General features: G+C 56.0%; 105 protein-coding genes and 8 pseudogenes (1 of these 113 only partly in view). 81 read left to right on the top strand and 32 right to left on the bottom strand.

The window, feature by feature from the left end:
- The 7 genes from VW41_17540 to acpS form a co-directional block, all read left to right on the top strand.
- Positions 1–1,216: the 3' portion of an elongation factor 4 gene (locus VW41_17540; GenBank protein AJZ90700.1), read on the top strand. It extends 584 nt beyond the left edge of the window; only the last 1,216 of its 1,800 coding nucleotides appear in the window; its start codon lies beyond the left edge, outside the window; the stop codon is at positions 1,214–1,216.
- Positions 1,217–1,230: 14 nt separating this feature from the next.
- Positions 1,231–2,205, top strand: coding sequence for a signal peptidase I (locus tag VW41_17535; protein ID AJZ90699.1), 975 nt, complete (start codon positions 1,231–1,233; stop codon positions 2,203–2,205).
- A 172-nt stretch (positions 2,206–2,377) separates the two neighbouring features.
- Positions 2,378–3,058, top strand: coding sequence for a ribonuclease III (gene rnc / locus VW41_17530; GenBank protein ID AJZ90698.1), 681 nt, complete (start codon positions 2,378–2,380; stop codon positions 3,056–3,058).
- Entirely contained in the window at positions 3,055–3,963 is a 909-nt protein-coding gene (locus VW41_17525) for a GTP-binding protein Era (protein ID AJZ90697.1), read from the top strand. Before rnc ends, VW41_17525 begins: the two co-directional genes overlap by 4 nt.
- 3 nt (positions 3,964–3,966) lie before the next feature.
- Positions 3,967–4,704 (top strand): DNA repair protein RecO, encoded by a 738-nt coding sequence (gene recO / locus VW41_17520; protein AJZ90696.1) that lies wholly within the window; start codon positions 3,967–3,969, stop codon positions 4,702–4,704.
- 74 nt (positions 4,705–4,778) lie between these two features.
- Positions 4,779–5,510 carry a pyridoxine 5'-phosphate synthase gene (locus tag VW41_17515; GenBank protein ID AJZ90695.1) on the top strand — a complete coding sequence of 244 codons (732 nt, stop codon included), beginning with the start codon at positions 4,779–4,781 and terminating at the stop codon, positions 5,508–5,510.
- Complete coding sequence (acpS, locus tag VW41_17510) at positions 5,510–5,890, top strand: 4'-phosphopantetheinyl transferase (GenBank protein AJZ90694.1); 381 nt, start codon at positions 5,510–5,512, stop codon at positions 5,888–5,890. Before VW41_17515 ends, acpS begins: the two co-directional genes overlap by 1 nt.
- Here acpS and VW41_17505 read toward each other — a convergent pair.
- Entirely contained in the window at positions 5,887–6,147 is a 261-nt protein-coding gene (locus VW41_17505) for a ferredoxin (GenBank protein ID AJZ90693.1), read from the bottom strand. The genes acpS and VW41_17505 overlap by 4 nt on opposite strands.
- A gap of 262 nt (positions 6,148–6,409) precedes the next feature.
- Between VW41_17505 and VW41_17500 the strand changes: the two genes are divergently transcribed.
- From VW41_17500 to VW41_17385, 24 genes and pseudogenes are all read left to right on the top strand, one after another.
- Positions 6,410–7,156, top strand: coding sequence for a peptidase S24 (locus VW41_17500; GenBank protein ID AJZ90692.1), 747 nt, complete (start codon positions 6,410–6,412; stop codon positions 7,154–7,156).
- Positions 7,157–7,520: 364 nt separating this feature from the next.
- Positions 7,521–7,856 carry an antitermination protein gene (locus VW41_17495; protein AJZ90691.1) on the top strand — a complete coding sequence of 112 codons (336 nt, stop codon included), beginning with the start codon at positions 7,521–7,523 and terminating at the stop codon, positions 7,854–7,856.
- Between the two features lie 52 nt (positions 7,857–7,908).
- Positions 7,909–8,208 carry a hypothetical protein gene (locus VW41_17490; GenBank protein AJZ90690.1) on the top strand — a complete coding sequence of 100 codons (300 nt, stop codon included), beginning with the start codon at positions 7,909–7,911 and terminating at the stop codon, positions 8,206–8,208.
- Positions 8,208–8,699, top strand: coding sequence for a lysozyme (locus tag VW41_17485; protein ID AJZ90689.1), 492 nt, complete (start codon positions 8,208–8,210; stop codon positions 8,697–8,699). The genes VW41_17490 and VW41_17485 overlap by 1 nt, the downstream gene beginning before the upstream one ends.
- Positions 8,696–9,154 carry a bacteriophage lysis protein gene (locus VW41_17480; GenBank protein ID AJZ90688.1) on the top strand — a complete coding sequence of 153 codons (459 nt, stop codon included), beginning with the start codon at positions 8,696–8,698 and terminating at the stop codon, positions 9,152–9,154. The genes VW41_17485 and VW41_17480 overlap by 4 nt, the downstream gene beginning before the upstream one ends.
- A 207-nt stretch (positions 9,155–9,361) precedes the next feature.
- Positions 9,362–10,240, top strand: a complete 879-nt coding sequence (locus VW41_17475; GenBank protein AJZ90687.1) for an alpha/beta hydrolase — start codon at positions 9,362–9,364, stop codon at positions 10,238–10,240.
- A 201-nt stretch (positions 10,241–10,441) separates the two neighbouring features.
- On the top strand, positions 10,442–10,981 hold the full coding sequence (locus VW41_17470) for a bacteriophage protein (protein AJZ90686.1): 540 nt from the start codon (positions 10,442–10,444) through the stop codon (positions 10,979–10,981).
- A 3-nt stretch (positions 10,982–10,984) separates the two neighbouring features.
- Positions 10,985–12,124, top strand: coding sequence for a hypothetical protein (locus VW41_17465; protein AJZ90685.1), 1,140 nt, complete (start codon positions 10,985–10,987; stop codon positions 12,122–12,124).
- A gap of 10 nt (positions 12,125–12,134) precedes the next feature.
- Positions 12,135–12,575 carry a hypothetical protein gene (locus VW41_17460; protein ID AJZ90684.1) on the top strand — a complete coding sequence of 147 codons (441 nt, stop codon included), beginning with the start codon at positions 12,135–12,137 and terminating at the stop codon, positions 12,573–12,575.
- Positions 12,576–12,578: 3 nt separating this feature from the next.
- The gene (locus tag VW41_17455; protein ID AJZ90683.1) at positions 12,579–12,992 is read left to right on the top strand and encodes a bacteriophage protein; all 414 of its coding nucleotides are present in this window, start codon (positions 12,579–12,581) and stop codon (positions 12,990–12,992) included.
- A gap of 177 nt (positions 12,993–13,169) precedes the next feature.
- Entirely contained in the window at positions 13,170–14,921 is a 1,752-nt protein-coding gene (locus tag VW41_17450) for a hypothetical protein (protein AJZ90682.1), read from the top strand.
- Positions 14,921–15,499, top strand: coding sequence for a hypothetical protein (locus VW41_17445; GenBank protein AJZ90681.1), 579 nt, complete (start codon positions 14,921–14,923; stop codon positions 15,497–15,499). Before VW41_17450 ends, VW41_17445 begins: the two co-directional genes overlap by 1 nt.
- 9 nt (positions 15,500–15,508) lie before the next feature.
- Positions 15,509–15,817, top strand: a complete 309-nt coding sequence (locus tag VW41_17440; GenBank protein ID AJZ90680.1) for a bacteriophage protein — start codon at positions 15,509–15,511, stop codon at positions 15,815–15,817.
- Positions 15,818–15,827: 10 nt separating this feature from the next.
- Positions 15,828–16,831 (top strand): annotated as a pseudogene (locus tag VW41_17435) (hypothetical protein).
- Between the two features lie 44 nt (positions 16,832–16,875).
- Positions 16,876–17,314, top strand: a pseudogene (locus tag VW41_17430) (translation initiation factor IF-2).
- 247 nt (positions 17,315–17,561) lie between these two features.
- Positions 17,562–17,912 (top strand): bacteriophage protein, encoded by a 351-nt coding sequence (locus tag VW41_17425; GenBank protein AJZ90679.1) that lies wholly within the window; start codon positions 17,562–17,564, stop codon positions 17,910–17,912.
- Positions 17,913–19,112 (top strand): bacteriophage protein, encoded by a 1,200-nt coding sequence (locus VW41_17420; protein AJZ90678.1) that lies wholly within the window; start codon positions 17,913–17,915, stop codon positions 19,110–19,112. It abuts the gene before it with no gap.
- Positions 19,109–19,789 (top strand): bacteriophage protein, encoded by a 681-nt coding sequence (locus tag VW41_17415; GenBank protein AJZ90677.1) that lies wholly within the window; start codon positions 19,109–19,111, stop codon positions 19,787–19,789. The genes VW41_17420 and VW41_17415 overlap by 4 nt, the downstream gene beginning before the upstream one ends.
- A pseudogene (locus VW41_17410) lies at positions 19,789–20,142 on the top strand (tail fiber protein). The gene VW41_17415 and the pseudogene VW41_17410 overlap by 1 nt, the downstream one beginning before the upstream one ends.
- A 152-nt stretch (positions 20,143–20,294) precedes the next feature.
- Positions 20,295–20,627: pseudogene (locus tag VW41_17405) on the top strand (hypothetical protein).
- Between the two features lie 228 nt (positions 20,628–20,855).
- Positions 20,856–21,047: a hypothetical protein gene (locus VW41_17400; protein AJZ90676.1), complete on the top strand. Its 192-nt coding sequence runs from the start codon at positions 20,856–20,858 to the stop codon at positions 21,045–21,047.
- Positions 21,048–21,110: 63 nt separating this feature from the next.
- A complete protein-coding gene (locus tag VW41_17395) occupies positions 21,111–21,533 on the top strand; it encodes a hypothetical protein (protein AJZ90675.1) in 423 nt (140 codons plus the stop codon).
- 130 nt (positions 21,534–21,663) lie between these two features.
- A pseudogene (locus VW41_17390) lies at positions 21,664–21,925 on the top strand (hypothetical protein).
- Positions 21,926–21,994: 69 nt separating this feature from the next.
- Entirely contained in the window at positions 21,995–22,555 is a 561-nt protein-coding gene (locus VW41_17385; protein AJZ92013.1) for a DNA-invertase, read from the top strand.
- A gap of 13 nt (positions 22,556–22,568) precedes the next feature.
- Here VW41_17385 and VW41_17380 read toward each other — a convergent pair whose 3' ends face one another.
- The gene (locus tag VW41_17380) at positions 22,569–23,417 is read right to left on the bottom strand and encodes a transcriptional regulator (GenBank protein ID AJZ90674.1); all 849 of its coding nucleotides are present in this window, start codon (positions 23,415–23,417) and stop codon (positions 22,569–22,571) included.
- 208 nt (positions 23,418–23,625) lie between these two features.
- On the opposite strand from VW41_17380, the gene VW41_17375 reads away from it, so the two are divergent.
- Positions 23,626–24,264 (top strand): hypothetical protein, encoded by a 639-nt coding sequence (locus tag VW41_17375; protein ID AJZ90673.1) that lies wholly within the window; start codon positions 23,626–23,628, stop codon positions 24,262–24,264.
- Positions 24,265–24,330: 66 nt separating this feature from the next.
- On the opposite strand, the gene VW41_17370 is transcribed toward VW41_17375, so the two are convergent.
- Together VW41_17370 and VW41_17365 are read right to left on the bottom strand one after the other, a co-directional pair.
- The gene (locus VW41_17370) at positions 24,331–24,615 is read right to left on the bottom strand and encodes a hypothetical protein (protein AJZ90672.1); all 285 of its coding nucleotides are present in this window, start codon (positions 24,613–24,615) and stop codon (positions 24,331–24,333) included.
- Positions 24,616–24,721: 106 nt separating this feature from the next.
- Positions 24,722–26,273 (bottom strand): annotated as a pseudogene (locus VW41_17365) (lytic murein transglycosylase).
- A gap of 248 nt (positions 26,274–26,521) precedes the next feature.
- Here VW41_17365 and VW41_17360 point away from each other — a divergent pair.
- The 5 genes and pseudogenes from VW41_17360 to VW41_17340 all read left to right on the top strand — a co-directional run bounded on the left by VW41_17360 (position 26,522) and on the right by VW41_17340 (position 34,989).
- Positions 26,522–30,410, top strand: a pseudogene (locus VW41_17360) (phosphoribosylformylglycinamidine synthase).
- Positions 30,411–31,059: 649 nt separating this feature from the next.
- Positions 31,060–32,496: a histidine kinase gene (locus tag VW41_17355; GenBank protein AJZ90671.1), complete on the top strand. Its 1,437-nt coding sequence runs from the start codon at positions 31,060–31,062 to the stop codon at positions 32,494–32,496.
- The gene (locus VW41_17350; GenBank protein AJZ90670.1) at positions 32,489–33,250 is read left to right on the top strand and encodes a membrane protein; all 762 of its coding nucleotides are present in this window, start codon (positions 32,489–32,491) and stop codon (positions 33,248–33,250) included. Before VW41_17355 ends, VW41_17350 begins: the two co-directional genes overlap by 8 nt.
- Positions 33,247–34,584 carry a response regulator GlrR gene (locus VW41_17345; protein ID AJZ90669.1) on the top strand — a complete coding sequence of 446 codons (1,338 nt, stop codon included), beginning with the start codon at positions 33,247–33,249 and terminating at the stop codon, positions 34,582–34,584. The genes VW41_17350 and VW41_17345 overlap by 4 nt, the downstream gene beginning before the upstream one ends.
- 66 nt (positions 34,585–34,650) lie before the next feature.
- Entirely contained in the window at positions 34,651–34,989 is a 339-nt protein-coding gene (locus VW41_17340) for a nitrogen regulatory protein P-II 1 (GenBank protein AJZ90668.1), read from the top strand.
- A gap of 143 nt (positions 34,990–35,132) precedes the next feature.
- On the opposite strand, the gene VW41_17335 is transcribed toward VW41_17340, so the two are convergent.
- A complete protein-coding gene (locus tag VW41_17335; protein ID AJZ90667.1) occupies positions 35,133–36,323 on the bottom strand; it encodes a dihydropteridine reductase in 1,191 nt (396 codons plus the stop codon).
- A 328-nt stretch (positions 36,324–36,651) separates the two neighbouring features.
- Here VW41_17335 and VW41_17330 point away from each other — a divergent pair, with 328 nt between their 5' ends.
- Together VW41_17330 and VW41_17325 are read left to right on the top strand one after the other, a co-directional pair.
- Positions 36,652–37,905, top strand: a complete 1,254-nt coding sequence (locus VW41_17330) for a serine hydroxymethyltransferase (GenBank protein ID AJZ90666.1) — start codon at positions 36,652–36,654, stop codon at positions 37,903–37,905.
- Positions 37,906–38,101: 196 nt separating this feature from the next.
- On the top strand, positions 38,102–38,596 hold the full coding sequence (locus VW41_17325; protein ID AJZ90665.1) for a hypothetical protein: 495 nt from the start codon (positions 38,102–38,104) through the stop codon (positions 38,594–38,596).
- Between the two features lie 42 nt (positions 38,597–38,638).
- On the opposite strand, the gene VW41_17320 is transcribed toward VW41_17325, so the two are convergent.
- From VW41_17320 to VW41_17290, 7 genes are all read right to left on the bottom strand, one after another.
- Positions 38,639–39,247, bottom strand: a complete 609-nt coding sequence (locus VW41_17320) for a phosphosugar isomerase (GenBank protein ID AJZ90664.1) — start codon at positions 39,245–39,247, stop codon at positions 38,639–38,641.
- Positions 39,244–40,881 (bottom strand): ribulokinase, encoded by a 1,638-nt coding sequence (locus VW41_17315; GenBank protein AJZ90663.1) that lies wholly within the window; start codon positions 40,879–40,881, stop codon positions 39,244–39,246. Before VW41_17315 ends, VW41_17320 begins: the two co-directional genes overlap by 4 nt.
- Before the next feature lie 16 nt (positions 40,882–40,897).
- Positions 40,898–41,851 (bottom strand): sugar ABC transporter permease, encoded by a 954-nt coding sequence (locus tag VW41_17310; protein AJZ90662.1) that lies wholly within the window; start codon positions 41,849–41,851, stop codon positions 40,898–40,900.
- 1 nt (position 41,852) lies between these two features.
- The gene (locus tag VW41_17305) at positions 41,853–42,842 is read right to left on the bottom strand and encodes a sugar ABC transporter permease (protein AJZ90661.1); all 990 of its coding nucleotides are present in this window, start codon (positions 42,840–42,842) and stop codon (positions 41,853–41,855) included.
- On the bottom strand, positions 42,835–44,334 hold the full coding sequence (locus VW41_17300) for a lipase (GenBank protein AJZ90660.1): 1,500 nt from the start codon (positions 44,332–44,334) through the stop codon (positions 42,835–42,837). The genes VW41_17305 and VW41_17300 overlap by 8 nt, the downstream gene beginning before the upstream one ends.
- 107 nt (positions 44,335–44,441) lie before the next feature.
- The gene (locus VW41_17295) at positions 44,442–45,425 is read right to left on the bottom strand and encodes a LacI family transcriptional regulator (protein ID AJZ90659.1); all 984 of its coding nucleotides are present in this window, start codon (positions 45,423–45,425) and stop codon (positions 44,442–44,444) included.
- Between the two features lie 384 nt (positions 45,426–45,809).
- Positions 45,810–46,232, bottom strand: coding sequence for a membrane protein (locus VW41_17290; protein AJZ90658.1), 423 nt, complete (start codon positions 46,230–46,232; stop codon positions 45,810–45,812).
- Positions 46,233–46,639: 407 nt separating this feature from the next.
- Between VW41_17290 and VW41_17285 the strand changes: the two are divergent.
- A pseudogene (locus VW41_17285) lies at positions 46,640–46,903 on the top strand (hypothetical protein).
- A gap of 31 nt (positions 46,904–46,934) precedes the next feature.
- Here VW41_17285 and VW41_17280 read toward each other — a convergent pair.
- Together VW41_17280 and VW41_17275 are read right to left on the bottom strand one after the other, a co-directional pair.
- Entirely contained in the window at positions 46,935–47,573 is a 639-nt protein-coding gene (locus VW41_17280) for a beta-1 3-glucan biosynthesis protein (GenBank protein ID AJZ90657.1), read from the bottom strand.
- Positions 47,574–47,625: 52 nt separating this feature from the next.
- Entirely contained in the window at positions 47,626–48,816 is a 1,191-nt protein-coding gene (locus VW41_17275) for a hypothetical protein (GenBank protein ID AJZ92012.1), read from the bottom strand.
- Between the two features lie 116 nt (positions 48,817–48,932).
- On the opposite strand from VW41_17275, the gene VW41_17270 reads away from it, so the two are divergent.
- The 7 genes from VW41_17270 (at position 48,933) to VW41_17240 (ending at position 59,318) form a co-directional block, all read left to right on the top strand.
- Entirely contained in the window at positions 48,933–52,214 is a 3,282-nt protein-coding gene (locus VW41_17270; protein AJZ90656.1) for a hypothetical protein, read from the top strand.
- Between the two features lie 148 nt (positions 52,215–52,362).
- A complete protein-coding gene (locus VW41_17265; protein AJZ90655.1) occupies positions 52,363–53,340 on the top strand; it encodes a sugar ABC transporter substrate-binding protein in 978 nt (325 codons plus the stop codon).
- A 31-nt stretch (positions 53,341–53,371) separates the two neighbouring features.
- On the top strand, positions 53,372–54,886 hold the full coding sequence (locus VW41_17260) for a heme ABC transporter ATP-binding protein (protein ID AJZ90654.1): 1,515 nt from the start codon (positions 53,372–53,374) through the stop codon (positions 54,884–54,886).
- A gap of 23 nt (positions 54,887–54,909) precedes the next feature.
- Positions 54,910–55,908, top strand: coding sequence for a sugar ABC transporter permease (locus tag VW41_17255; protein AJZ90653.1), 999 nt, complete (start codon positions 54,910–54,912; stop codon positions 55,906–55,908).
- A gap of 64 nt (positions 55,909–55,972) precedes the next feature.
- Positions 55,973–57,034 (top strand): alcohol dehydrogenase, encoded by a 1,062-nt coding sequence (locus tag VW41_17250; protein ID AJZ90652.1) that lies wholly within the window; start codon positions 55,973–55,975, stop codon positions 57,032–57,034.
- 11 nt (positions 57,035–57,045) lie between these two features.
- Positions 57,046–57,930, top strand: coding sequence for a hypothetical protein (locus tag VW41_17245; protein AJZ90651.1), 885 nt, complete (start codon positions 57,046–57,048; stop codon positions 57,928–57,930).
- Between the two features lie 233 nt (positions 57,931–58,163).
- A complete protein-coding gene (locus VW41_17240; GenBank protein AJZ90650.1) occupies positions 58,164–59,318 on the top strand; it encodes a 3-phenylpropionic acid transporter in 1,155 nt (384 codons plus the stop codon).
- Here the strand turns inward: VW41_17240 and VW41_17235 are convergent.
- On the bottom strand, positions 59,315–60,595 hold the full coding sequence (locus tag VW41_17235) for a stationary phase inducible protein CsiE (protein AJZ90649.1): 1,281 nt from the start codon (positions 60,593–60,595) through the stop codon (positions 59,315–59,317). The genes VW41_17240 and VW41_17235 overlap by 4 nt on opposite strands.
- Before the next feature lie 124 nt (positions 60,596–60,719).
- Between VW41_17235 and VW41_17230 the strand changes: the two genes are divergently transcribed.
- Together VW41_17230 and VW41_17225 are read left to right on the top strand one after the other, a co-directional pair.
- Positions 60,720–61,367, top strand: coding sequence for a membrane protein (locus VW41_17230; GenBank protein ID AJZ90648.1), 648 nt, complete (start codon positions 60,720–60,722; stop codon positions 61,365–61,367).
- On the top strand, positions 61,358–62,338 hold the full coding sequence (locus tag VW41_17225) for a nickel transporter (protein AJZ90647.1): 981 nt from the start codon (positions 61,358–61,360) through the stop codon (positions 62,336–62,338). The genes VW41_17230 and VW41_17225 overlap by 10 nt, the downstream gene beginning before the upstream one ends.
- A 98-nt stretch (positions 62,339–62,436) precedes the next feature.
- Here VW41_17225 and VW41_17220 read toward each other — a convergent pair whose 3' ends face one another.
- Entirely contained in the window at positions 62,437–63,240 is an 804-nt protein-coding gene (locus VW41_17220) for an inositol monophosphatase (GenBank protein ID AJZ90646.1), read from the bottom strand.
- A 119-nt stretch (positions 63,241–63,359) separates the two neighbouring features.
- On the opposite strand from VW41_17220, the gene VW41_17215 reads away from it, so the two are divergent.
- The 10 genes from VW41_17215 to VW41_17170 all read left to right on the top strand — a co-directional run bounded on the left by VW41_17215 (position 63,360) and on the right by VW41_17170 (position 71,331).
- On the top strand, positions 63,360–64,097 hold the full coding sequence (locus tag VW41_17215) for a tRNA (cytidine/uridine-2'-O-)-methyltransferase (protein AJZ92011.1): 738 nt from the start codon (positions 63,360–63,362) through the stop codon (positions 64,095–64,097).
- A 129-nt stretch (positions 64,098–64,226) separates the two neighbouring features.
- On the top strand, positions 64,227–64,715 hold the full coding sequence (locus tag VW41_17210; protein AJZ90645.1) for a transcriptional regulator: 489 nt from the start codon (positions 64,227–64,229) through the stop codon (positions 64,713–64,715).
- Positions 64,716–64,830: 115 nt separating this feature from the next.
- Positions 64,831–66,045: a cysteine desulfurase gene (locus tag VW41_17205; GenBank protein ID AJZ90644.1), complete on the top strand. Its 1,215-nt coding sequence runs from the start codon at positions 64,831–64,833 to the stop codon at positions 66,043–66,045.
- A 42-nt stretch (positions 66,046–66,087) separates the two neighbouring features.
- Positions 66,088–66,480 (top strand): scaffolding protein, encoded by a 393-nt coding sequence (locus VW41_17200; GenBank protein ID AJZ90643.1) that lies wholly within the window; start codon positions 66,088–66,090, stop codon positions 66,478–66,480.
- Positions 66,481–66,619: 139 nt separating this feature from the next.
- Positions 66,620–66,943 (top strand): iron-sulfur cluster assembly protein, encoded by a 324-nt coding sequence (gene iscA / locus VW41_17195; GenBank protein ID AJZ90642.1) that lies wholly within the window; start codon positions 66,620–66,622, stop codon positions 66,941–66,943.
- A gap of 84 nt (positions 66,944–67,027) precedes the next feature.
- Positions 67,028–67,543, top strand: a complete 516-nt coding sequence (gene hscB, locus VW41_17190; protein ID AJZ90641.1) for a co-chaperone HscB — start codon at positions 67,028–67,030, stop codon at positions 67,541–67,543.
- A gap of 35 nt (positions 67,544–67,578) precedes the next feature.
- Positions 67,579–69,429: a chaperone protein HscA gene (gene hscA, locus VW41_17185; protein ID AJZ90640.1), complete on the top strand. Its 1,851-nt coding sequence runs from the start codon at positions 67,579–67,581 to the stop codon at positions 69,427–69,429.
- A 1-nt stretch (position 69,430) separates the two neighbouring features.
- A complete protein-coding gene (locus tag VW41_17180) occupies positions 69,431–69,766 on the top strand; it encodes a 2Fe-2S ferredoxin (protein ID AJZ90639.1) in 336 nt (111 codons plus the stop codon).
- A gap of 11 nt (positions 69,767–69,777) precedes the next feature.
- A complete protein-coding gene (locus VW41_17175; protein AJZ90638.1) occupies positions 69,778–69,978 on the top strand; it encodes a hypothetical protein in 201 nt (66 codons plus the stop codon).
- 66 nt (positions 69,979–70,044) lie between these two features.
- Positions 70,045–71,331 carry an aminopeptidase B gene (locus VW41_17170; GenBank protein ID AJZ90637.1) on the top strand — a complete coding sequence of 429 codons (1,287 nt, stop codon included), beginning with the start codon at positions 70,045–70,047 and terminating at the stop codon, positions 71,329–71,331.
- A gap of 9 nt (positions 71,332–71,340) precedes the next feature.
- Here the strand turns inward: VW41_17170 and VW41_17165 are convergent, their stop codons facing one another.
- Positions 71,341–71,541 (bottom strand): hypothetical protein, encoded by a 201-nt coding sequence (locus VW41_17165; GenBank protein AJZ90636.1) that lies wholly within the window; start codon positions 71,539–71,541, stop codon positions 71,341–71,343.
- 150 nt (positions 71,542–71,691) lie between these two features.
- Here VW41_17165 and VW41_17160 point away from each other — a divergent pair, with 150 nt between their 5' ends.
- On the top strand, positions 71,692–72,468 hold the full coding sequence (locus VW41_17160) for an enhanced serine sensitivity protein SseB (protein ID AJZ90635.1): 777 nt from the start codon (positions 71,692–71,694) through the stop codon (positions 72,466–72,468).
- A 51-nt stretch (positions 72,469–72,519) separates the two neighbouring features.
- On the opposite strand, the gene sseA is transcribed toward VW41_17160, so the two are convergent.
- Positions 72,520–73,368: a 3-mercaptopyruvate sulfurtransferase gene (gene sseA / locus VW41_17155; protein ID AJZ90634.1), complete on the bottom strand. Its 849-nt coding sequence runs from the start codon at positions 73,366–73,368 to the stop codon at positions 72,520–72,522.
- Between the two features lie 239 nt (positions 73,369–73,607).
- On the opposite strand from sseA, the gene VW41_17150 reads away from it, so the two are divergent.
- The 10 genes from VW41_17150 (at position 73,608) to VW41_17105 (ending at position 90,415) form a co-directional block, all read left to right on the top strand.
- Entirely contained in the window at positions 73,608–78,575 is a 4,968-nt protein-coding gene (locus VW41_17150) for a hypothetical protein (protein AJZ90633.1), read from the top strand.
- 11 nt (positions 78,576–78,586) lie between these two features.
- Positions 78,587–80,914, top strand: a complete 2,328-nt coding sequence (locus tag VW41_17145; protein ID AJZ90632.1) for a penicillin-binding protein 1C — start codon at positions 78,587–78,589, stop codon at positions 80,912–80,914.
- Positions 80,915–81,082: 168 nt separating this feature from the next.
- A complete protein-coding gene (locus VW41_17140) occupies positions 81,083–81,514 on the top strand; it encodes a nucleoside diphosphate kinase (GenBank protein AJZ90631.1) in 432 nt (143 codons plus the stop codon).
- Positions 81,515–81,811: 297 nt separating this feature from the next.
- Entirely contained in the window at positions 81,812–82,975 is a 1,164-nt protein-coding gene (locus VW41_17135; GenBank protein AJZ90630.1) for a ribosomal RNA large subunit methyltransferase N, read from the top strand.
- A 423-nt stretch (positions 82,976–83,398) separates the two neighbouring features.
- Complete coding sequence (locus VW41_17130; GenBank protein ID AJZ90629.1) at positions 83,399–84,388, top strand: cytoskeletal protein RodZ; 990 nt, start codon at positions 83,399–83,401, stop codon at positions 84,386–84,388.
- Between the two features lie 38 nt (positions 84,389–84,426).
- Positions 84,427–85,548: a 4-hydroxy-3-methylbut-2-en-1-yl diphosphate synthase gene (locus VW41_17125; GenBank protein ID AJZ90628.1), complete on the top strand. Its 1,122-nt coding sequence runs from the start codon at positions 84,427–84,429 to the stop codon at positions 85,546–85,548.
- A 115-nt stretch (positions 85,549–85,663) separates the two neighbouring features.
- Positions 85,664–86,938, top strand: a complete 1,275-nt coding sequence (gene hisS, locus VW41_17120) for a histidine--tRNA ligase (GenBank protein AJZ90627.1) — start codon at positions 85,664–85,666, stop codon at positions 86,936–86,938.
- 35 nt (positions 86,939–86,973) lie between these two features.
- Positions 86,974–87,594 (top strand): membrane protein, encoded by a 621-nt coding sequence (locus VW41_17115; GenBank protein AJZ90626.1) that lies wholly within the window; start codon positions 86,974–86,976, stop codon positions 87,592–87,594.
- Positions 87,595–87,604: 10 nt separating this feature from the next.
- Complete coding sequence (locus VW41_17110; protein ID AJZ90625.1) at positions 87,605–88,786, top strand: membrane biogenesis protein; 1,182 nt, start codon at positions 87,605–87,607, stop codon at positions 88,784–88,786.
- A gap of 123 nt (positions 88,787–88,909) precedes the next feature.
- Positions 88,910–90,415 (top strand): GTP-binding protein Der, encoded by a 1,506-nt coding sequence (locus VW41_17105; GenBank protein ID AJZ90624.1) that lies wholly within the window; start codon positions 88,910–88,912, stop codon positions 90,413–90,415.
- A 57-nt stretch (positions 90,416–90,472) separates the two neighbouring features.
- Here the strand turns inward: VW41_17105 and VW41_17100 are convergent, their stop codons facing one another.
- The 3 genes from VW41_17100 to VW41_17090 are packed head-to-tail and all read right to left on the bottom strand — an operon-like array spanning position 90,473 to position 93,924.
- Complete coding sequence (locus VW41_17100; protein ID AJZ90623.1) at positions 90,473–91,180, bottom strand: cysteine hydrolase; 708 nt, start codon at positions 91,178–91,180, stop codon at positions 90,473–90,475.
- Entirely contained in the window at positions 91,173–92,483 is a 1,311-nt protein-coding gene (locus VW41_17095; GenBank protein AJZ90622.1) for a cobalamin biosynthesis protein, read from the bottom strand. Before VW41_17095 ends, VW41_17100 begins: the two co-directional genes overlap by 8 nt.
- Entirely contained in the window at positions 92,476–93,924 is a 1,449-nt protein-coding gene (locus VW41_17090) for a glutamyl-tRNA amidotransferase (protein ID AJZ90621.1), read from the bottom strand. Before VW41_17090 ends, VW41_17095 begins: the two co-directional genes overlap by 8 nt.
- Positions 93,925–94,187: 263 nt before the next feature.
- Here VW41_17090 and VW41_17085 point away from each other — a divergent pair, with 263 nt between their 5' ends.
- Complete coding sequence (locus tag VW41_17085; GenBank protein AJZ90620.1) at positions 94,188–94,406, top strand: hypothetical protein; 219 nt, start codon at positions 94,188–94,190, stop codon at positions 94,404–94,406.
- A gap of 5 nt (positions 94,407–94,411) precedes the next feature.
- Here the strand turns inward: VW41_17085 and xseA are convergent, their stop codons facing one another.
- Positions 94,412–95,797, bottom strand: coding sequence for an exodeoxyribonuclease VII large subunit (gene xseA / locus VW41_17080; GenBank protein ID AJZ90619.1), 1,386 nt, complete (start codon positions 95,795–95,797; stop codon positions 94,412–94,414).
- A 170-nt stretch (positions 95,798–95,967) separates the two neighbouring features.
- Between xseA and VW41_17075 the strand changes: the two genes are divergently transcribed.
- Both VW41_17075 and guaA read left to right on the top strand, forming a co-directional pair.
- Positions 95,968–97,434, top strand: a complete 1,467-nt coding sequence (locus VW41_17075; GenBank protein ID AJZ90618.1) for an inosine-5-monophosphate dehydrogenase — start codon at positions 95,968–95,970, stop codon at positions 97,432–97,434.
- Positions 97,435–97,500: 66 nt separating this feature from the next.
- Positions 97,501–99,078 (top strand): GMP synthase, encoded by a 1,578-nt coding sequence (guaA, locus tag VW41_17070; GenBank protein AJZ90617.1) that lies wholly within the window; start codon positions 97,501–97,503, stop codon positions 99,076–99,078.
- Between the two features lie 245 nt (positions 99,079–99,323).
- Here guaA and VW41_17065 read toward each other — a convergent pair whose 3' ends face one another.
- A complete protein-coding gene (locus VW41_17065; GenBank protein AJZ90616.1) occupies positions 99,324–99,977 on the bottom strand; it encodes a hypothetical protein in 654 nt (217 codons plus the stop codon).
- 436 nt (positions 99,978–100,413) lie between these two features.
- On the bottom strand, positions 100,414–100,776 hold the full coding sequence (locus VW41_17060) for an HxlR family transcriptional regulator (GenBank protein AJZ90615.1): 363 nt from the start codon (positions 100,774–100,776) through the stop codon (positions 100,414–100,416).
- Between the two features lie 123 nt (positions 100,777–100,899).
- Here VW41_17060 and VW41_17055 point away from each other — a divergent pair, with 123 nt between their 5' ends.
- The gene (locus VW41_17055; protein AJZ90614.1) at positions 100,900–101,733 is read left to right on the top strand and encodes an enoyl-CoA hydratase; all 834 of its coding nucleotides are present in this window, start codon (positions 100,900–100,902) and stop codon (positions 101,731–101,733) included.
- Positions 101,734–101,828: 95 nt separating this feature from the next.
- Positions 101,829–103,034: a peptidase gene (locus tag VW41_17050; GenBank protein ID AJZ90613.1), complete on the top strand. Its 1,206-nt coding sequence runs from the start codon at positions 101,829–101,831 to the stop codon at positions 103,032–103,034.
- A 52-nt stretch (positions 103,035–103,086) separates the two neighbouring features.
- Here VW41_17050 and VW41_17045 read toward each other — a convergent pair whose 3' ends face one another.
- Entirely contained in the window at positions 103,087–103,704 is a 618-nt protein-coding gene (locus tag VW41_17045) for an amino acid transporter LysE (GenBank protein AJZ90612.1), read from the bottom strand.
- Between the two features lie 185 nt (positions 103,705–103,889).
- Between VW41_17045 and VW41_17040 the strand changes: the two genes are divergently transcribed.
- On the top strand, positions 103,890–104,810 hold the full coding sequence (locus tag VW41_17040; GenBank protein AJZ90611.1) for a LysR family transcriptional regulator: 921 nt from the start codon (positions 103,890–103,892) through the stop codon (positions 104,808–104,810).
- Here the strand turns inward: VW41_17040 and VW41_17035 are convergent.
- The 3 genes from VW41_17035 to VW41_17025 are packed head-to-tail and all read right to left on the bottom strand — an operon-like array spanning position 104,804 to position 106,731.
- Positions 104,804–105,175 carry a hypothetical protein gene (locus VW41_17035; protein AJZ90610.1) on the bottom strand — a complete coding sequence of 124 codons (372 nt, stop codon included), beginning with the start codon at positions 105,173–105,175 and terminating at the stop codon, positions 104,804–104,806. The genes VW41_17040 and VW41_17035 overlap by 7 nt on opposite strands.
- Positions 105,176–105,193: 18 nt before the next feature.
- Entirely contained in the window at positions 105,194–106,201 is a 1,008-nt protein-coding gene (locus VW41_17030; GenBank protein ID AJZ90609.1) for a peptidase S66, read from the bottom strand.
- Between the two features lie 23 nt (positions 106,202–106,224).
- Positions 106,225–106,731, bottom strand: coding sequence for a glyoxalase/bleomycin resistance protein/dioxygenase (locus tag VW41_17025; GenBank protein ID AJZ90608.1), 507 nt, complete (start codon positions 106,729–106,731; stop codon positions 106,225–106,227).
- 267 nt (positions 106,732–106,998) lie between these two features.
- On the opposite strand from VW41_17025, the gene VW41_17020 reads away from it, so the two are divergent.
- From VW41_17020 to VW41_17000, 5 genes are read left to right on the top strand one after another with little or no spacing between them, the layout of a single operon-like run.
- Positions 106,999–108,075: an ABC transporter ATP-binding protein gene (locus VW41_17020; protein AJZ90607.1), complete on the top strand. Its 1,077-nt coding sequence runs from the start codon at positions 106,999–107,001 to the stop codon at positions 108,073–108,075.
- Positions 108,068–108,697, top strand: coding sequence for a quaternary ammonium transporter (locus VW41_17015; protein AJZ90606.1), 630 nt, complete (start codon positions 108,068–108,070; stop codon positions 108,695–108,697). Before VW41_17020 ends, VW41_17015 begins: the two co-directional genes overlap by 8 nt.
- Positions 108,697–109,365: an ABC transporter permease gene (locus VW41_17010; GenBank protein ID AJZ90605.1), complete on the top strand. Its 669-nt coding sequence runs from the start codon at positions 108,697–108,699 to the stop codon at positions 109,363–109,365. The genes VW41_17015 and VW41_17010 overlap by 1 nt, the downstream gene beginning before the upstream one ends.
- A gap of 37 nt (positions 109,366–109,402) precedes the next feature.
- Positions 109,403–110,302, top strand: coding sequence for a quaternary ammonium transporter (locus tag VW41_17005; GenBank protein AJZ90604.1), 900 nt, complete (start codon positions 109,403–109,405; stop codon positions 110,300–110,302).
- Positions 110,303–110,347: 45 nt separating this feature from the next.
- On the top strand, positions 110,348–111,679 hold the full coding sequence (locus VW41_17000) for a monooxygenase (protein AJZ90603.1): 1,332 nt from the start codon (positions 110,348–110,350) through the stop codon (positions 111,677–111,679).
- Between the two features lie 677 nt (positions 111,680–112,356).
- Here the strand turns inward: VW41_17000 and VW41_16995 are convergent.
- From VW41_16995 to VW41_16980, 4 genes are all read right to left on the bottom strand, one after another.
- On the bottom strand, positions 112,357–113,154 hold the full coding sequence (locus VW41_16995; GenBank protein ID AJZ90602.1) for a phosphate ABC transporter substrate-binding protein: 798 nt from the start codon (positions 113,152–113,154) through the stop codon (positions 112,357–112,359).
- Complete coding sequence (locus VW41_16990; protein ID AJZ90601.1) at positions 113,147–114,148, bottom strand: fatty acid desaturase; 1,002 nt, start codon at positions 114,146–114,148, stop codon at positions 113,147–113,149. Before VW41_16990 ends, VW41_16995 begins: the two co-directional genes overlap by 8 nt.
- Before the next feature lie 187 nt (positions 114,149–114,335).
- On the bottom strand, positions 114,336–114,755 hold the full coding sequence (locus tag VW41_16985) for a glyoxalase/bleomycin resistance protein/dioxygenase (protein AJZ90600.1): 420 nt from the start codon (positions 114,753–114,755) through the stop codon (positions 114,336–114,338).
- Positions 114,756–114,916: 161 nt separating this feature from the next.
- Positions 114,917–115,090: a membrane protein gene (locus VW41_16980; GenBank protein ID AJZ90599.1), complete on the bottom strand. Its 174-nt coding sequence runs from the start codon at positions 115,088–115,090 to the stop codon at positions 114,917–114,919.
- Between the last annotated feature and the right edge of the window lie 253 nt (positions 115,091–115,343).

Genomic DNA, 115,343 nt, shown 5'->3' with positions numbered 1-115,343 from the left:
CATCGACTCCTGGTTCGATAACTACTTGGGCGTTGTTTCCCTGATCCGTGTGAAAAACGGTACCCTGCGCAAAGGTGACAAAGTTAAAGTCATGAGCACCGGCCAGGTATACAACGCCGACCGCCTTGGCATCTTTACGCCGAAGCAGATTGACCGTACCGAACTGAAATGCGGCGAAGTAGGCTGGCTGGTTTGTGCAATCAAAGACATCCTGGGCGCCCCGGTGGGCGATACCCTGACGCTATCCCGTAACCCGGCGGACAAAGCGCTGCCTGGCTTCAAAAAAGTGAAGCCGCAGGTTTATGCCGGCCTGTTCCCGGTCAGCTCAGACGACTACGAAAACTTCCGTGATGCGCTCGGCAAGCTGAGCCTGAACGACGCCTCTTTGTTCTACGAGCCAGAAAGCTCAACGGCGCTGGGCTTCGGCTTCCGCTGTGGCTTCCTGGGTCTGCTGCACATGGAGATCATCCAGGAGCGTCTGGAGCGTGAATACGATCTCGATCTGATCACTACTGCACCAACCGTAGTTTACGAAGTGCAAACGACGAGCAAAGAGATCGTCTACGTTGACAGCCCGTCTAAGCTGCCGCCGCTGAACAACATCGAAGAGCTGCGCGAGCCGATTGCGGAATGTCACATGCTGCTGCCGCAGGAGTTCCTCGGGAACGTAATTACGCTGTGTATCGAAAAACGCGGCGTGCAAACCAACATGGTTTATCACGGCAATCAGGTTGCGCTGACCTATGAAATCCCAATGGCGGAAGTGGTGCTCGACTTCTTCGACCGTCTGAAATCCACTTCCCGCGGCTACGCGTCGCTGGATTACAATTTCAAACGTTTCCAGGCTTCCAACATGGTGCGCGTTGATGTACTGATTAATGGCGATCGCGTTGATGCGCTGGCGCTTATCACACACAACGACAACGCGCCTTACCGTGGCCGTGAGCTGGTGGAGAAAATGAAGGATCTGATTCCTCGCCAACAGTTTGATATCGCGATTCAGGCTGCCATCGGCAACCACATCATCGCGCGTTCGACGGTGAAACAGCTGCGTAAAAACGTTCTGGCTAAGTGCTACGGTGGTGACGTCAGCCGTAAGAAAAAGCTGCTGCAGAAACAGAAAGACGGTAAGAAACGCATGAAGCAGGTTGGCAACGTCGAACTGCCTCAGGAAGCATTCCTGGCCATACTGCACGTCGGCAAAGACAGCAAATAATCTAAGGAGTTGGCATGGCGAATATGTTTGCTTTGATCCTCGTGGTAGCCACGCTGGTGACGGGCATTTTGTGGTGTCTGGACAAGTTTATCTTTGCACCAAAACGTCGTGAAAAACAGGCGGCAGCGCAGGCTGCCACCGGTGACGCACTGGACAAAAAGACGCTGAAAAAAGTGGGCCCTAAACCGGGCTGGCTGGAAACCGGCGCGTCCGTGTTCCCGGTTCTGGCGATTGTGCTGGTGGTGCGCTCATTTATTTATGAGCCTTTCCAGATCCCTTCCGGTTCGATGATGCCAACGCTGTTAATCGGTGATTTTATTCTGGTAGAGAAGTTTGCCTACGGCATTAAAGATCCGATTTATCAGAAAACCTTAATTGAAACCGGGCACCCTAAACGCGGCGATATTGCGGTATTTAAATACCCTGAAGATCCACGCCTGGACTATATTAAGCGCGTTGTAGGGCTGCCGGGCGACCGGGTGAGTTACGATCCACAGTCGAAAGAAGTTACCGTTCAGCCTAATTGCAGTTCCGGTCAGGCCTGCGACAACGCCCTGCCAATCACTTATTCCAACGTGGAAGCCAGTGATTTTGTGCAGACGTTCGCCCGCCGCAACGGCAGCGAGGCCACTTCCGGTTTCTTCCAGTTGCCTAAAGATCAGACCCGCGAAGACGGAGTTCGCCTGAGCGAGCGTAAAGAAACGCTGGGTAACGTCACCCATAACATTCTGACGGTGCCTATTGCTCAGGATCAGGTGGGAATGTACTACCAGCAGTCTGGTTTGCCGCTGGCGACATGGATTGTTCCGCCGGGTCACTATTTTATGATGGGTGATAACCGTGACAATAGCGCAGACAGCCGCTATTGGGGCTTTGTTCCGGAGCAAAATCTGGTCGGTAAAGCGACAGCGATTTGGATGAGTTTCGAGAAACAAGAAGGTGAATGGCCAACGGGTGTTCGTTTGAGCCGAATTGGTGGCATTCATTAAACAATAAATCCCACAAACTAACGACATCCCCTGTCGTTGTGTATAGAATATTCCCGCCTTTAAAGATTGGCTCCCGAAAGGGAGCCACGGCACACGAAACAGCGTTGGTTTCCTTTTTTCAGGTCTGTTCCGTGTGCTGAATAGTTGACGCATTCATTAATTTTGGTATCGCATGAATCCCATCGTAATAAATAGGCTGCAGCGTAAGCTGGGCTACACTTTTCAACATCAGGATCTGTTGCAACAGGCATTAACCCATCGTAGTGCCAGCAGCAAACACAACGAGCGTCTTGAGTTTTTGGGTGACTCTATTCTCAGTTATGTCATCGCTAATGCGCTGTATCACCGTTTTCCTCGCGTAGACGAGGGGGACATGAGCCGCATGCGCGCGACGCTGGTGCGCGGCAATACGCTGGCAGAAATCGCGCGCGAGTTCGAACTGGGTGAGTGTCTGCGTCTTGGGCCGGGTGAACTGAAAAGTGGCGGCTTCCGTCGGGAGTCGATTCTTGCTGATACCGTGGAAGCGTTGATCGGTGGCGTCTTCCTCGACAGCGACATTCAGAACGTTGAGCGTCTGATTCTCTCGTGGTATCAGACCCGTCTCGACGAAATCAGTCCAGGCGACAAGCAAAAAGATCCGAAAACGCGTCTGCAGGAGTACCTGCAGGGTCGCCATCTGCCGCTGCCGTCGTATCTGGTGGTGCAGGTGCGCGGTGAAGCGCACGATCAAGAATTTACCATTCACTGTCAGGTGAGTGGCCTGCCTGAGCCTGTCGTAGGGACAGGCTCAAGCCGCCGTAAAGCGGAACAGGCTGCGGCTGAGCAGGCGCTGAAAAAGCTGGAGCTGGAATGAGCGAAGAAAAAACGTATTGCGGCTTCGCGGCCATTGTTGGTCGCCCGAACGTCGGCAAATCCACGCTGCTGAATCAGCTGCTTGGGCAAAAAGTCTCGATTACCTCGCGTAAGGCGCAAACCACGCGCCACCGCATCATGGGCATCCATACCGAAGGGCCGTATCAGGCGATTTACGTCGATACCCCAGGGCTGCACATGGAAGAAAAACGCGCGATTAACCGCCTGATGAACCGAGCGGCGAGCAGTTCCATCGGCGACGTTGAGCTGGTTATCTTCGTCGTTGAAGGCACCCGCTGGACGCCGGATGACGAAATGGTGCTGAACAAGCTGCGCGACAGTCGTGCGCCGGTAATTCTGGCCGTCAACAAAGTTGACAACGTTCAGGATAAAACCGTTTTGCTGCCTCACCTGCAGTTCCTCGGCAGCCAGATGAATTTCCTCGATATCGTGCCTATCTCGGCGGAAACCGGAATGAACGTCGATACCATCGCGGAAATCGTCCGTAAGCACCTGCCGGAAGCTATCCACCACTTCCCGGAAGAGTACATTACCGACCGCTCCCAGCGCTTTATGGCGTCAGAGATCATTCGTGAAAAGCTGATGCGCTTCCTGGGCGCCGAACTGCCTTACTCCGTGACCGTGGAGATCGAGCAGTTTGTGACCAACGAACGCGGCGGCTACGACATTAACGGGCTGATCCTCGTTGAGCGCGAAGGGCAGAAGAAAATGGTGATTGGCAACAAAGGGGCCAAAATCAAAACCATCGGTATCGAAGCCCGTAAAGACATGGAAGAGATGTTCGAAGCCAAGGTTCACCTCGAACTTTGGGTTAAGGTGAAATCCGGCTGGGCCGACGACGAGCGTGCGCTGCGCAGTCTCGGTTATACCGACGACCTGAGCTAATGTATGGAAGGCTGGCAACGGGCATTTGTCCTGCATAGTCGCCCCTGGAGCGAAACCAGCCTTCTGCTCGACCTGTTTTCCGAAGAGTCAGGACGCGTTCGCCTGATTGCCAAAGGCGCGCGCTCCAAACGCTCAAACCTGAAAGGTGCTTTGCAGCCCTTTACACCTCTGCTGGTTCGCTGGGGCGGCCGTGGCGAAGTCAAAACGCTGCGCAGCGCCGAAGCAGTTTCTCTGGCACTTCCCTTAAGTGGTATCGCGCTCTACAGCGGGCTGTACGTTAATGAGCTGGTGGCTCGCGTACTTGAGCAAGAAACCCGCTTTTCCGAGCTTTTCTTTGATTACCTCCACTGTATTCAGGCCTTAGCGGGCGCAACCGGTACGCCGGAGCCTGCGCTGCGTCGCTTTGAACTGGCGCTGTTGGGGCACCTTGGCTACGGCGTGGACTTCCTGCACTGTGCCGGCAGTGGGGCGGGCGTCGATGACACAATGACTTACACCTACCGTGAAGAGAAAGGTTTTATTGCCAGCGTGGTGATCGGCCACAGCAGTTTTACCGGCCGCCAGCTCAGAGCCCTGGCCGAACGTGAATTTCCCGACGCAGACACGCTCCGTGCCGCCAAGCGTTTCACCCGAATTGCCCTCAAGCCGTACCTGCAGGGGAAGCCCCTCAAAAGCCGCGAGCTGTTCCGGCAGTTTGTGCCTAAAAAACCACCACCTGAACCTTCGGATAGCTCACAGTAATCACTGGACGTAGCCAGGCTTTCCCCGGCAGGTGTACACTGCCCGGCATCTGTCTGCGAACTCTGAGGATTGTCATGGCTGAATTACTGTTAGGCGTCAACATCGATCACATCGCTACCCTGCGTAACGCACGCGGCACGGCATACCCGGATCCGGTTCAGGCCGCGTTTATTGCGGAGCAGGCTGGTGCCGATGGCATTACCGTGCATCTGCGTGAAGATCGCCGCCATATCACCGACCGTGACGTTCGCGTTCTGCGTGAAACCCTCGATACCCGCATGAATCTTGAAATGGCCGTCACCGAAGAGATGATCGGTATTGCCTGCCAGACGAAACCGCATTTCTGCTGCCTGGTACCGGAAAAGCGTCAGGAAGTGACCACCGAAGGCGGTCTCGACGTTGCCGGTCAACTGGATAAAATGCGCGATGCCTGCCAGCGTCTGGCCGATGCAAGCATCCTGGTTTCTCTGTTTATTGATGCCGACCACGCACAGATTGACGCGGCGGTGGCCGTGGGCGCGCCTTATATCGAAATCCACACAGGCTGCTACGCGGATGCTGAAGACGAAGCGACTCAGGCCAAAGAGCTGGCGCGTATTGCTGAAGCCGCGAGCTATGCCGCCTCTAAAGGGTTGAAGGTGAATGCTGGCCACGGTCTGACGTATCACAACGTTCAGGCTATCGCGCGGATCCCCGAAATGCATGAGCTGAACATTGGCCACGCGATCATCGGCCGTGCGGTAATGAGCGGTCTTAAAGAGGCCGTGGCTGAGATGAAACGCCTGATGCTGGAAGCTCGCCGCTAATGGCCATTCTCGGTCTTGGCACGGACATTGTGGAAATTGCGCGCATTGAGAGCGTGATTTCCCGTTCCGGTGACCGGCTGGCAAAGCGGGTATTGAGCCAAAACGAATGGGTGCTGTACCAGGCGCACCAGCAGCCGGTACGTTTTCTGGCGAAGCGTTTTGCGGTGAAAGAGGCTGCGGCTAAAGCCTTTGGCACCGGGATCCGCAACGGGCTGGCGTTTAACCAGTTTGAAGTGTTTAACGACGCGCTTGGCAAGCCTCAACTGCGCTTCTGGGAAGAGGCGGAACGATTGGCTGAAAAAATGGGCGTCCGCTCAGTGCACGTCACCCTGGCGGATGAGCGCCATTACGCCTGCGCGACGGTGATCATCGAAAGCTAAAGTTTATCCGCATGGTGGAGCAGCACAAACTTATCCCACAGCTGCTCTTCACTCTCAATGTGCGCCGGGTCACTAATAATCGTGCTGGGGATCGGGCAAACTTTCTGGCAGGTCGGGGTTTCGTAATGGCCAACGCATTCCGTGCAGCGGTCGGTGTCGATCTGGTAGATAGCATCCCCCATGGAGATGGCCTGGTTCGGGCACTCCGGTTCGCACATATCGCAGTTGATGCACTTCTTCGTAATTAATAACGCCATTTCAACCTGTTACCTGCACCCACCGTGCTAAAAGATATATTCATATTTCGCGCCCGAAACATTGCAAAAGCATGTATATTTAACCAGTATTAAATCTGATTAAAGATAACGGCTACAGCAGGGACGTTTCGATGGCGCGCACTTTACCACAAAAGCAGATCATCCCCAATGATACTGCGCCTTTAAGTTTTGTGCTTTGTGTACTTTCAGTACGTGTTATCATTGAACTATTGGTCACGAAAAACACGGTGGGATCGTACTTATGGTACAGAGAGAACAACTGCGCGAAGCCTTTTCCCGCAGGCTGGCGCAGGCCTGCAGCGAAGCAAGCCTCGATGAGTTTGGGCGCGGCATGGCGATAGCGCGCGCGCTGGGCGTTTCCTCCAAGGCCGTCAGCAAGTGGCTTAACGCCGAAGCGATCCCCCGGCAGGACAAAATGTACGAGCTGGCGACGTTTCTTCGGGCCGACGCGCTCTGGCTTCAGCACGGCAGCGAAACAGGCTATCAAAGCGAAGGGCGCGAGGGTGCAGCCGGCCATGAAGATGCGGCCATTTATCCTTTCCAGCCGCGCGAAGAGCAGGGCTTCCGTATTGACGTACTGGATATTGAGGCCAGCGCGGGGCCGGGGCGGCTGGTTTCCAGCGAAGTGACCGAAACCATTAACCATATTGTTTACGACAGTCAGGAAGCGCTGGAGTTGTTCGGCCACCGCCCGGCTTCAACGATAAAAGTCATTACCGTCACCGGCGACAGCATGTCCGGCACCATTGAACTGGGTGACTATATCTTTGTGGATATCGGCAAAGATTATTTCGACGGGGACGGCATCTACGTGTTTCTCTACAAAGGGCAACTGCTGGTGAAGCGCCTGCAAATGACCCACGACTGCCTGCTGGTGCGTTCGGACAACCCCAAATATGCCGACTGGCGCATTAGCGAAGAAAACGAACAGCACCTCAAAATTATTGGCCGGGTGATGTATAGCCACTCTATTCGCCGCCACGCCTGAGATAACTCATCCTTCAAGCTGCAGCTGTGTTGGCTGCACTCTCCAGCCTCAGTGACTTACCCAGGTAAGCTCCTGAGGCTAACTCCCTTGCCGCCAGGCTGCAACTCGAACTAACTTATCTAAAAAAATAATATTAATAATCAATGATTAATCATCATTTCGAACTTTTTTGAAATATTTCGTACTTTTGGTCCTTGACGATTTTGTACTATCGGTTCAATATCAATTCATCGGCAGGACGCACCGATTCACAAGGCAAGTGAACGCTCATTAACATCAGGCCCTAAAAAAGGGCACATACACCAAAGCAAGAAGCTTTGGGATATCAGAGAGATATCACCAAAGTTGATTGACAGGAGGTTGTATGGACGCACAGGCACGTCGCCGCCAGCGCCGGGAGGCTAAGCAGGCAATCTGGAAAGCGGCCAACCCGCTGTTAGTTGGGGTAAGAGCCAAACCCGACGCACGGCCTATTCTCTCACTGGCCCGCAAGCCCGGGCATCGGCCCGACAAGGCGCTGGAGGTCATAAACATCTATGGCCTGCAAATCATCCAGCAGGCAGAACATCATCAGCGGCTGCGCCAGAAGTTAGACGCCAGGCAAAAAAGCGTTTATCAGACCGCGCCGCGAAACGAATCCGGCTTACCGGAAGCAACCGGCAAGCAAACCCGACGCGGAAACTCTATTCCGCTGATTTAACACCGCTTCTTTACCCCAACGGCAGTTCGACACCCTAACCGAAGGTTCTTCCATGCACGACCAACCCGCAAATCTGGTCACGCAGTCTTTTGCGTGGCTGGCGGCGCTTGCCGCCGGTCTGGGTATCACGACACAGGATATGGTCTACATGATATTCGGACTGCTTAGCGTACTGATTTCACTGGCTTCGTGGCTGGGCGGCAGGCTGGATGCCCACCGACAGCACCTCGAAGACCAAAAGCGCACCCGCATCCTCCAGACGCTGGTGGATGACTTGCAAACCCTAAACCGAGCCGAGCAGATTGAGATTATCAGGGCAGTCAGCGAGGTACTGAAAAAGGCAGGTAACTGATGGCGCTTTCTCCCGGACTCAGAAAAACGTTAGTCGGATTGTCAGGGGCGGGCGCTCTGACTATTGCAGGCACGCTACTGCCCGAGCTGGAAGGCGTGAGCTACACCCCGTATTACGATGTCGCCGGGGTGCTGACCGTCTGTTACGGCCATACCGGGCAAGACATTATCCCCGATAAAACTTACACCCTGTCTGAGTGCAGGCGCTGGCTTGACCAGGATCTCCGTCCTGCGGCTCAGGTGGTCTCAAGGGCGGTGACCGTCCCGGTTAGTGAGTACCAACGTGCAGCGTTGATAAGCTTTACCTACAACGTTGGCACAGCCGCTTTTTTACGCTCCTCCGTGCTAAGAACGTTAAATGCCGGCGATTACGAACAGGCCTGCGCGGGCCTGAAAAAATGGATCTGGGCTGGCGGGAAACCATGGCAGGGGCTTATCAACCGCCGCGAGGTGGAGTACCAGCTTTGCACCTGGCCGGAGCCTGAGAAATGAAGCTTCTGACCTCATTTATGCTGACAGCATTGGCGCTGCTTATCGCCAGCAACTGGTGGTTCAACCAGCGCTATGCCGTTCAAAAACAGAGGGCTGAGTCAGCTATACAGCAGCTGGATCAGCAAAAGCACGAGCTGCAAGACCTTGTCCGGCGCCAACAGGCCATAGCCGAACTGGATGCCCACTACAGCGAGGAGTTAACCCATGCCCGGCTCACCATTGAAAACCTGCAGCGTGATGTGGCTGCTGGTACTCAGCGGCTGCGCGTCAGCGCCACCTGCAAAGCAGTGCCTGGCTCCACCTCCGCCACCGGGCTGGATGATGCAGCCGCCCCCGGACTTACTGACGCCGCTCAACGGGATTATTTCCGTCTCCGGGAGCGAATTGAAATAAGCAACAAGCAGCTAGCGGGGCTGCAGGAGTACATCCGCAATCAGTGTCTTATTAACCCCTGAAGCCCCGCTAAGCGAGGCTTACTTGATGAAAAAGAGGGTAAAAACGTGGTTTCTCCCCTCTTTTTAGTTGAGTTGTCGAAAATCAACAAATTGATTTTCCTTTTTATTGGTGATCCCTGGCTTTTCTACTTTCGCCAGTGGATGACCGAGCCCCTGAAGCCTCGCTAAGCGAGGCTTTTTTATTCCTACGTCAAAGAGGTCATTCCTATGTCTACATCCCTGAAGTATCCGATTGTTCTGGTCCACGGTCTGTTTGGTTTCGACAAAATTGGCGGGATCTATCCCTATTTCTACGGCATCAAAGAGGCGCTGGAGAAAGCCGGGGCTAAGGTCTACATCGCCACGATTTCCGCGCTAAACAGCAATGAAATGCGCGGCGAGCAGCTGCTGGAATTTGTGCGTAAAGTCCTGGCCGAAACGGGGGCGGCGAAAGTTAACCTGATTGGCCACAGTCAGGGGCCACTGGCCTGTCGTTATGCGGCGGCGACCCATCCCGAACTTATTGCCTCGGTCACCTCCGTAAACGGCGTTAACCACGGCTCAGAAGTGGCCGATCTGGTTCGCCTGGCGCTGAAGCCAGGACGCCTGCCGGAGTCTATCGCCAATGCGGCACTGTCGGCCTTCGGCCAGCTGCTTTCCGCCCTGGCCGGTGCGCCCCGGCTGCCTCAATCCGGCGTGGATGCCCTGGATGCATTGACCAGCGAAGGCGTGGCCGCCTTTAACAAGAAGTATCCGCAGGGGCTACCTGCGCAGTGGGGCGGCCAGGGCAAAGAGCTGGATAACGGCGTGTACTACTACTCGTGGAGCGGGATTATCGACTACAACCCGCTGAACCAGGGGGCGAACAACCTCGATCCGCTGCATGTGGCCATGCTGGCGTTTTCCATCCTGTTCACCAACGAGCGCTTCCAGAACGATGGCCTGGTAGGTCGCTACAGCAGCCATCTGGGCAAGGTGATTGGCTCCGACTATTCGATGGATCACGTCGATGCCATCAACCAGCTTGCCGGCGTGGTGGCCAGCAACAGCGACCCGGTAAAGCTGTACGTCGATCACGTTGCTCGTCTGCAGGCCAAAGGGCTGTAAGCCTTATCTGAACCGCCTTCGGGCGGTTCAGACTGCTGACAAACCTCTGGCAATAGAAGACATGCCAGATGGCTGGTTAAAAAACATGAAAATCAATTCATTGATTTTCGGCTGATAACCACAAAGAAGGAAAAACCACGCTTTTTCCCTCTTTGTCAGCAACCTCAACCGCCTTCGGGCGGTTTTTCTTTGGAGAAATCAATGAATGACACCACGCGTCCGGGCTTTCTGACGCCGCTGGGGGCATCGCCACATTACGACGATGCCCTTGATGCGGATCTTAGTGGCTGGATAGTCGGCGTATCGGGGCTGCCACCGGAAATGGTGATGGCGAAATGGAGCGATCCGCCGCCCGCCACGCCGGAAGCCGGCATTACCTGGTGTGACTTTTTTATCAATGTGAAGCAGTCGGAAACGCCTTTCTTCCACTCGCAGGACAACGACCAAAGCGTGCTTCAGAGCATCGAGTCCGTTGACGTGACCTGCGGCTTTTATGGCCCGGGCGCTCAGGCGGTTGCCGCTCTTTTTCGGGATGGCCTGAGCGTGCCGCAAAACAACGCCGAGCTGAACCGGCTAGGTCTGACGTTTCTGCAGTGCGGTGACATCACACCGGACCCTGAATTTATTAATAACCAGTGGCTACGCCGCTACACCCTCACCGTGGCGCTCAAGCGCAGTATTGCGCGGCGCTACGGTATTCGTTCCATCCTTTCATCCGCAGTAAAAATCATTGGAGAGTAAGCTATGTCACAGGGTTTACCTGTATCTAACATTGTCAGCGTGACAGTGAATATGGCGCCACGAGCGGCGCAGTCCCGTAACTATGGTGCGCTGCTGGTCGTAGGCGCGAGCAACGTTATTGACGCCAAAGAGCGTATGCGCGCTTATTCCAGCCTGAGCGGCGTGGCTGCCGATTTTGGCCTGGAAGCCCCGGAATACAAAGCCGCCAGCCTCTACTACCAGCAGTCCCCGCAGCCCGCCGACCTGTATATCGGGCGCTGGGTTAAAGAAGGGATCGAGGGCAAAGCCGGGGAAACCATCGCCGAATGCGTCTCCGCGCTGAGTGCACACTCGACCGACTGGTATGGCCTGGTGATTGCCGACGACACAATTGCCGATGAAGCCGTGCTGGCCGTGGCAGCGGTCATTGAAGGTGACGGCGTTTCTCGTATCTTTGGCCATACTTCTGCCAGCTCTAAAGTGCTGGATGCCAACGACAGCACCGATATCTTCAGCAAGCTGAAAGCGGCTAAGTTCGCTCGCACTTTTGGTCAGTACTCCAGCGCCACGCCGTTTGCGGCCGCCTCCCTGTTTGGCCGTGCGTTTACCGTTAACTTTAACGGCAATAACACCACCATTACCCTGAAATTCAAGCAGGAGCCGGGTATTGCCGCAGAAACGCTGACCCAAACGCAAATCAACGCTCTGTCCGCGAAAAATGCCAACGTCTTTGTGAACTACAACAACGACACCGCCATTATTCAGGAAGGCGTGATGAGCAACGGCAGCTTTATTGATGAGCGCCACGGCCTGGACTGGCTGCAAAATTATGTGCAGACCAATCTCTACAACCTGCTTTACACCAGCCCCACCAAAATCCCGCAAACCGATGCCGGGGTTACCCGTCTGCTGAGCAACGTCGAGCACTCCATGGCTCAGGCAGTCACCAATGGCCTGGTGGCCCCGGGCGTCTGGGGTGGTTCTGATATTGGCCAACTTGCCTCCGGCGACACGCTGACGAAAGGCTACTACGTCTACGCTCCGGCGGTAGCCACCCAGGCGCAGTCGGATCGCGAAGCGCGTAAGGCGCCGGTGATTCAGGTGGCCTGCAAACTGGCGGGTGCCGTGCACTTTGCCGACGTCGAAATCAATGTTGTTCGTTAAGGAGATTTAAATGGGTACTTATTCTTTTATGGATGTTACGGCCTCTCTGGTGGGGCCAACCGGCGTGATTGATTTGGGCGCGGGCAGCGCGAACGGTGACACCGGGATCAAAGTGGAAATGGCTGCCACAAAAAACACCATGACCGTCGGCATTGACGGTGAAGTGATGCATAACCTCTCTCCGGCCAAAAACGGCTCCATCACCGTGACGCTGATGAAAACCTCTCCGGTAAACAAAAAGCTGATGCTGGCCTACAACGCCCAAACGCTCTCCTCGGCATTGTGGGGGAAGAACACGATTGTCGTGCGCAATACTGCCTCCGGCGATCTGGTCACGGCTCGTGACGTGGCATTTTCTCAGCTACCGGCCAATGCCAACGGTAAAGATGCGGGCACCATGGACTGGAAGTTTGACTGCGGAAAAATTGATCAACTGCTCGGGGAGTTCTAAGCCATGGAAATTACCCTGAAAGCGGTGAACTACCGCATCGGCAAGCTCGGCGTTTTTGAGCAGCTTAGCGTGGCGCGCAAGCTGCTGCCGGTTCTGGCGGGCGTTGTGGGTGATTTTCGCAGTTTGCAGGGGAAGGAGGGCGGAAACGCCCTCGAAACCGTGCTGCCAAAAATTGCCCGTACCCTTGCCGACCTCAGCGATGAGGATTGCAACACCATTCTGTATCCGTGTCTCTCGGTCGTGACGCGCGAGCACATGAAGGGCTGGGTGCCTGTATTTAGTCAGGGCGCGTTGTCCTTCGACGATATCGACCTGATGACGCTGCTGCAGCTGGTGGCCCGGGTGGTGGCCGACTCGCTGGGAAATTTTTTGCAAGAACTCCCCGGCAGCGAAAACCCGGCCCCGTCGGGGGCCTGATACTGGAGACGCTGCCGGGCGGGGAGGATTACATTCTTCGCCCGGCGGAGATCTTCGGCCTCAGCTGGCTGGATCTAAAAAGCGGCGCGGTGGATCTCTACGACATTGCGCTGATGAATGATTACCTTGAGATACAGGCCGAGAATAAGGCCTGTGTCGCACGCTGGAGAGAGGAAAATGAGCGCTAGCACACAGCTTGTTCCTTACGTCCCGATTCCAGATTTTTTTTATCAAGAAGATCTTGGCTCGCGAATCAACGCTGCTTTTGGGGAGCTGGATAAAACGCTGAAAAAGGGAAAAGAAGAGACGGCAAAAGTTGATTTTGAAAAACTCACCAAAAGCTTCGAAAGCTTCAGTAATCGGGTGCTGTCTCCGCTAACAACGGCGGGATCCTGGTTTGAAACGCGGCTGTCTGGCATTGAGAAGGATGCACAGGCCGCCCAATCTCTGAACGCTGATTTAGAGGCTTACAAGGCACTGCAATACGGCGCCAGTCAGTCAGGTGCAGACATGGGTGCCCTGCAAAAGTCGATCAAAAACGTCAGTGAGTATGTGAACGGTGACTCGTTGCACGAGAGCCTTTTGAAAAGTCTCGGCGTGAAAACACATGACGACGCCGGTTTAAAACGTGATAACGCCGATATTTTCGCGCAGGTTGCCCGTTCTTTAGGTGCAGTGAACAGAGACAGCGCTGATTTCTATGCATTGAATCTGGGTATTGATGATGACACGTTGCATGCGATGCAGCGCGGATTAGGTCAATTTGCCGAAGAGTATCAGGACCTATCCCTGCGAATAGGCGGCAGCGCAGAGCAAAGTGCCGCTCAGTCCGAAAAATTTATGCAGTCCTGGCGTAAAGCGGACTTCGTGTTTGAATTGTTAGCGGCAAAATCAGGTGGCGATCTGGCAGAGAAATTGGCTGAGCCTGTCGAGAGACTAGCCGAAAAAATGCTGGTTAAAGCGCCACAAATTGAACGAGTGTTGGACAAAGTTGGCGGCGTCGTTGAAAGATTTGCTGATATTTTCGTTGATGCGCTGAGCGGCACCATCGACTGGGTTATCGACGTGATGGCCTGGTGGGATCGCCTTGACGAAGGTTCTCAGGGCTTAATAGGCGGTTTAGCTGGGCTAACTGCCGCCTGGCTGGTCTTGAACAGCGCATTTATTGCTTCCCCTATCGGCATTATCCTCTCGCTGGCTGCGGCCATTGGCCTGCTTTATAACGACTACCAGAAATGGAAAGTCGGGGAAGAGAGCTTTATTGACTGGGGGGAGTGGGGACCGGTTATTGAAATGGCTGCGGATACGATCGGCAGCCTCGCGAAAACCATAAAAGATCTTATTGTTGATATTGGCAGCCTGCTGGGCATCGATTTTAGCAAGTGGTCTATTAGCACCATCTTCAAGGGACTTCTGGACAACTTTAATCAGTTGGGTGCCACGCTAAAACTGATTGGGAATCTTATCAATGCGCTAAAAGAGGGAAACTGGGCAGAAGCAGCTAATATCGGCAAGTCATTGGTTGCAAACGGACTGTTTCAGACGCCAGCGAGCAAAATTGCGGATGGTGCCGCAGGAATCGTTAAAGAAAAACTCTCTGAGGGATGGAGAACATTCCAGGGCTGGCTTACTGGGGATGAAGAAAAGGGAACAGGCGGAAAGTTATCAAATGCGGTCAACAATCTGAGCCAGTCGGATCCGGCCACCATGCTGCTTCCCGCGGGTGCTGCCAGCAATGAACGCCTGGCGACTTCGAGCGATTTCTACACGGCGAGCAACAGCACTACGCATTCCCCCACGATTAACAGTAATACCCATATCGTCGTTAATGGCGTGTCTGAACCTCGTCTGGCGGCGACCGAGACATCTCAGCGCTTGTTCAACGTTCATTCTCAGCTGGCGCAGCAGTATGACAGGAGGATGAGCTAATGGATATTTTTGGTGCTTACTTTCAGCCGCGCACGAGCCTCTCAGGTTTTCTGGTGCCGGATGTAGTGGTCAGCGAACTCCATACGGACACGCTGAAAATTGCCTTACATCCCGTCGAGTTTGGCCCGAACATCAGCGACCATGCCTGGGTCGAGCCCGGCGAGTTAATCATTGATTGCTTCTTTAAAGCCGGCGGTTCACTGGTTGATTTTGCCGATACGACCGCGCTCGGTTCCTGGCTAAACGCGGGCCCCAGTCCGGCACAAATTTACCAGCAACTGCTTGATCTACAGAAAAAAGCAGAACCCTTTAGGGTCATCACCCGCCGCCGCTCCTACGACAATATGCTGCTCAAAACGTTGACGGTGACGACCGGCGCCAAATCGGAAAACATCCTTGGCTGCAAGCTGGTGCTGGCAGAAGCATTAATGACGGCCACGGAAGCACGCCCTGCAGCACCTAAAACGGCGATGGATGAAGGGGTAACGACGACTTCGGTCGGCGATAAGGGCGAAAAAGTGGTTACCACCCCCATGGGGGCGAGCAAAATTACGCCACTTCAGCCTGAAAAAAAATGAGGAGAGACCATGTCAATTGCAGAAATTCCCCTCAGCGCGGATAACCAGGTATTTACGATCCAACTTGCCGGGCTGACCCTGCGCATGCGGCTGCTATATCGGGATGCCGCTGGCTGGATCCTGGATATTCTCGATGCGGACAACCAGCCCATTGTGAACGGGATCCCGCTGGTGGCCGGGGCCAATTTATTGGCGCCTTATGTCTGGCTTGGATTTGGCGGAGGACTATGGATCGGCTGTGACAATGAGGCTCAGGATTATCCGAGCAAAACCGATCTCGGGCGCGGCAGCCATCTCTACTTCGTGACGGCAGATTAAGGAGGGTGAGATGAGTGATAACTGGTCCCGCCACTTTGAGCTTCAGCTTCTGAAGGAAGACGGCAGTGGTATTGCGCTCTCTGGCTTTAAGGTGACGTTTAAAATCGACTGGCATGCCGGCAGTTCACCCAAAACGGCCGAGGTAAAAATCTACAACCTTGCGCCAGACAACGTGAATCGTATTGCCCAAAAGGAGTACAGCAAAATCCGGCTGATCGCGGGCTACAACGGATTAGAGCCGGTGGTAAGCAACAGTGAAGTGGGAAAAATCAGGGTTGTCGAACCGGTCGAATGGGGGCCGCGAGACGGCATGAACTTTGGGGTGATCTTCAGCGGTGACATTCGCATCTGGATGACGGGGCGCGAGGATACCCCTGATGACTGGATTTTAATTCAGGCCATTGATGGCCATGAGGCGCTGATGTCCGCAGTACTTAGCGCCACGCTTGCTAAAGGCTACACGGTACACGACATGTATCAGCTCGCGGCAGGAGCGCTGAAACCTTTTGGAATTATGCCCGGAAGGCTGCCGCCTTTTCCCGAAACGAAGTTTCCCAGAGGGTATACCTTCCACGGCAAGGTCAGCAGCTATCTCGATCAAATCGGTAAGCTGTGCAAGGCCACCTGGAAGCTGTCGAATGACAGGCTCGACTATTACAGCGCGGCTGAAAAAGCACACCCGCCGGTGAGTCTTAACAGCCAGAGAGCGGCCTGATTGGGCGGCCGCAAACGTCAACCAATGCGGGTGTAACCCTGAAATGTCTGATTAACCCGACCCTTCTGCTCCACGGCCAGGTGAAGTTAGATCAAAACACGCTCTATAAGCCTGAGTTACTTGCTAAGGATGACTATATCCGGCCCTCGCCGGACGGCGTGTACGATATTTATGGCATTACCTACAACGGGGATACCCGGGGGGATCAATGGTATATGACCATGATGTGCTTCCCGGCAGGCCAGTACGTTAAGGATGTGGAGGAGGCGTGGCAAAAAAATTCCGCCTCTAATAAATAAAAGCCAGACCCGCCTTTGCGGGTTTTTTTATCCCTGGAGGAATCATGGCTCTGACGACTTCGGCTCTCAGCGGTGAGCTGGCCGATACGCTTGCGGCCAGCCGGGCCGCATTAAGCAACGATCTTCGGGTCGCGTTACCCGGCATTATTCAGTCTTTTCGACCCCGTTTCAGTTACCTGCGAAGTGGCGCCAGCGATCAGAGGCACGCAGTTTGCCAGCGACGGATCTGTGTCTCCGGTCAATTACCCGCTGCTGGTGGATGTGCCGGTTGTTTTCCCTCACGGTGGCGGCTGTTCGCTGACCTTCCCGCTTAAAAAGGGAGACGAATGCCTGGTCATTTTTGCCGATCGCGCCATCGATTTTTGGTGGCAAAGCGGAGGTATTCAGGAGCCGGTCGATGCCCGCCAGCACTCGTTGTCGGATGCCTTCGTGCTGCCCGGCCGGGGGGGGGGGGGGAAAAGGAGCGGGGGGAGCGGCGCGGCGGGTGGGCGGCGGGGCGGGGAGGGCGGGGGGGGGGTTGAGGGGGGTGGAGGCAGGCACGGCAGGGCAGCGCGCGGCGCGGCGCGGGGGAGGCGCGGCGACGGCGGCGGGCAGGGGTGATCTGACCGGCGAGGTGAATATCAACGGCAACGTGACCGTGAGCGGAGATGTCGCGGCCAGCGGGATAAGCCTGACGAAGCACCGACACGGCGGGCGTACAGTCCGGCGGCGCGAACACGGGAGGTCCGGTATGAAATATCGCAGAGAAAGCGGCGACGGGGATTACACCTTTGGCCAGGGAGAAAACACCTTCCTGGAAAACTCGCCGGAGTGCGTCGCGCAGGCGGTTAGTACCCGGCTCAAGCTGTGGCAGGGCGAGTGGTTTCTGGACAACCGGACCGGGACACCTTACCGCCAGTCCGTTCTTGGCAAGCAGCAGGATGATACCTGGGTATTAATGCTGATTGACCGCGTCAGCCAGACCATGGGCGTTAAGTCCGTGCTGGAGGTCAGCGCCGCGCGCACTGAAAAACGCACCGTAACCTTCAACGCCACCATCGACACCGTTTACGGTCCCACCACTTTAAACAGCGAGGCATAAATGGCCCTCAATTCTGAAACGCTGGGGTTATCGGCAACGGTAACGGCCCAGGGGATAACCGCGCCTGATTATCAAAGCCTGTTAGGGGCATTGATGGATGCGTTCAGGCAAATCTACGGCACCGATGCATACCTGGAGCCGGACAGTAAAGACGGGCAGCTCATCTCGCTGGTGGCGCTGGCCATTCATGACGCCAACAACGCGGCGATTGCCGCCTACAACAGCTTTTCGCCTGCGACGGCGATGGGGCGGGCGTTATCAAGCAACGTTAAGATCAACGGTATTGTCCGGCGGGCCGCGACGTACTCAACGGTCGACCTACTGCTGACGGGCATCCCCGGCACGACCATAACCCGCGGTTCTGTCAGAGATGACAGCGGCGTGACGTGGTTTTTGCCTGAGGGGGTATCGATTGGTGTCGATGGATCGGTAATCGCCACCGCCACCTGTGCCAGCAGCGGCGTAATGGCGGCCCCCGCGGGCTCCATTACCATCATGGGCACGCCAACCCGTGGCTGGACTGCGGTCACGAACCCTCAGGCTGCCACGCCGGGCGTGGCGGCGGAAACCGATGCCGAATTACGCATCCGGCAATCGCAGAGCGTTGCCTTACCTGCGCTCACGCCGTTTGAGGCGGTCGAGGGGGCTATTGCCAACATTGCAGGAGTAACCCGGCATAAGCTCTACGAAAATGATACCGGTGCCGTCAACGCCAATGGCCTGCCTCCGCATTCCATCGCTGCGATTGTGGACGGCGGGGATGTGACGGAAATTGCCCAGACGATCAGGGGCAAAAAAGGGCAGGGCGTGGCAACCTTTGGCGCAACGTCCATTGTGGTGCCTGATCTCTACGGCAATCCCCACAGCATTGCTTTCTCACGATCTGGCAATGTATCCATTTACGTCGACATCGGGCTGAAAGTTTTCACAGGCTATACGTCGCAAATCGGCGAGCAGATGAAGCAGGCGATTGCCGACTATATCAACGGCCTGGGCATTGGCGACAGCGTGCTGCTGAGCCGCATTTACTCACCGGCCAACCTCGGCGTGGTCAGCGGCGGGAAAGCGCGGTATTACGACATCACTGACTTGCTGATCGGTAAATCCACCTCTGCGGTCGCGGCGGCAAACGTCAATATCGGCTACAGCGAAGCCGCCTCCTGCAGCGTGGACAACATCAATATCACGGTGGGCTCATGAGTAAATATACCGGGCGTATCACCAGCTACCACGCTAGCAAGCCCCTGTTTTTTGCCCATGTTGATCTGAGCACCCGTCCTTTCACTGAAACCGCAATGACCACCGAAAGCCTGATCGACGCGTTTGATATCGACACTGCGGTTGGAGTCCAGCTTGATGCGCTGGGGCGGTGGATTGGGCGAAGCCGCGTCGTTAGCCAGCCGATTGCCGGCGTCTATTTTAGCTGGGACACCGACGGACTGGGCTATGACCAGGGCGTGTGGCAGGGACCTTACGATCCCGATGCAGGCTACACCTCACTGAGCGATGAAACCTACCGCATCATCCTCAAGGCAAAAATCGCGATGAACAACTGGGACGGGCAGAACGACTCGCTGCCCGCGATTCTGGACGCCGCCACGGCAGGGGCGGGGCTGCGAATGCAAATCGTCGACAACCAGGACATGACTATTTCTGTCTGGGTTCTGCCGGAGACGGATATCGCGGACGTTTCTCTCGAGCTTCTCGCGGCCATCAAACAGGGCTACCTGACGGTGAAAGCGGCGGGCGTCTGGGCGGGAGACATTCAGACACCTTCTGTGGAAGCGCCGTCGCAGGGCGGCAAATTCTTTGGTTTCGATATTAACAACCACTATATCGCCGGTTTTGACGACGGCGCATGGGAGAGGAAACTCTAATGGCTACAAATCAGTTTAAACCTTTTGCAACCCGGCCTGACGCCAACGTCACGCCGCAAAATGAATGGGAAAATTTGCCCGCGCTGTTAAGCGGTTTTGCCGGGGGCAAGGCCAGCAGCGCTCAGGTGAATAAAGCGCTGCGCCAGACGTCCTTTATTGCCGCCGCGCTGGCTCAGTTTGTCAGCGATAAAAGCGGGCAGGACGTGCTGGACGACGGTGATATCGCCGCTTTTCTCGCGAAGCTAACCACCGGCTTTGGGAAGCAATATCTCAGCCGTCAGAATCCGTTTGCGGATATTAAGGCCGATGGTGCCGCCGCGGTTTCTTCGGCTCTCGCAAACCTTGGTTTGGGAGGATGGGTCGGCGTGGCCGGGGGGGGGGGGAGTGCCAGTGGGGGGTGGGGAGCGGGGGAGTTGGGTGGGTGGAATGGGGGGGGGGAGCAGTGGCTAGCGGGGGAGGTATCCGGGGCGGGCGGGGGTGTGGCGGGGGCGTGTAGGGCGGGGTGGAGGGGGGGGGGGGATTCGGGGTGGGGGGGATGGGAGAGGGAGGGGGGGGGGATGGCAGCTGGGGGGGGGGCTCAGGGGGGGGTGGGGGGGGGCGAGGAGCAGAGAGTGGGGCAGGCGGGAGGATGGTTGGGGATGGGGGTCGATCAGGGAAGGGGGAGATTAGGGGTGCTGGGGATGTAGTCGAGGGTTCGGTCGAGGGCGGGGATACCGGGGGGGGATGGGGAGGGGGGGTAGGGGAGGGGAGGGGGGGGCAGTGGGAGCGGGTGGGGGGGGGGGGCGGGGGGGGGCATGGGGGGGGCGGCAGGAAGGGATGGAGGGGGGGTTGTTTCTGAGCCTGTTGTTGACCATCTGGAGCGTACCAAACTGAGAAAATTAACGTTGAAAGCCACCGCCGATTCCGAAATAGCGTGGGGGGGAGGTGGGGGTGGGGCGTCGGCATCGGGAGGGCTGGGAGGGGGTGCGTCGGGGGCTGGGGGGGGAAAGTAAGGGGGTGGTAGGGATGGGGGGGGAGAGAGGAGGGGGGCGCGGGGGGGGAGGGCGGGGAGCGCCGTGGTGGGGAGGTGGAGGGGACGGGAGGGGGGGGGGGGGTGATCGTGGCAGTAGGGGGCGGTTGGGGGGAGGGGCGGCCAGGCAGGCAGGGTAGGGGGGTGGTGATAGGGGGAGGGGGGCTGAGTGGGGGGCCGTGTGCCAAAGCGGGGGATGCGGGGGGTGTGGGGGCAACGGAGGAAGGGGGGGGGGGGTTGCTTGGTTGAGGGGCAGGGGGGGGGCATGGGGGGGGGGGGGGGGGGTACAGGGAGGCAGTAGCAGGGGGGGGGATGATAGGGGGTGTGAGGTGCCTGTGGGGGAGTGGCGTCCGGGGGGGTGGGAGTGTGATGGGACGGGCACCGCGGCGGGTGGTAGGGGGGCTGAGAGACCGGGGGGGGAGGGGGGTCGGGGGCGGGGGCGGGGGAGGTAAGGGGTGCGCGTCGGGGAGGAGCGGAGGGGGGTTTGCGTTCAGCGGGTGGGGCAATGGCGTGAGGTGGCGGGAGGGGCGATGGCGACGGGCATGGTGGGGGGATGGTGGGGGGGGATGGGCGCGTGTGGGGGCAGCGTTAATTTGGGGAGGGGGGTATCGCGGGGGAGGGTCAGCAAGAGGCTCATGGGGGAAGGGGGGGTGCATCCGTTCGTGGGGGGGGCGCGGTGGGGGGGGGGGGGGGGGGGGGGGAGGGGGTGGGACTGGGCCGGGTGGGGTGGGGTAGGGGGGGTGGGGATCGGCGGGGGGTATGGCGGTGCTCGAGGGAAGGGTGGAGGAGATGGGGAGGACGGGGGATGTGGGCGTTGGGTGATTGACTGGGGTGGGGAAGCATCGTGGCGGCTGGGGCACTGTGTGCTGGTGGGGGGGGGGGAGGGGGGGCTGAGGGGGGGGGGGAGTGGCGATCCGGGGGCGGTGGGTGTCGGATCAGGCGAGACGGCGAATGGGGGGGCGGGGTGGAGCGGGGGGTACGAGCGGGGGGGAGAGGGGGGGGGGCTGGGGATAGGTGGGGCGGTAGGGAGTGCTGCGGGGGGGCATTGCAAGCACCCAACTGGGGGGGGCGGGAGGGGCCAGGGGGAGTGGCGGGGGGGCGGGGGAGGCAGAGGGATCCTGGGAAACCAACCTTTAAGAAAATGCACATCCTGTCGCTCCGTGGCATGCTCTCAGCCTTTTATAAGGCAAAACGTCATGCTGGTAGGCTACGTCAGGGTGTCAACAAATGACCAAAACACCGCGCTGCAGAAAAATGCGCTGGAATGCGCAGGATGTGAGCTGATTTTTGAGGATAAAATCAGCGGCAAAACGGCGGACAGGCCGGGGTTAAAAAAAGTGCTCAGAACGCTAAGTGAAGGAGATACGTTGGTCGTCTGGAAGCTCGACAGGCTGGGGCGCAGTATGCGCCATCTTGTCTCATTGATTGAGGAACTGCGCGCGCGCGGGATTAACTTCCGCAGCCTGACGGACAGCATTGATACCTCCACGCCAATGGGGCGGTTTTTCTTTCACGTTATGGGCGCGTTAGCTGAGATGGAACGCGAGCTTATCGTCGAAAGAACCCGGGCAGGACTGGCTGCGGCCAGAGCGGAAGGGCGAATCGGGGGGAGGCGGCCTAAACTGTCGGCAACGCAATGGGCACAGGCCGGGAGGTTAATCGCTGCCGGGAAAACAAGGCGGCAGGTGGCGATTATTTACGATGTCGGTGTTTCTACGCTTTATAAAAAGTTTCCGGCAAATGCGAAACAGCCTTGAGCCTGCGCTCCCCCTAAACCAGCTTCTTTACCAGCGCTTCGCTCTGGCGGATCCTCTCCGGGGCGTTTTCCAGATCCTGCTGCACCAGGGCCATAAATAGCAGATCGGTGAGCATCATTTGGGCGCTGGTGGAGGAGATAGCGGCGCTGCGCGTGGCCTGTTCTTCCGCGATGGTGTAAAGGCACAGGCTGGCCCGCTGCTGCAGGGCGTTAGGCGTGAAGCCGGTAATGGCGAGGATCTTCGCCCCGGCGTTAAGCGCTTCATCGGCGGCCAGATTGATTTCTCGACGCTCGCCCGAGTAAGAAATGGCGAGCAGCACGTCTTCCGGCGTCATCGCCTGCACGGTTGCCAGCAGGGCATGCATATCCTGCTCGGCGACGGCATGGATGCCAATCTTCATTAACTTCCACGAAAAATTCTTCGCCACCAGGCCTGAAGCGCCTATTCCCACCAGCAGCACGCGCCGCGCATTGCGCAGCAGCGAAACGCTCGCCAGCAGTTTCTCCTCCGCATTAATATCCAGCGTGGCATGCATCGCCGCGATATTCTCTTTAATCAATTTCTCCCCAACAAGCCTCAGCGGGTCGTCACCTAAAATTTGGTTGTGAACCGGGACGGAGTTAGGATTTTGGCCGCTCGCCAGCGCTTCGCTGATGGCCAGTTTCATCGCCGGAAAACCCTTGAATCCCAGTTTTTGCGCGAATTTTACAACGCTGGACTGGCTGACGCCGGCTTCTTCCGCCAGCTGCTGTGAACTGAGATGGCGTGCGCGATCGGGCTCTGCGAGCAAAAAGTCGGCCAGCTTGCGGTCACTCTGGGCCAGCATGGCGTATCGGCTTCGAATGCGCAGTAAACAGTTCATTTCACCTCCGGGGCGGCAATTCTGATAACGACTTGCTCTGGTAAGCATCTGAGCGAATTATAAATTCCATTATAGAGCAATGTTACCGAATTAAATATTCTGTTGTGTCATGAACACCCGGGCTGGCGTGAGCGCGGAAAAGCACGGGGCTATCTGTTAGGCTTTAGCTTACGTCGTTTCGTGAACGCGAGTCTTAAAGGAGCCCGTATTGACTACCCATCCCCCGCGCCGCGTCGTCTTTTTTGATCTGGACGGCACTCTGCATCAGCAGGACATGTTCGGCAGCTTTCTGCTTTATCTCTTGCGCCGCCTGCCGCTGAACGTGCCGTTAGTTATTATGTTACTGCCTCTGATAGGAGGCATGATGTTGATCAAAGGAAGCGCCGCCCGTCAACCGATGAGCCTGCTGTTATGGGGCATCACGTTTGGGCGTCGTGAGTCCAGGCTTCAGCGGCTACAAAACGAGTTTGTCGCCTGGTTTCGGCAGAAGGTGAGGGCATTTCCCGTCGTCCAGCAGCGCCTGACGGACTATTTGCACAGCCCCGATGCTGACGTCTGGCTGATTACCGGTTCTCCGCAGCCGCTGGTGGAACAAGTCTATTTTGATACGCCCTGGCTGCCTGAGGTCAAAGTGATCGCCAGCCGGATGGCCCGGGCTTACGGCGGGTGGGTATTGACCCTGCGCTGTCTCGGCCATGAGAAAGTGGTTCAACTGGAACAGCATCTCGGCGCGCCGCTGCGGCTTTACAGCGGCTATAGCGACAGCCACCAGGATAATCCTTTGCTGTTTTTCTGCGAGCATCGCTGGCGCGTCACGCCCCACGGGGAGCTGCAGCAGCTCGAGTGAGGCGTTTTGAATCCGGTACGCGGTGTGTATAATGCGCCGCCCACTTTTGCCGCGGAGAGAGTTGTGTCAGACACAGAATTTACCCATGAACACTGGATGCGCCACGCTCTGACCCTCGCTCAGCGAGCCTGGGATGAAGGGGAAGTGCCCGTCGGTGCGGTACTGGTACACAATAATCAGGTCATTGGTGAAGGCTGGAATCGCCCGATAGGCCGCCACGATCCTACGGCTCACGCGGAGATCATGGCGCTGCGCCAGGGCGGGCTGGTACTGCAGAATTATCGTCTGCTGGATACTACGCTCTATGTCACGCTCGAACCTTGCGTCATGTGCGCCGGGGCGATGGTGCATAGCCGCATCGGCCGCCTGGTGTTTGGGGCGCGTGACGCTAAAACCGGGGCAATAGGCTCGCTGATGGACGTGCTCGGTCACCCGGGGATGAATCATCAGGTGCAGGTTAGTGAAGGGGTGCTCGCGTCAGAGTGCTCAGCCATGCTGAGCGATTTTTTTCGCGCGCGTCGCCTTGAGAAAAAGGCCCTAAAGGAAAAGGTCCGTAAGACGGACTAGCCAGCTCAACCGGGGCAACCGCAGGGTAAGCCTCGGCAAACTTATCCGCCTGGGCTGCCTGCTTCTCTTTTTCCTGTAAATATCCTTCCAGACTTAACTGATACTTGCGAATGTTCTCCACATACGCGTAAGCCTCGTGTCCACGAGCATATCCATAGGTTGTTTTGCTGTAATAAGGCTTCAGGCTCAACAGCGGCAGACGCGTTTTAACATCGGCCCAGCTGTCCGGGTTGCCTTTCTGTTTGGCCGTCAGCTGGCGGGCATCAAGCATATGGGCATAGCCCATATTATAGGCCGCCAGCGCGAACCAGATGCGTTCATATTCCGGCACCGAGGTTGGCACTTTGCTCATCATATCTTTCAGATATCGGCTGCCGCCGCTGATGCTTTGCTCCGCATCCAACCTGTCGGTGATCCCGAGACTTTGAGCCGTATTTTTTGTCAGCATCATTAACCCGCGCACGCCCGTTGGGGAGGTGGCGTGAGTATCCCAGTGGGATTCCTGGTAGGAAATCGCGGCCAGCAACGGCCAGTCAATGTCGTCAGAGTACTTTTCAAATAGCGGCTGGAGTTCCGGCAGGACGGCATCTACTGCGTTGAGGAAAGTTCGCGTATCGACGTAATCAAAATCGCCGATATGGCCAAGGTACTTTTCCTCAAGCCTTGCCAGCGTCCCGTCCGCTGCTGATCTGATTATAGAAATCGAGCAGGGCGGCACCCATGCTGTCGTCGCCATCGCGTTTTGAGAACCAGGTGACGGGCTGCTCATCGGTGACGTCCATGGCGACGGCCAGTTGGGGATGCACGCGCTGGAAAAGGCTGATGGCAATGGAGTCCGAGATGGTAAACGCGATGTTGCCGTCAACGACCTGCTGTAAGAGTTGGTTACTGGTTTGTTTGGCGTCAATGCTCCAGCTCAGATCGGGATACTGGCTCTCTTTTAACTTTTGCAGATCGCTCACCACCGCCTGGCCGGAAGAGAGCACCAGCTGTGAGGGTTTCACGCCGCCGAGAGACTTAGGGCGCGGGCTGCCAACGCGATAGACCATCTGCTGAGAAACAGAGTAATAGGTTGGCCCTGCCTGGTAGTCGCTACTGCGGCGAGAGTTATACACCAGGCCCGCGGCGAGCAGGTCAGCATTGTCATTATCCAGGTCATCAAACAGGGCGTTGATGTTGGGGCGCACAACAACTTTCAGCTTCACGCCCAGGTAATCCGCAAACTGTTTCGCCAGCTCGTAATCAAGGCCAGTTGCTTTGCCGTTAATCATCGTCCAGGTGAGCGGCGATGAAATGGTACTGACGCGCAAAACCCCCCGCGCTTTGATCGCGGCGATACGGTTTTCGGCTTGATTGAAACCTGGAATGGAGGGCCATAAAGCCACTGCCAGCAACAAGGTGACGATACCGATAAGCAGATAATTAATCTTTATTCTTTTCAAATAGATAACATTCTGCAGCAGGATGAGCCTTAGCCAACAATAACCATGATTTGTCTGAACCCCTTCAGTGAATGAGGCGCATTTTGCGTAAGAAAACGCCAGTAAGCAACTTTTAAGAATATATCGTTTGTTTTTTGTACAATAAAAACTTCTGCTGTTATTTCTACGCAAACGGTTTCGTCGAGGCGGAGGATTCTCTATAATGACGCCCGTTTTCCCCCCTTCGCCCTGAAGACGAGAGATCTTTAATGATGGAAATTCTGCGTGGTTCGCCTGCTCTTTCGGCATTTCGTATTAACAAACTCCTGGCCCGTTTTAACGATGCTAACCTCCCGGTAAGCGATATTTATGCCGAGTATGTTCATTTTGCCGACCTTGAGGCTCCGCTGAACGCTGACGAGCTTGCCCGCCTGCAGCGGCTGTTGAAGTATGGTCCAACCCTCGCAGAGCATGCGCCGGAAGGAACCTTACTGCTGGTAACTCCGCGCCCTGGCACCATCTCCCCCTGGTCTTCTAAAGCTACCGATATCGCCCACAACTGCGACCTGCCGCAGATTAAGCGCCTTGAGCGCGGCGTGGCCTGGTACGTTTCCGGCAGTACGCTGAGCGCTGAACAGCTCCAGGAGGTAGCCGGCCTGTTGCACGATCGCATGATGGAGAGCGTGTTTACCTCTCTGAACGATGCGCAGCAGCTGTTTACCCAACAGCAGCCAGCTCCGGTGCAGAGCGTTGACCTGCTGGGTAAAGGGCGCGACGCCCTGGTGGAGGCGAATATTCGCCTCGGGCTGGCGCTGGCGGAAGACGAAATCGACTACCTGCAGGATGCGTTCAACAAGCTTGGCCGCAACCCGAACGACATCGAGCTGTACATGTTTGCTCAGGCGAACTCCGAGCACTGCCGCCATAAGATCTTTAACGCCGACTGGATTATCGACGGCCAGAAGCAGCCAAAATCGCTGTTCAAAATGATCAAGAATACCTTCGAGAAAACGCCGGATTACGTGCTGTCTGCCTATAAAGACAACGCGGCGGTGATGGAAGGTTCCGCCGTGGGTCGCTTCTTCGCAGACCGCGAGGCGGGGCGCTATGACTTCCACCAGGAAGAGGCGCATATCCTGATGAAGGTTGAAACCCACAACCACCCGACGGCAATCTCTCCGTGGCCGGGGGCGGCAACCGGCTCCGGCGGTGAAATCCGCGACGAAGGCGCTACCGGACGCGGCGCTAAGCCAAAAGCGGGCCTGGTGGGCTTCTCCGTTTCTAACCTGCGTATTCCTGGTTTCGAACAGCCGTGGGAGCAGGACTTTGGTAAGCCAGATCGCATCGTCACCGCGCTGGATATCATGACCGAAGGTCCTCTGGGCGGGGCGGCGTTTAACAACGAATTTGGCCGTCCGGCACTGACCGGCTACTTCCGTACCTATGAAGAGCAGGTTAACAGCCACAACGGCGTGGAGCTGCGCGGCTACCACAAACCTATCATGCTGGCGGGCGGGATCGGCAACATCCGGGCCGACCATGTCCAGAAAGGCGAAATCACGCCGGGCGCGAAGCTGATTGTGCTGGGTGGCCCGGCAATGAACATTGGCCTGGGCGGCGGGGCTGCTTCGTCAATGGCTTCCGGCCAGTCCGATGCTGACTTAGATTTTGCTTCCGTACAGCGCGACAACCCGGAAATGGAGCGCCGCTGCCAGGAAGTGATCGACCGCTGCTGGCAGTTGGGCGACGATAACCCGATTCTGTTTATCCACGACGTTGGCGCGGGTGGCCTGTCTAACGCCATGCCTGAACTGGTCAGCGACGGTGGCCGCGGTGGCCGCTTCGAGCTGCGCGATATTCTTAACGACGAACCGGGTATGAGCCCGCTTGAAGTCTGGTGTAACGAATCTCAGGAACGCTATGTGCTGGCCGTGGCGCCAGAGCAACTGCCGCTGTTTGATGAACTTTGCCGCCGCGAGCGCGCGCCGTATGCGGTGATTGGTGAAGCCACCACCGAGCAGCATCTGACGCTCAACGACAGCCACTTTGATAACCAGCCAATCGATATGCCGCTGGACGTGCTGCTGGGCAAAACGCCGAAGATGGAGCGCAATGTCGAGACGCTGAAAGCGAAAGGCGACGCCTTCAACAGCCGCGATATTTCTATCGCCGATGCGGTGAAGCGCGTTCTGCACTTGCCGACCGTAGCTGAAAAAACATTCCTCGTGACCATCGGCGACCGCACGGTAACCGGTATGGTGTCCCGCGACCAGATGGTTGGCCCGTGGCAGATCCCGGTCGCCAACTGCGCGGTGACTACCGCCAGCCTGGACAGCTACTACGGTGAAGCGATGTCCATCGGCGAGCGTGCGCCAGTGGCCTTACTGGACTTCGCGGCATCCGGTCGTCTGGCCGTGGGCGAAGCCTTAACGAACATCGCCGCGACCCAAATTGGCTCCCTGAAACGCATTAAGCTGTCCGCAAACTGGATGGCCGCAGCGGGTCACCCGGGTGAAGACGCTGGCCTGTATGAAGCGGTTAAGGCCGTAGGGGAAGAACTTTGCCCGGCGCTGGGAATAACGATTCCGGTGGGCAAAGACTCCATGTCGATGAAAACCCGCTGGCAGGAAGGAACCGAGCAGCGGGAGATGACTTCTCCTCTGTCGCTGGTGATTACCGCGTTTGCCCGCGTTGAAGACGTGCGTGGCACCGTGACTCCGCAGCTGAGCACCGAAGACAACGCCCTGCTGCTGATCGATTTAGGTAAAGGCCATAATGCGCTGGGCGCGACCGCGCTGTCTCAGGTTTACCGTCAACTGGGTGACAAACCTGCGGACGTCCGCAGCGTTGAGCAACTGAAAGGCTTCTGGGATGCGATGCAGGCGCTGGTGGCAGATCGCAAACTGTTGGCCTGGCACGACCGTTCCGACGGCGGCCTGCTGGTTACGCTGGCGGAAATGGCCTTTACCGGCCACTGCGGCGTTGAGGTTGATATTGCCGGTCTCGGTTACGATCGCCTGGCCGCATTGTTTAACGAAGAGCTGGGCGGCGTGATCCAGGTTCGCGCGGAAGATCGCGAGGCCGTTGAGGCGCAGCTGGCTAAGCACGGCCTGGCAGACTGCGTGCATTACCTCCGGTAAAGCTGTCGAAGGCGACCGCTTCACCATTAGCGCTGACGGGCATGCGGTGTTCAGCGAAAGCCGCACCACGCTGCGTATGTGGTGGGCAGAAACCACCTGGCAGATGCAGCGCCTGCGTGACAACCCGGCCTGCGCGGATGAAGAGCACAACGCCAAGGCCAACGATAACGATCCTGGCCTGAACGTGAAGCTGAGCTTCGATATCAAAGAAGATATTGCCGCACCGTTTATCGCGACGGGGGCGCGTCCTAAAGTGGCCATCCTGCGTGAGCAGGGAGTTAACTCCCACGTTGAGATGGCGGCTGCCTTCCACCGTGCGGGCTTTGACGCCATCGACGTGCATATGAGCGACCTGCTGGCGGGCCGAACCGGGCTGGAAAGCTTCCACACGCTGGTGGCGTGCGGCGGCTTCTCCTACGGTGACGTGCTGGGCGCGGGGGAAGGCTGGGCGAAGTCCATCCTGTTCAACCCTCGCGTACGCGATGAGTTTGAAACCTTCTTCCATCGCCCGGAAACGCTGGCGCTCGGCGTCTGTAACGGCTGCCAGATGATGTCTAACCTGCGTGAGCTGATCCCTGGCAGTGATTTGTGGCCGCGCTTCGTGCGTAACCAGTCCGATCGCTTTGAAGCGCGCTTCAGCCTGGTTGAGGTGACCTCCAGCCCGTCGCTGCTGCTGCAGGGCATGGCCGGTTCCCATATGCCTATCGCGGTTTCTCACGGCGAAGGTCGTGTGGAAGTGCGCGATGCCGCTCATCTCGCCGCGCTTGAAAGCAAAGGGCTGGTGGCGCTGCGCTTCGTGGATAACTTCGCGAACGTGACCGAAACCTACCCGGCTAACCCGAACGGTTCGCCGAACGGCATCACCGCGGTGAGTAACGAAAGCGGGCGCGTCACCATCATGATGCCGCACCCGGAGCGTGTGTTCCGCACCGTGAGCAACTCCTGGCATCCGGCTGAGTGGGGCGAAGACAGCCCGTGGATGCGTATTTTCCGTAACGCGCGTAAGCAACTGGGCTGATTACCCTCACCCCGACCCTCTTCCTAAAAGGGAGAGGGGGAAAATAGCCAACAGGCACCAATCCGGTCCCTTGCTTTTATAGGGCAGGAAATAGCAAGCAGGCCCCTCATCCTGACCGTCTTCCCTTTGGGGAGAGGGGACTGGATGAGGGGCTTTTTTGTCACTAAATCCCGACACCTTTACTTTTAACGTGTCTCCAAATGGAGACATTTAACTCATTGATTTTTAATGATGTGACTAGAGGGGGGAAAGAGTGTTGTGAAATGGCGACACTAAGGACAAAAATCACGCACAATATATCTTCCATTTTTTTGCTATTAATAATAATTAAAACAATAACTTGAATTAATGATGGTGAAGTTGGCACGATAGATGCTTAATAAAGGCCAGTGGCTCATTCAATTTTTTATGTCAGCGTCTTTTCAGACAGACTACATAAACCCCCGAATGACGCACAAAAAGGTGCCTGCCGTCCAACTTTTGATAAATGCCTTTGGGCTTATCATGCTCCGGACGAAACGTTGAGTAAGGCGCCGCCTAATTCCTAAGCAAAGGCAGGGTTTTTGACCCTGCCTTTGTCGTTTCCGGGAATCGCACCTTTCCACCACGCGCAATCGCGGCTAGCATCGTGTCATACAGGTAATGTGAGATGAAGCTATTGAACCAGTGGCATTTTTTCCCTCGATCTTTGCGCCAGCTTGTCATGATGGCCTTTTTATTGGTGCTGGTGCCGCTATTGGTACTGGCGTGGCAGGCGTGGCAAAGCCTTAACGCCCTGAGTGCCCAGGCGGCGCTGACTAACCGCACCACGTTGATTGATGCCCGACGTAGCGAGGCGATGACCAATATCGCGCTGGAAATGGAGAGAAGCTATCGGCAGTACTGCGTACTCGATGACTCGCGCCTTGCCCAACTCTATCAGGGGCAGCGCCAGCGCTATGCCCAAATGCTTGAGGCGCACGCCTCTGTATTACCCGATCCTAAACTTTATCAATCGCTCAGCCAGTCTTTGAGCGATCTTGCCGAACTTAAATGTAAAAACAGCGGACCGGAAGCAACCGCGGCAAGCCAGCTGGAACAATTCGCCTCGGCCAATGCCGAAATGGTGCAGGCCACGCGGACGGTAGTGTTCTCACGCGGGCAGCAGTTGCAGCAAGAAATCGCCGAGCGAGGCCAGTTTTTTGGCTGGCAGGCGTTAGTGCTGTTTCTGCTCAGTCTGGGGCTGGTGATCATCTTTACCCGCATGATTATCGGCCCGGTGAAGGGCATCGAGCGGATGATCAACCGGCTGGGGGAAGGGCGCTCGCTAGGCAATAGCGAGGTGTTTAAAGGGCCGCGTGAACTGCGTTCCGTCGGGCAGCGCATTGTCTGGCTTAGCGAGCGACTGTCCTGGCTTGAGTCCCAGCGCCACGAGTTCCTCCGCCATCTTTCCCACGAATTAAAAACGCCGCTTGCCAGTATGCGAGAGGGGACTGAACTGCTCGCCGACCAGGTCGCCGGGCCGCTGAATGCCGATCAGAAAGAGATTGTTGCCATCCTTGATAACAGCAGCCGTCACCTGCAAAAACTGATCGAACAGCTGCTGGACTACAATCGCAAGCTGGCGGACGGGGCGGTGAAGCTGGAAAGGGTTGAGCTGGCACCGATTGTGGAAATGGTTATCTCTGCCCACAGCCTGCCGGCGAGGGCTAAAATGATGAATACCGAGATTCAATTAAGCCCGAAAGCCTGTCTTGCAGAGGCTACGCTGCTGATGAGCGTGCTGGATAATCTCTACTCCAATGCGGTGCACTATGGCAGTGAATCCGGTACCATTTATCTTCGGAGTTTGCAGATGGGCGCGAGGCTGTACATTGAGGTCGCGAACACCGGCGAGCCGATTCCGGCCACGGAACAAGAGATGATTTTTGAGCCTTTCTTCCAGGGCAGTCATCAGCGTAAGGGCTCCGTAAAGGGAAGTGGGCTGGGGTTAAGTATTGCCAGGGATTGCATTCGACGTATGCACGGAAAACTTAGCCTGATTAACGCTAACAGCGCGGAAGTGTGCTTCCGTATCGAATTACCGGTTTTCCCTGAGAATGATTAAAACGATGAAAGTACTTTTATTGCGTGAACCACGCCGCGGGTCTTTGGCTCGCCTGATTTGCTGGGTGTCTGGGGCGCTGGTCGGCGCGACGTTGTTGACGGGGTGCGTCCCCGCAAGCGTCTCCAGCAGCCTGGATGAGGCTCACAAACCGCATATCCCGGAACAACAAATTCCTGACTACCTGTCCACGGACTGCACTGAAATATGGGATCTGACAGGGCATGACGTCAGCAGCAACCCGCTTTACTGGCTGCGTAGCATGGACTGTGCGCAGCGCCTGCCGCCGGCAGAAGCCCGGGCGGAAGCTCGCCAGTGGCCAGCAGAAACCTGGCAGGACACGTTTAAGCGCGGCATTCTGCTGTCTACGGCTAAAATCACCCCGACTGAACGCCGCCGCTACATGACCCAGCTCGACACCATGACCAGTGAAGTGCCTGTGCAGGTACGTTCTCTCTTTGAAATATGGCGTGACGGGCAGTTGTCTCAGCTGAAACTCTCCGATGAGCGCACTCGCTACAGCAAGCTCCAGCAATCTACAGACGGCGAGCTGGATACGCTGCGGGAGCAGCAGCAACGCCTGCGAAGCCAGCTCGATCTCACGACGCGCAAACTGGAAAACCTGACCGATATTGAGCGTCAGCTTTCCAGCCGCAAGCCGGGAAGTAACCTGACGCCCGACACGCACAGCACGGACGACAACGACGACGACGATAGCGGCGCTTCAAACAAATCGCAGCCGGAGGCAAAACAATGACGCAACGGAAACCCGCGCGCTTATTATTAGTGGATGACGACCCAGGCCTGCTAAAGCTGTTGGGCATGCGTCTGTCTAGCGAGGGCTATACGGTCACTACGGCTGAAAGCGGAGCCGAGGGGCTGAAGGTGCTGGCGCGGGAAAAAATCGACCTGGTGATAAGCGATCTCAGAATGGATGAAATGGACGGCATGGCGCTGTTCGCGGAGATCCAAAAAGGCCAGCCGGGAATGCCGGTGATCATTCTGACGGCGCACGGCTCTATTCCGGATGCGGTGGCGGCGACGCAACAAGGCGTGTTCAGTTTCCTGACCAAACCGGTGGACAGAGACGCGCTCTATCAGGCCATAGACAATGCGCTTGAGCACACCAACATCGCCGGAGATGATATGTGGCGGGACACCATTGTGACCCGCAGCCCGATTATGCAGCGCTTGCTCGAGCAAGCGCGCATGGTGGCGCAGTCCGACGTCAGCGTGTTGATTAACGGCCAAAGCGGCACCGGGAAAGAGATTCTGGCTCAGGCGATACACAACGCCAGCCCGCGCAGCAAAAAAGCATTTATTGCCATTAACTGTGGTGCGCTGCCGGAGCAGTTACTGGAATCCGAGCTGTTCGGTCATGCTCGCGGGGCATTTACCGGCGCGGTCAGCAGCCGTGAAGGCCTGTTCCAGGCGGCGGAAGGCGGGACGCTGTTTCTCGATGAAATCGGCGATATGCCTATCCCGCTGCAGGTTAAGCTGCTGCGCGTTTTACAGGAGCGAAAAGTTCGTCCGCTGGGCAGCAACCGCGACCTGGACATTGACGTGCGGATTATCTCCGCCACGCACCGGGACTTGCCGAAAGCGATGGAGCGGGGAGAGTTTCGCGAAGATCTCTTCTATCGCCTGAACGTTGTGAACCTGAAAATCCCGGCGCTGCATGAACGCGCCGAAGATATCCCGTTGCTGGCGAATCATTTGTTACGGCAGTCTGCCGACAGGCATAAGCCGTTCGTTCGCAGTTTCTCGACCGATGCGATGAAGCGACTCATGACCGCAAGCTGGCCAGGCAATGTGCGCCAGCTGGTGAATGTGATTGAGCAGTGCGTGGCGCTGACCTCAGCCCCGGTGATTGGTGAGGCGCTGGTGGAGCAGGCACTGGAAGGCGAAAACACCGCCTTGCCGACATTTGTCGAAGCCCGTAACCAGTTCGAACTAAACTATTTGCGTAAGCTGCTGCAAATTACCAAAGGAAATGTCACCCACGCCGCGCGTATGGCGGGGCGTAACCGAACCGAATTCTATAAATTACTGGCCAGGCATGAACTCGAGGCCAATGACTTTAAAGAGTAGGCTGTGGTAGTGTGAGCAACCGATTACTAACAGTACAAAACGCCGCGCGGGGACACCGGTAATACCATGAAAAAAATTGATGCGATTATTAAACCTTTCAAACTGGATGATGTGCGTGAAGCGCTGGCTGAAGTTGGCATTACCGGCATGACGGTGACGGAAGTCAAAGGCTTTGGCCGTCAGAAAGGCCACACCGAGCTGTATCGCGGTGCCGAGTATATGGTGGACTTTCTGCCAAAAGTAAAAATTGAAATCGTGGTTACCGACGACATCGTTGATACCTGCGTGGACACCATTATCCGCACGGCTCAGACCGGCAAGATTGGTGACGGGAAGATTTTCGTGTTTGATGTGGCGCGCGTGGTGCGTATTCGTACCGGCGAAGAAGACGACGCGGCGATTTGATCTGGATTTTTTCCTCTCTCCCAGGAAGGGAGAGAGGAAAACAGGACGATGCTTTCAACGCCCTGGCCCCTTTGGCTGGAGTGGCTATTTTACCCCCTCGCCCCTTTGGGGAGAGGGCCGGGGTGAAGGGCATCCGTACTGAACTACATCACCTTGTGCGGGCCAAAGCACTCATAGTGAATACTGTCTTTATTCACGCCAACCTTCACCAACTGTTCCGCCGCAAAACGCATAAAGTTGATCGGGCCGCAGAGATAAAACTGCATCGCCGGGTCGCTTAACTTCCCTTCAATCTCCAGCAAGTTCATCAGTCCTGTGCGGTTAAAGCGTGCCAGTTTCCGATCCTGTGAGGACGGCTCGCGGTACCAGACATGGCTTTCAAACTTCGGCAGCTTGGCCCCCAGGTCTTTCACTTCCTCGTTAAACGCGTGGACCTCACCGTGTTCGGCGGCGTGCAGCCAGTTGACCTGTGCCTGATGGCCGCTGTTGGCCAGCGTATCCAGCATCGCAAGCATCGGCGTCTGGCCCACGCCTGCGGAAATCAGCGTCACCGGCGTTGCTGGTTTAACGTCCATGAAGAAATCCCCTGCCGGCGAGGCAAGATGCACTCGATCCCCCGCCTGGGCGTGGTTGTGCAGCCAGTTTGAGACCATGCCCTTATCTTCGCGCTTAACGGCAATGCGGTAACTTTTGCCGTTTGGCCGGCGGGTCAAAGAGTACTGGCGAATTTCCTGATGCGGAAAACCGACGGGCTTCAGCCAGACGCCAAGGTATTGCCCCGGCTGGTAATCTGCCACCGGGCCGCCGTCGAGAGGGATCAGTTCAAAGCTGGTGATCAGCGAACTTTGCTCTTTTTTCTCAACGATGGTGAAGGGGCGTGTGCCTTCCCAGCCGCCATGTTTGGCGGCGTTGTTCTGGTAGATTTCTGACTCGCGGTTAATGAAGACCTGCGCCAGCAACCCGTAGGCTTTTCCCCAGGCGTCCAGCACTTCCTGCCCCGGGCTGAATAGCTCGTCTAAGGTAGCCAGCAGATGGCCACCAACAATGTTGTACTGCTCCGGCTTGATCTGGAAGGTGGTGTGCTTCTGGGCGATTTTTTCTACCGCAGGCAGCAAGGCGGCCAGGTTTTCGATGTTGGCCGCATAGGCGCAAATAGCGTTGAACAGCGCTTCACGCTGGTCGCCGTTGCGCTGGTTGCTCATGTTAAAGATCTCTTGCAGCTCTGGGTTGTGGCTGAACATACGCTCATAAAAGTGGGCGGTAAGTTTAGGTCCGGTTGCGGCCAGCAGAGGGATGGTCGACTTAACAACAGCGATGGTTTGTGCGTCTAGCATGGCGGTCTCCATAAACAACGTAGCTTATAAATTGCATTTCAAATGCATCTTATAGAAATGGCCTTATGTTGTAAATGGGTTATCGATCTTAACGACCGGGCTCACAGAACATGAAAAATACGCATGTCATTGATGAATAAATATCCGACAAACAGACGTGCTTATTATTGCCCGGAAGCCTTATTCCATGCCTGGGTAATCGTTTGCGTAAAAACCTCTGTCAAGCCCTATCACCCGAAAGGGTTTCGGTTTACACTGTTGCCCGTCGCCCAAATGGGCCCCCTCATTGCAGTAAAATTTTTACCGTTAGCTGAGTCAGGAGATGCGAATGTTAAAGCGTGAAATGAACATTGCCGATTATGATGCCGAACTGTGGCAGGCCATGGAGCAAGAGAAAGTACGTCAGGAAGAGCACATTGAACTGATCGCCTCCGAAAACTACACCAGCCCGCGCGTGATGCAGGCTCAGGGTTCTCAGCTGACAAACAAATATGCTGAAGGTTACCCAGGCAAGCGCTACTACGGCGGTTGCGAATACGTGGATATCGTCGAGCAGCTGGCTATCGACCGTGCAAAAGAGCTGTTTGGCGCGGACTATGCCAACGTCCAGCCGCACTCCGGCTCTCAGGCTAACTTTGCGGTCTACACCGCGCTGCTTCAGCCGGGCGATACCGTGCTGGGTATGAACCTGGCGCAGGGCGGCCACCTGACTCACGGCTCCCCGGTTAACTTCTCCGGCAAGCTGTACAACATCATTCCTTACGGTATTGATGAGTCCGGTAAAATTGACTACGAAGACATGGCCAAACAGGCTAAAGAGCACAAGCCGAAAATGATCATCGGCGGCTTCTCTGCCTACTCCGGCGTGGTTGACTGGGCGAAGATGCGCGAAATCGCAGACAGCATCGGGGCTTACCTGTTCGTTGATATGGCTCACGTTGCGGGCCTGATTGCCGCAGGCGTTTACCCGAACCCGGTGCCACACGCGCACGTTGTGACCACCACCACCCACAAAACCCTGGCGGGTCCACGCGGTGGTCTGATCCTGGCGAAGGGCGGCGACGAAGATCTCTACAAGAAACTGAACTCTGCCGTATTCCCAAGCGCGCAGGGCGGCCCGCTGATGCACGTTATCGCGGCCAAGGCTGTTGCGCTGAAAGAAGCCATGGAGCCAGAGTTCAAGGTTTACCAGCAGCAGGTTGCCAAAAACGCCAAAGCGATGGTGGAAGTGTTCCTGAACCGTGGCTACAAAGTGGTTTCCGGCGGGACTGAAAACCACCTGTTCCTGCTGGATCTGGTTGATAAAAACCTGACCGGTAAAGAAGCTGACGCAGCCCTGGGCCGCGCCAACATCACCGTGAACAAAAACAGCGTACCAAACGATCCGAAGAGCCCGTTCGTGACTTCCGGTATCCGTATCGGTTCTCCGGCTGTGACTCGCCGCGGCTTTAAAGAAGCGGAAGTGAAAGAGCTGGCTGGCTGGATGTGTGACGTTCTGGACAACATCAATGACGAAGCCGTCATTGAGCGCGTGAAAGGTAAAGTGCTGGATATCTGCGCCCGCTTCCCGGTTTACGCATAATCGTTAAGTTGAAATGTTGAAAGGCTTCCTTCGGGAAGCCTTTTTACTTTGTGATTAAGGTAAATTCTTCGATGCTTATGCTGCTATCTGGCCTAAATTTAGATTTTGGCGGCAGAGGGTTTTTTTATTTCTCTTGTTAGTTCTTCTTTTTGCGTTGCTGTGTAATATGGCGTTTTTATTTTGCAAGGGAATAAAAATGCAATGTATAGCGTGTCAGCAACATGTAGCAAATAAAGAATCGGGGCTGTGTGTTAGCTGCGAACGCCTGGAGGAGAAAAAAATCAATGGTCTGCTTTACTTACCCGCAGCGGGTATAGTGTTCAGCCTTTTTTTATCCGGCTCAACTCTTTATGGTTTTATCATCGCAATAATAGATTATTACCAACGCATGAATATTATAACGTTTTATGCTGTTAGTGCCGTGTCCTTGAATACGATTGATTTACTAACGATCGTGGCCGCCGCATATTACTTCTTTAAAAGAAAAAAAGGTGTGAGAAAAGTCATGATTGCCTATTACCTGATGGGTGTAACCGCAGCGCTTTATATTGTGGGATTACCAGCATGGTTAGGTCAGTATCGTCTGGACTATAACGATATCCGCAATATGTCGGCACCGCTGATCGCGGCGGTGATATGGATACCGTACTTTTTATTCTCAAAGAGAATCAACGCGGTATTTTGCCGATAAGCGTTTACGCGGGAGAATCTTTCTCCCGCGTTGTCCTTTCAACTATCTCAGCGTTTCATCATCTCGCAGCGTCAACCCGACATCCCCGCCGGGATGAACGGCCAGCAGCGTCTCTTTCGAATAACCGCTCTCGCTCATCAGGCAGGCGCAGGCGGCATCAAAAATCGCCAACGCCAGGATTATCGATGTCGTCGCCAGCATATTCAGCGGATCCATTTCTTGCTTCACGCCGGTAGAAATCACCAGCCTGGCCGCTTTGGCAATGGCTGAATCCGGGTTCTCAGTGACGCTAATGAGCGGCACGTTTCGGGCTGACAGACCCGGCAGCAGGCGCGTTAGCTCGTCGGAATTCCCGCCCCGGGAAAGCATGATCATCAGATCGTCCGCACGTAAAAAGCCCAGATCGCCATGCGCCGCGTCCGTCGCGCTGAGATAAATGGCCGGGTGTTCGACGCAGGCCAGCATATGGGCAATTTTCCTCGCGGCGATGCCCGAAGTACCGACGCCGGTGACCACAATCTTGCCTTTACAGTTTCTCAGTTCGGCCAGCAAGGCGCGCCACTGCGGCTCGCTTAAATGCTGTTCCAGCGCGGCAAGCTCGCGGCTGCAGGTTGCCCACGCGGTGACGGCTTGCTGCCACGAGTTGCTCATACTTCCTCCTGCATCAGCTGGCGGTATTTCATGTGATCGAGGTACATCTCGTGGAACACTTTGTATTTGCGGTCGTAGTACTGCTTAATACGGTTGGTCTGCGGCGTGACCGTTTTGCCAATCCGGCTCATGACCGACATCGCTTCCGGGAAGGAGTCAAAGACTCCTGCCGCCACCGTGCCCATCATTGCGCTGCCCAGCAGCATCGCCTCACTCTCTTCCGGCAGTAACATCGCACAGCCGGTGGCGTTGGCGTGCTCCTGAACGAAGATGGGGTTTTTGGTGCCGCCGCCGCTCGCCATGATGGTGTCGATGGTGTAGCCGCTGTGGTTCATGGTTTCGATAATATGGCGAGTGCCAAGCGCAATGGCCTGAATCGTCGCCAGGTACTGCAACGCCATATCCTCCGGCGTGCGGGAAAGCTTCAGCCCGCTGATGACGCCGGTTAGCGTCGGGTTGGCGCGCGGCGAGCGGTTACCGTGGAAGTAGGGCAGGATGTGCATATCCTTCGTTAAGAAGGCGATGTTTTCCGGCTCCCCGGCCATTTTACGCAGCAGGGCGTTCAGCAGTTCGTAAATGGTTTGCCCTTGAGTCTTCGCCTGGGCAAGCAGCGTCTCATAGCACGGATGAGACTGAATAATATGGTCGATGAGCGCCCCGGTGGCCGACTGGCCGCCTTCATTGAGCCAATAGCCCGGCAGCACGGCGGAGTAGTAAGGCCCCCAAACGCCGTTAATAAAACGAGCCTCTTTTGAAATGGCCATATGCCCGGTTGAGGTGCCGCCGATGAGCGCCACGCGGCGGTCAAAGTCTGCCACTTCGCCCGAAACGCCGCAGGCGCCGAGCGTACCGAGCGTGCCCGCATGGGCATCAATAATCGAGACGCTGACGGCGGTGCCGGCAATCAGCCCCATCTCGCTTGCGGCACGCTGGGTCAGGCCGTGGCCCAGCGGCTCACCCATGGTTTTTACATAGCGGCCAATTTTTTCCGCGTCGTGCTCCAGCAGATCTTCCAGCCCAATCTGGCGGAAGTAGCTGCTGTCCCATTTATCTTCGTGGCCCATATAGGTCCATTTACAGACGGTGGAGCAGAGCGAGCGGGTATCATCCCCGGTGGCGCGCCAGGTCAGGAAGTCGGGCAGATCAAAATAGTAGCCTGCGTTCGACCAGGTGTTCGGCATGTGTTGCTTGAGCCACAGCAATTTTGGCGTCTGCATTTCCGGGGAAATAATCCCGCCCACGTAGTCCAGCACGCGGTGGTGCAGGGCGTTAATTCTGTCGGCCTGGGTAATGGCGCGGTGGTCCATCCACACAATGATGTTCTGCTCGCTGCGCCCGGAAGGGCTGATGGTCAGCGGCTTACCTTCTTTATCCAGCACCACCAGGGAACAGGTGGCATCAAAGCCCAGGCCTTTAACCTGAATTGAATTAATGTCGGCCTGGTTAACCGCATCCCGCACCGCGTTGCAGACAGCCTGCCAGATATTGTCCGAGGATTGCTCAACGAAGTCCGCCTGCGGGCGGTAAATCTCAATCGGCCGGCTTGCCTCGCCGACCATTCTGCCATTCAGGTCAAAGACGCCCGCGCGGGCGCTTCCCGTCCCTACATCCACCCCAATGAAGTAACTCGCCATAATGATTCTCCTGAACTCAGGCTTTACGATTCTGTAATGCGATAAAGAGGATCAGCACCGCGCCCCAGAGCGCCATGGTTAGATAACTGCTGATCCCCAGCAAATTAAAGCCGCTTTCCAGCATTTGCAGCACGATGAGCGCCAGCACCAGGCCGATAATGCGGCCGAAGCCGCCGTCCGGGTTAATGCCGCCCAGCACCGAAGCAAGGATGGTCACCAGCAGGTAAGACTCACCATAGCCGGCTTTGGCGGAGTTGAATTTCGCCATCATCAGAATGGCCGCCACCCAGCCGAGCAGGGCGGAAATCACGTATACCGATATCTGCACCCGCACGGTGTTGACGCCGCTGTAGCGAGTGGCCTGTTCGTTGGAGCCCACCAGATACAGGCTGCGCCCAAGCGTAGTGTGCTCCAGCAGCACCCAGAGTAGAACGGCAACCAGCAGGAACAGCAGCAGCGCGACCGGAATGCCGAGCAGCGTGGCGTTGCCCAGGTACTGAATTGCCGCCGGGAAGCCGGAAATCACCGTGCCGTTCGACAGCAAAATATTGAGGCCGGAAATCAGCGTCATGGTGCCGAGCGTAGCCAGAATAGGCGAAACGCCGACCCAGGCAACCAGCGCGCCATTTAGCGTACCGATAGCCACCGCCACCGCAATCCCCGCCAGCAGCGCCAGCGCGAAGAACAGCGGATTATCCGGGTGGCTGACGATAATGGCCGCCATCACCAGCGAACAGGCGTTCGCCCCGGCAATAATCGACAGGTTGATCCCGCCGGTCAGCATCGTCATCCCCATACCCAGCGCCAGCATGCCGAGAATAGGCAACTGAGAGCCGATGGACTGGAAGTTGGCGAGGCTAAAGAAGCGCCCGCCCAGCAGCAGTGAAAACGCCACGGCGACCACCACAATAATCACGCACTGCAGCCGGATGATGGCGTCACCGGGTAAAAATCTGGCGAAGGTTTTCATCTCAAAGCTCCCTTGCGAGTTTGCGTTTTTCATTCCAGGCCGTGGCGCTGATGCTGACCAGGATAATCACGCCGCTGAACACGGCGTGCCAGTAAGAGGACACGCTCAGCAGCGTCAGGCCATTTTGTAAGAATGCCAGCAGGATAACCCCGAGCAGCGTCCCGGTGAGCGTCCCGCGGCCGCCGCTCATGCTTGTCCCGCCGAGTACCACCGCTGCCAGGACCGTCAGCTCAAAGCCCAGCAGCGAGTTTGGGGCAACGGACTGGGTGATCTGCGCCTGAACGACCGCGGCAATACCCGCCAGAATCCCCATATAGCCGTAGACGTAGAAGTGCAGCTTAAGCAGGTTCATCCCCAGACGAGATGCCGCCTCGCGGTTGCCCCCCATGGCATAAATCTGGCGGCCAAGGCGGGTGTAGTTCATCAGCCCGGCGGTAAAGATAATCACCGCAGCCAGACACAGCAGCGGCAGGGTCAGTCCGTACTGGTAACCGTCTTTGGCGGTGAAAGAGAACCAGTTAATGCCGTTCATAAACCAGTCCGGGAAGCCGTACAGCCAGGTGCCTTTGGTGAGATACACCAGCAGGCCGTAGTAAACGTTGAGGGTGGCAATGGTGATGATGATCGCCGGGACCCGCAGCCAGTAAACCAGAAAGCCGTTGATAAGCCCGAGCAGCAGCCCCACGGCAATAGAAATCACCAGCGCCAGCGCAAAATTACCGCCGTGGGCGATGACCCAGCTTGCCATCACGTACTGGGCAATGGCGGTCATCGCCGGGAACGAAATATCAATCCCCCCGGAAATCAGCACCACAAACAGTCCGCAGGCCAGAATGCCGAGAATGGCGTAGCTGGTGGCGACGTCCGTCAGGTTACCGAGGGATAAAAACTCATCGGTGCTGATGCTCAGACCAACGGCCAGGGCAACCACCAGAAGGCCCAGCCAGAATTCATGTTGCCCGACAAGGCGGGAAAAACGAGGGTTATTCATTGACCACCTCAGCAATATCCTGCTCGCTACAGCGATGAGGATTAAATTCTGCGACCAGCTCGCCCCGGCGCATCACCAGCACGCGGTGGCTGTTGTAATACGCCTCGGGAATTTCATCGCAAATCATCAGTACCGCCAGCCCCTGCTCCGCCAGAGAGCGGGCGATTTGATAAATGCCTTCTTTATTGGCGATATCCACGCCTACCGTGGGGGAGTCGAGGATCAATATTTGCGGGTTAGTCGCCACCCATTTGGCGATGGCAATCCTTTGGGCGTTCCCACCTGAAAGGGTTTTTACCGGCAGCCCGGCATCGGAGACTTTGATGTTTAGCTCACGAATCAGATCGGCCACCAGGTTACGGGCTTTTTCATGATCGAGCAGGCCGCTGCGGGTATGAAGCCTGTCGAAAACCGTGACAATGGTGTTGTCGTAGATCGACTGTTCCATGATCAGGCCTTGGGTCAGGCGATCTTCTGACACGTAGCCAATGCCGTGTTTAATCGCATCGTGGTTATGGCGAAACGTCACCGGCACGCCGTCGATCAACATTTCACCGCTTTGCGGCTGCGTCATGCCGAACAGGCTCATGCACAGTTCGGTGCGGCCGGACCCGAGCAGACCCACGATGGAAACAATCTCGCCGCCGCGCAGCGACAGATTGATGTTGTGGTATTTGCCTTTGCGGCTGAGGCCCCGCAGCTTCAGCATGGGCTGTTTTTCTACCGGTGGTTTTTCCGGCAGCGGGCTGTAGTGGAAGCGTTGCCCGGTCATCAGGAACGCAAGCTCGTGGCTGTCCAGCTCGCTGGCCTGCCAGGTGCCGACCAGCTTCCCGTCGCGCATCACGCTAATGCGGTCGGCAACTTCCATTACTTCGTCCAGGCGGTGGCTGACAAACACCACGCAAATCCCGTCCGCTTTGAGTTCATTCACCACGCGCAGCAGGCCGTTAACCTCCTGGCGAGTCAGGGATGCCGTGGGTTCGTCCATAATGACCAGTCGGGCATCGGCGGCAATGGCCCGGCAGATAGCGACCAGTTGGCGATCGGCTATCGAGAGTTTTTCGACTTTTTTGTCCGGGTCGAGCGTGACGCCGATGCGCTGCATGGCCGCCAGCGCCTGGGCTTTCATCGCCCGGCGGTTAACCCACAGGCTGCCGCCGGGCTGATAGCGGTGCACGGCGATATTCTCGGCCACGCTGAAATTAGGGAACAGCGACAGATCCTGGTAAATAACCTGGATGCCGTAATGTGCGGAAAGCGTGGGCGTCAGGCTGTGAAACAGTTTGCCGTCGAGGGCAATCTGCGCCCCTTTTTCCGGGTGATAGACCCCGGAAATCACTTTGATGATCGTGCTTTTACCGCAGCCGTTTTGTCCGGCCAGGCAATGAACTTCGCCTTTTCTGAGCGTCAGATTGACGTTATCCAGCGCCCGCACGCCCGGGAATTGCTTGCTGATATTCTCAAGAGTGATAAATGCGGATGTGTCGGTCATGGGTAATGCCCCTGCCGGCGCCCGACGTGGGCGCCACAAAATAATCTTGTTGGAGAATGCCGGCCGGCTGACCGGCATTCCGGTTTCCCTGGTGTTGGCTGAGCGCCTTAGAAACCGAGTGACTGAGCGTTATCTTTGGTGACTTCGAGGATCTTGTTAAAGCGGATCACTTTCTTATCCATGTCGACATCGGCCTTGCCCAGACCGTCAATGGTCAGGTCTTTGGTCACGGCTTTACCCTGCAGCAGCTGATCGGCCACGGTGACCAGCGCGTAACCTGCATCTTTAGGATCCCAAAGCAGCGCTTTTTTAATGTCGCCGCGCATCAGGTAAGGTGCCGCCTGGCCCGGCATGGCAATGCCGACAACCGCCAGTTTGTCTTTCGCGCGTTTCTTCTGTACCGCCTGGCCCGCGCCGATTGGGCCGAGGGAGCCAAAGCCGATCACGCCTTTCATCTGCGGATACGTTTTCATCAGATCAAGCGTGGTGGAGTAGGATTTGTCGATGCTCTCCGCCACCGGCAGGCGCGAAGTCACTTCAAACATATCCGGGTATTTTTCTTTCTGGTATTTAATGGCGGAATCCGCCCACGCGTTGTGCAGAGGCACGGTCAGCGACCCGACGTAAATCGCATAGCCGCCTTTGCCGCCCATATCTTTCGCCAACTCATCCATGTTGGCCTGCGCGTATTTCTCGCTGTCGATGGTTTCGATATCCCACTGGCCGATCTGCTGGTCAGGGGATTCATGCGTCAGCACCACGATGCCCTGATCGCGCGCTTTTTTCAGCACCGGCTCCAGCACTTTGGCGTCGTTAGGCACCACGATAATGGCGTTCACTTTCTTGGCGATCAGATCCTCAATCACCTTAACCTGCTGAGCCGGATCGGGCGTTGAAGCCCCGGTCTGGTAAGCATTAACGTTGAGTTTTTTTGCAGCTTCGTTGACGCCGGTTTCCATACGGTTGAACCATGGGATCCCGGTGACTTTCGCCACCACTGCGATTTCATACTTATCCGCCGCAACGGCCGTACCGGACAACATGCATGCAGAAATCAGGGTTGCACTGAGTAATGCGAGTTTGAATTTCATAGGTGTACCTTTTTTATTAGGGACTGAGGCATGTCACGGAGAGGAGACTAGCAACGAAGGGAAGAGGGAATGAATCGCAGTTTTTCTAAATGTGATACAAGCCCATTATTGTTTCTTTTTAGATCTGATTTGGTTAAAAAATAGTTAAATATATGATGTTTTTTTAAACTGGACGGACATGGTAGTGTTAATTTCAGTCTTTTCTTTAAACATATAATTAACAATAAAGAAACAAATGACCGTTAAAGGGATGTTTTTGACACGATAGAGGCCGTCAGCCTGGAAAAGAATGTTACGAAATTGTGAGCTGAAGCGTATCAAGTAAAATGAGTGACGGGACAAATGAAAAAGGCCGCATAAGCGGCCTTTGAGCGGGGGATATGTTTAACGCTTATCGACGGAAATAGCCCCAGGGCCGGTCACCGCCAGCAGCAGGAATCCACCGGCTATGCTGATGTTTTTATAGAAATTAATCATATTAGGCATTACGGCATCCCCGGTCATACTCCAGTAATGGTGGCCGATAACCGCCGTGCCGAGGGTATAAAACACAAACAAAATAGCCAACGGGCGGGTAAAGAACCCGATGATGACCAGGATAGCGGCAACAACTTCCATAAACACCGCAATCGCGGCGGCAAGCGTAGGGAGTGGCGTTCCAAGATGCTCCATATAGGCCACGGTGCCGCTGAATCCGCTGATCTTCGGCAAGCCGAAAATAATGAACAGCAGAATCAACGCAATACGGGCAATAAGCAGGATCAGGGCACGAGATTGACCAAAATCGAAGTAGCGTAGTGTGTTCATAGCGGGTTCGCCTGTAGTGGACTCAAGTTAAAGTTAATACACAAAACCCAAGCCTGCCATTGCCGTTGTGCCTCTACCACGTTGTTTGTGTTAATGAATGTTTTTTATTTTACGACTCTCTAGTTGTTTGATTCAGGCGGTGTAGAATTGTTTTTTCAGCGGGAGGCGGGGCAATCATGAAGCATGAGCAAGGGCAGCACCCGGAAGGGGATCATTGCTCCGGACCGGGCACCACTTGTGAAGCCCCAAAAGACGGAAAAATTGACGGCTGGCTTTATGCCGCTGCGCTTTGGTTGCTGGTGAGTCTGGTCTGTGTGCCCTATGCGCTCTATTTTTTTGTCGCCACAGCGTTGAGTAACTCGCATCTTGACTGGATTTATCACTACTACCTGCTGATGGGGATTGTGGTTCTGGTCATTGGTTTGACGCTAACGCTTGCGGCGAGCTGGTGTTTCTTTACCCGAAGAAAAGGCATTCGGGAAATTATCATCCCTCAGTTTGCCTACAACTTTGTTTACCTGTTTTGCCTGCTGTGGATCCCTGCCTGGCTGTTTGGGATCGAGATTCCCGCCCCTGCGATTCTGGATATTGGTTACGCGGTGGCCGGCGTTGTTCTCGGGATCCCTTACTTCCTGTTCTCAAAACGCATTGACAGGGTATTTTACAGGTAGGATAAGCTGAGTGAATCTTCATCCTATAGCGTTATTTTTGAGCAGGAAACATTCCCGCCAGAGAGTCCAGGAAATGATATTTCTCAGGATGAAGAGTATTGAAACTTCGACCTCCATCTTCTTCTTCACGAATATTTACGTTCCCTAATTTGAGTTCTTTAAGCATCCACATAATGAAGCTGTTTAGGTCGGGAGCCACCGCAATTTTCCTTTTTTCATCCCGGCCAAAATTAATCACCTGCCCGTAATGCCCTTTCATACCGGGAGCCAAATCGATTCCCAAATAGTTACCGCCATAGTCGTATGCAAAAGGGATCCACAATGGGTTGCTATATTCACACTTCACGAAACCCGGCGGCGTGGAGGACATTGTGGCATTCATTTCCCGCAACTCTTCAGATGGCAAACCGGCAATAACCGACTGCCAGTCATCAAGCTCCTTTATCACTTGCTCTAACGTGAGAAAACTTAGCCCATACCAGGGGCCAGAATGAATAGCCATTCTTTGCCCATTATGCCAGCGATAAAGCGCTTTAAAGGCGTCGGGCAGTGGCGCATTTAAACGCCTTGAAAAGGTATCCAGCAGGTGTTCATCCACACCGGGATTAAGATCGGCGGCTATTTCAGGAAGATGCTGTTTGAGCCATTTCTCCAGCGCATTTAGCAGCATTTTGGCGTCCTTTCAATAAGGGAGGTTATTATCATAAGCGTTATTGGCCAGTTTATTCCATTAGCGCCGTCTCGGCATACAAATAGCCTATCCCCATCACCTGCTGGGCGCGGGTGAGTTGCCCGAAGTTTATTTGCGTGGCATTACTTTTCAGGCCATCGCCATGGTCGAACGGATTGAAACCAATGCGCTGTTTAATGGCGTTCAGCCAGTTTTCGCCGAACTCACAGCTGCGGCCATAGAACCAGATCTGGTTAATATTGAGAATATTAAGGAAATTATACAGACTAAGACCAATCGCATTGGCCGAATCTTCAACCCAGCGAGCGACCCTTTCATCGCCGGCATGAAGCGCCTGAAGTAACTGCCGGGAAGTGAGTTTTTCCGGATCGTGCTGCTGTGCCTCAGGATGTGTTTTGAGCCAAATTCGAGCCTGTTTTTTCAGTGCGCTGAGTGAAGCCACCGTTTCCAGGCAGCCATAGCGCCCGCAGTCGCACGCCATACCATCGGGGTTAACGATGGTGTGGCCAATTTGCCCGCTGCCGTACAGATTGCCGCGATAGATTTGTCCGTTGATCACAAACGACGAACCAATGCCGTAGTCGACGTTAATTACGCAAAAATCCTGCCTGTTTCCTGAGTTTTGCCACTTCTCGGCCAGGGCAAGCATCACGCAGTCGTTGTCCACCATCACCCGGATATTTAGCTTCTCTTCTAGCAGGTACTTAAGCTCTATCGGTTCTTTCCAGGGAGCCTGAGGCATGGTTTGCGACACGCCGGTCACCGGATCAACCTGCCCATGTATCGCCAGGGCGAGATTGATTGTGCAGCCTGGCTTTGCTCTTCGGTAGCGATGCCAGCATTTTTCAATTTCTGCAATCAGCGCTTTTGGCGTCGGTGCTTCAATGCTGTAGCGTTCAAATTCTCCCTTTGGGCTCAGGCAGGCGTTAGCCAGCTGGCACTCAATGCTGGTAGGCGTAATGTTCATGCACAGCGTCCAGTCCCCCTCCGGGGCGATAAGCCACGTACCGCCGCTGCGCCCTCTCAGGGAATTATTTTCCTGTATGTTCAACACCCGTTTTTCACTTTCCAGCTCGCCAAGGATATTGCTTACCGCAGGAATGGAGATTTGCGTAAGCCTTGCGAGCGTTGATTTGGTGGCACGTTTTTCCCGGTACAGGTGCTCCAGAATGACGCATTTATTGTAATGACGGATGTGCTGATTGCTGATGCAGGTTTTCATTTCACTAAACCTCGTTAACTTACTTGCGTGATGATTGTGCAAAAACACCGCGCTGGTGTCCATTAGACTGCCTGAAATCTTCATTTTTAGTATGTCTTGTTAATATTGAGGGCGACATGGAACCAGTAAAAGTTTGGCAAGAAACCGTAAGTATTCCGACCTATGAAACCGGTCCGCAGGATGTCCATCCCATGTTTCTGGAGAATCGTGTTTATCAGGGATCTTCTGGCGTCGTTTATCCCTACGGCGTGACGGACACGCTTAGCGACACAAAAATCATGAAAACCTGGCAGGCGGTATGGCTGGAAAATGATTATCTAAAAGTCATGATCCTACCGGAGCTGGGGGGCCGCGTTCATCGCGCCTGGGACAAGATCAAACAGCGTGATTTCGTCTATCACAATGACGTCATTAAACCCGCTTTAGTGGGGCTGCTGGGGCCGTGGATTTCAGGCGGCATTGAATTTAACTGGCCTCAGCACCACCGTCCAACTACCTATATGCCGGTGGATTTCAGTATTGAAGAGTGCGACGACGGGGCGAAAATCGTCTGGGTCGGGGAAACAGAACCTATGCACGGGCTGCAGGTGATGACCGGGTTCACCCTCAGGCCGCAGCGTGCGGCCCTTGAAATCGCCAGCCGCGTGTACAACGCCAACCCCACACCGCGTCATTTTCTGTGGTGGGCTAATCCGGCGGTTAAGGGCGGGGACGGGCACCAAAGTGTCTTCCCACCCGATGTCACCGCGGTATTTGACCACGGCAAACGCGCCGTTTCGACATTCCCGATTGCCACCGGCACCTATTACAAAGTGGATTACTCCGCAGGTGTGGATATCTCGCGCTATAAAAATGTTCCAGTACCAACTTCTTACATGGCCGAAAAATCTGAGTATGACTTTGTCGGCGCCTGGAGCCACGATGAAGACGGCGGGCTGCTCCATGTAGCCGATCATCATATCGCGCCGGGCAAAAAACAGTGGAGCTGGGGATATAGCGAATTCGGCCAGGCGTGGGATCGTAATCTGACTGATGACAATGGCCCTTATATTGAGCTGATGACCGGCATTTACGCCGATAATCAGCCGGACTTTACCTGGCTGGACGCGTTTGAAGAAAAGCGCTTCGTTCAGTATTTCCTCCCATACCATTCTCTTGGCGTGGTGCAGAATGCCTCAGAAGATGTCGTTATTAAGCTTGAGCGCACTCAGGCAGGCATTGAGTGGGGGATTTACGCTATTTCGCCTCTCGTTGGGCATCGCTTACTCATCAGTCAAGAAGGCGGTGAGGTGCCGCTGCTTAACCAGGCCATAGACCTTGAGCCTGGCAACGTTCTGCGCGGTTCGCTAAATGAGCTTGCTGCGGGGCGGCTTACCCTGGCGCTTGTTGACCGGCAAAACAGAGAAGTGATTGGCTACCGGGAGCACCAGCCTCAGGAGGTGCCATTGCCAGAAGTTGCGAAGGCGCCGCTTTGCGCGTCGGATATTACCAGCGTGGATGAAGCATGGTTCATCGGACAGCACCTTGAGCAGTACCATCATGCGAGCCGCTCGCCCTTCGATTACTACCTGCGTGGCATTGAACTGGACCCGCTGGATTATCGCTGCAACCTTGCCCTGGCCGTGCTCGAATATAATCGTGCGGATTACGTCCGTTGCCAGAGTTACGCCACCCAGGCGCTTCAGCGTGCGCATCAACTCAACAAAAACCCACAGTGCGGGCAGGCTAGCCTGATTCGGGCAAGCGCCTTTGAGCGTCAGGAGAACTGGAAGGCGGCGGAGGACGATTTCTGGCGCGCGACGTGGAGCGGTAATTCAAAAGCCGCTGCATTTTATGGTCTGGCCCGGCTATGTGCCCGTGAGAAGCGTTATGACGCGGGGTTAGATTTCTGCCGTCAAAGCCTGCGAGCGACGCCGGGTAACCAGGAGGTCATTTGCCTTGAAAATCTTCTGCTTCAGCTCAGCGGCCAGGTAACGCGGTCGGCTAAAGAACGTGAGCAACACCTTAAAGACTATCCGCTGAACCCAACGTTAAGCTGGTTGAAGGCTTACTGCGAGGGCAGCGAGGCAGCTATCGCCCAGTGGCGGGGGCTGTGCGGTGGACGTGATATCAACGCCTTGCTCACGGCGGGCCAACTGCTTAGTTGGGGGATGCGCGACCTGGCTGAGGGCGTGCTGGAAGTGTTGAACATTCAGCGCACGCTGCCGCTTTACCTGCAGGCGAGCCTGCTTTCCCAGGCCGGGCGCGAGCAACTCATTGCCCAGGCCCGCAGCGTTTTCCCTGCTTTTGTCCGCTTCCCTAATACGCTTGATGAGGTGGCGGCGCTGGAAAAAATCGACGAGTGCTACTTTGCGCATCACCTGCTCGCTTGTTTCCACTACAGCAAACGTAGTTATGAAAAAGCGATTGCTCTCTGGCAGCGATGCACACAGATGCAGCCTGATTTTGCTGACGCCTGGCGCGGCCTCGCCATTCACGCCTGGAATAAACATCAGGATGCCCGACAGGCCGCAAGCTACATGGATACGGCCTGTAAGCTCCAGCCGAATGATTCCCGGCTGCTCTTTGAACGCGATCTGCTGGATAAGCTAACCGCTGTTGCTCCGGAAACCCGGCTGGCACGGCTGGAGGCAAACCTTCCCTGTGCTCTGGGGCGCGATGATATGACCGCAGAGTTGCTGAGTTTGTGGCATCAGTGCGGCAAAACGGCGGAGGCGGAAAAAATTCTCGCCAGCCGTAAATTCCATCCGTGGGAGGGGGGCGAAGGCAAGATAACCGGGCAATTTATCCTCAACCATCTGCTGCGTGCCTGGACGCTCATTGAGCGCCAGCAGCCGGAGCAAGCTGCCGAAGTGCTCAACGCGGCGCTTCACTACACGGATAACCTGAGTGAAGGGCGTTTGCCTGGACAAACCGACAACGATATCTGGTTCTGGCTGGGCGTGTGCGCACAGCAGCGCGGCCAGCGAGACGAAGCTGAACGCTGTCTGCGTAAGGCTGCCCTGGGTGACCGCTCAATTAACGTGCACAGCTATTATAACGATCAGCCCGTGGGCTATCTCTTCTGGCAAGGTATGGCGCTGCATCTGCTGGGTGAAAAGGCGACCGCCGATCGGTTATTCAGTGAGATGCAACGTTGGGCGGAAAACATGATGCGCTCGCCGGTTGAGGCTGACTTTTTTGCCGTTTCTCAGCCCGATTTACTGGCATTGTATGGCGATCTTCAGCAGCAGCATAAAGAGAAATGCCTGCTGGTGGAGACGCTGGCGGCGGCAGGTAGAGGTGATGAATCTGGCTACCGTAAAGCCTGTCAGGCCCTTGAGGAAATGAACCCGGTATGGCCGGGAGCGCCGCTGATTCAACGGACGTTCTCTTTCCTGCAGCACCTTGTTCACTGAACACCGTTAACTGAAATTTATGAGCGGCAAGCGCGTCGCTCAGCGCGAAATGCTTTAAGTATGTCATGTTTCATGGCCCCCGCAGCGTCAGGAGCGGTGGGCCATGAAAAAGTAATAATAATAAATAGTTACCCTACAGGAGACAAATATGTCCCGACTCACCAGAAAATCGTTTTTTGCCGTGCTGATGCTATTAAGCGCCTCTTCCGCGAGCCTTGCCGCCGGGAAAGAGATAACCGTGGGAGCCATCTATCTCGACACTCAGGGATATTATGCAGGCGTTCGCCAGGGCGTACAGGATGCGGCCAAATCTTCGGACGTCAAGGTGCAGTTAATCGAAACTAACGCCCAGGGAGATATTTCTAAAGAAAGCTCATTCGTTGACACGCTGGTTGCCAGAAACGTGGACGCAATTATTCTTTCTGCCGTTTCGGAAAATGGCAGCACCCGTACCATTCGCCGCGCAAGCGAAGCGGGGATTCCGGTTATTTGTTACAACACCTGTATTAATCAAAAGGGCGTAGAAACATACATCTCCGCCTATCTGGTTGGCGACCCGCTGGAGTTTGGTAAAAAGCTCGGGAATGCCGCCGCCGACTACTTTATTGCACACAATATTGCCGCGCCGAAAATCGCCATTATTAACTGCGAAGCCTTCGAAGTGTGCGTTCAGCGCCGGAAAGGTTTTGAGGAGGCGCTGAAAGCGCGCGTTCCGGGGATGCAAATTGTCGCTAACCAGGAAGGCACCGTGCTTGATAAAGCGATTTCCGTTGGCGAGAAATTAATTGTCTCGAGTCAAAATCTCGACGCCATTATGGGCGAGTCAGGCGGGGCAACACTCGGCGCCGTTAAAGCCGTGCGTAATCAAAATAAGGTCGGGAAGATTGCCGTATTCGGCTCAGACATGACCACCGAAATAGCCCAGGAATTGCAGAATAACCAGGTGCTGAAGGCGGTGGTGGATATTTCCGGTAAGAAAATGGGCAATGCCGTATTTGCCCAGACGGTAGACGTCATTAACAAAAATCCGCCTAAAGAGAAAATCACTCAGGTGCCGATCGATTTATACAGCAAGGCAGAAGACGGCAAGCAGTGGCTGGCCACGCACGTTGATGGTTTACCGTAGCGGTCACTTATCTTTGTCGAGGTCTGCAGCTATGACAACAGAAAAAATCGGGCCGCTGCCCGTCGCGCAAATTATTGCTGGTCATAAACGCTATCCGGGCGTGGTTGCCATGGATAACGTCAATTTCACCCTCCATAAAGGCGAGGTGAGAGCTCTGCTGGGAAAAAACGGGGCCGGGAAATCAACGTTAATTCGCATGCTGACCGGCAGCGAACGGCTGGATAGCGGCGAGGTGTTACTGGGAGGAAAGCGCCTTGAAGGCAGAGATGCGTCTCTGACCCGGCAGGCATCTTCCCTCGGCGTTAGGGCCGTTTATCAGGAGCTAAGTCTCGTCGACGGCCTGACAGTGGCGGAAAACCTTTGCCTGGGCAACTGGCCCCGGCGGCGCGGCGCAATCGACAATACACGGATGGTGCATCAGGCGAAAAAAAGCCTGCAGACGCTCGGTGTAGAAATTGACCCTGAAGTGCTGGTTGAAAGCCTTAGCCCCGCGCAAAAACAGCTGGTGGAGATTGCCCGTGTTATGGAGGGAGAGCCTGGCGTGGTGATCCTTGATGAGCCCACCAGTTCCCTCGCCAACGCTGAAGTGGAGCTGGTGATTGAAGCCGTGCGTAAAATGTCCGCCCTGGGTATTGCGGTGATCTACGTTAGCCACCGCATGGAGGAAATTCGGCGTATCGCTACTTCGGCCACGATCATGCGCGATGGCCAGGTCGCGGGCGACGTTTCTCTCGGCAGCACTTCGACCCAGCATATTGTCACCCTGATGCTCGGGCATGAAACCCAAAAGCATCCTCCTGTCTCAATAGCCGCTGCGAATGGCGAGCCGGTGCTGGAGATTCGCGGGTTGCAGCGTCTTCCCCAGCTCAGGGATATTTCCATGACGCTAAAGCGTGGCGAAGTTCTGGGGATTGCCGGGCTGCTTGGCGCCGGACGTAGTGAACTGCTGAAGTCACTTATCGGGCTCGAGCCTTTTGATAGCGGTGAAATTGTTCTCAATGGTGAAATGCTAAAGCGTCCCGATTACGCGGATATGCTGCGGCGCGGGGTGGGTTACACACCAGAAAACCGCAAAGAAGCGGGGATCATTCCTTTGCTTGGCGTCAATGAAAATACCGTGATCACTAACCGCAGCCGGGTGAGTAAAAGAGGCGTCCTTCAATGGGACAAAATTCGTCGCCTCACGGAAGAGATCATGCGGCGGATGAGCGTGAAGGCTGCCAACAGCGAAACGGCCATCGGCACGCTCTCGGGGGGCAATCAGCAAAAGGTGGTTATTGGCCGCTGGGTCTACGCCCAAAGTCAGGTTCTGCTGTTAGATGAGCCCACGCGCGGTGTGGACATCGAAGCCAAGCAGCAGATTTATCGTATCGTCCGGGAGCTGGCGCAGGAAGGAAAGAGCGTCGTGTTCATTTCAAGCGAGGTGGAAGAGCTTCCTCTCGTATGCGACCGAATTTTGCTGCTGCAGCACGGCACTTTCAGCAAAGAGTTCCGGTCTCCCGTCAGCGTGGACGAACTGATGTCCGCCCTTTTGTCTGTGCACTGATGAACCTACAGGGGAATTTTAAGATGTCAGCCTCGTCTCTCACGTTGCCGCAAGGCAAAAACGCATCGCTGAAGCAGTTCGTTAGCCGTCACATTAACGTGATCGGTCTGCTGGTGGTGATTGCCATTCTCTATCTGGCGTTTTCTTTCAATGCGCCAGGTTTTATCTCCTTGAATAACCAGATGAACGTTCTGCGGGATGCGGCCACTATCGGTATTGCAGCCTGGGCGATGACGCTCATCATTATCTCCGGTGAAATTGACGTCAGCGTTGGGCCTATGGTGGCCTTTATCTCCGTATGCCTGGCGTTTTTACTGCAGTTCCAGGTTCCACTGGGGATTGCCTGTCTGCTGGTGCTTTTACTCGGTGCGCTGTTGGGCACGCTGGCTGGCGTTCTGCGCGGGGTGTTCAATGTGCCGAGCTTCGTGGCGACCCTGGGGCTGTGGAGTGCCCTGCGTGGGATGGGATTATTCATGACCAACGCGCTACCGGTGCCCATTGACGAAAACCCCGTTCTGGACTGGTTTGGCGGTCAGATTTTAGGCCTGCCGGTTTCCGCCGTCATCATGATGCTGCTGTTTGCTCTGTTTGTTTTTATTAGTCGTAAAACGGCCTTTGGCCGCTCGGTCTTTGCCATCGGCGGCAACGCAGCGGCGGCGCAGCTGTGCGGCATCAACGTTAAACGCGTACGCATCATGATCTTTACGCTCTCCGGCCTGCTGGCCGCCATTACGGGGATTTTGCTTGCCGCCCGGCTTGGGTCAGGGAATGCGGGCGCCGCCAATGGCCTGGAGTTTGACGTGATTGCCGCGGTGGTTGTCGGTGGTACGGCGCTTTCCGGCGGGCGAGGCTCGCTGCTGGGGACGCTCCTCGGGGTGCTGGTTATTACATTGATTGGCAACGGCCTGGTGCTGCTCGGCATCAACTCCTTTTTCCAGCAGGTGGTGCGCGGCGCCATTATCGTGGTGGCGGTGCTGGCGAACATCCTGCTCACTCAGCGAAACAACAAAGCAAGGCGCTGATGTTATTCGGGTTTTCTGCCATACAGGCGGGAACACTTTTTATCTTATGTAAGACGAGGGAATAATGAAAACGATGCTGGCAGCCTATCTACCGGGTAACTCTACCGTCGAACTGCGGGAAGTTGCCGTTCCAAAGCCAGGGATTAACCAGGTTCTGTTGAAAATGAAGTCGTCAGGTATTTGCGGGAGCGATGTGCATTACATCTACCATCAGCACCGTGCCACGGCCGCCGCGCCCGATAAGCCGCTTTATCAGGGATTTATCAACGGCCATGAGCCGTGCGGGCAAATCGTGGCGACGGGCGAAGGCTGTCGACACTTTAAAGAGGGTGACAGGGTACTGGTCTACCATATCTCAGGCTGCGGATTCTGCGCCAACTGCCGCCGCGGGTTCCCTATCTCCTGTACCGGAAAAGGCAAGGCGGCATACGGCTGGCAGCGCGACGGTGGCCATGCCGAATATCTGCTGGCGGAAGAAAAAGACCTGATCCAACTGCCGGATGCACTTAGCTACGAGGACGGCGCTTTTATCAGCTGCGGCGTTGGGACGGCCTATGAAGGTATTTTGCGCGGCGAGGTTTCCGGGAGTGACAATGTGCTGGTGGTGGGGCTCGGCCCTGTAGGCATGATGGCCATGATGTTGGCTCGCGGGCGGGGGGCGAAGCGCATAATTGGCGTTGATATGCTGCCGGACAGGCTGGCAACGGCAAAAAAACTGGGCCTGATGGATCACGGCTATCTGGCGACAACTGAAAGGCTGCCCGAGCTGGTTGCTGAGCTGACGCGCGGCGGCGCCGATGTGGCGCTTGATTGCTCTGGCAACGCCGCTGGCCGCCTGCTTGCCCTGCAGTCCACGGCGGATTGGGGTCGAGTGGTTTACATCGGTGAAACGGGAAAAGTTGAGTTTGAGGTTAGCGCTGACTTGATGCACCATCAGCGCCGCATCATTGGCTCATGGGTCACCAGCCTCTACCACATGGAAAAGTGCGCCCACGACCTGACGGACTGGAAACTGTATCCGCGCAGCGCTATTACCCATCGTTTCTCGCTGGAGCAGGCAGGCGAAGCCTACGCGCTAATGGCGAGCGGCAAATGCGGAAAAGTGGTGATTAACTTCCCGGACTGAGGCGGCGGATCATGACCTTATTTACCTTACAGAATGAAAGCCTGAAACTGCTGGTATCCGACCAGGGAGGGGCGATTGAAGGCCTGTGGTGGCAGCATGCAGGGCGCAAAATCCCTGTTCTGCGCCCCGGAAAGCAAAGCGGCGTTGCGGTGGAATCTTCCTGTTTTCCGCTGGTGCCTTTTGGCAACCGGGTAAGCGGTAACGTTTTTTCATTCGCCGGGGAAAATTACCACCTCCAGCCTAACGTTGAATGGGATAGCCACTATCTGCATGGCGACGGCTGGCTGAATCTCTGGCAGCCCGTGGAAGAGGCGCCCGAAAGGTTGGGGCTGGAATACCACCATACAGAGGGGCCATACCGCTATAGCGTTCAGCAGATTTTTCAGCTCTCTGAGGGCGCGATTACGGTTTCATTAACGGTGACGAATAAAGGGAAAGAGCCGCTGCCGTTCGGGCTCGGCTGGCACCCTTATTTTCCCCTCACCGCACAAACTCGCGTTCAGGCACAGGCTTCGGGCTATTGGCCTGAGCGGGAGCAGTGGCTTGCGGGGGAATTTCAAACTCAGTTGCCAAAAGTGCTCAATTTTAATCAGCCAAACGCGTTGCCGCGTCGCTGGGTGAATAACGCGTTCTCCGGCTGGAATGGTAAAGCGAAGATTGAGTATCCGCAGGAAGGGGCGGCTTTAATGCTGGAAACCGAACCTCCCGCTCCGTGCTATTTCATCTTCGTTTCCGACCCTCAGTTTGATGAGGGATATGACTTTGACTTCTTCTGCCTGGAGCCAATGAGCCATGCGCCTGACGATCACCACCAGCCGGGCGGGGGTCTGTTAAAGACGCTCAAACAAGGTGAGGCGCTTAGCCAGAGCATGAGGATTAGCGTCACAACGCTTTAGACTGTTCCATGATGCCTCATTCCCTGGGGCATCATTTTACTCTCCCCGCCACCTCCATCGCTCTGCGGAAAAGCCAACATTCGTCCCGGGAAATAACGCCTGGCTAACTCAGTTTTGAAAGGGCGGCCTGCAAGTGATACCCCTTATTTTGATGTGTGTTATTGCGCTGTTAATGTTTGCTTGCATGCTGACCGGCTATCCCCGACACTATCGCCTCCAAAACGGGAGGGATCATGGTTTTGCATTCCACGCGCTGGCTGGCGCTCAGTTACTTTACCTACTTCTTTAGCTATGGCGTGTTTTTGCCCTTCTGGAGCGTCTGGCTCAAAGGCGTCGGACTTCCCCCTGAAACGATCGGATTGCTGTTAGGCTCAGGGTTAATCGCCCGTTTCCTCGGCAGTTTGTTATTAGCCCCCCGTGTGACCGATCCTTCCCGCCTTGTTTTTGCCCTTCGTCTATTGGCCCTGGCTACCTTAATCTTTGCCGCCGGTTTCTGGCTGGGCCATGCTGCGCTCTGGCTGCTGCTAACGATGGTGGGCTTTAACCTGTTTTTCTCGCCGCTGGTGCCGTTGACCGACGCGCTGGCGGGCACCTGGCAGCGGCAAATGCCGCTGGATTATGGCCGGGTGCGGCTCTGGGGATCGCTGGCGTTTGTTATCGGTTCGGCCATTACCGGCAAGCTGGTGAGCGAGTTCAGTTCCCAGGCTATTCTGGTGCTGCTGACCATTGGCGCGGCGTCGATGCTGATTGGCATGATGCTGCGGCCTTCCATTATGCCGCAGGGCGAAACCCGGCATCAGGCTTCGGCGGGCTGGCCGGCCTGGAAAGGGCTGATTATCAGCGCCTGGCGTTTTCTGGCCTGTGTTTCTCTGCTTCAAGGCGCGCATGCGGCGTATTACGGTTTTAGCGCGATTTACTGGCAGGGCGCAGGTTATTCCGCTTCAGTTGTGGGCTATTTATGGTCACTGGGGGTGGTGGCGGAAATTGTTATCTTTGCCCTCAGCAACAAATTGTTCCGCCGCTGGAGCGCCAGAGATTTGCTGTTGCTGTCCACGGTGACCGGCATTGTTCGCTGGAGCCTGATGGCAAGCACCACCGAACTTCCGTGGCTGATTGTGGCGCAGATCCTGCACTGCGGCAGCTTCACGATTTGCCACCTGGCGGCGATGCGCTATATCTCTGCCCGCAAAGGCGGGGAGGTTATCCGCCTGCAGGCCGTTTACTCCGCCGTTGCCATGGGCGGTGGTATCGCCGTGATGACGATTTTCTCGGGCTTCCTCTATCAGCATCTGCAGGGCGGTATGTTCTGGGTTATGGCTCTGGTGGCGGCTCCGGCGCTGTTTCTGCGGCCAAAAGTAACCGCAGTCAGCCCGGTGGCGGAAAGCTAAGCTTCGAGCAGCGCTTTGATGCGCTGCTGCTGGTTGTCTCCCAGCGGCAGCGTGGCGTGAATGAGCGGGGGAGAAAACAGCGGCAGCGAGGTCGCGTAGGGCGTAATGACCAACACCACTTCACGCGGTGCGCCCTGGCTTTGAAACTGTTGCACCGCCAGATGCTTAATATTAAGCGGCAGCAGGGTCAGTTCCCGCAGTTGCTGCTCAATGTTCTGCTCCAGCTCCCGATCGTCGGCGGTCAGCAGTAAGACCTGTTTTTCCTGAATATCACTTTCCTGCATTAACCAGGCACCAAAAATTACCGCGACCAGGCCCGCTTCCGCGTCGGACAATTGAATCCCGTAATGCTGTTCGAAATCCGCAAGTACCTCTCGTGAGGTTCTCATCAGCCTTGGATAGAGGCGAGTTATCTCTTCGGGCAGGCTGTGGTCAATACCGATATTAAAGTGGCAGCGATTCAACGCCTGGGCGAGGTGAATATAAAGCTGGTCGCTAAGTCCCTGTTCATCGCTAAAAGAGAGCCCGGCCTGTCGGCGAAAGCGTTCAATCATTCGCGCTATTTCGTTATGTAAACGCGCATCCTGCTCGTGTTCGTCATTAATGGGGTCGGGGATCCTGAGCAGTTGAAACAGCAGGGCCAGGAAATGTTGCTCGTCGACATTCGCCGGCTGCATCACGCGGCGCTTCCAGTGGCGAGCTATCTCCTGGGCGACAGCAAACTCAGGCCGCAGCTGACTCCATTCTCGCTGCTGTGGCGTCAGGACGGGCGCGTTGCCGGAGTGGTGCTGGTGCAGGCAATACTGCAAGAACAGCGTCAGGAACTGGCTGTCCCGGCTGTCGTACTGCCTTTTTAAGCGGCGCCCACACAGGTTAACCAGCGCACGTAAATTGGTTTCGTCATATAGCGCCTTGATAAGCCCCAGTTGGTTTAGCTGAGACTTCAGTGCCGGGCCAAAGTGGTGTTGCACAAACTGCGGGCAAAGACGCAGCGAGCGTCGCAGCCAGTGCAGCAGGCAGAGGCGACGATCAAGGATTGTGCCTTCAATCCGGTAGCTGCCGTCCTGCTGCTGAGTCAGGGAGAGACGGTGATAACTCTGGATCTCGTGGCCCGTGTCGGCTATATCTTGCAGGGTTTGCCTCTGATCCACGCCATTAAGGCTGGAAATCACCTCTGGCGTAACGCTCTGCTCTGGAAGATAGAGCATCAGGAGCAGGTGGCAGCGGCGCTGCGAACTGGAGAGCACAGAGGGTGGCGGCGTCAGTAAAGTCATCATCTGGCTGTCCCAATGTGGTGTCAGAAGTTAAGAATAGCTAAAGGTTTCGGCCAATATATTGCCCTTTTTAGTTTTTCATCACGGAATTACGGCTGGCTCACAGAATTTAAATCTTGAGGGAAGCATGAGCGACAAAAGAATCAGCCTGAAAGGAGTAACCATACTGCTATCAGGGCTTTCAGCGGCGAGCGTGCAGGCGCATCCCCATAGTTTTATCTCCATCGTTACCACACCCGTGGTGGCTCAGGGGCAACTGACGGGGCTAAAAATGCAGTGGACGATGGACGAGATTACTTCAGCAGATCTGTTGTATGACGCCGGCGACGCGAAACCGGGTTCTCCGGTGTGGAAGAAGCTGGCCGCAGAAGTGATGGCTAACGTGCTGGGCCAGCACTATTTTACCGAGTTCTGGCATAACAAAGAGAAAGTGAAGTTTGGCAATTTGCCGCCGGAATATGGCCTTAGCCGCAGCAATCATCAGGCGGTGCTGACGTTTGTTCTGCCGCTGGCCCATCCGCAGCCGCTGAAAGGGCAGACATACCGTTTCTCAACCTTCGACCCGACCTATTTTGTCGACATGAGTTATGGCCACGATGAAGACGTGCATCTGCCGCAGGAGCTGGCCTCAAGCTGTAAGGTTGCCGTGCATACGCCAAAACCCAGCGAAGAGACGCTGATGTTCGCGCAGTCGCTGGATAAAGCCGATGCCCCGCCGGAGGACATGGACTTAGGGAAACAGTTTGCTCAGGAGGTGACGCTGGCATGTCAATAATCACCGTCACGGCTCCCGTTCGCCGCTGGGGCCATCTGTGGCCGCTGGTGCTGTTTATCCTGCTCGCCGCCGCCGGGCTTTATGCTTTGTGGATTTACTGGCCGCAAATCCTGCTTAGCTCTGCCGGCTGGCAGCGTTCAATCAATCAGGAATTAAGCGGCCTGTTGCGCCAGGTTGCGGAAGACCCCTCTCGTGCCGGCTTATCGTTGCTCTCTTTCAGTTTTGCCTATGGTGTGCTCCATGCGCTGGGGCCGGGGCACGGCAAGATAGTGATCGGCACCTGGCTTGCGACCCATCCCTCAAAGATTAAAAGCAGCCTTGGTTTGACCTTTGCCGCCTCTTTATTGCAGGGGCTGGTCGCTATAGCGCTGGTGGTCGTGGTGTTGGGCGTCCTGGCCTTGCCATCTCGACAGCTGCATCTCAGCAGCTTCTGGCTGGAGAAAGGCAGCTACCTGCTTGTCGGGATCCTGGGCCTTTTACTGAGCTGGCGGGCTTTGGGGCGTTTACGCGTTCAGCTGCGGCGTAAACCCAAATTCACCTCGTTTACGCCGCATCATGTCCATGATGCTACCTGCGGCTGCGGGCATCAGCACGTCCCGGACGAAAAACAGCTGGCGGCCGGAAGCGACTGGCGGGCCAGGCTGATGATTGTCCTGTCGATGGGAATGCGCCCCTGTTCTGGCGCGATTATGGTGTTACTGTTCAGCAAGGTTATCGGGGTCTTCAGCTGGGGCGTGCTGTCTGCGCTGGCGATGGCGGCGGGCACCTCGATCACCATTTCAGGTTTGGCACTGCTGGTGCACAGCTTCCGTGCGCTGGCAGTTCGCTTAAGCGGGAACCGGGCGCCTGCGCTGTGGCGGCAGGTCGGCTGGTCTACGCTCGCGCTGGCGGGGGGCATTATCCTGATAGTGGCCGCGCTGATTATGTGGCTGAGCGCGCAGCCGATGGCGAGAGGCATTCGGCCTTTCTGAACGGACGTTTAACTAGACATAAAAAAATCCCCTCGCCGTAAAGCTGAGGGGATTTTTCTTTCTGCCTCTTCTTATTAAAGAAGGTGGGGCAAAAAAGCTTAGCGCTTCAGCGCGTCGCTCAGTTCTTCACGCATGGTTGCCAGCATGGCTTTCACGACGCGTGGGTTACCGGCGACGATGTTCCCGGTCGTGAGGTAGTTATGACCGCCGGTGAAATCACAAACGATGCTGCCGGATTCACGAGCCAGCAGTTCTCCTGCGGCGAAATCCCACGGCTTCAGGCCAATCTCGAAGAAACCATCCACGCGGCCAGCGGCAACGTAGGCCAGGTCCAGCGCAGCGGAACCGGTGCGGCGGAAGTCTGCACACTGGGTGAACAGTTTGCCTACGATGTTGATGTAAGAGGTGGCATGCTGCTTCACTTTGAACGGGAAGCCGGTGGCCAGAACGGTGCCGTCCAGGTCGCGTGCGTTGCTGCCGCGCAGGCGATAGCCGTTAAGCTGGGCGCCCTGACCGCGAACGGCGCTGAACAGTTCGTTACGCATTGGATCGTAAACTACCGCGACTTCGGTACGGCCTTTGATGCGAACAGCAATAGAGACGGAGAAATGTGGCAGACGTTTGATGAAGTTGGTGGTGCCATCCAGCGGATCGATAACCCATTGCACATCCTGATCTTCCCCAGCCAGTTCACCGGACTCTTCGGTGATGATGGTGTGTTTTGGGTAAGATTTACGAATTACTTCGATAATCAGACGTTCGGCGTCTTTATCGACGTTGGTCACGAAGTCATTGCTGCCTTTCTGGCTAGCTTCAACCGCGTCTGGAGTTTCGTAATTCTTGGCAATTAAATTACCCGCCTTGCGTGCAGCACGCACGGCGATGTTGAGCATCGGATGCATCGGTCTCTCTCGCTGGATGTTAAAGAACGGAAAACGCGGCGGAGTATAGCAGAGCGTTCGGAATATGTCTCAGGGATATGATAAGATATTACGATATTCTTCCCAGGCTATGAATGATAATGCTGCAAAACGTACGAATCGTGCTGGTCGAAACCTCGCATACCGGCAACATGGGCTCCGTGGCTCGTGCTATGAAAACCATGGGCTTAACTAACCTTTGGCTGGTCAATCCGCTGGTAAAACCGGACTCCCAGGCCATCGCCCTGGCCGCTGGCGCCAGCGATGTCATTGGCGATGCTCACATCGTCGATACTCTTGATGAAGCGTTGGCAGGATGCAGCCTGGTGGTCGGCACCAGCGCGCGGTCACGTACTCTGCCGTGGCCGATGCTGGACCCGCGCGAATGCGGTTTAAAAAGCATCAGCGAAGCGCAGCACGCGCCGGTGGCAATTGTGTTTGGTCGCGAGCGTGTGGGCCTGACCAACGAAGAGCTGCAAAAGTGCCATTATCACGTCGCTATCCAGGCGAACCCGGAATACAGCTCCCTTAACCTCGCGATGGCGGTGCAGATCCTCGCCTACGAAGTGCGTATTGCCTGGCTCGCCACGCAAGAACAGCCGGAAGCGCCTAAAGAAGAGGAAGATGCGCCTTATCCTCTGGTCGATGACTTAGAGCGTTTCTATGTGCATCTCGAAAAAGCGCTGCAGGAAAGTGGCTTTATTCGGCCAACCCATCCGGGGCAGGTGATGAACCGACTGCGCCGTCTGTTTACCCGCGCACGCCCGGAAAGTCAGGAATTAAACATCCTGCGCGGCATGCTGGCGTCGCTGGAAAACCCAAAAAAATCGGGCCAATAATACTTGAGTAAAATGGTAGGTTAAATAGTTGACCATTTTACTCAGGAATGTCAGACTTGCGTCCTGCTATGTGACAATCACACTTTTAAAAACCCCCGGGTCGAGGGGCTATTTGAGGTTAAGTAAGACATGAGACTGACATCAAAAGGGCGCTATGCCGTAACCGCGATGCTTGACGTTGCGCTGAACTCTGAATCGGGCCCGGTTCCGTTGGCTGATATTTCTGAACGTCAGGGTATTTCACTCTCCTACCTGGAGCAGCTGTTCTCCCGCCTGCGTAAAAATGGCCTGGTGGCCAGCGTACGCGGTCCTGGCGGTGGTTATCTGTTAGGTAAAGATGCAGGCAGCATTGCCGTTGGCGAAGTGATCAGCGCCGTTGATGAGTCCGTAGACGCCACCCGTTGCCAGGGTAAAGGCGGCTGCCAGGGCGGCGATAAGTGCCTGACCCATGCGCTGTGGCGCGATCTGAGCGATCGCCTGACCGGCTTCCTGAACAACATCACCCTTGGTGAGCTGGTGAATAACCAGGAAGTTCTGGATGTTGCCGACCGCCAGCACAACGAAAACCATCGCAGTACCCGTTCTCAGGACGCTATTGACGTCAAACTGCGCGCATAAGCAGAAGAACAAGAATTTTAGAATCAGGTTGGGGGAGCGGTGCTCCCTGTCTATAACGGCAGCATATTTTAAGCCTGATTCTTCGCATTGAAGTGATGTACGGAGCTTAAGAGCAATGAAATTACCGATTTACCTCGACTACTCCGCAACTACGCCGGTAGACCCGCGTGTTGCTGAGAAGATGATGCAGTTTTTAACGATGGACGGCACCTTTGGTAACCCGGCCTCCCGTTCCCACCGTTTTGGCTGGCAGGCTGAAGAAGCCGTTGATATTGCCCGTAACCAAATCGCTGAACTTGTTGGCGCTGACCCGCGTGAAATCGTCTTCACCTCCGGCGCGACCGAGTCAGACAACCTGGCAATCAAAGGTGCGGCTAACTTCTATCAGAAGAAAGGCAAGCACATCATCACCGCAAAAACCGAACACAAAGCCGTGCTGGACACCTGTCGCCAGCTTGAGCGTGAAGGGTTTGAAGTGACTTACCTGGCGCCGCAGAGCAACGGTATTGTTGACCTGAAGCAGCTGGAAGCCGCAATGCGTGAAGACACGATTCTGGTGTCCATCATGCATGTAAACAACGAAATCGGCGTGGTGCAGGATATTGCGGCCATCGGCGAAATGTGCCGCTCCCGTGGCATTATTTTCCACGTTGATGCGACCCAGAGCGTGGGCAAACTGCCTATCGATCTGAGCCAGCTGAAAGTTGACCTGATGTCCTTCTCTGGCCACAAAATTTACGGGCCGAAAGGTATCGGTGCGCTGTACGTGCGTCGTAAACCACGTATCCGTATCGAAGCTCAGGTTCACGGCGGTGGTCACGAGCGCGGCATGCGTTCCGGTACGCTGCCCGTACACCAGATCGTCGGCATGGGCGAAGCTTACCGTATCGCAAAAGAAGAGATGGAGACCGAAATGGCCCGTCTGCGCACGCTGCGTAACCGTCTGTGGAACGGCGTGAAAGATATGGAAGAAGTTTATCTGAACGGTGACCTGGAACACGGCGCGCCAAACATTCTCAACGTCAGCTTTAACTACGTTGAAGGCGAGTCGCTGATCATGGCGCTGAAAGACCTCGCGGTCTCTTCAGGCTCAGCCTGTACTTCCGCTAGCCTCGAGCCATCCTACGTGCTGCGCGCGCTGGGGATGAGCGATGAACTGGCACACAGCTCTATCCGTTTCTCTCTGGGTCGTTTTACCACTGAAGAAGAGATCGATTACACCATCGAGCTGGTACGTAAATCCATTGGCCGTCTGCGTGACCTTTCTCCGCTGTGGGAAATGTTCAAACAGGGCGTGGATCTTAATTCCATCGAATGGGCTCATCACTGATCGTTCGTCAGGACGTCGATTTCAGATTCTGGAGAAGTAAAAATGGCTTACAGCGAAAAAGTAATTGATCACTACGAAAACCCACGCAACGTTGGCTCTTTCGACAACAGCGACGACAGCGTAGGTTCAGGCATGGTGGGTGCACCGGCCTGTGGCGACGTGATGAAGTTGCAGATTAAAGTCAACAATGACGGTATTATTGAAGACGCGCGTTTCAAAACCTACGGGTGCGGTTCGGCGATTGCTTCCAGCTCGCTGGTGACCGAGTGGGTGAAGGGGAAATCTCTGGACGAAGCGCAGGCGATTAAAAATACCGACATCGCAGACGAACTCGAACTGCCGCCGGTGAAGATTCACTGCTCAATCCTGGCTGAAGACGCTATCAAAGCGGCTATCGCGGATTACAAAAGCAAACGTGAAACAAAACAACTCTAAGTAATTCGAGTTTGCAGGTAGGCGGCAAGCTCAGGAGTTCCCCTGGAGCTTACTTAAGTAAGTGACTGGGGGAATGAGTGCAGCTAACACCCCTGCAACTTGAAGTATGACGAGTTAAAATTTTTATTGAGGTTGTTGTATGTCGATTACCCTTAGCGACAGCGCCGCTGCCCGTGTAAGCGCCTTTCTGACCAACCGCGGTAAAGGGTTTGGTCTGCGTCTGGGCGTGCGCACTTCAGGCTGCTCTGGGATGGCTTATGTTCTCGAATTTGTTGATGAACCGATGGCGGATGACACCGTGTTCGAAGACAAAGGCGTGAAGGTGGTTGTCGATGGTAAAAGCCTGCAATTCTTAAACGGGACCGAGCTCGACTTCGTCAAAGAAGGCCTTAACGAAGGGTTTAAGTTTACGAACCCGAACGTGAAGGACGAGTGTGGCTGCGGCGAAAGCTTCCACGTCTGATCCCGCGCATCTCCCCACTGGCCCTGGTCCGTGGGGATTTTGCTTTACCACACAGCACTTACCTGACATGAACCCGAGTCTGTTATGGATTATTTTACCCTGTTTGGGCTGACGCCAGGATATACCCTGAACACCGAGCAACTGGCCAGCCGTTACCAGGAGCTGCAGCGCCAGTTCCACCCGGACAAATACGCCAGCCGCCCTCAGGCGGAACAGCTACTGGCCGTTAGCCAATCCGCCACCATCAACCAGGCATGGCAGACGCTGCGTCACCCGCTTGCCCGCGCCGAATACATCCTGTCCCTGAACGGTTTCGACCTGGCGAATGAACAGCATACCGTGCGCGACACCGCGTTCCTGATGGAACAGCTGGAGCTACGCGAAGAGCTGGACGATATCGAACAGGCTAAAGACAGTGACAAGCTTGAAAGCTTTGCCTCGCGCGTAAAAACCATGGTGAAAAACCGCAGCGCGCAGATGGTTCAGCAGCTGGATGACCAGCAGTGGGAACAGGCGGCGGATACCGTTCGCAAGCTGCGTTTCCTCGACAAATTACAGAGCCAAATTGAACAACTAGAAGAAAAGCTGCTCGACTTTTAACGCCTGAACTCAGGCCCGATTTTTGGAAGCGATACATGGCCTTATTACAAATTAGTGAGCCTGGCATGATGGCTGCGCCGCACCAGCGCAGGCTGGCCGCGGGCATCGACCTTGGCACCACCAACTCGCTGGTGGCCACCGTTCGCAGCGGCCAGGCGGAAACCCTTGCCGACCACGAAGGCCGTCACCTGCTGCCTTCCGTAGTGCATTACCAGGCACAGGGGCATCTGGTGGGCTTCGAGGCGCGCACGCTTGCCGCTCAGGATCCTGCTAATACTATCAGTTCGGTAAAGCGCATGATGGGCCGCTCTCTGGCGGACATCCAGACGCGTTATCCTCATCTTCCGTATCGCCTGCAGGCCAGTGAAAACGGCCTGCCGATGATCGAAACGCCTGCCGGCCTGCTTAACCCGGTACGCATCTCTGCCGATATCCTGAAATCTCTCTCTGCGCGAGCCAGCGAAACCCTGGAAGGGGAACTGGATGGCGTGGTAATCACGGTTCCTGCATATTTTGACGACGCGCAACGTCAGGGCACCAAAGACGCCGCGCGTCTTGCCGGGCTGCACGTTCTCCGTTTGCTGAACGAACCCACCGCCGCGGCTATTGCCTATGGTCTGGATTCCGGTAAAGAGGGCGTGATTGCCGTTTACGATCTGGGCGGCGGGACTTTTGATATCTCCATCCTGCGCCTGAGCCGGGGGGTGTTTGAAGTGCTGGCCACCGGCGGTGATTCCGCGCTCGGGGGAGATGATTTCGACCATCTGCTGGCCGACTGGCTGCGCGAGCAGGCCGGTATTGCCGACCGCAGCGACGACCGCGTACAGCGTCAGCTTCTGGACGCAGCCATTGCCGCTAAAATCGCCCTCAGCGAGGCTGCCACCGCCAGCGTAGAAGTGGCCGGCTGGCAGGGCGAAGTCACCCGCGAACAGTTCAACGAGCTCATCTCTTCCCTGGTTAAACGGACGCTGCTGTCGTGCCGTCGCGCGTTAAAAGACGCAGGCGTGGAAGCAGAAGAAGTGCTGGAAGTGGTGATGGTCGGAGGCTCAACCCGCGTACCGTTGGTGCGTGAGCGCGTAGGCGAGTTCTTTGGCCGTACGCCGTTAACGTCTATCGACCCGGATAAAGTTGTTGCCATCGGGGCGGCCATTCAGGCCGACATTCTGGTGGGCAATAAGCCGGACAGCGAAATGCTGCTGCTGGACGTCATCCCGCTGTCCCTTGGTCTGGAAACGATGGGTGGACTGGTTGAGAAAGTTATCCCGCGTAACACCACCATCCCGGTGGCGCGCGCGCAGGAATTCACCACTTTCAAAGACGGCCAGACAGCGATGGCTATCCACGTTCTGCAGGGTGAGCGAGAACTGGTTCAGGACTGCCGTTCTCTGGCGCGCTTTACGCTGCGCGGCATTCCGGCAATGTCCGCGGGTGGAGCCCATATTCGCGTCACCTTCCAGGTGGATGCCGATGGCCTGCTGAGCGTGACGGCGATGGAAAAATCCACCGGCGTTGAATCCTCAATCCAGGTGAAACCTTCTTATGGCCTGAGCGATGGCGAAATTGCCAGCATGATTCAGGACTCCATGAGTTACGCCGAGCATGACGTGCAAGCACGCATGCTGGCCGAGCAAAAAGTCGAAGCTGCCCGCGTGCTGGAAAGTTTGACCAGCGCGTTGACGGCGGATGCCGCGCTGCTAAGCGCCGCAGAGCGTGCCGACATTGATGCCGCGATGGCCGCGTTAAGCGCTGCCGCCGCAGGTGAAGATGCCGACGCTATTCAAAATGAAATCAAAAACGTAGACAAGCAAACCCAGGAATTTGCCGCGCGTCGTATGGATCAGTCGATCCGTAAAGCGCTGACCGGCCATTCCGTGGACGAGGTTTAATATGCCAAAGATTGTTTTTCTGCCTCATCAGGACCTGTGTCCGGATGGCGCAGTTCTGGAAGCGAAGCAAGGTGAAACCATTCTCGACGTTGCGCTGCGCAACGGCATTGAGATTGAACACGCCTGTGAGAAGTCCTGCGCCTGCACCACCTGCCACTGCGTGGTGCGTGAAGGTTTTGATTCCCTCGCGGAAAGCACCGAAGACGAAGACGACATGCTGGATAAAGCATGGGGTCTGGAGCCGGAAAGCCGCCTGAGCTGCCAGGCTCGCGTCAGCGATGAAGACCTGGTGGTTGAGATGCCGCGTTACACCATTAACCACGCACGCGAACACTAACGGGAGCCGCCATGGGACTGAAGTGGACCGACAGCCGCGAAATCGGCGAGGCGCTGTACGACAGCCGTCCGGATCTCGATCCTAAGACGGTGCGTTTCACCGATATGCACCAGTGGATCTGCGAGCTGGAAGAGTTTGATGACGATCCGAACGCTTCTAACGAGAAAGTACTGGAAGCGATTTTGCTTGTCTGGTTAGATGAAGCTGAATGATACACGGGCTGCCTTGGGCGGCCCGTTTTTGCATTTTGCCTGTGCTGAACAATGAAGGATTGGAAAATGACTGAAGCCATGAAAATCACCCTTTCCACGCAGCCAGCGGACGCACGCTGGGGCGAGAAGGCGACGTATAGCATTAACAATGACGGCATTACCCTACACCTGACCGGCAAAGACGATCTCGGTCTGATCCAGCGCGCGGCGCGCAAAATTGACGGCCAGGGGCTGAAGCACGTCCAACTGGCCGGTGAAGGCTGGGACATTGAGAAAAGCTGGGCTTTCTGGCAGGGCTATCGCGCGCCAAAAGGCACCCGTAAAATTGACTGGGCCGTGCTGAGCGAAACCGAGCAGAAAGAGCTGGATAACCGCCTGAAAGTTATCGACTGGGTTCGCCATACCATCAACACCCCGGCGGAAGAGCTGGGCCCGGAACAGCTGGCTTCCCGCGCGGTAGATCTGCTGTGCGATGTCGCCTGTGACCACGTTTCTTACCGTATCACCAAGGGTGAAGACCTGCGTGAGCAGAACTATGCCGGTATCCACACCGTTGGCCGTGGCTCGGACCGTGCGCCTGTGCTGCTGGCGCTGGACTACAACCCAACCGGCAACCCGGATGCACCGGTTTATGCAAGCCTGGTCGGGAAAGGTATTACCTTTGACTCCGGCGGCTACAGCATCAAGCAGACCGCGTTTATGGATTCCATGAAATCTGACATGGGCGGAGCCGCGACTATCACCGGCGCACTGGCGCTGGCCATCACCCGTGGCCTGAACAAGCGCGTGAAGCTGTTCCTGTGCTGTGCGGATAACATGATCAGCGGCAACGCCATGAAGCTTGGCGACATCATCACCTACCGCAACGGCAAAACCGTTGAAGTGATGAACACCGATGCCGAAGGCCGCCTGGTGCTGGCCGATGGCCTGATTGATGCCGCAGCCCAAAAACCAGAACTGATCATCGACTGCGCGACCCTGACCGGGGCTGCGAAAACGGCCCTGGGTAACGACTATCATGCGCTGTTCAGCTTTGATGACAAACTGGCTGCCCGCCTGCTGGCAAGCGCGGCTGAAGAAAACGAGCCGTTCTGGCGCCTGCCGCTGGCTGAATTCCACCGCAGCCAACTGCCGTCTAACTTCGCAGAGCTGAACAATACCGCGAACGCCTCTTACCCGGCTGGCGCAAGCACTGCGGCAGGTTTCCTGTCTCACTTTGTGGAAAATTACCACGAAGGCTGGCTGCACGTTGACTGCTCTGCGACTTACCGTAAAGGTGCCGTTGAGCAGTGGTCTGCCGGTGCGACAGGTCTCGGCGTGCGTGCGATTGCCAATCTGCTGTTAGCGAAGTAATAGCGCCCCTCACCCCGGCCCTCTCCCCACAGGGGAGAGGGAGAAAAAAGTTCGGGGAAAGTTAACCCCGGACAGCCTCTCTCCCTTCCAGGAGAGAGACATCGAACGGTTCTCCTCTTCCTTCCAGGAGAGAGACATCGAACGGTTCTCCTCTTCCTTCCAGGAAAGAGACATCGAACGGTTCTCCTCTTCCTGCCAGGAGAGAGACATCGAACGGTTCTCCTCTCCCTTCCAGGAAGAGATACTCAGAACTGTTACCTTCTCCCTGCCAGGGAGAGGCACGCTGAACTGTCCCCTCTCCCTGCCAGGGAGAGGGTTAGGGTGAGGGTAAAACCTCTTAAGCTTTATCCCGGAATCACAATGTCAGAAACAAAAAACGAACTAGAAACCCTGCTTGAACAGGCGGCAACCGAGCCGGCGCACCGCCCGGCGTTTTTCCGTACCCTGCTGGAATCCACCGTTTGGGTACCGGGCAATGCGGCTGAAGGTGAAGCGATTGACGCCGATAGCGCGGTTGAACTACAGCACTGGGAAAAAGAAGACGGCACCTCGGTTATCCCTTTCTTCACCTCCCTGGAAGCCCTGCAGGAAGCCGTTAGCCACGAGCAGGCATTCGTCGTGATGCCCGTGCGCACCTTGTTTGAAATGACGCTGGGTGAGTCTCTGTTCCTCAACGCCAAGCTGCCGACCGGCAAAGAATTTACGCCAAACGAAATCAGCCATCTGGTCAGTGCGGAAAGCGATCCGCTGAGCCAGCAGGAGGTGCTGGAGGGGGGAACTTCGCTGCTGCTTTCCGAAGTTGCGGAACCGCCGGCGCAAATGGTCGACTCGTTGACCACGCTGTTTAAAAACCTGAAAACGGTCAAGCGGGCGTTCATCTGCTCTATCAAAGAGCAGGCAGATGAAGAGCCAAATCTGCTGATCGGCATTGAGGCCGACGGCGATATCGAGGCGATTATTCGCCAGGCCGGGAGCGTGGCCACCGATACGTTACCCGGCGATGAGCCGGTTGATATCTGCCAGGTTGTTGAGGGCGAGAAGGGCATCAGCCACTTCATGATTGCCCACATCACGCCGTTCTACGAACGCCGCTGGGGCAGCTTCCTGCGTGACTTCAAGCAAAACCGCATTATTTAGCGGCTATTTGTCACCTATTCTAAGGGAGGCGCTGTGCCTCCCTTTTTGTTTTTATTGCGCAGGTTCAATGGGCAGGTCAGGGCGAGCACCCCATTCACTCCACGAACCATCGTAAAGCGACACGCCGTTCACGCCCAGCGTGGTCAGCGCCAGAACTACAACCGCAGCGGTGACACCGGAGCCACAGCTGGCAATAATTGGCCGTTCGAAGCTCACGCCCTGGCGTGCGAAGATCTCGCTCAGCTTGTCCGTGGTCTTCAGTTGGCCGTTTTCCACCAGATCCACCCACGGCACGTTAAGCGCCCCTGGAATATGGCCTCGTTTCAGGCCCGGGCGGGGTTCGTCGGCCAGGGCGTTGAAGCGTGAAGCAGGGCGGGCATCCACAATTTGTGCAGTGCCTTCGTGGCTGACCAGCAGCACATCCGTCAGGCGCTTGATCACCAGCGGGTCGAAGTTAACCTCGAACTCACCTTCCGGTAGGTCCACGTCCCCTTGTTCCAGCGGTAACGCTTCACGTTGCCACTCCGCCAGCCCACCGGCCAGAATCGACACTCTTTCGACGCCGAAGGTGCGCAGCATCCACCATGCCCGGGGCGCGGAAAACAGATTACCTTCGTCGTAGACCACCAGGTGCTTGTCGCTGCTGACGCCAAGCTCGCGCATAGCAACGGCAAAGGCTTCTGCACGCGGCATCATGTGGGGAAGGGGACTGGTGTGATCGGAGAGCGCTTCGATGTCAAAATAGACCGCACCTGGCAGGTGCCCGGTACGGTACTCCGCAGGCATATCGCGAAGCGATTCCTGGCCTGCCGGTGCCATACGGGCATCTAAAATCTGGATATCGTCATCGTTAATGTGTTCTGCGAGCCAGTCACCCGCGACGAAAAAAGAGGTGGACATAGTGAGCCTCCGGTTCATCAATGAAAAATGGATTGTCGGTGTTTTTCCATAACCCGGCAAGCAGCCTTGCCTGACATCGCGAGATACTTCGTAAAACTTATTGAATGCAGCCGCTAATTTACCGTTGTCTGCGAGGCATCGCGCAAGGCAGAGGATTCTGACTTTCGCTTTTCTGGCTAATCCGCATAATACTTGCTCTACGTAATGTTTAGCGGCCCTTATTGGCCAGGGATGAAAGAATGAATGCACTACGTTTGACGAGCCTCGCCGCGCTGGTTTGCGGCCTGCTGGCGCTTTCCGGCTGTGACGATAAAAACAATCAACAGACCGGTCAGCCCACCGCCTCTGCAGCGGCGGAACAAAACGGTAAGGCTGAAACTAAGCCGGATGCCGCCCAGCTGGAGAAACTGGCGCAGCAGTCTGCAGGGAAGCCACTAAAGCTGCTTGATGCCTCCGAGGTGCAGCTGGACGGCGCCAGTACGTTAGTGCTGACGTTTTCCATTCCGCTCGACCCCAATCAGGACTTCAATAAAGTTGCCCATCTGGTGGATAAAACCAGCGGCAAAGTGGATGGGGCCTGGGAGCTTTCCAGCGATCTAAAAGAATTACGTCTGCGCCATCTGGAACCCAAACGCACGCTGATTGTGACCGTGGATAGCGGGCTGCTCGCGCTCAATAAAGCGACTTTTGACGACAGTTTTGAAAAGCAAATTGCCACGCGTGATATTCAGCCGAGCGTTGGCTTTGCCAGCCGGGGCTCCTTGCTGCCGACCAAAGTGATTGCGGGTTTGCCGGTGATGGCGCTTAACGTCGATAAAGTTGACGTCAACTTTTACCGTATCAAGGACAGCTCGCTGAGTGGGTTCGTGAGCCAGTGGCAATACCGTAACTCGGTTTCAAACTGGGAGTCCGACAATCTGCTCAAGCTGGCCGACCTGGTTTACACGGGGCGTTTTGACCTCAACCCTGCGCGAAATACCCGTGAGAAGCTAATGCTGCCGCTGGGGGATATCAAACCTCTCCAGCAACCTGGCGTCTATCTCGCAATCATGAACCAGGCCGGGCATTACGCTTACAGCAACGCCGCAACCCTGTTCACGCTGAGCGATGTTGGTGTTTCGGTACACCGCTACCATGACAGACTCGACGTCTTTACCCAAAGCCTGGAAAACGGTGCCGCGCAGTCGGGGGTAGAGATCGCGCTGCTGAACGAAAAAGGCCAAACGGTAGGGCAAACGAAAAGCGATGGTGACGGGCATGCGACGCTTGAAAAGCTGAATAAAGGCACGTTGCTGCTGGCACGTAATGGTGAGCAGACCACGCTGCTGGATCTCAGCCGTCCGGCGCTGGATCTGGCGGAGTTTGATATTGCCGGTGAGCAAGGCTACAGCAAACAGTTCTTCATGTTTGGCCCACGGGATCTTTACCGCCCCGGGGAGTCGGTTATCGTGAATGCCTTGCTCAGAGATGGCGATGGTAAACCGCTACCGCCGCAGCCCGTGAAGCTTGAGGTCGTTAAACCGGACGGACAGGTAGCCCGCACCGAGGTATGGCAGCCGGCAAACGGGCTTTATCAATTTACCTGGCCTCTGAGCGAAAGCGCGGCAACCGGTAACTGGCAAGTGCGGGTTAACACCGGGGATAACCAGCCCCGCAGCTGGATCTTTAAAGTTGAAGACTTCATGCCGGAGCGTATGGCGCTAAATCTCACGGCGCAGAGCCAGCCGATAGCCCCTGAAGACACCGTCAATTTTGACGTCGCCGGGCGCTATCTTTATGGTGCCCCAGCCGCCGGTAACAGCCTCCAGGGCCAGCTTTTCCTGCGACCTATGCGTGAGGCTGTTGCAAAGCTTCCGGGCTTCCAGTTCGGTGACATCAATGAGCAAAATCTTTCCCGCAGTCTGGATGCCGTTGAGTTAACGCTTGATGAGCAGGGGCATACGACCGTCAGCGCGGAAAGCCAGTGGGGGGACGTGCATTCTCCGCTGCGCCTTATTTTGCAGGCTAGTCTGCTGGAGTCCGGCGGTCGTCCGGTGACGCGCCGGGTAGAGCAGGCTATTTGGCCTGCTCAGGCCATGCCCGGGATCCGCCCTCAATTTGCCAGCAAAGAGGTCTATGACTACCGGACCGACACCACCCGCACTCAGCCCATCGTTGATGAAGACAGCAGCGCAGGTTTCGACATTGTTTATGCCGACGCGCAGGGGGAAAAGCTGGCGGTAAACGACCTGGATGTGCGCCTGATTCGAGAGCGCCGGGACTACTACTGGAGCTGGGAAGAAAGTGAAGGCTGGCAGTCTCAATATGATCAAAAAGACCTGGTGGAAGCCGAGCAGAAGCTGACGCTCGCCGCCGGGGAAACGGGCAAAGTGGCCTTCCCGGTGGAATGGGGCTCCTACCGCCTGGAAGTACGCGACCCGGAGAATAATCTGGTCAGCAGCCTGCGCTTCTGGGCGGGGTATAGCTGGCAGGATAATAGCGATGGCACCGGTGCAGTTCGCCCCGATCGGGTGACGCTCAAAATAGATAAACCGTCTTACAAAGCTGGCGATACCATCAATCTGCATATTGCCGCGCCTGCTGCAGGTAAAGGCTACGCGCTGGTGGAGTCCAGCGATGGGCCGCTGTGGTGGAAAGAAATAGATGTTCCGGCAGGCGGCATTGATCTCGCTATCCCAGTGGATAAGAGCTGGCAGCGGCACGATCTTTATTTGAGCACCGTGGTTATTCGCCCCGGAGACAAGGCGCGTTCCGCTACTCCTAAACGCGCGGTTGGGATCCTTCACCTGCCGCTAGGGGACGAGAGCCGTCGCCTCGATCTTACGTTGCAAAATCCAGCCAAAATGCGCCCCAACCAAAACCTGACGGTTAAGGTGAAGGCCAGCGTGAAAAATGGCGAAGTGCCGAAGCAAATCAACGTCCTGCTATCCGCTGTGGACAGCGGGGTGCTGAGCATCACTGATTACAAAACGCCGGATCCGTGGGATGCCTTCTTTGGACGCAAGCGTTATGGCGCAGACATCTACGACATTTACGGCCAGGTGATTGAAGGCGAAGGGCGTCTGGCTGCGCTGCGTTTCGGCGGTGACGGAGATGAAGGCGATGAACTCAGCCGCGGCGGTAAAAAGCCCGTAAACCATGTGACCATCATCGCTCAGCAGGCCCAGCCGGTTGCGCTGGATGAAAACGGCGAAGGGACGGTGACGCTGCCGATTGGTGATTTCAACGGCGAGCTGCGGGTCATGGCGCAGGCCTGGACCGACGATCGCTTTGGTAATAGCGAAGAAAAAGTCACGGTTGCTGCTCCGCTGGTGAGTGAACTGGCCGCGCCAAGGTTTATGGCCAGTGGCGATACCAGCCGTCTGGCGCTGGATCTCACTAACCTGACGGACAGGCCTCAGCAGCTTAGCGTGGCGCTCAGCGCTCAGGGGCTGTTAGCGTTAAACGGGGCATCGACGATGGATGTGAAGCTGGCGCCCGGTGCCCGCGGTACGTTGTTCATCCCCGTCCGTGCCCTAGCAGGCTTTGGTGATGGTGAAATAAAAGCCGTGATCAACGGGCTCGCATTGCCGGGTGAAACGCTGGCTGACCCAGTAAAACAGTGGAAGATTGGTGTGCGTCCTGCCTTCCCTGCGCAGACGGTAAACAGCGGTGCCGTGGTCAAACCGGGTGAAACATGGACGCTTCCGCCAGCCCATCTGTCCGGCATTGCGGAATCAACCCTGGAAGGTCAACTGCTGCTGAGTGGGCGTCCGCCACTGAACCTGGCACGTTACATTCGTGAGCTAAAAGCTTATCCGTATGGCTGCCTCGAGCAAACTACCAGCGGGTTGTTCCCGTCTCTCTACACCAACGAATCTGAACTGAATGCGTTAGGCATCAAGGGTATTACCGACCAGCAGCGTCGGGGCGCTATTGATGTAGGGATTGCCCGTCTGCTTGAAATGCAAAGTGATAATGGCGGTTTTGGGCTGTGGGATAAATCAGGGCCGGAAGAGTACTGGCTGACGGCCTATGTCACGGACTTTTTGGTGCGAGCCGGTGAACAGGGTTACAGCGTAAATGGAGATGCGCTCGGCAAGGCCAATCAGCGTCTGCTGCGCTACCTTCAGGATCCGGGTTTGATTGCCTTGCGCTACAGTGACGACGCTCCGGCCAGCCGCTTTGCGGTACAGGCCTATGCCGCGTTGGTACTGGCTCGCCAGCAAAAAGCGCCCCTTGGAGCATTGCGTGAGCTTTGGCAACGTCACGAGCAGGCGCGGGCTGGACTGCCGCTTGTGCAGCTGGGAATTGCCCTGAAGCTCATGGGGGATGAGCCTCGCAGCCAGCAGGCGATTGCTTTGGGGCTGAAAACTCAGCGCAGCGATAAACAGATCTGGATGGCGGATTACGGCAGCGAGCTGCGGGATAAAGCGATGATGCTGAGCCTGCTGGAAGAGAACAAGCTGCTGCCGGACAGCCAGAATCAACTGCTGCTTGAGCTGTCCGATATGGCCTGGAGCCAGCGCTGGTTATCCACGCAGGAAACAAACGCCCTGTTCATTGCCGGTCATGGCCTGCAAAATGTGAAAGGTGACTGGCAGGCACAGACCTCGTTGGGCGCGGAGCCGCTGGCTTCCAGCCAGGCGGTAACCCGTAATCTGACCGCGCAGCAGCTTTCTGGCCTGCAGGTGACCAACACCGGGATGGCCAGCCTCTATTTACGCCTCGACAGCGCGGGGTATCCGCAGCAGGCACCGGCTGCCTACAGCAACGTGCTGCATATTGAACGTCACTTCCTTGATGCGAAAGGCAACACCCGGTCGCTTGCTTCACTGAAAAGCGGCGAGCTGGTCATGGTCTGGCTGGATGTTTGGGCAGACAAGAACGTGCCGGATGCGCTGGTTGTCGATTTGCTGCCAGCCGGGCTGGAGCTGGAAAACCAGAATCTGGCCAACAGCAGCGCCAGCCTCGGTGACAGCGCGAGTGAAGTACAGACTTTGCTGAACCAGATGCAGCAGCAGGATATCCAGCATATGGAGTTCAGGGACGATCGCTTTGTGGCCGCGTTGCCGTTAAATGAAGGCCAGCATGCGACCCTTATCTACCTGGCCCGGGCGGTCACGCCGGGCAGCTACTCCGTGCCTGTACCGCAGGTGGAATCAATGTACGTTCCGCAGTGGCGGGCAACCGGTAGCAGTACCGGTACATTGACCGTTGTGCCGTAAGCAGAATTCCGGTGCTTAACGGAACAAGGCTACGCTCGCGGCGGGGTTATCTCTGGCTGATAGCCCCGCTGCTGGTCGCCGCTTTTGTCTGGCTGGCGGATAAGCTCTGGCCGCTACCGCTGCGCGAGGTCAACCCGGCTCGGGTGGTGGTCGCGGCAGACGGCACGCCGCTTTGGCGTTTTGCTGATGCCGAAGGGATCTGGCGTTATTCCGTGACGCTTAACCAGGTTTCTCCCCGTTATCTTGAAGCGTTAATCGGCTACGAGGATCGCTGGTTTTGGGATCATCCCGGGGTGAATCCATTTTCAATTTTGCGCGCAGCCTGGCAGGATCTTCGAAGTGGCGAGGTGATCTCCGGTGGCAGCACGCTGACGATGCAGGTTGCGCGCTTATTAGATCCTCACCCCCGTACCCTCGGCGGTAAAGTTCGCCAGGTCTGGCGCGCTTTCCAGCTCGAGTGGCATCTTTCCAAAGCAGAGATCCTGACGCTCTATCTTAACCGCGCTCCTTTCGGCGGCACATTACAGGGCATCGGGGCGGCAAGTTGGGCTTATCTCGGAAAATCCCCCGAACAGCTAAGTTATTCAGAAGCCGCAATGCTGGCGGTATTGCCCCAGGCTCCAAGCCGTCTGCGGCCTGACCGCTGGCCGGATCGCGCGCAGCTGGCGCGAGATAAGGTGCTTCGTCGTATGGCGGAGCAGGGCGTGTGGCCCCGGCAACAGGTAAATGAGGCTTTGCAGGAGGCTGTCTGGCTGGCACCGCGGCAGATGCCGCAGCTTGCTCCGTTGTTGTCGCGCGCGCTGGTAGCAAAAAGCAAAGCGACATTGATTGCTACCACGCTGAATGCGCCACTGCAGCGTCAACTGGAGGAGCTGGCGCTGAACTGGAAATCACGCCTGCCGCCTCGCTCCTCGCTGGCCATGCTGGTGGTCGACCACACCACTATGCAAGTTCGGGCGTGGGTTGGCTCGGCTGATATCAACGACGACAGCCGTTTTGGACATGTCGATATGGTCACCGCCATCCGTTCGCCGGGTTCGGTGTTAAAGCCCTTTGTTTACGGCATGGCGATGGATGAAGGGCTGATTCACCCGGCCTCATTGTTGCAGGACGTACCGCGTCGGTTCGGCGACTATCGGCCCGGGAATTTTGACACCGGTTTTCACGGGCCGGTAAGCATGGGCGATGCCCTGGTACGTTCGCTGAATTTACCTGCTGTTCAGGTGCTTGAGGCTTACGGGCCGAAGCGTTTTGCCGGGCAGATGGGTAATGTGGGGCTTAACCTCCGTTTCCCTCAGGGCAGTGAGCCTAACCTGTCGCTTATTCTTGGCGGCGGGGGCGCCAGGCTGGACCAGATAGTGGCTGCCTATAGCGCGTTTGCCCGCCATGGAAAAGCAGCTCAACTGCGAGTGCTGGCGAGTGATGCGCTGCGGGAGCGCCCGCTGATGTCGCCGGGTGCAGCGTGGATAATCCGCCGCATTCTTGCCGGGGAGGCCCAGCCTCAGCCGGATGAAACATTACCGCCCGTTGTGCCGCTGGCGTGGAAAACCGGGACCAGCTACGGCTACCGCGATGCCTGGGCCATCGGTATTAATTCGCGCTATCTGATTGGGATTTGGACCGGCAGGCCAGACAGCACGCCGGTGGCGGGGCAGTTTGGGCTGGGGAGTGCCGTGCCGCTGCTTAATCAGGTGAATAATCTGCTGCAGGCGAACTCGCGCGTGCAGCAGCTTCATTTGCCGACCGATCCCCGACCCGCTTCGGTCACCGCCGCAGAGGTCTGCTGGCCCGGCGGGCAGGCATTATCCGCCGGGGATGTGAACTGCCGTCGAAGGCTGGCAACATGGCTTCTGGATGATGCTCAGCCGCCCACGCTCCTGGCGCCGGGGCAAGAAGGCTCGCAGGGAACGCGCCAGCTTATCTGGGTCGACGCTCAGGGTAAGCGAGTGGCGGCCGATTGCCCCGGGGCTCGTCAGCAGACAGTCGCGCTCTGGCCATTGCCCCTGGAACCCTGGCTGCCTCAGGCTGAACGCCGCGCCGCTCGTTTGCCTGCCGTTTCGGAGAGTTGCCCACCGCTGCAAAAAGAGAGCGTGACACCGCTGCTGCTGCTGGGCGTGCGTGACGGGACTATTTTGAAACGTTTACCGGGGCAGATGCAGCTCCCGCTTCGGCTTTCAAGCCAGGGTGGGCAGGGCCAGCGGTGGTGGTTTATCAACGGGGAAAGCGAAGAGAGCACAGGCGATGGGCTGGCGTTAATGCTCGGTAAACCTGGCGACTATCAAGTGTTGGTTATGGATGAATTTGGGCAAGTGGCCAGCGCGAACTTTACTCTGCAGTAACGGCAAAGCGAGAAATTTTGCCTGCTGTGCCGATCGTGTTGCCAAAACTAATCTTATTTTAAAAAAATGTTATCTCCATCCATAGGCAACGACAAACTTGCTCTTTATAATCTGCGCCAATTTCATAACCGGGTTTCCCGGACACACAGAACATTTACAGAGGTAATCATGGCTATTGAACGTACTTTTTCCATCATCAAACCAAACGCGGTGGCAAAAAACGTTATTGGTAACATTTATGCTCGTTTTGAATCTGCAGGGTTTAAAATCGTTGGCGCAAAAATGTTGCATCTGACCGTTGAACAGGCTCGTGGTTTCTACGCTGAGCACGATGGTAAGCCGTTCTTCGACGGTTTGGTTGAGTTCATGACTTCTGGCCCAATTGTTGTTTCCGTGCTGGAAAGCGAAAACGCAGTACAGCGCCACCGTGACCTGTTGGGCGCAACTAACCCAGCCAATGCCCTGGCCGGTACTCTGCGTGCAGACTACGCTGACAGCTTCACCGAAAACGGCACCCACGGTTCTGACTCCGTAGAATCCGCCGCCCGTGAAATCGCCTACTTCTTCGGCGAAGGCGAAGTGTGCCCGCGCACGCGCTAAAATATCCGTTATCATTTGGGCCACAGAGGGTTAGCAGCAGGAACTCATCCCGGTCACTTACCTGAGTAAGTTCCTGGGTCTCATTACCTTGCTGTCTGCCTGCAACTCGAATGACTTTGGATATTCTCGACCAGAAAGCTGATGTGACATTTTTTAATCGTTGTTCGCTTTCAGTCGTGGCATCTATGCCATAGAATTTGTACAATGCAACGCCCCCGGAAGAGCCTGCTCACCGGGGCGTTTCTTTTTCTAACCCTCCAGGGGCCATAACGTGTAACAACGAGGCCGGAAAACATTATGTCTGAAATGAACACGCCTGAAGCAACACCCGTTGTTGTTTCCAATAAAGCCGAAAAAATTAACCTGCTCGATCTCAACCGCCAGCAGCTGCGCGAATTTTTCGCCGAGCTGGGTGAGAAACCTTTCCGCGCGGATCAGGTCATGAAGTGGATGTATCACTACTGCAGTGATGACTTCGACGAAATGACGGACATCAACAAGGTTCTGCGCAATAAGCTGAAAGAGATCGCCGAGATCCGTGCACCTGAAGTTGCTGAAGAGCAGCGTTCTGCCGATGGCACTATCAAGTGGGCAATTAAAATTGCCGATCAGCTGGTGGAAACGGTGTATATCCCGGAAGAGGATCGCGCCACACTGTGCGTTTCTTCACAGGTTGGCTGTGCGCTGGAATGTAAATTCTGTTCAACCGCACAGCAGGGCTTTAACCGTAACCTGCGTGTGTCTGAAATTATTGGTCAGGTCTGGCGCGCGGCGAAGATTATTGGTGCACAGAAGAAAACCGGTGTGCGTCCTATCACCAACGTGGTGATGATGGGCATGGGCGAACCGCTGCTGAACCTGAACAACGTTGTTCCGGCCATGGAAATCATGCTCGACGACTTCGGCTTTGGTCTGTCCAAACGTCGCGTTACGCTTTCTACCTCTGGCGTGGTGCCAGCGTTGGATAAGCTCGGGGATATGATTGATGTCGCGCTGGCCATTTCTCTGCACGCGCCGACCGATGATATTCGTGACGAAATCATGCCTATCAACAAAAAGTACAACATCGAAACCTTCCTGGCGGCCGTTCGTCGTTACCTGGAGAAATCCAATGCCAACCAGGGCCGCGTCACGGTGGAGTACGTGCTGCTGGACCACGTCAACGATGGTACAGAACACGCGCATCAGCTGGCTGAATGCCTGAAAGATACGCCATGTAAAATCAACCTGATTCCGTGGAACCCGTTCCCTGGCGCGCCATATGGCCGCAGCTCCAACAGCCGTATCGATCGCTTCTCTAAAGTGTTGATGAGCTATGGCTTCACCACCATTGTCCGTAAAACACGCGGCGACGATATTGACGCGGCATGTGGTCAGTTGGCCGGTGAAGTTATCGACCGCACCAAGCGCACCATGCGTAAACGCATGCAGGGCGAACCGATTGCCGTAAAAGCTGTTTGATTGTAAATGGCGATTTACCGCGCTGGGCAAATGTGTCCAGCGCGGTATAAAAAACGGGCAAAAGTGCATGAACAGTCAATAACGTGGCCTAATACATCATTCGGCATAATAATTACGGTGCGTTTCTGGCGGCTTTAAGGCAGTATGTAGCCTCGCAACAACAGTTTAGTTGTGCCCATTTCGTTAAAGTTAACGGACATCCTGCCAAAGGGTGACTATGGTTAACTAACCGGCGGGTCCGGTAGCCCAGTAAAATGCCAGCTAGTGCTAACCGCATGTCTGGTATCGGGTATTTTTACTGAGGGGTAGCCTTCAGGTATCAGATTTGTTTCGCGGTGCGAGTCAATCTGACGTAGCGGAGACGCTGCGGTACAGGACTTGTGCCAAATTCTTTAATTTGAACAGTACCAGCAGTTGTAGCTAATGAATACTGAAGCCACTAACGAATCAAATGCAGCACAAACCACAGGCCAGCGTTTACGTAATGCTCGTGAACAAATGGGGCTCAGCCAGCAGGCTGTCGCTGAACGCCTGTGCCTGAAAGTTTCCACCGTCAGGGATATCGAAGACGACAAGGCGCCTGCCGAACTGGCGTCTACTTTCCTGCGTGGCTATATCCGCTCTTATGCGCGTCTGGTTCATATTCCTGAAGAAGAGCTGTTGCCAATGATGGCGAAGCAGGCGCCGATTAAGGCGGCCAAAGTTGAGCCGATGCAAAGTTTCTCTCTTGGGAAACGCCGTAAAAAGCGCGATGGTTGGCTGATGAGCTTTACCTGGCTGATTCTGTTTGTGGTAATTGGCCTGACCGGCGCCTGGTGGTGGCAAAATCACAAAGCGCAGCAGGAAGAACTGTCGACAATGGCCGACCAATCTTCCACCGAACTTTCAACCAGCGGCGGCCAGTCTGTGCCGCTGAACACCGGCAGCGATGCATCTACCGATGCGGCATCTGCATCAACCCCTGCACAACCTGTTGAGCTACCTACGCCAGTGGAGAACACCGCTTCTTCTGCGCCAGCTCAGCAAACTACTACTGCAGATGTGGCGCAGCAACCTGCCGTTGTGGCCCCAAGCCAGGCAGCGGTTGATAACGCACAGACAACGCCTGCCCCCGCTGCTGGCCAACTGCCAACCGACCAGGCTGGCGTGAATCAGAGCGCGGACGCCTCTCAAGGGCTGTCAATGAACTTTACCGCTGACTGCTGGCTGGAAGTTACCGATGCCAGCGGTAAAAAACTGTTTAGCGGCCTGCAGCGCAAAGATGCGAAGCTCAATTTAGCGGGTAAAGCACCTTATAAACTGAAAATTGGCGCACCGTCGGCAGTACAGGTTCAATATCAGGGCAAACCTGTGGACCTGAGTCGTTTTATCAGAACTAACCAGGTTGCGCGTCTCACTGTTGGGGCTGAATAATCAGCGCCAGTTCAGACGCGTAATTGTGGAGATTTACCATGCATAATGCCGCACCCATCCAACGTCGCAAATCCAAGCGGATCTACGTCGGTAATGTGCCAATCGGCGATGGTGCCCCCATCGCCGTTCAATCGATGACCAATACGCGTACCACCGATGTGGAAGCTACGGTTAATCAAATCAAAGCCTTAGAACGCGTGGGTGCCGACATTGTTCGCGTATCCGTGCCGACAATGGATGCCGCAGAGGCGTTTAAGCTCATCAAGCAGCAGGTCAGCGTCCCGCTGGTCGCCGATATCCACTTTGATTACCGTATTGCTCTTAAAGTCGCAGAATACGGCGTCGACTGCCTGCGTATTAACCCTGGCAACATCGGCAACGAAGAGCGTATTCGCACGGTGGTTGACTGCGCGCGCGATAAAAACATTCCTATTCGTATCGGCGTGAATGCGGGTTCTCTGGAAAAAGATCTTCAGGAAAAATACGGTGAGCCAACGCCTCAGGCGCTGCTCGAATCCGCAATGCGCCACGTTGATCATCTCGATCGCCTTAACTTCGATCAGTTTAAGGTGAGCGTAAAAGCGTCGGACGTATTCCTTGCCGTAGAGTCTTATCGCCTGCTGGCAAAGCAGATCGATCAGCCGCTACACCTCGGGATCACCGAAGCGGGCGGCGCGCGCGCGGGCTCAGTCAAATCGGCGATCGGCCTGGGGCTGCTGCTTTCCGAAGGGATCGGCGACACGCTGCGTATTTCCCTGGCGGCGGATCCGGTGGAAGAGATCAAAGTTGGCTTCGACATTCTTAAGTCGTTGCGCATCCGCTCCCGTGGGATCAACTTTATCGCCTGTCCAACCTGCTCGCGTCAGGAATTTGACGTTATCGGGACGGTAAACGCCCTGGAACAGCGCCTGGAAGACATTATCACCCCGATGGACGTTTCCATTATCGGCTGCGTGGTGAATGGCCCGGGCGAAGCGCTGGTTTCAACCCTTGGGGTGACCGGCGGCAATAAGAAAAGTGGTTTCTACGAAGACGGCGTCCGCCAGAAAGATCGTATGGACAACGAGGACATGATTGCGCAGCTTGAAGCGCGTATTCGTGCCAAAGCCAGCATGCTGGATGAAAAACAGCGTATTGATATCCAACAGCTGGAAAAATAATGCGAAGCATGGGAAGCACAGGGCTTCCCGTGTATGATTGAACCCGCACGGCCGTTTACCTGAGTAAGTGGCCTGATTTCGGGTTCATTTTTTGTATATAAAGCAGAGAAAAAACGTGGCAAAAAACATTCAAGCCATTCGCGGCATGAACGATTACCTGCCGGGCGAAACCGCCATCTGGCAGCGTATTGAAGGCATTCTTAAGCAGGTGCTCGCGAGCTACGGTTACAGCGAAATCCGTTTGCCGATTGTAGAGCAGACCCCGTTATTCAAACGCGCTATCGGTGAAGTGACCGACGTGGTTGAAAAAGAGATGTATACCTTTGAGGATCGCAACGGCGACAGCCTGACTCTGCGTCCTGAAGGCACCGCGGGCTGCGTGCGTGCCGGTATCGAACATGGTCTTCTGTACAATCAGGAACAGCGTTTGTGGTACATCGGGCCGATGTTCCGCCATGAACGTCCTCAAAAAGGGCGTTATCGCCAGTTTAACCAGTTGGGTGTTGAAGTCTTTGGCCTGAATGGCCCGGATATTGACGCCGAGCTTATCATGCTGACGGCTCGCTGGTGGCGCGCGCTGGGTATTGACCAGCATGTGAGCCTGGAGCTGAACTCTATCGGCTCGCTGGAGGCTCGTGCTAACTACCGCGATGCGCTGGTTGCTTTCCTGGAGCAGCATAAAGAGAAGCTGGACGAGGACTGTAAACGCCGCATGTACAGCAACCCGCTGCGCGTGCTGGACTCCAAAAATCAGGATGTTCAGGCTCTGCTGAACGATGCGCCTCAACTAGGCGATTACCTTGATGAAGAGTCCCGTGAGCACTTCGCCGGCCTGTGTCAGTTCCTGGATGCAGCAGGCATTGCTTACACCGTTAACCAGCGTCTGGTTCGCGGCCTGGACTACTACAACCGCACCGTGTTTGAGTGGGTGACGAACAGCCTGGGCTCTCAGGGCACCGTGTGTGCCGGTGGCCGCTACGATGGTCTGGTGGAACAGCTTGGCGGGCGCGCGGCGCCAGCGGTTGGCTTCGCTATGGGCCTCGAGCGCCTTGTTTTACTGGTTCAGGCGATTAATCCTGAATTTAAAGCAGAATCCGTTGTCGATATGTACCTGATCTCCTCGGGTCAGGGAACGCAGGGCGCGGCGATGCTGCTGGCTGAAAAGCTACGTGACCAGGTGCCGGCACTGAAATTGATGACTAACTACGGCGGCGGTAACTTCAAGAAGCAGTTCGCTCGTGCCGACAAGTGGGGCGCTCGCGTTGCACTGGTGCTGGGTGAAGATGAAGTCGCTAAAGGCGAAGTCGTGGTTAAGGATTTACGCACAGGTGAGCAACAAAACGTCGCGCAAGCTGACGCTGCCGCCCATCTGCAGGCGTTACTGGGTTAATCACCCGGTGATTATTCGTTAAGGAGAAGGACTGCGTGGAAGTTTACGAGAACGAAAACGATCAGATGGAAGCGGTAAAACGCTTCTTTGCGGAAAACGGCAAAGCGCTGGTAGTCGGGGTTGTGCTGGGTATCGGCGCTCTGGTGGGCTGGCGTTACTGGAACGGCCACCAGGACGACTCCATGCGTGAAGCATCCCTGGCTTACCAGAATGTGACCAGCGCGGTAAAAGCAGACCAGCCGCAGACGCTGGAAGCGGTCGAGAAATTTGCCGCTGACAACAAAAATACCTATGGCGCGCTGGCGGCATTAGAGCTGGCGCAGCAGTTTGTTGATAAAAACGAGCTGGATAAAGCAGCCACCCAGCTGCAAAACGGCCTTAGCAGTACCAAAGATGAGAACATGCAGGCGCTGATCAATCTGCGTCTGGCTCGCATTCAGATTCAGCAGAAACAGGCTGATGCTGCGCTGAAAACGCTGGATAGCGTAAAAGGCGAAGGCTGGGTAGCAATGGTTGCCGACCTGCGCGGCGAAGCGCTGCTCAGTAAAGGGGATAAGCAGGGTGCTCGTGATGCGTGGAGCAAAGGTTCACAAACCAATGCTTCTCCGGCCCTGCGTGAAATGATGCAGATGAAAATCAATAATTTGTCCAGCTAAGAGGGACCCGATGCAATTGCGTAAACTATTTGTGCCTGGGCTGCTCTCTTTGACGCTGCTCAGCGGCTGCTCCCTGTTCAGCGGCGAAGAAGATGTAGTTAAAATGTCTCCGCTGCCAACGGTAGAAAACCAGTTCACTCCGCAAAAAGCGTGGAGCACGTCCGTGGGTGATGGAATCGGTGATTTCTACTCTAACCTGCATCCGGCCTGGCAGGGCAGCACCATTTATGCTGCTGACCGCCGTGGTACTGTGAAAGCCGTGAACGCGGATGACGGTAAAGAAGAGTGGAAGGTCGATCTGTCTGAGAAAACCGGCTTCTTCTCCAGTAATATTCCGGCTCTGTTGTCCGGTGGCCTGACCGTTGACGGTGGCCACGTTTATGTCGGCAGCGAAAAAGCGAAAGTCTTCGCGCTGAATACCTCCGACGGCAGCATTGCCTGGCAGACAAAAGTGGCTGGCGAAGCACTTTCTCGCCCGGTGGTTAGCGACGGTGTTGTGCTGATTCATACCAGCAACGGTATGCTGCAGGCGCTGAACGAAGCCGACGGTGCGGTAAAATGGAGCGTAAACCTTGATATGCCTGCGCTGTCCCTGCGCGGTGAATCGGCGCCGGCAACTGCCTTTGGTGCCGCTATTGTCGGCGGTGATAACGGCCGCGTTAGCGCAGTGCTGATGCAGCAGGGCCAGCTTATCTGGCAGCAGCGTATCTCCCAGGCGACAGGTGCGACAGAAATTGACCGCCTGAGCGACGTTGATACAACGCCGGTTATCGTTAACGGCGTGGTTTACGCGCTGGCCTACAACGGTAACCTGACGGCGCTGGATCTGCGTTCCGGCCAGATCATGTGGAAACGTGAAATGGGCTCGGTGAATGACTTCATCGTGGACGGTAACCGCATTTACCTGGTGGATCAGAATGACCGCGTTGTGGCGCTGAACGTAGACGGCGGCGTGACGCTGTGGACGCAAAGCGATCTGCTGCACCGCAACCTGACCGCGCCAGTGCTGTACAATGGCTACCTGGTTGTTGGCGACAGCGAAGGCTACATGCACTGGATCAACAACGATGATGGGCGCTTTGTTGCCCAGCAGAAAGTGGACAGCTCCGGCTTCCAGACGACGCCAGTAGTTGCCAGCGACAAACTGCTTATCCAGGCAAAAGACGGCACGCTGTACGCCATCAAACGCTAAACTTGTCGGATAATCGTCACGTTTGAAACGGTTCCCTTAGTTCGGGAGCCGTTTTGGCTTTTTAAAAACAGCCGAAAATTGACGCTGTTTTACTAATAAATTTTGAGTAATGAGGCTTTTATAATGGTACCTGTGGTCGCGCTTGTTGGGCGCCCTAACGTCGGTAAATCGACCCTGTTTAACCGCTTAACGCGTACCCGCGATGCGCTGGTTGCGGATTTTCCGGGGCTGACTCGCGATCGCAAGTACGGTCGTGCGGAAGTCGAAGGCCGCGAGTTTATCTGTATTGATACCGGCGGTATCGATGGCACAGAAGATGGTGTGGAAACGCGTATGGCCGAGCAGTCGCTGCTGGCGATTGAAGAGGCAGATGTTGTGCTGTTCATGGTGGATGCGCGTGCCGGGCTGATGCCAGCCGATGAAGCTATCGCTCAGCACCTGCGCTCCCGTCAGAAGCCAACCTTCCTGGTGGCGAACAAGACCGATGGTCTTGACCCGGACCAGGCGGTGATTGACTTCTACTCTCTGGGCCTCGGCGAAATCCACCCGATTGCGGCTTCCCATGGCCGTGGCGTGACCAGCCTGCTGGAACACGTTCTGGTGCCGTGGATGGATGATATCGACCCGCGTGAGCAACCGGAAGAGATGGACGAAGACGAAGCCTACTGGGCTGCGTTTAACGCTAAAAACGGCATTGTTTCCGAAGACGAAGAGTTTGAGGAAGAAGAGGAGGAAGAAGCCTTCAACCCTCAGGATCTGCCGATTAAGCTCGCTATCGTTGGCCGCCCTAACGTAGGTAAGTCCACGCTAACTAACCGTATTCTCGGCGAAGAACGCGTTGTCGTTTATGACATGCCGGGCACCACCCGCGACAGCATCTACATCCCGATGGAGCGCGACGAGCGTGAATTCGTGCTGATTGATACCGCGGGCGTGCGTAAGCGTGGGAAAATCACCGACGCGGTTGAGAAGTTCTCGGTAATCAAAACCCTGCAGGCGATTGAAGACGCGAACGTTGTGCTGCTGGTTATTGACGCCCGCGAAGGTATTTCCGACCAGGATCTCTCGCTGCTGGGCTTCATCCTGAATAGTGGGCGCTCACTGGTTATCGTGGTCAACAAGTGGGATGGCCTGAGCAACGAAGTTCGCGAGCAGGTGAAAGAGACCCTGGACTTCCGCCTCGGCTTTATCGACTTTGCCCGCGTGCACTTTATCTCCGCTCTGCACGGCAGCGGCGTGGGTAACCTGTTCGAATCCGTTCGTGAAGCCTACGACAGCTCCACGCGCCGCGTAAGCACCGCGCTGCTGACCCGCATCATGAACATGGCGGCGGAAGACCATCAGCCGCCGTTGGTTCGCGGCCGTCGCGTTAAGCTCAAATACGCGCACGCCGGGGGCTATAACCCGCCAATCGTAGTGATTCACGGCAACCAGGTGAAAGACCTGCCGGACTCCTACAAACGTTATCTGATGAACTACTTCCGCAAATCGCTGGACGTCATGGGTACGCCAATCCGTATTCAGTTCAAAGAAGGGGAGAACCCGTTCGCCGGGAAACGTAACACCCTGACGCCAAACCAGATGCGTAAACGTAAGCGTCTGATTAAGCATATCAAAAAGGGCAAATAAGCCCTGATTGATTGCCGATGTGCTCCCCGCCAGAAGGGGAGCTCATTGGTTTAAAGGTTAAACTGCCAGCGCGGGCATTTGGCTGGCAAGCCCTGCCAGTAAAGTGTCTGAACTCGCCACCGCACCAAAAATCCCGCCCTGCATATGAATCATGCTCAGCGCCGCTTCGTGATGCTTTAATTCCGTGGCAGCACAGCAGTCGGTCAGTACCAGGCATTCAAAACCTCGGTCGTTGGCTTCACGTAGCGTGGTGTGCACGCACACATCCGTCGTAATACCGCTCAGAATCAGGTTGCGGATCCCCCGACTGCGCAGGATCAGCTCTAAATCGGTGGCGTAAAACGACCCTTTGCCCGGCTTATCAATAATCACTTCCCCCTCAAGCGGGGCCAGCTCCGGAATGATTTCCCAGCCCGGCTCTCCACGCACCAGAATGCGGCCGCATGGCCCCTCCGCGCCGATTTCTGCGTGCATACGTTTTGAACGCCAGCGCTTATTCGCCGGCAGATCGCTTAAGTCCGGGCGATGCCCCTCGCGGGTATGAATAATGGGGAAGCCCAGTTCGCGCATCCGGGCCAGCACGCGCTGGAGCGGTTTTATCGGCGCGCGCGTGAGCGCAATGTCATAGCCCATGCAGTCGACATAGCCGCCTTTGCCGCAGAAGTCGGTCTGCATATCGATAACGATCAGCGCGGTGTCGCTGGCGCTGTAGTGGCCATCAAATGGCCAGGCATAAGGCGTTGAGCTAAGGGTGTAATCAGGCATTTTTTCCCTCCATGGCGTTCGCCGGAGCTTCGCTTTTGATTTTCAAAATCAGGGTGTAACTGATGGCCGCTGTCACCAGGCCAATGACCGCTTCGCCAAACTGTGGGAACAGCAGGTGAGCTACAACGGCGCACAGGCTGCCGATAGCCCAGGCCGCAAAGGCGCTGCCGCGCACATGGCTTGTTTGACGGTTCTGGCTAAATTTGGCCATAAAGATCAAATCAACAATCATCACCGCGCCAAACGGCGGCACGACGATGCCGAGCAGGCTCAGCCATTCAAGGAAATAAGACCACACGCCCGCTAACGCCAGCGCACCGCCCACCACGCCCAAAATAAGCGTCCAGAGCCGCATTTTGCTGTGGAACAGATGGCTGTAGCCCACGGCACCGTTGTAGAGGCAGTGGGTGCACACGGAGCCAAGGTTAATAAACACAAACAGGCAGGCGATGGCCGACAGAATTTCTCCGTGCCCCATCAGGATCGGCAGGAAGTTACCGCCGTTGGTCGCCGGATCAACGCCCGCGCCAACCGCGACGATAACCACGCCGAAGAGATAAGAAATGACGTTGGCGACGGGAAATGCCGAGAACGCGGCAATCACGGCAGATTTCCCATTTTTTGACCAGCGGGTGAAATCTGCGGTCATGGTGCCTGAATCTGCAAAGCCAGCAACCACCATAGTGACGGCAGTGCCCATACTCATTGTGCCCACGGCGGCAGGGCTGCCTTGCCACTGAAGGACGGCGCTGAAATCATGCTGCTGGCTAATCAACCACAGCGCCACCAGACCAAGTACCACAAAGAGCGGAGCGGCAATCATCCCCAGAATCGACAGGGCACGCACGCCCAGGAACGTCACACCGGTGTAGAGCACGATGGCGAACGCCGTCACCGCAAGCGTATTCCAGCCGAAAGTCTCGTTAATTACCGTCCCGGTAAGGCCAGTCTGGAAGGCGTACCAGCCAATCACCACGGTGGAAAGAAAACCAGAAACCAAAATGTAGCCTTTGGTGCCGAAGGTTCGTTTGGCCTGCAGGGCGAAATTCATGCCCGTCTGCCCGGCAAACCAGCTCAGGGAACCCACATAGGCAAACAGCACCAGGTTGCCGAGCAGAATGGCGATGATCGCCGGCCAGAAGCCTAACGACCAGGTAATAATGCCGCCAAACAGCGCGTTGGTGAGGATCATCGGGAAGCCAAACCACACCGCTGAGACGGATCCTGTGGAGTGACGATGGCTAAGCGGCACGGGTTCGTGCTCAAATTCCTGCTCCAGGGCAGGGGATGGTTTCTTATTCATGGAGAACTCCAAATGAAGCAGGGCTGATGTGATCCCATGGTTGAATGCGCTCAAAGGCGGCGCTTGCCGCGAGCACCAGGCCATCATCCAGGTGACGACCCACGATTTGTAGCCCGACAGGCAGCCCGTTCGCGGTAAAACCTGCGGGAACCGAAGCGGCAGGCTGGCCGGTAAAGTTGAACGGGAAGCAGAACGAGAGCCAGTGGTCGCTTCTGACCATGCGCCCGTCGATGATCTCCGGACCCTGCATGTGGAGCGGAAACGGCGGCACGGCCAGCGTGGGTGAGAGCAGCAGGTCATAGCGCTGCATAAAACGCCAAAGCTGATTGCAGATTTTTTTACGCTGCGTGTTCGCGTCGGTGAAGGTTTCGGCGCGCCATTCATGCTGCAGCATCGCGCTGAGATGAGGCGACATTCGCGGTCCCAGTTCGGCCTGCATTTGGCGCATACCTGTCAGGTCACTCTCAAAGGCAACAAGGGCGGCAAATGTTCTGGCTTCATCGGCAATGCCGGGGTCAACTTCCTCCAGTTCGGCGCCCAATTCACGCGCAAAACGATGCGCCGCTGCCGTCGTTAACCAGCGAACTTCGCTGTCTACCGCCACGTAGCCAAAATCGGCGCTAAAGGCGATGCGCAGGCCGCTTAAGGGCTTATCTAACGAGGCCAGCCAGTCGACGTCAGAGCAGGGAATTGAGTGGCGGTCTCGCATATCCGGGCCAGCCAGCAGCGACATCATCAGCGCAGCGTCCCGCACGGTGCGGGTCATCGGGCCAATATGTTCCAGAGACTCCCAGCTGGAAACGCCAGGATAACGGTCGTCGCGGCAGCCAGGCCAAAGCGGCACGCGGCCCATAGACGCTTTCAGACCATAGACGCCGCAGTGGGCGGCCGGAATGCGAACCGAACCCCCGCCGTCGCTGCCTAGCGCAATCGGGCACATCCTGGCGGCGAGCGCGGCGCCGGAGCCTGCGCTGGAGCCGCCTGGTGTTTTACTGCGATCCCAGGGGTTGCGCGGGGAAGGAAACAGAGGATTGTGCCCCACGCCGCTGTAGCCAAATTCGGGTGCGGTAGTTTTACCCAGCAGAATGGCATCTGCCGCCAGGAGCCGCTCCACGGCGATATCGTCTTCTTCCGGCACAAAGTCCTGGTAGGCGGCAGATCCTGAGGTGGTTCTCACCCCGGCGGTACAAATCAGGTCTTTCACTGCCAGAGGCACCCCGGCCAGCGCGCCTAATGGCTGACCGCTGGCACGCTTAGCATCGACGGCGTCCGCCTGTGCCAGAGCAAGCTCCGGCGTTGGGGTACAAAACGCCTGAATCAGGGGCTCACGCGCCTGCTGACGGTCAATGGCTGCCTGAGTAACTTCCCGGGCGGAAACCTCACCACAGCGAATCAGGGCGGCCAGCGCCGTGGCATCTTTATCTAACAGTTCATCAAACATGAATGTGTGCTCCCCGGTTAACCGCATACAGGGGATGATTCAATTATCGTGCCAATGGCTTCAGGAAATTGAAGATTCAGCCGCAGCGCGGCCTGGGATACCAGTCTGAATACAAGCGAGAACCCATGAGGGAACAGGCTGGGCAAGAACGGTGCATTAATGCGCCAGGTTTGCCCGTCTTTTGCACAGGGGCGAAATGAATCCATCTTAACGTGATGGGTATATAATGGGGCTCATTCATGAATTAGCGGGAGGGAAGAAGGATGATTAATTGCCCGACGTGTAAAAACGAACTGAGCCAAACGGACGGGGGAGCGCACTGTAATCTCTGTGACATAGAGGTTCATCTGGAAGCGCTTTGCCCGGACTGCCATAAGCCGTTGCAGGTGCTGAAGGCGTGTGGGGCGGTGGATTATTTCTGCCAGAACGGCCACGGACTGATTTCTAAAAAGCGCGTGGAGTTCGTTCCCGCCGCGCGCTGAGTGGTTTATTCGCTTTTCGCCGCAGGCTTACGCTTACGCGGCGCTTTCACCGGTTGAATGCCGGTTACCTGACTTTCAACCCAGCCGTCATCCAGGCGCGTGGTTAACGTGTCCCCGGACTTCACCTGCTTAGTTTTCTTCAGCAATTTGCCGTCTTCGGCGGTGGTGACGCTGTAGCCGCGAGCGAGCGTCGCCAGCGGACTAACGGCTTCCAGTTGGGCGAGCGCGGTGCCAAAGCGTTGTTTAGTCTGGCTGAGCTGAGCGCTTACTAACTGTGACAGGCGGTATTCCAGCTGCTGCAGGCGGGACTGAGCGCGGTGAATACGCGGCTGAGGCTGCTGCTGGTTAAGGCGCTGACCGAGGCGCAACTGCTGCTGACTCGCCCGGCGCATTTTGCCGTCCATGGCCACGGTCAGGCGCTGGCGCAGGCGTTCAAGGGCGGTTTGCTGGCGGGCTAAACGTAGCTGAGGGTGCTGCTGCTGGAGGCGGTGGTGCAACTGGGTAAAACGTCGTGAGCGCTGGGCGAGGTAATAGTCCATCGCCATTTCCATACGCTGCTGCTGAGCCTGGAGCTGGCGCAGAAGTTCGAGCTGATTACGGCTGACGATTTCGGCAGCGGCGGACGGCGTCGGGGCACGTAAATCAGCGACAAAATCGGCGATAGTGACGTCAGTTTCATGCCCTACGGCGCTAACAACCGGGATCTTGCTTGCAAAAATCGCCCGCGCAACCCGTTCATCGTTAAAGCTCCACAGATCTTCCAGCGAGCCGCCGCCGCGCCCGACAATCAGCACGTCACACTCGTGGCGCAGATTGGCAAGCTCGATGGCGCGCACGATTTGCAGCGGGGCGTCTGCGCCCTGAACGGCAGTCGGATAAATAATGACCGGCAGGGACGGGTCGCGACGCTGTAAAACGTGCAGCACATCGTGCAGGGCCGCGCCGGTTTTAGAGGTGATGACGCCGACCTGGCGAGCCGGAGCGGGCAGGGCCTGCTTGTGTAACGGGTCAAAAAGCCCTTCAGCGCTCAGTTTCTGCTTGAGCTGCTCGTACTGCTGCTGCAGCAGTCCTTCACCGGCGGGCTGCATGCTTTCGACAATGATCTGGTAGTCGCCGCGCGGCTCGTAAAGGGTGATGTTAGCGCGCACTAACACCTGCTGCCCGTGCTGCGGGCGGAAGGTCACGCGGCGGTTGCTGTTGCGGAACATCGCGCAGCGCACCTGAGCGGTATCGTCTTTTAGCGTGAAGTACCAGTGGCCCGAAGAGGGCTGGCTGAAGTTAGAGATTTCACCGCTGATCCAGACTTGCCCCATTTCCTGCTCAAGCAGCAAACGCACCGTCTGATTCAGGCGAGAAACGGTAAAAATTGAGGGGGAATTTTGTATCGACATGTGAGCTGGATCAAATTCTAAATCAGCAGGTTATTAGGTCGATACTACCTTCCGTTTCACTATTAGCAAGGAGTTTTGCGAAAAAAGTGTGGATGCAATCGCTTACGCTCTGTATAATGCCGCGGCAATATTTTATCTGTTCTCATTCACCCCCAGGTTGAGATATTGCCATGCTACGTATCGCTAAAGAAGCACTGACGTTTGACGACGTTCTCCTCGTTCCCGCTCATTCCACCGTTCTGCCGAACACGGCCGACCTCAGCACTCAGCTGACCAAAACTATTCGTCTGAATATCCCTATGCTGTCCGCAGCGATGGATACCGTGACGGAAGCGCGTCTGGCTATCGCTCTGGCGCAGGAAGGTGGCCTTGGTTTCATTCACAAAAACATGTCCATTGAGCGCCAGGCTGAAGAAGTTAAGCGCGTGAAGAAACACGAAAGTGGTGTGGTAACTGACCCGCAAACCGTGCTGCCAACCACCACCCTGCGTGAAGTGAAAGAATTAACCGAGCGTAACGGCTTTGCCGGTTACCCGGTCGTGACCGAAGACAACGAGCTGGTGGGCATCATCACCGGCCGTGACGTGCGCTTCGTGACCGATCTGAGCCAGCCAGTTAGCGTGTACATGACCCCGAAAGAGCGTCTGGTTACCGTTAAAGAAGGCGAAGCGCGCGACGTCGTACTGTCTAAAATGCACGAAAAGCGCGTTGAAAAGGCGCTGGTTGTGGACGCGGGCTTCCACCTGCGCGGCATGATCACCGTGAAAGACTTCCAGAAAGCAGAGCGTAAACCTAACGCCTGTAAAGATGAGCAGGGCCGTCTGCGCGTTGGGGCTGCGGTTGGCGCAGGCGCAGGCAATGAAGAGCGTGTTGATGCTCTGGTCGCCGCTGGCGTTGATATTCTGCTGATTGACTCCTCTCACGGCCACTCCGAAGGCGTTCTGCAACGTATTCGTGAAACCCGTGCTAAGTATCCTGACCTGCAAATCATCGGCGGTAACGTAGCAACCGCCGCTGGCGCTCGCGCCCTGGCTGAAGCAGGCTGCAGCGCGGTTAAGGTCGGTATCGGGCCTGGCTCCATCTGTACCACGCGTATCGTCACTGGCGTAGGCGTGCCGCAGATAACCGCCGTGGCTGACGCGGTTGAAGCGCTGGAAGGCACCGGTATTCCGGTCATCGCCGACGGCGGGATCCGTTTCTCCGGCGACATCGCTAAAGCCATCGCCGCTGGCGCAGCTGCTGTCATGGTTGGCGGCATGCTGGCAGGCACCGAAGAATCTCCGGGCGAAATCGAACTCTACCAGGGCCGTGCGTTTAAATCCTATCGCGGCATGGGTTCTCTGGGCGCGATGTCCAAAGGCTCTTCTGACCGTTACTTCCAGACCGACAACGCTGCGGACAAACTGGTGCCGGAAGGTATCGAAGGCCGCGTGGCGTATAAAGGCCGTCTGAAAGAGATCGTTCACCAGCAAATGGGCGGCCTGCGTTCCTGCATGGGCCTGACCGGCTGTGGTACTATCGATGCTCTGCGCACCAAAGCAGAATTCGTACGTATCAGCGGCGCGGGCATCCAGGAAAGCCACGTTCACGACGTGACTATCACCAAAGAGTCCCCGAACTACCGTATGGGTTCTTAATATTTATGCACCCGGCTTTATGCCGGGTGTTTTTGTTTTGTATCACTTGCCTCGGAATTAACGTCAATGACGGAAAACATTCATAAACATCGCATTCTGATCCTCGACTTCGGTTCTCAGTATACTCAGCTGGTGGCGCGCCGCGTCCGTGAGCTGGGCGTGTACTGCGAACTGTGGGCCTGGGATGTTACCGAAGCTCAAATTCGTGAGTTCAACCCAAGCGGTATCATCCTTTCCGGTGGCCCGGAAAGCACCACCGAAGAAAACAGCCCGCGTGCGCCTGAGTATGTGTTCGAAGCCGGCGTGCCGGTGTTCGGCGTTTGCTATGGCATGCAGACCATGGCGATGCAGCTGGGCGGCCACGTTGAAAGCTCCAACGAACGTGAATTTGGCTACGCGCAGGTTGAAGTGAAAACCGACAGCGCGCTGGTTCGCGGCATCGAAGACTCCCTGAGCGCTGCCGGTAAGCCGCTGCTGGACGTCTGGATGAGCCACGGCGACAAAGTCACCGCTATCCCGTCCGACTTCGTGACCGTTGCCAGCACCGAAACCTGTCCGTTTGCCATTATGGCCAACGAAGAAAAACGCTTCTACGGCGTGCAGTTCCACCCGGAAGTGACCCACACCCGTCAGGGCCAGCGTCTGCTGGAGCGTTTTGTGCTGGAAATCTGCGGCTGCGAAGCGCTGTGGACCCCGGCCAAAATCATCGAAGACGCCATCGTCCGCATCCGCGAGCAGGTGGGTGACGACAAAGTTATCCTTGGCCTGTCCGGCGGCGTTGACTCCTCCGTGACCGCGATGCTGCTGCACCGCGCTATCGGTAAAAATCTGACCTGCGTGTTCGTGGACAACGGCCTGCTGCGCCTGAACGAAGCTCAGCAGGTGATGGACATGTTCGGCGACCACTTCGGCCTGAACATCGTTCACGTTGAAGGCGAAAACCGCTTCCTGACCGCGCTGGCGGGCGAGAACGACCCGGAAGCCAAGCGTAAGATCATCGGCCGCGTCTTCGTGGAAGTGTTCGACGAAGAAGCGCTGAAGCTGGAAGACGTTAAATGGCTGGCGCAGGGCACCATCTATCCTGACGTTATTGAGTCTGCGGCCTCCGCGACCGGGAAAGCGCACGTCATCAAATCTCACCACAACGTGGGCGGCCTGCCGAAAGAGATGAAGATGGGGCTGGTTGAGCCGCTGCGTGAGCTGTTCAAAGACGAAGTGCGTAAGATTGGCCTCGAGCTGGGCCTGCCGTACGACATGCTTTACCGCCACCCGTTCCCGGGCCCAGGCCTCGGTGTTCGCGTGCTGGGTGAAGTGAAGAAAGAGTACTGCGACCTGCTGCGCCGCGCCGACGCTATCTTCATTGAAGAGCTGCACAAAGCCGATCTGTACAACAAAGTGAGCCAGGCGTTCACCGTGTTCCTGCCGGTTCGTTCCGTGGGCGTAATGGGCGATGGCCGCAAGTATGACTGGGTTGTTTCCCTGCGTGCGGTAGAAACCATCGACTTCATGACCGCGCACTGGGCGCACCTGCCGTATGACTTCCTCGGCCGCGTGTCCAACCGCATCATCAACGAAGTGAACGGCATCTCCCGCGTGGTTTACGATATCTCCGGTAAGCCACCGGCGACGATTGAGTGGGAATAAGTTTTTAGCGCAGACTAAAAACCGCTAGCTTCAAAAGTCGCCAGTAAAATCGAAGGATTTTCTGGCGATTTTTTTATTTCTCGCATATTAAAACCTCGCCGTAATCATGCCCCTAACTACCTCCTGAGTTTAAGAACCTACGCATGTGGCTCATAGCTTGTGGAGTACGCAGAAAACAACGACTTTTTTAAGATGCAATAAGTACAAAGCCTTTGTTCTCTGGCGGTGACTGTTGCTCAGGGGTTTTATTCTTCAGGCGGGTAAACATAATCCCAACGAAAATATCCGCATAGCTTGAAAGCGTCATCACTCGCGAGAGATTCTTTTTTCGATTTGACATAGTTTGGCGGCGGACAAGTGACGTTGCGCAACCAATATCCAGGTTGTTCAATGCCTTCTAAAGTGGCCATTTCCTTTGCCAGGGGATTGAGTTCGCTTAGAGAGAAATAAATAAACTCGCCAATCGATATCTTTATCCATTCCTCAGGTGATTGATCTGCTTTTAACGGCGAGGCATGTAAAGGGGATTTGGCTAATTCAACGAAGTCATGTATTTGTTTCATCGACCAGCCACAGAACTCAAGTGCTGGTTTTTCACAAAGGAAAATGTCGAATAACGTTTCCCGTGTATGGTCTGGCGGCGGGGAATACCGTTCAGCAAAATGAACTTCGTCCTGCTCTATAGCATGGAGAAGATAGGCCGCAACGAGGGATTCAAGGTTATGAAGGACAAGCGCAGGATGTTCTCCCGCTCCGCCCCCAATGATAAGATTGGCCGGAGAACAGGAAAAATAATAGCTTCCCCATGATTCCCCTTCCACGGTTTCGAGAGGATGATAAACAGGAAGCCCATTGAAGAAACCAACGAGCTCATGTTTGATTGAATCGATGTAGCTCATAATGAATTGCTTTGTCCTTATTTATTGCCGCCAATAAGCCTCTGATTCGCTCACTACGGCCTGAGTGTGCCAGTGATTTGCAGCGCGAAGCTTATCTGCTGCCTGTGTATCATTGGTATTTAATGGCCGCCAGTCAGAGGCACGGTAATAACCCGAAGCTAAATTTAGAGGCAGAGGGTATTTTTTTAGTGCATCGGTTTGTGCATCTGCAAGTGAAATTTTATTCGCCCCACCTGCAGAAGTCGGGTTTGCGAGCTGTACGCCATCATCTTCCCAGCCACAGACAGAGCAAATCTCGAATGAGCCATAATACTCTTCAAATGTTAAAAAGCCGCAGCAGGGGCAGGGGATATCAATCATGAAATTTATCTACATAATATTTATTGGGCTTCAAATATAGAGCTTCGTTGTGCTTGTGTTGTACAGATCTTTTAACTTATTCACTCTCAGCGTCATACAGCTTCTGGCAGTGCTGGATGGTGTCTATATTTTCCAGCGTCCAGTTAAACAGGCGTGAGAAAGGCTCCTGCAGGGATTGTCCTAGCGGCGTCAGAGAATATTCCACGCCGAGCACCCGGCCATCCAGCACTTTGCGTTTGACCATGCCGTTGCGCTCCAGCTTGCGCAGCGTCTGCGTCAGGACTCGCTGCGTCACACCATCCAGTCTTCGCTTAATGGCGTTAAAACGCTGCGGCTCTCGCAGCACTTCCAGCACCATCATTGACCACTTATCGGCTATCTGATCGAGCACGATACGGCTTGGGCAGTCTGCCCGGTAAACAAGGTCACTCTTGCTCATAGGTATCCTCCAGCATCCCTGGGATGTTTAAGGTGCGTAATTGACGCCAGGTATCCAAAATATACTATCCGGGGGAGGGCGAAAATACGACCTCACTCTTTCCAGATGATAAAGGAAACCCCGATGATAAAGACAAATTACAGCAAGCTTCTGATCTCTCAGCGTAATGGTGTGTTGACGGTGACGATTAATAATCCGCCGGTGAATGTTCTTGATGTCGCGCTCATGTCCGAGCTCACTCACGTTCTGCTGTCGGTGCGAAACGATCCGGCTGTCCATGTTTTGGTTTTTGACAGTGCCATTCCCGAATTCTTTATCGCCCATGTGGATATGACGCTGATTGATGAGCCTCACGCCTTTGATGAACTGGCGAATGCTGCTCCTGATGGGCTTAATCCTTTCCAGGCTTTGGGCGAACTTCTACGTAGCCAGCCGCAGGTTACCCTCGTTAAGCTGGCTGGCCTGGCCCGAGGTGGTGGCGCAGAGTTTGTTGCCGCCGCGGATATGGCATTTGCCGCAGAAAAGCGAGCAGGGCTGGCTCAGTGTGAAGCGTTGATGGGGATCGTTCCAGGCGGCGGGGCGACGCAATATCTGTTGGACAGAATGACGCGAGGGAGGGCGCTTGAAGTGGTGCTGGGGGCGGAGCTTATTGAGGCCAAACTGGCGGAGCGATATGGCTGGATCAACCGGGCATTACCTGATGATGACCTGGACTCGTTTGTTGAGAGACTGGCGAACAACATTGCCAGCCTGCCTGAAGGCGTGATTCAGGCGGCGAAAAAAGCTATCCCGGCTTCCGATCTTCGGGAAGGGTTCCACCGCGAACACGATGCCTGGGCTGGACTCTTCGCCCGGCCTGCGGCAGAGAGGTTGATCCGGGGCGGGCTGAAGGCCGGAGCGCAAACCGTTGAGGGAGAAACAAGGCTCGAAAGCCTGCTGCGCGACCTCAATGCCTGACTCAAAAGCCCGCTATATAAATCCCGATTGATCTGCTAAAACATCTGGCGGCCTGACTACGGCAAAAGTTAAACAAGATTGAGGTAACGAGCACCATGAATAAAGCAGATCATCTCCAGGCGGTCACGGCCAAGGCCAGAGCAATCATGGCCCGGAACAATATTGAGGCTTTGGTGGTGACCACCCCGGACAACTTTTGCCATGTCACCGGGTTTGCCAGTTTCTTTATGTACACCTTCCGCCACACCGGCGCGGCGCTGGCGGTCATTTTCCGGGATGAAAAGCTGCCATCTTTGGTTGTGATGAACGAGTTCGAGGCGGCTGGCCTGCAGTTTGAGCTGGCGAATTATGAGCTGAAGACCTTCCCGGTTTGGGTGGATGTCGATGAGCCTTTCAACCCGCAGCGGGTAGTGAAAGAACGGCCGATTGGCCCACCGGTTGAGGCGGTTTTCACGCTGCTCAAGTCCGCATTGGCGGATGCTGGCGTGCTGGATAAAAACATCGCTATCGAGCTGAATGCGATGAGCAATGGCGGCAAGCAGGTGCTGGATAAGGCGATCCCGAATTTACGGCTGGTGGACTCCACGGCAATCTTCAATGAGCTACGAATGGTCAAAAGCCCGTGGGAGATAGCCTTCTTGCGTAAAAGTGCGCAGGTAACCGAGTATGGCATCAGTGAAGCCTTTAAGGTGATTGGTGAGGGATGTTCGGCGTGGGATCTCACCGCCGCCTATAAAGCAGCCATTATGCAGCACCCGGAAACGAACCTTTCGCGCTTCCATTTGATCTCGGTAGGGGATGACTTTGCCCCTAAATTAATCCCGAGTCGTGACCCCGTTAAACCGGGGGATTTAATCAAATTTGACTGCGGCGTGGATGTCGCCGGATACGGCGCGGATTTGGCGCGTACCGTGGTGTTCGGGCAGCCAACGGCCATGGCGGAGCGAATCTACCAAACCATTTTGCAGGGCCACGAGCACATGCTCGGCCTGATTGGCCCGGGCGTGAAGCTCAGTCATGTGTTTAACGACACGATGAGTAAAATCAAAGCCAATGGCTTACCGCACTATAACCGGGGTCATCTAGGGCATGGGGACGGGCTGTTCTTAGGCCTGGAAGAGGCGCCTTTCGTGAGCGCGGCGGCAACCGAAACCTTTGAACCGGGCATGGTCTTTAGCGTGGAAACGCCTTACTACGGCATCGGCGTCGGGGCTATCATGCTGGAAGATATGTTGCTCATCACCGACGATGGCTATGAATTGTTTAGCCAGTTACCCAGAACGTTACGGCGTTTTGAGTAAGCTTAATCGGGGGCAGTAAGATGCCCCCTTTATTTTCGCTTAGCCATGGGCCTCAGCTAAAAAACGCCAGCTTCACCGCAAATATCGCCAGGAACAGGCCGGTGGCTTTCCCCAGCAGATAAACCATGCCCGGCCGCGACCGCACTTTCTCGGCAAGCGAAGTCGTCAGGAATATCATTATCGAACAGTAGATAAAGGTCAGCACGGCCGCCGTGCCAGCCAGAATAGCGAACGTCGGGATCCCCAGGCTGCGCGCAGGGTCGATAAACAGCGGCAGGAACATTACGTAAAACAGAATGGGTTTGGGGTTCATCAGGGTGATGACCATGCCCTGTAAAAACGGTGTTCTTTTGCCGGTCACCGGCGGCGGCGGCGCGCTGGTTTTGGCCTTCAGCAGCAGCTGTGCGCCCATCCACAGCAGGTAAGCGGCACCCAGCCATTTAATGACCTGAAAAACGTGAGGCGAGGATTCCAGCAGCGCCGCCACGCCAGCAATGGCAAGCCACAGCAGCACCTGGTCACCCAGCAATATCCCCATCAGGCAGAGATAGCCGCTTCGCGCCCCGCCTTTGCTGGCGCTGGTGATCAGGATCAGATTGCCGGGGCCGGGAATGATTAACAGCAGGATGAAAGAGACGACAAAGGTGCCGTAATGGATGATGCCGGGCATGCTCAGGTTTTCCTTAAAAGTGCTTGGTTCGGGTGGTGCATTCTTGCTTTTATGCGCCGTACTGGCTGGCTTTATGATGGAAAGGAAGGCCGGTAGGCGGCAACCGAAAACCGTGATATGTTTTCCTTATCTATGAAGAAATTCGATTTGTCGAAACACGTCACGTCCAATAACTGACTGAAAATATGGCCGGAATAAAGCTAAATCAGCTGGAAATGCTGATAGCCGCAGTTGAAAACAATGGTTTTAGCGCCGCAGCCGCAGCATTGGGCTGTACGCAGTCGCGCATCAGCCACGCCATTGCCGAGCTGGAGCAGCACCTGAACGTGCGCCTGCTGCATCGCTCGCGCAGCGGCTGTATTCCGACTGCCGCCTGCACGCAAATCCTCAAAGATGCTAAAAAAATCATGCAGCTGCTGGACGGCATTGAACAGACGGCGGCCGAAGCGCCACAGCTTGCCGGGCGTGTGCGGGTGGCCTGTTTCCGCAGCGCGACGGCTAACCTGCTGCCGCCTTATTTTGAAGCGCTGGCCACGGCCTTGCCCGATATCCATCTGGATATCGATGACGGCGCGACGGAATACCATCACCTCAACGACGCGGTGGTATCCGGGCGGGCGGATATCGGTATTACCATTCAGGGCTACCCGGATTCGCTGCACGGCGTGCCGTACATCAGCGATCCTTACGTGCTGATGCTGCCCCGCAGCTTCCGCCTGCGGCAGCCTTTTAGCTGGCATCAACTGGAAAACCTGCCATTTATCCAGCCGAATGCGAACACGCTGAGCCCCGCCGTGGAGCGCTGTCGTGAGATGGGGCTGCGTAATGAGGTGGTGCATAAGCTGGCCAGCGACAGCGGGATTGTCGGGCTGGTGAATCAGGGCCTGGGGTTCTCCATTATGCCGTGGCTTTCGGTGCTGCCGGTGCCGGAAAATATGCGCATTCTGGATTTACCCCAGCCGCTGCGCCGCCATCTGTTCATCGTCACCCGCCCAGAGCTGCGCCACGACAAAGTGATCGCCACGCTGATTAACTTCCTGCGCGACAAGGCGCTGATCCGCACGACCAGCGTCTGGCGTTCAGGCATGCTGGCGTTCGATTACTGAGCGGCGTTGGCCAGGCGCTGTTGAAGTCTCGCAAGATCCGGCAAAAACCAGCAGCTTTTGCCCCGATTGCATTCCACGATCAGCGCTTCGAGCGCCTGGCTCTTACTTTGCCAGGGCCCAACGTCCCCGAGGATCGCCACCCCAAGCCGGTAATTCACCAGCTTTTGTAGCCACAGGCCCGCTACGCCGGTACGCAAATCGAAAAAGCTACCAGGCAGCCGCGCGACGGGGATCGCGATCCACTCCGCCTGTACCTCAATGGCCTGGCTGATGCCTTCCCGCATCGCGTCGTCATCAAACGGGGCGCCTTGCTCAGTAAAACGGAGCACTCTGGTTTTCCCTGCCTGAATAATTTCTTCTGCCACAGTTTCGACTCCTCTGTTTTATGCCAGCCACTGGCTGGTCAACGAAATGGCCTGAGTGTCAAAGTCGATGCGCATCCGCACGCCGAGCGGGAGCGTCAGCATTGGGTGCGTATGGCAGCAGTCGAAATCGGAGACAATGGGGATCTCGCGGCCATTCAGCACTTCCCTCAGGATTTGTAGCGGCGTTTTTCCGCTGCCCTGGTCGTCAAACAGCTCGTGTCTGCCGAGCACAATGGCGGCGATGCGGTCGAACACGCCGCACAGCAAAAGATGGGCAAACTCTCGCTCCAGCTCCGCCGCGCTGTGCAGGCTATCCTCAATAAACAGAATATCGCCCCGGTTGATATCGGGCATGTATTCGCTGCCCCAGATGCCGTAAAGCGTATTCAGGTTGCCGCCGATGACGCGGCCTTCTACCTTGCCTGCGCCCTCGAAGCACCAGCCACCCGGCTGCAAGATTTTTGCCCGGGACTGCGTTTCCCAGTCGATCATCTCCTCGGTCCATGCTGCGGGCTGGCTGAGCGTGTACGGCAGCGCCTGTGGTCGGCTGAGGACATCGAGGAAATAGTCAAACGTGCTGTCGACCAGCGGAGGTAACTCACCCAAAGACGCTACCACCACCGGGCCATAAAAGGTAATCAGCCCGGTTCTCTGATAGATGCCCACCAGCAGCGCGGTCACGTCCGAATAGCCGATGATGATTTTGGGATCTTTCATCAGCTGTGCGTAGTCGATATATGGCAGCAGCGAGTTGCTGTTTAAGCCGCCGATGGCCGAAATAATGCAGCGCACTCTGGGGTCATGTAAAAGGGCATTAAACTCATCCGCCCGCTCGCGAATGGAGCCAGAACGCCAGAAATCCTTTTTGCCCGTCAGGCTGCCTTCCCTCAGACAAAACCCCTGCGACTCGATAAAAGCTTTCGCCCTTTGGTAGCGCTGTGGCGCAAAGGCGGTAGCCGCCGATGAGGGGGAAAACACGGCGATCGTATCTCCCGCCGTTAAAGGGCGAGCATAAATCTGGGGCATAGCGGCTTCTCCCTGTGGGTCAGTCAGCGGCTGGTAGTCGCCGGGAAAACAAACTCAAACTCTTCCTGTTCAAATTCATCGGGCGCTTCCCACAGGCTGCTGGCGATGTCAAAAATCTCGTCCGACACTACCATCGAGAATGTTTCCCCTTGCTCGGTATTGCGGCGCTGTACGCGCTCGCGGCGAACGTTTTTAGGTGCATCAAGGACGTGTACGCAAAACGGGATGCCTTCTGCCTGAAGCCGGCGGAGCAGGGCGAGCCTTGGGCCTTGCTGAATTAACCCCAGCTCCAGCGCAATGCTGTTGGTGGCAAGCACCGTGCGGGCATAGCTCAGGATAAGCTCGATAAGCCGGTCTTTGCGCTCTACGTACCAGGGCACAAAATTCCCGGCCGGGCGATCGGGGCTATAGAGCCGCACGAACCACTCATCCAGCGCGATATGGGTAAAACCGTCGCTTTTGGCCAGGGCTTTAGCGTAGGTCGATTTACCCGCGCCAACCGGGCCTTCAATAAAGTGTATTTGGTTCATTGGATAAGTTTTCTGTAGGGGGAATTATCAGGCGCGTTTTAGCGCGTATTCACCGATAGTAGCGTGAGGAACAGCTTTTAAATAGCTACCTTATTTGTTGTTTTTATATGAAATAACCCGATGATTGCTGATAGTTATTTTCTGGCAATTCTTAGCATCATGTTGAATTTGTGAACGCTTTTGACTCTGCAATACTCCCCCGACGTGTGCTGAAACGTATAAGCCCGAAGGGCAAAATTGCGCGGTATGAGGAAGTGCAGAAGCATCATGATTCAACTAGAAAATATCAATAAGATCTATCCGGGCAATGTGCAGCACGCGATCAACTCGCTGAATATGACCATCAACGAAGGGGAGTTTTGCACCTTTGTTGGCCCCAGCGGCTGCGGGAAAACCACCACGCTGCGAATGATCAACCGGCTGGATATTCCGGACAGCGGCGAGGTCTACATTCAGGGCCAGCCGCTCTCCAGCGCCGACATCATTCAGGTGCGCCGTAAAATAGGCTTTGTGATGCAAAGCCCTGCGCTGTTTCCTCATCGCACCGTCGCGGAAAATATCGCTACCGTGCCGCGTCTTTTAGGCTGGGACAAGCGGGCCATTTCCCGCCGTATTGACGAGCTGGTGGCGCTGATGTCCCTGAACCCGCTGGTGCTGAAGCGGTATCCCCATCAGCTTTCCGGCGGGCAGCAAAGTCGGGTTTCTATCGCCCGCGCCCTTGCGGCAGATCCGCCGATTTTGCTGATGGATGAGCCCTTTGCCGCCATCGATCCCGTCGTGCGCGATCGGCTTCAGGGCGAGCTTCTGGCGCTGCAGGCCCGGCTGCATAAAACCATTATTCTGGTGACCCATGATATCAACGAGGCGATTCGCCTCGGCGACCGTATAGCCATTTTCCGCGAAGGCGGGCACCTCGGGCAGTTTGATACCCCGGACAACATTCTCTCCTGGCCCGCCAGCGATTTTGTGCGTGACTTTATTGGCCCCGAGCCCAATCTCAAGCGCCTCGGCATGATGCGCGTGGGCGATCTGCCGCGACGGGATGTGCCGGTCTTCACGCACGGGGAACCAACATCTTCCGACCCTAACTTGCTCCACGGGCAGCGCGCGCTGGTCCTGGACGCCGAAGGGCGGCCTCAGCACTGGCAGGAAAACGGTCAGCAACTGCCGGTCCGTATTGCCAAAGAAAGTGATTCCCTGCGCCACGTTTACAGCGCCTTGCTCGACGTCCCGCAGGGGGTGCTGGTGCGCGTCACTGCGGCAGGGCATTACGCTGGCGCCGTGGACAGCGCTCTGTTAAGCGATGCGCTTAGCCAGCATCAGGAGCTACACCGCAATGATTGACTGGCAATGGGTGACCGACAATCTCGACATGATAGGCGAGCTGATGCTGCAGCATTTGCAGATGGTGCTGCTGTCACTGGCGATGGGCACGCTGCTTACCGCCGGAATGCTTGTACTGTCCATCGTCTGGCCCGCGCTGTCCGGCCCGCTGATTTCCCTGAGCGGGGTGCTGTTTACCATCCCGTCGCTGGCGCTGTTTATTCTGCTGCTACCCTGGACCGGACTGTCAGTTACCACGGCGGTCATCGGCCTGACGCTTTATTCGCTGCTGATCCTGTTGCGTAACGTACTGGCAGGCATGCAAAAACTACCCGCCGATGTGCTGGAGTCTGGCCGGGCCTTGGGCTACACGCGCTTTGGCCGCTTTATCGAAGTGGAGCTGTTTCTCATTTTGCCCGCGCTGTTTGCCGGGCTGCGCATCGCCTCCGTGACGCTGGTGGGTTTAGTGATCGTGACCGCGCTGATAGGCCAGGGCGGGCTGGGGCAGCTCATGATCCTCGGGTTCAACCAAAACTTTTTAACGCCGATTTTGGTCAGCCTGGCGCTGAGCCTTGTGCTGTCGCTGGGACTTGACCTGCTGATTGCACGTCTCGGCTACAGCCTGACGGGGTGGACGCGCTAATGGATATCGTACATCAAACCTGGCTTTGGTTTTTACAGGCCGACCACTGGGGCGGCGACCTCGGCATATGGCACCGCTTTGGTGAGCATCTCTATTACGTGCTGGTAAGCCTGCTGCTCGGGGCGCTGATCGCCCAGCCGCTCGGCATTTTGCTTGGCTACTGGCGGCGTGGGGCATTTTTCGCCATCAACCTGTTCAACATTGGCCAGGCGTTCCCTTCGCTGGGGATAATCTTGCTGTGCATCATGCTGCTGGGTTTTAACGATGTGCCGGTGTTTATCGCCCTCGTCGCGCTGGCTATTCCGCCGATGCTGACCAACACCTATGTCGGGATCAGCCACGCCGATCAAACGCTGTGCGATGCGGCAAAAGCGATGGGCATGACGCCGCTGCAAAGCCTGATCAGAGTGCGTATTCCGCTGGCAATGCCGCTGATTTTTGCCGGCATTCGTACCTCGCTCCTGCAGCTTATTGCGACGGCGGTGGTTGCCGCTTATGCCGGGCTGGATGGCCTCGGGCGCTTCCTGATCGATGGCCTGGGGCAGCGTGACTACCCGCAGGTGATCGCCGGTTCGGTAGTGATTTCCCTGCTGGCGGTTGGCTGTGAGCTACTGATGTCGCAGGTGGCTAAGCGCTGGCTCAATTTTGCAATACCAACCGCAGGTTAACGCCTGCGCACAACACAACATAAAAGAGAGAAGGGTGATGATGATGAAAAATTGGCTGACGACGGCAAGCAAGGGATTCCGGCTGACTTTACTGGCTGCCGGGCTGGCAAGCGTGGGGTTTGCGGCACACGCGGAAACCGTCACGATTGGCGGTGCAAACTACTCAGAACAAACGATCCTGGCCAACATTTACGCCAGTGCGCTGAAGCAGCAGGGCATTGAGGTGAAAACTCGGCTTAACCTCGGCAACCGCGAAATCATCATTCCGGCGCTGAAATCCGGCGAGTTGGATGTGGTGCCGGAGTACCTCGGCGCGCTGCTGAACTACTACCACGGCGGCAGTAAAGCGACGACCGAACAGGAAGTCTCTGCCGAACTGCAACAGGCGCTGCCTGCGGATTTAGCATTGCTGAAACCGTCCTCGGCGGCCTCTATCACCGCATGGGGCGTGCGCGAAGAAACGGCCAAAAAATATAACCTGAAAACCCTGTCCGACCTGGCGAAGGTTGCCCCTGAGCTGGTGGTCGGTGGCCCGCCGGAAGTTGCGACCCGCGCCCTTGGCCTGCCGGGGCTGGAACGCGTGTATGGCATCAAATTCAAATCCTTTAAGTCGCTGGATATCGGTGGCCCGCTGAGCCGCCTGGCGCTGAACTCCGGCAAAATCGACGTGGCGACGCTGGTTTCGACCCAGGGCGATCTGCTGAAAGAGAAGTGGGTGGTGCTGGAGGATGACAAGCACGAGCAGCCGGCCCAGAACCTGGTGCCGCTGGTGCATAAAGGCGCCGTTTCGCCGAAAGTGGAAGATGTTCTCAACGATATCTCCGCGAAGTTAACCACCAAAGATTTGATCCAGCTAAACAAGCTGGTGGATGTCGATCATAAAGATCCGGCTAAAGTTGCCGACCAGTGGGTAAAAGAAAAACTGGCCGCTAAATAACGAGTCCCCGGCCAGGGAGGGCCATTTCACTACGAGTATCCCGCCATGCCGCAATCTACCGCCATTTTTAACCTGTTCTTCTTCAACCCGCAGGGTGACTATCGTTTTTCCTGGCACCACCCGGACGCGCCGGGCAAAGAGATTTTTACCCTGAAGTATTACGCCGACCTGGCGCGCAGGGCCGAAGCCGCTGTGCTGGATAACATTTTTATTGCCGACCATGTCGCCATCTGGGACACGGTGCCGAGCGGCGTGCCGCATTACGCTAACCCGCGTCTCGAACCGATCACGCTGCTGGCCGCGCTTTCGGCGGTGACCGAAAACATCGGCCTGATGGCGACGGCTTCGACGTCCTACACCGAGCCTTACAATCTGGCGCGCTATTTTGCTTCGCTTGACCATTTGAGCGGGGGGCGAGCGAGCTGGAACGTCGTCACCTCCTGGCTGCCGGAAGAGGCGGCCAACTACGGACTGGACACTTTGCCGGAGCACGGCAGGCGCTACGAGCGCGCCGCAGAGTTTATCGAAGTAGTACGGAAGCTCTGGGATTCCTGGGAAGATGAAGCCGTGCTGATTGATAAACACAGCGGCTATTTTGCCGATCCTGAACGTGTGCATCCGCTCAGCCACGAAGGCGAATTCTTTAAGGTGCGCGGCCCGCTGAATGTCCCACGCCCGCCGCAGGGGCACCCGATTGTGGTACAGGCTGGCTCCTCCGAGTCTGGCAAAGCGCTGGCGGCGGCCCAGGCCGATATTCACTTTGTGTTTATGAGCAACATCGAGAAAGGGCTGGTCTATCGCGAGGATATGAATAAACGCTTGCGCGAGCTTGGGCGCGAGCCGGAGCACTTTAAAATCCTCGGCGGCGTGCTGCCGGTGGTGGTGAACACGCCGGAAGAAAAGGCGCAGCGCCGGGCGCTGATTCAGACGCTGATGAACGACCAGATGGCGCTGGATCTCCTCGGCACCTATCTGCGGATGGATATGGGGGAATACGATAGCCACGCGCCGCTGCCGCCTTTGCCGGATGAACAGGGCTTTGACGGGCTGAGAACCGCGCTGCAGATCATCAAAGGTTACGATCCAGCCCTGACGGTGCTGCAGCTGGGGAGGTTATTGCTTCAAAGCTCCGACAGCTGGCTGGTCATCGGCACCGCGCAGGAAGTTGCCGACACGCTGAGCGAGGCGTTTCATGCCGGGGCCGTGGACGGCTATAACCTGATGTTCCCGTTCCTGCCGGTGGATTTTGATAATTTTGTCGACCAGGTGGCGCCGATTTTGAAACAGAGCGGGGTGATGCAGCAGGGTTACCGGCCAGGTACGCTGCGTGAGAAGCTGGGGTTGCCGCCGGTGGGGAATCAGTTCAGGCGTGGGTGACAGGTTCGCCCCTCACCCTAACCCTCTCCCCAGGGGGGAGAGGGGACTAAAAAATGTTGGCATTAGCGAATTCTCTCTCCCGTTGGGAGAGAGGACTAAAAACGCAGGGATTAGCGAATACCCTTTCTCCCACACGGGATGGGGCTAAAAAATGTTGGCATTAACGAATCCTCTCTCCCGCAGGCAGAGAGGGGACTAAAAACGCAGGGATTAACGAATACCCTTTCTCCCACACGGGATAGGGGGCTAAAAAATGTTGGCATTAGCGAATACCCTTTCTCCCGCCGGGAGAGGGGGCTTAAAAAATGCAGGGATTAGCGAATACCCTTTCTCCCGCCGGGAGAGGGGGCTTAAAAAATGCAGGGATTAGCGAATACCCTTCCTCCCGCACAGGATGGGGCTAAAAAATGCAGGGATTAACGAATACCCTTTCTCCCACACGGGATGGGGCTAAAAAATGTTGGCATTAGCGAATACCCTTTCTCCCACACGGGATGGGACTAGAAAATGTTGGCATTAGCGAATTCTATCTCCCACAGGCAGAGAGGGGGCAAAAAAATGTTGGCATTAGCGAATCCTCTCTCCCAAAGGGAGAGGGGGCTTAAAAAATGCAGGGATTAACGAATACCCCCTCTCCCTTTGGGAGAGGGTCGGGGTGAGGGTAAAAAAGCAGCAACCTACAACGTCACCAGGCCACTCACCGCGGCTTTTTGCGCCGCATCGCTAATGGGCTGATAATCATCCCGGTGGGTAGGGCTAAAATCTTTTATCAGCAACGCATCCCTGACGCCTCGCCACTCGGGTTCGCTCCCGAGCCGTTTCAACGCGCGACGCAACTGCCCCAGCTCTACGGCTGAAGTTTGCGCTGAGGTGATCATCGGCAAACCCGGAGCCAGCGCGGTTGTGCCGATAGAAACCAGGCCTGATACGCGAGCCGGCTCATGGCGAGCAACTAAAGCCAGGGTCACCGCATCAATAGCGGCAATATCGCTCGTGCCGGCCTGCACTTCCGCCAGCGACTGGCGGTGGCTACCGCTAAACGCGATGTCTGAGAAGAACTTCCCGTCTTGTTGTCGCGGTGCGACCAGGCTGCGCAGGCCGTGATAGCCGGACTGGGAGTCGTCGCTGTTGCACACGACGCGTTTGCCCCGGAAATCTGCCAGCGTTTTGTCTGCGTCGGCTGCGCGGACAATCAGATGGCTGCTGTAGTGAAATCCTTCGCAGCCTTCGGCCTGGTAATGAAAGGTCCCTACGACCTGTACATCAGGCAGCAGGGCGCGCAGCGGATAACCGCAGGTCTGGCTGATCAGCAGCCGCGAGTCTTGCCAGTGGCTCAGCCTGTCTTCGGGTTCGCTATAAATCAGGTTATCGCCGTCCAGTCCTTCTTCGCTCAACAACAGGCGTAAAGTGGCCAACAGCGCTTCGGTATCCGGGTGGTGCACGTCGTACATCGGCAGAGAGATAAGCTTACTCATGGGCTTTCTCCTGCGGGACTGCGTCCTGCGCCAGGCGTCCGTCCGGGAAGAACGGGTTAATCTCCACCTGGATCGGTTTAATCAGATGCTCACGCATCAGCTCACCGTAGCCGTTCACAAAAAAGCCCTGGTTACGCCGCAGGTATTCCTCTTTGTAGGTGCGATACACGGTTGGCAACCCGTACCACGGAATACCGGGGAGATCGTGGTGTACCGAGTGGTAGTTCAGGTTTAAGAACAGCAGGCGCCAGAACATGCCGGCTTCGTTAATGACGGTGCGCGCCTCAGGATCTTCCGCCGCACGGTGTTCGAAGAAAGAGCGAACTTTGGTCATCGCCAGCATCGGCCAGGTGACGACCAGCAGGTAGTACACCACTGAGAAATCATGCTTCACCAGCCAGCCGAGTACCGGGATAAGCAGCAGGATATGTACCGTCCACATTGCCATCGCCGGACGATTACCGCTGCTGAAGGTTTCCCAGATATTCACTACCGTCCAGCGCATGGTCAACACCGGCGTTAGCAACAGCCTGCCGGGGAAGGTGTTACGCAGACGCACCAGCAGCCGCTGAACGCCGCTAAAATGCTGCCAGCGGCGGCGGGTAAAGTAGTAACTCTCCGGATCGGTTTCCGGCACGGTCAGATCTTCATCCTGGTGATGTTTAAGATGCAGGTCGCGATAGGTACCGTACGGGTACCAAATAGAAAATGGCATTAACCCGAACAGCTGGTTCAGGCGCGGAAAACGTGTCGGGTGGCCGTGCAAAAGTTCATGCTGCAATGACATGTACCAGGTGGCTAACCAGATGAGCAGTAGCGTTGCCGGGAAGAGGCCAATTGTTTTCCACCAGGCAACGGTAGCAAACCATCCGCCATAAATAGTGATAATCAGCAGCCAGGTTGGCAGCTCCGTGCGCCACAGCCACGAACGCCGCAGTTTGCTGACAAATTCCCGCTGTTCTTCATGTAAATAGACCGAAGCTCTGCCACTCATTTAACTTATCACTGCCCGCAATTAATCGTTGAATTGAGCAGAGAGTAAATCGTCGCCGCTAAAGCCCATAGGAATATAAATAGCTATGCTTAGAACATAAGATGCTTAAGAAAAAAGAGGGGATAAATGGAAGAAGACGAAGCGGCATAAAGGAAGAAAAGGGCGATTTTTTACCGCCCTTAGGGGGTTACATTGACTCAATGCCAACCCGTTGGCCCCAGGAGAGTTCAAGCGTATTGCCGTCCGGATCGGCAAAGAAAACGAAGTAACCTACCGGGTCGCCAAGCTGTTCTGGCTCTCTACGCAGCACCCCTTCGGCTCTGGCCATTTCCGTTTTTTGATCAATTTCTTCTTTAGTTGCGCAGGCCACGCCCAGATGACCAAAATTTCCCAGCGGGGTGTCGGTATTGTTGTCCGCCTGTACCAGAACCAGCGCAAAAGGCCGGGTGCGATCGCTTAGCCAGGCAACCTTGCGCGCGTCCGGCAGGTTTGGTTCGCGGTGGTGAATGACCTGCATGGCGGTATAGCGGAGGTAAAAATCGACGCTTTTATCCAGATCCTTCACCATAAATGCGACGTGGGTAAAACCGACATCAATCTGTTCCATAATGTGCCCATTCAGCTGTTTTTGATGGCGTGACTTTACAACCTCAAGTTAACTTTAGGTCAAGGCGAGAGGCCTTAGAGCACGGGGCTTGAGCATTTTTGAACAAGTGGCAATGGGCAGCTTTGGGGCTGAAAAGAGAACACTGACGGGGAACATTCGGGCTAGCGGTTAGCGCTGTCCACCTGTTGGCTGCTTTGTTGGGTTTCTGCTTTTTTATCCTGGTGGTGGTACCACGCCCCGATTGAGGAATAAATAAAGCGACCAAAAAAGAACAGAAAACTGATGAGCAGAATAATGCGGGTCATGCGATTATTAAAACGGTTTCGTCTCTGCATAGTCGTAACCTGTGTCACGCAGGGGTCCTTGAAATTGGCCCGACAGCTGCGGGCGACGGGGCTATTTAGTCACACTGAACCACTCAGGTCAATTATTCATCATGTAAAAACGCACTGGATGAATGATTCATGGGCACTTTATTCATGGGTGAATTTGTTGTGAACTAATATGAATCATATTCAGTCTGAATTTTACCTCAGCAATGATTCATTGAATTGATACTGATATGCATCAATTATTCTTGATGTTGGC

It is taken from the genome of Klebsiella michiganensis (assembly GCA_000963575.1).
Classification (GTDB): Bacteria; Pseudomonadota; Gammaproteobacteria; order Enterobacterales; family Enterobacteriaceae; genus Cedecea; species Cedecea michiganensis_A.
The sequence above is the reverse complement of the archived record's forward strand: the minus strand, read 5'-3'. Positions and strand labels throughout refer to the sequence as shown.

Excerpts from the sequence above, each read along its gene's own strand:
- VW41_17535 (AJZ90699.1), top strand. The coding sequence starts at position 1,231 with ATGGCGAATATGTTTGCTTTGATCCTCGTGGTAGCCACGCTGGTGACG.
- rnc (AJZ90698.1), top strand. The coding sequence starts at position 2,378 with ATGAATCCCATCGTAATAAATAGGCTGCAGCGTAAGCTGGGCTACACT.
- VW41_17525 (AJZ90697.1), top strand. The coding sequence starts at position 3,055 with ATGAGCGAAGAAAAAACGTATTGCGGCTTCGCGGCCATTGTTGGTCGC.
- recO (AJZ90696.1), top strand. The coding sequence starts at position 3,967 with ATGGAAGGCTGGCAACGGGCATTTGTCCTGCATAGTCGCCCCTGGAGC.
- VW41_17515 (AJZ90695.1), top strand. The coding sequence starts at position 4,779 with ATGGCTGAATTACTGTTAGGCGTCAACATCGATCACATCGCTACCCTG.
- acpS (AJZ90694.1), top strand. The coding sequence starts at position 5,510 with ATGGCCATTCTCGGTCTTGGCACGGACATTGTGGAAATTGCGCGCATT.
- VW41_17505 (AJZ90693.1), bottom strand. The coding sequence starts at position 6,147 with ATGGCGTTATTAATTACGAAGAAGTGCATCAACTGCGATATGTGCGAA.
- VW41_17500 (AJZ90692.1), top strand. The coding sequence starts at position 6,410 with ATGGTACAGAGAGAACAACTGCGCGAAGCCTTTTCCCGCAGGCTGGCG.
- VW41_17495 (AJZ90691.1), top strand. The coding sequence starts at position 7,521 with ATGGACGCACAGGCACGTCGCCGCCAGCGCCGGGAGGCTAAGCAGGCA.
- VW41_17490 (AJZ90690.1), top strand. The coding sequence starts at position 7,909 with ATGCACGACCAACCCGCAAATCTGGTCACGCAGTCTTTTGCGTGGCTG.
- VW41_17485 (AJZ90689.1), top strand. The coding sequence starts at position 8,208 with ATGGCGCTTTCTCCCGGACTCAGAAAAACGTTAGTCGGATTGTCAGGG.
- VW41_17480 (AJZ90688.1), top strand. The coding sequence starts at position 8,696 with ATGAAGCTTCTGACCTCATTTATGCTGACAGCATTGGCGCTGCTTATC.
- VW41_17475 (AJZ90687.1), top strand. The coding sequence starts at position 9,362 with ATGTCTACATCCCTGAAGTATCCGATTGTTCTGGTCCACGGTCTGTTT.
- VW41_17470 (AJZ90686.1), top strand. The coding sequence starts at position 10,442 with ATGAATGACACCACGCGTCCGGGCTTTCTGACGCCGCTGGGGGCATCG.
- VW41_17465 (AJZ90685.1), top strand. The coding sequence starts at position 10,985 with ATGTCACAGGGTTTACCTGTATCTAACATTGTCAGCGTGACAGTGAAT.
- VW41_17460 (AJZ90684.1), top strand. The coding sequence starts at position 12,135 with ATGGGTACTTATTCTTTTATGGATGTTACGGCCTCTCTGGTGGGGCCA.
- VW41_17455 (AJZ90683.1), top strand. The coding sequence starts at position 12,579 with ATGGAAATTACCCTGAAAGCGGTGAACTACCGCATCGGCAAGCTCGGC.
- VW41_17450 (AJZ90682.1), top strand. The coding sequence starts at position 13,170 with ATGAGCGCTAGCACACAGCTTGTTCCTTACGTCCCGATTCCAGATTTT.
- VW41_17445 (AJZ90681.1), top strand. The coding sequence starts at position 14,921 with ATGGATATTTTTGGTGCTTACTTTCAGCCGCGCACGAGCCTCTCAGGT.
- VW41_17440 (AJZ90680.1), top strand. The coding sequence starts at position 15,509 with ATGTCAATTGCAGAAATTCCCCTCAGCGCGGATAACCAGGTATTTACG.
- VW41_17425 (AJZ90679.1), top strand. The coding sequence starts at position 17,562 with ATGAAATATCGCAGAGAAAGCGGCGACGGGGATTACACCTTTGGCCAG.
- VW41_17420 (AJZ90678.1), top strand. The coding sequence starts at position 17,913 with ATGGCCCTCAATTCTGAAACGCTGGGGTTATCGGCAACGGTAACGGCC.
- VW41_17415 (AJZ90677.1), top strand. The coding sequence starts at position 19,109 with ATGAGTAAATATACCGGGCGTATCACCAGCTACCACGCTAGCAAGCCC.
- VW41_17395 (AJZ90675.1), top strand. The coding sequence starts at position 21,111 with ATGATAGGGGGTGTGAGGTGCCTGTGGGGGAGTGGCGTCCGGGGGGGT.
- VW41_17385 (AJZ92013.1), top strand. The coding sequence starts at position 21,995 with ATGCTGGTAGGCTACGTCAGGGTGTCAACAAATGACCAAAACACCGCG.
- VW41_17380 (AJZ90674.1), bottom strand. The coding sequence starts at position 23,417 with ATGAACTGTTTACTGCGCATTCGAAGCCGATACGCCATGCTGGCCCAG.
- VW41_17370 (AJZ90672.1), bottom strand. The coding sequence starts at position 24,615 with ATGCACCATCGCCCCGGCGCACATGACGCAAGGTTCGAGCGTGACATA.
- VW41_17355 (AJZ90671.1), top strand. The coding sequence starts at position 31,060 with ATGAAGCTATTGAACCAGTGGCATTTTTTCCCTCGATCTTTGCGCCAG.
- VW41_17350 (AJZ90670.1), top strand. The coding sequence starts at position 32,489 with ATGATTAAAACGATGAAAGTACTTTTATTGCGTGAACCACGCCGCGGG.
- VW41_17345 (AJZ90669.1), top strand. The coding sequence starts at position 33,247 with ATGACGCAACGGAAACCCGCGCGCTTATTATTAGTGGATGACGACCCA.
- VW41_17340 (AJZ90668.1), top strand. The coding sequence starts at position 34,651 with ATGAAAAAAATTGATGCGATTATTAAACCTTTCAAACTGGATGATGTG.
- VW41_17335 (AJZ90667.1), bottom strand. The coding sequence starts at position 36,323 with ATGCTAGACGCACAAACCATCGCTGTTGTTAAGTCGACCATCCCTCTG.
- VW41_17330 (AJZ90666.1), top strand. The coding sequence starts at position 36,652 with ATGTTAAAGCGTGAAATGAACATTGCCGATTATGATGCCGAACTGTGG.
- VW41_17325 (AJZ90665.1), top strand. The coding sequence starts at position 38,102 with ATGCAATGTATAGCGTGTCAGCAACATGTAGCAAATAAAGAATCGGGG.
- VW41_17320 (AJZ90664.1), bottom strand. The coding sequence starts at position 39,247 with ATGAGCAACTCGTGGCAGCAAGCCGTCACCGCGTGGGCAACCTGCAGC.
- VW41_17315 (AJZ90663.1), bottom strand. The coding sequence starts at position 40,881 with ATGGCGAGTTACTTCATTGGGGTGGATGTAGGGACGGGAAGCGCCCGC.
- VW41_17310 (AJZ90662.1), bottom strand. The coding sequence starts at position 41,851 with ATGAAAACCTTCGCCAGATTTTTACCCGGTGACGCCATCATCCGGCTG.
- VW41_17305 (AJZ90661.1), bottom strand. The coding sequence starts at position 42,842 with ATGAATAACCCTCGTTTTTCCCGCCTTGTCGGGCAACATGAATTCTGG.
- VW41_17300 (AJZ90660.1), bottom strand. The coding sequence starts at position 44,334 with ATGACCGACACATCCGCATTTATCACTCTTGAGAATATCAGCAAGCAA.
- VW41_17295 (AJZ90659.1), bottom strand. The coding sequence starts at position 45,425 with ATGAAATTCAAACTCGCATTACTCAGTGCAACCCTGATTTCTGCATGC.
- VW41_17290 (AJZ90658.1), bottom strand. The coding sequence starts at position 46,232 with ATGAACACACTACGCTACTTCGATTTTGGTCAATCTCGTGCCCTGATC.
- VW41_17280 (AJZ90657.1), bottom strand. The coding sequence starts at position 47,573 with ATGCTGCTAAATGCGCTGGAGAAATGGCTCAAACAGCATCTTCCTGAA.
- VW41_17275 (AJZ92012.1), bottom strand. The coding sequence starts at position 48,816 with ATGAAAACCTGCATCAGCAATCAGCACATCCGTCATTACAATAAATGC.
- VW41_17270 (AJZ90656.1), top strand. The coding sequence starts at position 48,933 with ATGGAACCAGTAAAAGTTTGGCAAGAAACCGTAAGTATTCCGACCTAT.
- VW41_17265 (AJZ90655.1), top strand. The coding sequence starts at position 52,363 with ATGTCCCGACTCACCAGAAAATCGTTTTTTGCCGTGCTGATGCTATTA.
- VW41_17260 (AJZ90654.1), top strand. The coding sequence starts at position 53,372 with ATGACAACAGAAAAAATCGGGCCGCTGCCCGTCGCGCAAATTATTGCT.
- VW41_17255 (AJZ90653.1), top strand. The coding sequence starts at position 54,910 with ATGTCAGCCTCGTCTCTCACGTTGCCGCAAGGCAAAAACGCATCGCTG.
- VW41_17250 (AJZ90652.1), top strand. The coding sequence starts at position 55,973 with ATGAAAACGATGCTGGCAGCCTATCTACCGGGTAACTCTACCGTCGAA.
- VW41_17245 (AJZ90651.1), top strand. The coding sequence starts at position 57,046 with ATGACCTTATTTACCTTACAGAATGAAAGCCTGAAACTGCTGGTATCC.
- VW41_17240 (AJZ90650.1), top strand. The coding sequence starts at position 58,164 with ATGGTTTTGCATTCCACGCGCTGGCTGGCGCTCAGTTACTTTACCTAC.
- VW41_17235 (AJZ90649.1), bottom strand. The coding sequence starts at position 60,595 with ATGATGACTTTACTGACGCCGCCACCCTCTGTGCTCTCCAGTTCGCAG.
- VW41_17230 (AJZ90648.1), top strand. The coding sequence starts at position 60,720 with ATGAGCGACAAAAGAATCAGCCTGAAAGGAGTAACCATACTGCTATCA.
- VW41_17225 (AJZ90647.1), top strand. The coding sequence starts at position 61,358 with ATGTCAATAATCACCGTCACGGCTCCCGTTCGCCGCTGGGGCCATCTG.
- VW41_17220 (AJZ90646.1), bottom strand. The coding sequence starts at position 63,240 with ATGCATCCGATGCTCAACATCGCCGTGCGTGCTGCACGCAAGGCGGGT.
- VW41_17215 (AJZ92011.1), top strand. The coding sequence starts at position 63,360 with ATGCTGCAAAACGTACGAATCGTGCTGGTCGAAACCTCGCATACCGGC.
- VW41_17210 (AJZ90645.1), top strand. The coding sequence starts at position 64,227 with ATGAGACTGACATCAAAAGGGCGCTATGCCGTAACCGCGATGCTTGAC.
- VW41_17205 (AJZ90644.1), top strand. The coding sequence starts at position 64,831 with ATGAAATTACCGATTTACCTCGACTACTCCGCAACTACGCCGGTAGAC.
- VW41_17200 (AJZ90643.1), top strand. The coding sequence starts at position 66,088 with ATGGCTTACAGCGAAAAAGTAATTGATCACTACGAAAACCCACGCAAC.
- iscA (AJZ90642.1), top strand. The coding sequence starts at position 66,620 with ATGTCGATTACCCTTAGCGACAGCGCCGCTGCCCGTGTAAGCGCCTTT.
- hscB (AJZ90641.1), top strand. The coding sequence starts at position 67,028 with ATGGATTATTTTACCCTGTTTGGGCTGACGCCAGGATATACCCTGAAC.
- hscA (AJZ90640.1), top strand. The coding sequence starts at position 67,579 with ATGGCCTTATTACAAATTAGTGAGCCTGGCATGATGGCTGCGCCGCAC.
- VW41_17180 (AJZ90639.1), top strand. The coding sequence starts at position 69,431 with ATGCCAAAGATTGTTTTTCTGCCTCATCAGGACCTGTGTCCGGATGGC.
- VW41_17175 (AJZ90638.1), top strand. The coding sequence starts at position 69,778 with ATGGGACTGAAGTGGACCGACAGCCGCGAAATCGGCGAGGCGCTGTAC.
- VW41_17170 (AJZ90637.1), top strand. The coding sequence starts at position 70,045 with ATGACTGAAGCCATGAAAATCACCCTTTCCACGCAGCCAGCGGACGCA.
- VW41_17165 (AJZ90636.1), bottom strand. The coding sequence starts at position 71,541 with ATGTCTCTCTCCTGGCAGGAAGAGGAGAACCGTTCGATGTCTCTTTCC.
- VW41_17160 (AJZ90635.1), top strand. The coding sequence starts at position 71,692 with ATGTCAGAAACAAAAAACGAACTAGAAACCCTGCTTGAACAGGCGGCA.
- sseA (AJZ90634.1), bottom strand. The coding sequence starts at position 73,368 with ATGTCCACCTCTTTTTTCGTCGCGGGTGACTGGCTCGCAGAACACATT.
- VW41_17150 (AJZ90633.1), top strand. The coding sequence starts at position 73,608 with ATGAATGCACTACGTTTGACGAGCCTCGCCGCGCTGGTTTGCGGCCTG.
- VW41_17140 (AJZ90631.1), top strand. The coding sequence starts at position 81,083 with ATGGCTATTGAACGTACTTTTTCCATCATCAAACCAAACGCGGTGGCA.
- VW41_17135 (AJZ90630.1), top strand. The coding sequence starts at position 81,812 with ATGTCTGAAATGAACACGCCTGAAGCAACACCCGTTGTTGTTTCCAAT.
- VW41_17130 (AJZ90629.1), top strand. The coding sequence starts at position 83,399 with ATGAATACTGAAGCCACTAACGAATCAAATGCAGCACAAACCACAGGC.
- VW41_17125 (AJZ90628.1), top strand. The coding sequence starts at position 84,427 with ATGCATAATGCCGCACCCATCCAACGTCGCAAATCCAAGCGGATCTAC.
- VW41_17110 (AJZ90625.1), top strand. The coding sequence starts at position 87,605 with ATGCAATTGCGTAAACTATTTGTGCCTGGGCTGCTCTCTTTGACGCTG.
- VW41_17105 (AJZ90624.1), top strand. The coding sequence starts at position 88,910 with ATGGTACCTGTGGTCGCGCTTGTTGGGCGCCCTAACGTCGGTAAATCG.
- VW41_17100 (AJZ90623.1), bottom strand. The coding sequence starts at position 91,180 with ATGCCTGATTACACCCTTAGCTCAACGCCTTATGCCTGGCCATTTGAT.
- VW41_17095 (AJZ90622.1), bottom strand. The coding sequence starts at position 92,483 with ATGAATAAGAAACCATCCCCTGCCCTGGAGCAGGAATTTGAGCACGAA.
- VW41_17090 (AJZ90621.1), bottom strand. The coding sequence starts at position 93,924 with ATGTTTGATGAACTGTTAGATAAAGATGCCACGGCGCTGGCCGCCCTG.
- VW41_17085 (AJZ90620.1), top strand. The coding sequence starts at position 94,188 with ATGATTAATTGCCCGACGTGTAAAAACGAACTGAGCCAAACGGACGGG.
- xseA (AJZ90619.1), bottom strand. The coding sequence starts at position 95,797 with ATGTCGATACAAAATTCCCCCTCAATTTTTACCGTTTCTCGCCTGAAT.
- VW41_17075 (AJZ90618.1), top strand. The coding sequence starts at position 95,968 with ATGCTACGTATCGCTAAAGAAGCACTGACGTTTGACGACGTTCTCCTC.
- guaA (AJZ90617.1), top strand. The coding sequence starts at position 97,501 with ATGACGGAAAACATTCATAAACATCGCATTCTGATCCTCGACTTCGGT.
- VW41_17065 (AJZ90616.1), bottom strand. The coding sequence starts at position 99,977 with ATGAGCTACATCGATTCAATCAAACATGAGCTCGTTGGTTTCTTCAAT.
- VW41_17060 (AJZ90615.1), bottom strand. The coding sequence starts at position 100,776 with ATGAGCAAGAGTGACCTTGTTTACCGGGCAGACTGCCCAAGCCGTATC.
- VW41_17055 (AJZ90614.1), top strand. The coding sequence starts at position 100,900 with ATGATAAAGACAAATTACAGCAAGCTTCTGATCTCTCAGCGTAATGGT.
- VW41_17050 (AJZ90613.1), top strand. The coding sequence starts at position 101,829 with ATGAATAAAGCAGATCATCTCCAGGCGGTCACGGCCAAGGCCAGAGCA.
- VW41_17045 (AJZ90612.1), bottom strand. The coding sequence starts at position 103,704 with ATGCCCGGCATCATCCATTACGGCACCTTTGTCGTCTCTTTCATCCTG.
- VW41_17040 (AJZ90611.1), top strand. The coding sequence starts at position 103,890 with ATGGCCGGAATAAAGCTAAATCAGCTGGAAATGCTGATAGCCGCAGTT.
- VW41_17030 (AJZ90609.1), bottom strand. The coding sequence starts at position 106,201 with ATGCCCCAGATTTATGCTCGCCCTTTAACGGCGGGAGATACGATCGCC.
- VW41_17025 (AJZ90608.1), bottom strand. The coding sequence starts at position 106,731 with ATGAACCAAATACACTTTATTGAAGGCCCGGTTGGCGCGGGTAAATCG.
- VW41_17020 (AJZ90607.1), top strand. The coding sequence starts at position 106,999 with ATGATTCAACTAGAAAATATCAATAAGATCTATCCGGGCAATGTGCAG.
- VW41_17015 (AJZ90606.1), top strand. The coding sequence starts at position 108,068 with ATGATTGACTGGCAATGGGTGACCGACAATCTCGACATGATAGGCGAG.
- VW41_17010 (AJZ90605.1), top strand. The coding sequence starts at position 108,697 with ATGGATATCGTACATCAAACCTGGCTTTGGTTTTTACAGGCCGACCAC.
- VW41_17005 (AJZ90604.1), top strand. The coding sequence starts at position 109,403 with ATGATGATGAAAAATTGGCTGACGACGGCAAGCAAGGGATTCCGGCTG.
- VW41_17000 (AJZ90603.1), top strand. The coding sequence starts at position 110,348 with ATGCCGCAATCTACCGCCATTTTTAACCTGTTCTTCTTCAACCCGCAG.
- VW41_16995 (AJZ90602.1), bottom strand. The coding sequence starts at position 113,154 with ATGAGTAAGCTTATCTCTCTGCCGATGTACGACGTGCACCACCCGGAT.
- VW41_16990 (AJZ90601.1), bottom strand. The coding sequence starts at position 114,148 with ATGAGTGGCAGAGCTTCGGTCTATTTACATGAAGAACAGCGGGAATTT.
- VW41_16985 (AJZ90600.1), bottom strand. The coding sequence starts at position 114,755 with ATGGAACAGATTGATGTCGGTTTTACCCACGTCGCATTTATGGTGAAG.
- VW41_16980 (AJZ90599.1), bottom strand. The coding sequence starts at position 115,090 with ATGCAGAGACGAAACCGTTTTAATAATCGCATGACCCGCATTATTCTG.